General features: G+C 59.4%; 56 protein-coding genes (2 of these 56 cut by a window edge). 31 read left to right on the forward strand and 25 right to left on the reverse strand.

From position 1 onward, the window contains the following. The 3 genes from V9K67_RS00185 to V9K67_RS00195 form a co-directional block, all read left to right on the forward strand. Positions 1 to 937 carry the 3' portion of a RagB/SusD family nutrient uptake outer membrane protein gene (locus V9K67_RS00185; RefSeq protein ID WP_336719200.1) on the forward strand. The gene continues 512 nt to the left of window position 1, outside the view, so the window shows 937 of its 1449 coding nt (coding positions 513–1449); its start codon lies beyond the left edge, outside the window; its stop codon occupies positions 935 to 937. Positions 938 to 1075: 138 nt separating this feature from the next. Then, on the forward strand, positions 1076 to 2026 hold the full coding sequence (locus tag V9K67_RS00190; protein WP_336719202.1) for a family 43 glycosylhydrolase: 951 nt from the start codon (positions 1076 to 1078) through the stop codon (positions 2024 to 2026). 297 nt (positions 2027 to 2323) lie between these two features. Continuing rightward, complete coding sequence (locus V9K67_RS00195) at positions 2324 to 3799, forward strand: sulfatase family protein (protein ID WP_336719204.1); 1476 nt, start codon at positions 2324 to 2326, stop codon at positions 3797 to 3799. Positions 3800 to 4121: 322 nt separating this feature from the next. On the opposite strand, the gene ppsA is transcribed toward V9K67_RS00195, so the two are convergent. Together ppsA and V9K67_RS00205 are read right to left on the reverse strand one after the other, a co-directional pair. Further along, the gene (gene ppsA, locus V9K67_RS00200; protein ID WP_336719207.1) at positions 4122 to 6581 is read right to left on the reverse strand and encodes a phosphoenolpyruvate synthase; all 2460 of its coding nucleotides are present in this window, start codon (positions 6579 to 6581) and stop codon (positions 4122 to 4124) included. Between the two features lie 274 nt (positions 6582 to 6855). Further along, positions 6856 to 8124, reverse strand: a complete 1269-nt coding sequence (locus tag V9K67_RS00205; protein WP_336719210.1) for an MFS transporter — start codon at positions 8122 to 8124, stop codon at positions 6856 to 6858. A gap of 478 nt (positions 8125 to 8602) precedes the next feature. Here V9K67_RS00205 and V9K67_RS00210 point away from each other — a divergent pair, with 478 nt between their 5' ends. Then, on the forward strand, positions 8603 to 10129 hold the full coding sequence (locus V9K67_RS00210) for an alpha-L-fucosidase (protein ID WP_336719212.1): 1527 nt from the start codon (positions 8603 to 8605) through the stop codon (positions 10127 to 10129). 331 nt (positions 10130 to 10460) lie between these two features. Here V9K67_RS00210 and V9K67_RS00215 read toward each other — a convergent pair whose 3' ends face one another. From V9K67_RS00215 to V9K67_RS00230, 4 genes are all read right to left on the reverse strand, one after another. Further along, a complete protein-coding gene (locus V9K67_RS00215; protein ID WP_336719214.1) occupies positions 10461 to 13298 on the reverse strand; it encodes a glycoside hydrolase family 2 protein in 2838 nt (945 codons plus the stop codon). A 12-nt stretch (positions 13299 to 13310) separates the two neighbouring features. Further along, the gene (locus V9K67_RS00220; RefSeq protein ID WP_336719216.1) at positions 13311 to 14747 is read right to left on the reverse strand and encodes a glycoside hydrolase family 28 protein; all 1437 of its coding nucleotides are present in this window, start codon (positions 14745 to 14747) and stop codon (positions 13311 to 13313) included. 42 nt (positions 14748 to 14789) lie between these two features. Then, entirely contained in the window at positions 14790 to 17336 is a 2547-nt protein-coding gene (locus tag V9K67_RS00225; protein WP_336719218.1) for a glycosyl hydrolase 115 family protein, read from the reverse strand. A 357-nt stretch (positions 17337 to 17693) separates the two neighbouring features. After that, a complete protein-coding gene (locus V9K67_RS00230; protein WP_336719220.1) occupies positions 17694 to 21350 on the reverse strand; it encodes a hybrid sensor histidine kinase/response regulator transcription factor in 3657 nt (1218 codons plus the stop codon). A 118-nt stretch (positions 21351 to 21468) separates the two neighbouring features. On the opposite strand from V9K67_RS00230, the gene V9K67_RS00235 reads away from it, so the two are divergent. From V9K67_RS00235 to V9K67_RS00250, 4 genes are all read left to right on the forward strand, one after another. Then, positions 21469 to 22935, forward strand: a complete 1467-nt coding sequence (locus V9K67_RS00235; protein ID WP_336719222.1) for a pectate lyase family protein — start codon at positions 21469 to 21471, stop codon at positions 22933 to 22935. Between the two features lie 215 nt (positions 22936 to 23150). Next, entirely contained in the window at positions 23151 to 24500 is a 1350-nt protein-coding gene (locus V9K67_RS00240; RefSeq protein ID WP_336719225.1) for a pectinesterase family protein, read from the forward strand. A gap of 544 nt (positions 24501 to 25044) precedes the next feature. Then, entirely contained in the window at positions 25045 to 28044 is a 3000-nt protein-coding gene (locus tag V9K67_RS00245; RefSeq protein WP_336719228.1) for an SBBP repeat-containing protein, read from the forward strand. 49 nt (positions 28045 to 28093) lie between these two features. Next, positions 28094 to 29944, forward strand: coding sequence for an SBBP repeat-containing protein (locus tag V9K67_RS00250; protein WP_336719231.1), 1851 nt, complete (start codon positions 28094 to 28096; stop codon positions 29942 to 29944). Positions 29945 to 29975: 31 nt separating this feature from the next. On the opposite strand, the gene V9K67_RS00255 is transcribed toward V9K67_RS00250, so the two are convergent. Beyond that, positions 29976 to 30320 carry a hypothetical protein gene (locus V9K67_RS00255; protein ID WP_336719233.1) on the reverse strand — a complete coding sequence of 115 codons (345 nt, stop codon included), beginning with the start codon at positions 30318 to 30320 and terminating at the stop codon, positions 29976 to 29978. Positions 30321 to 30697: 377 nt separating this feature from the next. On the opposite strand from V9K67_RS00255, the gene V9K67_RS00260 reads away from it, so the two are divergent. Together V9K67_RS00260 and V9K67_RS00265 are read left to right on the forward strand one after the other, a co-directional pair. Further along, positions 30698 to 31159, forward strand: coding sequence for a response regulator (locus V9K67_RS00260; RefSeq protein WP_336719236.1), 462 nt, complete (start codon positions 30698 to 30700; stop codon positions 31157 to 31159). Between the two features lie 194 nt (positions 31160 to 31353). Beyond that, positions 31354 to 34485 (forward strand): TonB-dependent receptor domain-containing protein, encoded by a 3132-nt coding sequence (locus V9K67_RS00265; RefSeq protein ID WP_336719239.1) that lies wholly within the window; start codon positions 31354 to 31356, stop codon positions 34483 to 34485. Positions 34486 to 34507: 22 nt separating this feature from the next. Here the strand turns inward: V9K67_RS00265 and ppk1 are convergent, their stop codons facing one another. Beyond that, positions 34508 to 36646 (reverse strand): polyphosphate kinase 1, encoded by a 2139-nt coding sequence (gene ppk1 / locus V9K67_RS00270; protein ID WP_336719241.1) that lies wholly within the window; start codon positions 36644 to 36646, stop codon positions 34508 to 34510. Between the two features lie 191 nt (positions 36647 to 36837). Here ppk1 and V9K67_RS00275 point away from each other — a divergent pair, with 191 nt between their 5' ends. Together V9K67_RS00275 and V9K67_RS00280 are read left to right on the forward strand one after the other, a co-directional pair. Further along, complete coding sequence (locus V9K67_RS00275; RefSeq protein WP_336719243.1) at positions 36838 to 38811, forward strand: PAS domain-containing sensor histidine kinase; 1974 nt, start codon at positions 36838 to 36840, stop codon at positions 38809 to 38811. A gap of 210 nt (positions 38812 to 39021) precedes the next feature. Next, positions 39022 to 41943, forward strand: coding sequence for a CotH kinase family protein (locus V9K67_RS00280; protein ID WP_336719245.1), 2922 nt, complete (start codon positions 39022 to 39024; stop codon positions 41941 to 41943). Positions 41944 to 41945: 2 nt separating this feature from the next. Here V9K67_RS00280 and V9K67_RS00285 read toward each other — a convergent pair whose 3' ends face one another. Both V9K67_RS00285 and V9K67_RS00290 read right to left on the reverse strand, forming a co-directional pair. Continuing rightward, entirely contained in the window at positions 41946 to 44156 is a 2211-nt protein-coding gene (locus V9K67_RS00285; protein ID WP_336719247.1) for a T9SS type A sorting domain-containing protein, read from the reverse strand. A 264-nt stretch (positions 44157 to 44420) separates the two neighbouring features. Further along, positions 44421 to 49877, reverse strand: coding sequence for a T9SS type A sorting domain-containing protein (locus V9K67_RS00290; protein ID WP_336719249.1), 5457 nt, complete (start codon positions 49875 to 49877; stop codon positions 44421 to 44423). Between the two features lie 366 nt (positions 49878 to 50243). On the opposite strand from V9K67_RS00290, the gene V9K67_RS00295 reads away from it, so the two are divergent. Beyond that, on the forward strand, positions 50244 to 53477 hold the full coding sequence (locus V9K67_RS00295) for a T9SS type A sorting domain-containing protein (RefSeq protein ID WP_336719251.1): 3234 nt from the start codon (positions 50244 to 50246) through the stop codon (positions 53475 to 53477). Positions 53478 to 53731: 254 nt separating this feature from the next. Continuing rightward, positions 53732 to 56749, forward strand: coding sequence for an SBBP repeat-containing protein (locus V9K67_RS00300; protein WP_336719253.1), 3018 nt, complete (start codon positions 53732 to 53734; stop codon positions 56747 to 56749). A gap of 363 nt (positions 56750 to 57112) precedes the next feature. On the opposite strand, the gene V9K67_RS00305 is transcribed toward V9K67_RS00300, so the two are convergent. Beyond that, the gene (locus tag V9K67_RS00305; RefSeq protein WP_336719254.1) at positions 57113 to 58030 is read right to left on the reverse strand and encodes a polysaccharide lyase family 20 protein; all 918 of its coding nucleotides are present in this window, start codon (positions 58028 to 58030) and stop codon (positions 57113 to 57115) included. Between the two features lie 437 nt (positions 58031 to 58467). Between V9K67_RS00305 and V9K67_RS00310 the strand changes: the two genes are divergently transcribed. The 3 genes from V9K67_RS00310 (at position 58468) to V9K67_RS00320 (ending at position 65749) form a co-directional block, all read left to right on the forward strand. After that, positions 58468 to 59148 carry a response regulator transcription factor gene (locus V9K67_RS00310; RefSeq protein ID WP_336719255.1) on the forward strand — a complete coding sequence of 227 codons (681 nt, stop codon included), beginning with the start codon at positions 58468 to 58470 and terminating at the stop codon, positions 59146 to 59148. After that, positions 59145 to 60512, forward strand: coding sequence for a HAMP domain-containing sensor histidine kinase (locus V9K67_RS00315; protein ID WP_336719256.1), 1368 nt, complete (start codon positions 59145 to 59147; stop codon positions 60510 to 60512). The genes V9K67_RS00310 and V9K67_RS00315 overlap by 4 nt, the downstream gene beginning before the upstream one ends. A 191-nt stretch (positions 60513 to 60703) precedes the next feature. Further along, on the forward strand, positions 60704 to 65749 hold the full coding sequence (locus V9K67_RS00320; protein ID WP_336719257.1) for a beta strand repeat-containing protein: 5046 nt from the start codon (positions 60704 to 60706) through the stop codon (positions 65747 to 65749). A gap of 200 nt (positions 65750 to 65949) precedes the next feature. Here V9K67_RS00320 and V9K67_RS00325 read toward each other — a convergent pair whose 3' ends face one another. Beyond that, a complete protein-coding gene (locus V9K67_RS00325; protein WP_336719258.1) occupies positions 65950 to 69150 on the reverse strand; it encodes a heparin lyase I family protein in 3201 nt (1066 codons plus the stop codon). A gap of 616 nt (positions 69151 to 69766) precedes the next feature. Here V9K67_RS00325 and V9K67_RS00330 point away from each other — a divergent pair. Continuing rightward, a complete protein-coding gene (locus V9K67_RS00330; RefSeq protein ID WP_336719259.1) occupies positions 69767 to 70636 on the forward strand; it encodes an alpha/beta fold hydrolase in 870 nt (289 codons plus the stop codon). Here V9K67_RS00330 and V9K67_RS00335 read toward each other — a convergent pair. The 8 genes from V9K67_RS00335 to V9K67_RS00370 all read right to left on the reverse strand — a co-directional run bounded on the left by V9K67_RS00335 (position 70631) and on the right by V9K67_RS00370 (position 84587). Continuing rightward, a complete protein-coding gene (locus tag V9K67_RS00335) occupies positions 70631 to 71254 on the reverse strand; it encodes a nucleotidyltransferase family protein (RefSeq protein ID WP_336719260.1) in 624 nt (207 codons plus the stop codon). The two genes, V9K67_RS00330 and V9K67_RS00335, sit on opposite strands and share 6 nt — an antisense overlap. After that, positions 71251 to 72411 carry an XdhC family protein gene (locus tag V9K67_RS00340; protein WP_336719262.1) on the reverse strand — a complete coding sequence of 387 codons (1161 nt, stop codon included), beginning with the start codon at positions 72409 to 72411 and terminating at the stop codon, positions 71251 to 71253. The genes V9K67_RS00335 and V9K67_RS00340 overlap by 4 nt, the downstream gene beginning before the upstream one ends. After that, entirely contained in the window at positions 72411 to 74651 is a 2241-nt protein-coding gene (locus V9K67_RS00345) for a xanthine dehydrogenase family protein molybdopterin-binding subunit (RefSeq protein WP_336719264.1), read from the reverse strand. Before V9K67_RS00345 ends, V9K67_RS00340 begins: the two co-directional genes overlap by 1 nt. A gap of 8 nt (positions 74652 to 74659) precedes the next feature. After that, the gene (locus V9K67_RS00350) at positions 74660 to 75643 is read right to left on the reverse strand and encodes an FAD binding domain-containing protein (protein ID WP_336719266.1); all 984 of its coding nucleotides are present in this window, start codon (positions 75641 to 75643) and stop codon (positions 74660 to 74662) included. Continuing rightward, positions 75640 to 76281 carry a 2Fe-2S iron-sulfur cluster-binding protein gene (locus V9K67_RS00355; protein ID WP_336719268.1) on the reverse strand — a complete coding sequence of 214 codons (642 nt, stop codon included), beginning with the start codon at positions 76279 to 76281 and terminating at the stop codon, positions 75640 to 75642. Before V9K67_RS00355 ends, V9K67_RS00350 begins: the two co-directional genes overlap by 4 nt. A gap of 213 nt (positions 76282 to 76494) precedes the next feature. Further along, positions 76495 to 81639 (reverse strand): T9SS type A sorting domain-containing protein, encoded by a 5145-nt coding sequence (locus V9K67_RS00360; protein WP_336719270.1) that lies wholly within the window; start codon positions 81637 to 81639, stop codon positions 76495 to 76497. A 709-nt stretch (positions 81640 to 82348) separates the two neighbouring features. After that, positions 82349 to 82510, reverse strand: coding sequence for a GNAT family N-acetyltransferase (locus V9K67_RS00365; RefSeq protein WP_336719271.1), 162 nt, complete (start codon positions 82508 to 82510; stop codon positions 82349 to 82351). Positions 82511 to 82649: 139 nt separating this feature from the next. Then, on the reverse strand, positions 82650 to 84587 hold the full coding sequence (locus tag V9K67_RS00370; protein WP_336719272.1) for a T9SS type A sorting domain-containing protein: 1938 nt from the start codon (positions 84585 to 84587) through the stop codon (positions 82650 to 82652). Between the two features lie 530 nt (positions 84588 to 85117). Here V9K67_RS00370 and V9K67_RS00375 point away from each other — a divergent pair. From V9K67_RS00375 to V9K67_RS00395, 5 genes are all read left to right on the forward strand, one after another. Then, positions 85118 to 87517, forward strand: coding sequence for a glycoside hydrolase family 95 protein (locus V9K67_RS00375; protein ID WP_336719273.1), 2400 nt, complete (start codon positions 85118 to 85120; stop codon positions 87515 to 87517). Between the two features lie 173 nt (positions 87518 to 87690). Then, positions 87691 to 90645 carry a SusC/RagA family TonB-linked outer membrane protein gene (locus tag V9K67_RS00380; protein ID WP_336719274.1) on the forward strand — a complete coding sequence of 985 codons (2955 nt, stop codon included), beginning with the start codon at positions 87691 to 87693 and terminating at the stop codon, positions 90643 to 90645. A gap of 25 nt (positions 90646 to 90670) precedes the next feature. Next, the gene (locus V9K67_RS00385) at positions 90671 to 92317 is read left to right on the forward strand and encodes a RagB/SusD family nutrient uptake outer membrane protein (protein WP_336719275.1); all 1647 of its coding nucleotides are present in this window, start codon (positions 90671 to 90673) and stop codon (positions 92315 to 92317) included. 241 nt (positions 92318 to 92558) lie between these two features. Further along, on the forward strand, positions 92559 to 93119 hold the full coding sequence (locus V9K67_RS00390; RefSeq protein ID WP_336719277.1) for a helix-turn-helix domain-containing protein: 561 nt from the start codon (positions 92559 to 92561) through the stop codon (positions 93117 to 93119). Positions 93120 to 93281: 162 nt separating this feature from the next. Further along, positions 93282 to 93440 carry a hypothetical protein gene (locus tag V9K67_RS00395; protein WP_336719278.1) on the forward strand — a complete coding sequence of 53 codons (159 nt, stop codon included), beginning with the start codon at positions 93282 to 93284 and terminating at the stop codon, positions 93438 to 93440. Here V9K67_RS00395 and chrA read toward each other — a convergent pair. Continuing rightward, the gene (chrA, locus tag V9K67_RS00400) at positions 93437 to 94558 is read right to left on the reverse strand and encodes a chromate efflux transporter (RefSeq protein ID WP_336719279.1); all 1122 of its coding nucleotides are present in this window, start codon (positions 94556 to 94558) and stop codon (positions 93437 to 93439) included. The genes V9K67_RS00395 and chrA overlap by 4 nt on opposite strands. Before the next feature lie 761 nt (positions 94559 to 95319). On the opposite strand from chrA, the gene V9K67_RS00405 reads away from it, so the two are divergent. After that, on the forward strand, positions 95320 to 97209 hold the full coding sequence (locus V9K67_RS00405; protein WP_336719280.1) for a hypothetical protein: 1890 nt from the start codon (positions 95320 to 95322) through the stop codon (positions 97207 to 97209). 183 nt (positions 97210 to 97392) lie between these two features. Then, positions 97393 to 99045: a sensor histidine kinase gene (locus V9K67_RS00410; RefSeq protein WP_336719281.1), complete on the forward strand. Its 1653-nt coding sequence runs from the start codon at positions 97393 to 97395 to the stop codon at positions 99043 to 99045. Between the two features lie 58 nt (positions 99046 to 99103). On the opposite strand, the gene V9K67_RS00415 is transcribed toward V9K67_RS00410, so the two are convergent. The 4 genes from V9K67_RS00415 to V9K67_RS00430 all read right to left on the reverse strand — a co-directional run bounded on the left by V9K67_RS00415 (position 99104) and on the right by V9K67_RS00430 (position 104421). Further along, entirely contained in the window at positions 99104 to 101848 is a 2745-nt protein-coding gene (locus tag V9K67_RS00415) for a PAS domain-containing protein (RefSeq protein WP_336719282.1), read from the reverse strand. Between the two features lie 9 nt (positions 101849 to 101857). Further along, positions 101858 to 102331: a response regulator gene (locus tag V9K67_RS00420; RefSeq protein ID WP_336719283.1), complete on the reverse strand. Its 474-nt coding sequence runs from the start codon at positions 102329 to 102331 to the stop codon at positions 101858 to 101860. A 42-nt stretch (positions 102332 to 102373) separates the two neighbouring features. Beyond that, complete coding sequence (locus V9K67_RS00425) at positions 102374 to 103948, reverse strand: phytoene desaturase family protein (RefSeq protein WP_336719284.1); 1575 nt, start codon at positions 103946 to 103948, stop codon at positions 102374 to 102376. 116 nt (positions 103949 to 104064) lie between these two features. Then, positions 104065 to 104421 (reverse strand): hypothetical protein, encoded by a 357-nt coding sequence (locus V9K67_RS00430; protein ID WP_336719285.1) that lies wholly within the window; start codon positions 104419 to 104421, stop codon positions 104065 to 104067. Positions 104422 to 104910: 489 nt separating this feature from the next. Between V9K67_RS00430 and V9K67_RS00435 the strand changes: the two genes are divergently transcribed. The 6 genes from V9K67_RS00435 to V9K67_RS00460 form a co-directional block, all read left to right on the forward strand. After that, positions 104911 to 109311, forward strand: coding sequence for a hybrid sensor histidine kinase/response regulator transcription factor (locus tag V9K67_RS00435; protein ID WP_336719286.1), 4401 nt, complete (start codon positions 104911 to 104913; stop codon positions 109309 to 109311). Between the two features lie 206 nt (positions 109312 to 109517). Next, complete coding sequence (locus V9K67_RS00440; RefSeq protein ID WP_336719287.1) at positions 109518 to 110546, forward strand: pectinesterase family protein; 1029 nt, start codon at positions 109518 to 109520, stop codon at positions 110544 to 110546. A gap of 71 nt (positions 110547 to 110617) precedes the next feature. Beyond that, positions 110618 to 111922 (forward strand): nucleoside hydrolase-like domain-containing protein, encoded by a 1305-nt coding sequence (locus V9K67_RS00445; protein ID WP_336719288.1) that lies wholly within the window; start codon positions 110618 to 110620, stop codon positions 111920 to 111922. Positions 111923 to 111952: 30 nt separating this feature from the next. Further along, the gene (locus V9K67_RS00450; protein WP_336719290.1) at positions 111953 to 113287 is read left to right on the forward strand and encodes a pectate lyase family protein; all 1335 of its coding nucleotides are present in this window, start codon (positions 111953 to 111955) and stop codon (positions 113285 to 113287) included. A gap of 216 nt (positions 113288 to 113503) precedes the next feature. Continuing rightward, the gene (locus V9K67_RS00455) at positions 113504 to 114280 is read left to right on the forward strand and encodes a M57 family metalloprotease (RefSeq protein WP_336719291.1); all 777 of its coding nucleotides are present in this window, start codon (positions 113504 to 113506) and stop codon (positions 114278 to 114280) included. Positions 114281 to 114507: 227 nt separating this feature from the next. Continuing rightward, positions 114508 to 115343, forward strand: partial view of a glycoside hydrolase family 97 protein gene (locus V9K67_RS00460; RefSeq protein ID WP_336719292.1) — the start only. It continues 1111 nt past the right edge of the window; only the first 836 of its 1947 coding nucleotides appear in the window; it begins with the start codon at positions 114508 to 114510; the stop codon falls past the right edge of the window.

Consider the following 115343-nt stretch of genomic DNA (forward strand, 5'->3'; position numbering starts at 1 on the left):
CAACCGGGCAGCCGTAACCGAAGTTTTTGCCCAGGTGGAAAAGGACCTCAAGGAGGCGGAAGCCGCCCTGCCGGTGGCGTATGCCGCTGCCGGCGACCGGGGCCGGGTCACCTCCGGTGCGGTAAAAGCCTTTCTGGGAAAAGTGTACCTGCAGCAGAAAAACTATGCCGCGGCGGAAGCGAAGCTGAAAGAGGTAACGGCCCTGTCTCCGGCCACCTACGAGCTGCTGCCTTCTTATGCCGACGTGTTCAGCACGGCCAACGAATACAACAAGGAGCTCCTCTTTTCGGTGCAATACAGCCGGGCTGCCGTGGGCCTGGGCGAAGGCAGTTCGTTTGCCCTTTGGTTTGCGCCCCAGCCTTCCGGCAACAGCATCGTCTCCGGCGGCAGCACGTACAGCTATAACATCGGCTCGCTCGACCTGTACCGCAGCTTCGAAAGCGGCGACAGCCGCAAAAGCCTGGTCGGCGTATTTACCAACGGCCTTTCGGATTCCACAAAGTTTTATTACTATACCAAAAAGTTCCTGGACACTCCCCCTTCGGTTACTGACGGGGAAAACAACTGGATCGTGATCCGCTACAGCGATGTGCTGCTGATGCTGGCGGAAGTGCTGAACGAGCAGGGCAAAACCTCCGAGGCGCTGGGCCTGGTGCAAAAGGTGCGGACCCGTGCCGGCCTGACCACCGATACGGGGCTGGACCAGCAGGCCACCCGCGCCCTGGTGAAAAAGGAACGCCGCACCGAGCTGTGCTTCGAAGGACATCGCTGGCCCGACCTGGTGCGCTGGAACGATTACGTGGCGGTGATGACGGATTTCAAGACCCGGTACAATGTGCCCAGCCTGGCCATTACTGCCGACAAGAAACTGTATCCCATTCCGCAACGGGAAAGGAGTCTCCATAGTAAATGGGAACAAAACCAAGGCTACCAATAGGTATCCGCCTGCAGGGCGCCGGGTAGGAGGCCTGTTGCCTTCTTTCCCGGCCTGCCCGGCGGGCACCAGTACGACTATTCCCGGAAGCGTCGTCGCATTAACGACTTTATTAATCACGTATAAATCCAAAAGATAAGTATGAAACGTTCCGGCATCCTGCTGGCGATAGTGTTTGCCAGCCTGGGCCTAAAGGCGCAAAATCCAGTAATCAAAACCATTTACACAGCCGATCCGTCGGCACGGGTGTTTCACGATACGCTCTATATCTATCCCAGCCATGACAGGGACAGCGCCCGGTGGTGGGATATGGAAGACTGGCATGTGTTCAGTACCACCGACATGAAAAATTTCGTGGACCACGGAAAGGCGTTTTCGCTGAACGATATTCCCTGGGCTAAAAAATACGCATGGGCGCCTGATTGCATCGGGCAAAACGGCAAGTATTATTTTTATTACCCCACCGACCAGGATCACATTGGCGTGGCGGTAGCGGATCGTCCTTTCGGCCCCTTCCGTGATCCATTGGGAAAGCCCCTGTTGTCCCGGACGTCCAAAGGGGTGACCGCCAACCGGGATTTTATTGATCCGAATGTGTTCCTGGATGAGGACGGGCAGGCGTACCTCTTTGCCGGGCAATTGGCCGTTAACGCCGTAAAGCTGAATAAGGATATGATTTCCTACCGGGGCAAGGTAAAGATCATTAAAGGGGCGGATCATTTTTTTGAAGCGGTATGGGTGCATAAATACAACGGGAAATATTATATGTCGTACTCGGGAAAAATGGATAACGGTCCCGACCGTATTTTATATGCCATGGCGGATCATGTGCTGGGGCCATATACCTTCAAGGGCGAGATCCTGGGACCGGTAAACAGCGGCACCAACCATCATTCCATCGTGGAATACAAAGGAAAATGGTACCTGTTTTACCATACGTCGGATTTGGCCCTGCAAAAGATTCCGCCCTCCTCGGAAGACCGGAAGTATGTGCAGTGGCGCCGGTCGGTTTGCGTGGAAGAGCTGCATTATAACCCCGATGGGACCATTCAACCGGTGCTGCCGGCCGCAGCAAAGGCGCAGGTGCCTTAGGGGCCGCCCACCCGGAAAGGGATACGTTTTTCCCCCTAAATAGCATCATTTGCCTGCCCCCTGCTGCCGGTGAAATGGCCAGATTTGTACCGGATAAAATGCTTAGGGCAAACGAATCCCAACCTTATTGAAAAAGCGAACCATAGCGCAGCAATGGCGAAAACGCATGCTGATGGACCGCATTTTATGGTGACGGAGGAAGGGTTTCCACCCTTTCTTTTTTATTTCCGGCCGTACCGGACAAGAGCGCAAGGGGAGGCAGGACAGGAAGAATCACGATTAAAACAACAGCGACATATGAAACCATTTTTACCTCAGGCTTTGCGCCGCTTCTGCGGGCTCTTCCTGCTGGCCGGCTCCTTAACGGCCGCCGGGCAGGGATCGGCCGGCAAACATCCCAATATCGTCCTGATCCTTACCGACCAGTGGCGGGCCCAGGCCCTGGGCTTCCTGGGCCAGGAAAAGGTGCAGACCCCCCATATCGATTCCTTTGTACGGGGAGGGCTGGCCCTGACCCAGATGGTGAGCAACTACCCCGTCTGCTCGCCGGCACGGGCCATGCTAATGACCGGCAATTACCCCGTAAAAACGAAAGTGTATGCCAACGTCAACTCCCATTCCGCACCTTTCGGCGTGGAACTGCAGCAGAACATGGTTTGCTGGTCGGATGTCCTGAAGAAAAAGGGCTACAGCAACGGTTATATCGGCAAGTGGCACCTCGATGCGCCCCATAAGCCTTATGTCGCCTGCGCCAACAACACCGAAAAGCTGGCCTGGAATGAATGGACCCCGGCCGAAAAACGCCACGGCTTCGACTACTGGTATGCTTACGGCACCTACGATTACCACAACCGGCCGATGTACTGGGATACCAGGGCGCCGCGGGACAGTTTTCATTTCGTGGACCAGTGGGGACCGGAACACGAAGCCGACAAAGCCCTGGAGTTCCTGGCGAACCGCCACAACGAGCGGAAAGCGGGCGCCCCCTTCTCCCTGGTGGTTTCCATCAATCCCCCGCATTCGCCCTACCATATGGTGCCGGAAAAGTATGTGGCCCTGTATCAGAACATCCCGGTCGATTCCCTGCTGGATCATCCCAATATCCCCCCTGCCGGCACGCCCGCGGGCGAGGAGTACCGCAAAAACATCAAATACTATTATGCCTGCATCAGCGGCGTGGACGAGCAGATCGGGCGGATCATCCGGGGCCTGAAGGAGCATGGGCAGCTGGACAACACCATCGTGCTGATCACCGCGGACCACGGCAACTGCCTGGGTAAGCACGACGAATTGTCCAAAAACAATATTTACGAGGAATCGCTGCGCATCCCCCTGATCGTTTACTGGAAGGGAAAGATACAGGCGGGCATCGATCAGACCTTCCTGGGCAACATCCCCGATATTTATCCCACCCTGCTGGAGCTGGCCGGCCATAAAAAAGACATTCCCCGCGATATCGAAGGGAAAAGCTATGCCCGGTACTTCCTGGACCGGAGCGGCCCGGTGCCCGCCGAACAATTTATCATGGGCGCTATCCTCAGCAGCGATCCAAAGGTCAACTCGGGTTTCCGGGGCATTCGCAATACGCACTACAAGCTGGCCTACCGGAAGAATGGAAAGAAGATGGAACGCTATCTCTTTGACCTGCGGAACGATCCCTTTGAGCTGAACAACCTGTACCGCAAGGACCACGAACAGGTAAAAGCCCTGCGGCCAAAGCTGGAGGAATGGCTGCAACGGACGAAGGACGGCTTTGTCCTGAACGAGGAGTAATAGGGGCCAAGAGCCCTTCTTTCCCTTAGGAACTTTGTCCTATAACGACCTGTTGATCAAAGGAGGGCTGTCATCCCGAACGCAGTGAGGGATCCCGTCGATGCCTGAAAAGTTTTTCTCTGGTAAAGGAAACCACTCCTTCGATCAGAAACAGCTTTTCTTTATCGGCGGGATCCCTCACTGCGTTCGGGATGACAGCCCTCCTTTGATCGACAGGTCGTTATAGGGCAGTCCAGCAGAAACTTTTATTCTCTGATGCTTTTCGAAATTTGGGTATGGAATAGGTTCCTTGCTCTATTGGAGCGGCGCCAATAAATCCGTCCTATATGGACCGGGGCGTGTGGGCCGCATGGATCTTGCCCAACAGCTCCTGCTCCACCTGGTGGATGGCCCTGATGGTCTTGACCAGGGAATCCGGGGTGACGGAGATGCTGTCGATATTCTGCTCCACGAGGAATTGTGCGAATTCCGGGTAGTCCGACGGCGCCTGGCCGCATATGCCCACTTTCACATTGGCTTCCCGCGCCGCCCGGATCAGCATCCGGATCAGGCCCTTCACGGCAGGATTGCGCTCGTCGTATATATGGGCCACCAGCGACGAGTCGCGGTCCAGCCCCAGCGTCAGCTGGGTCAGGTCATTGGAGCCGATGGAAAAGCCGTCGATATGTTGCGCAAACGCCTCCGCCAGGATGATATTGGAGGGAAGTTCCGCCATCAGGTACAGCTCCAGCCCGTGCTTCCCCCTTTCCAGGCCGTATTCCTTCATCACCTGCTGCACCTGCAGCAATTCCTCCACCGTCCGGCAGAAGGGGATCATCACGACGATATTGGTCAGGCCCATTTCCTCCCTTGCCTGGCGGATCGCCCGGCATTCGAGCCCGAATGCTTCCTTATATCCCGGGGCATAGTACCGGGAAGCCCCCCGCCACCCGATCATCGGGTTTTCCTCCACCGGCTCAAAATGGTGGCCGCCCAGTAAATTGGCGTATTCGTTGCTCTTGAAATCCGAGAACCGCACAATCACCTTTTTCGGGTAAAAAGCCGCGGCGATTTTGGCGACGCCATACGCCAGCTTGCGGATAAAAAAATCTTCCTCGCTGTCAAAGCCCCTCATGAGCGAACGGATCCGGGAAGAAAGTTCCACGTCCTCCAGGGAAGCATGGCGGAGCAGCGCCAGGGGGTGCACCTGGATATAGTTATTGATGATAAATTCTTCGCGGGCCAATCCCACCCCCTGGTTCGGCAGCTGCGCATACTGAAACGCCCTGTCCGGCGTACCTACATTGAACAGCAAGGGGGTTTGTATAGCCGGCAGGGCGTCCAGGTCAATTTCCAGTTGGGTATAGTCGATGGCGCCGCTGTAAATGAACCCGACGTCCCCTTCGGCACAGGAGGCGGTGATGAGCTGGCCCTGCGCCAGCAGGTCGGTCGCATTGCCGCAGCCCACGATGGCGGGCACCCCCATTTCGCGGGCCACGATGGCGGCATGGCAGGTTCGTCCTCCTTTATTGGTGATGATGGCCGAGGCTTTTTTCATGAGGGGTTCCCAATCCGGGTCGGTCATGTCGGTCACCAGTACATCGCCCTCCCGGAAGGAATGTCCTTCCGCCACGCGGGTATCCAGCGAATAGATGATATTTACCTTCCCGCTGGCGATCTTATCGCCAACGGCGATGCCCTTCGCCACCAGTTTGCGGTCTTTTTCCGCTTCGTTGATATGGTATTCCACCACTTTCCGGTCCTGCTTTTGCGAATGGACCGTTTCGGGCCTGGCCTGGACGATAAAGAGCTGGCCGGACTTGCCGTCGAGGGCCCACTCCACGTCCATGGGGCACCACTGGCCTTTTTTGTCCGTATAATAATTTTCTATTTCCACTACCCAGCGGGCCAATTGAAGGATCGTTTCATCGGGGATGCAGAACCTGCCCTGCAGGTGCTTTTCGGTCGGAATGGTCCGCACCCGTTCATCCGGGTCATCCCCATAGATCATCATCACGTCTTTGTTTCCCAGTTTCTTTTCGATGATGGGAGAATAGGCTGCGGTCAGGGTGGGCTTGAACACGATAAATTCATCGGGGGATACCGCTCCCTGCACGATGATCTCCCCCAGTCCATAGGAGGCATTGATCACCACCACGTCCTTGAACCCGCTTTCGGTATCCAGGGAAAAGGCCACGCCCGAAACGGCCAGGTCCGACCGCACCATTTTTTGCACGCAGACCGACAGGCCGAGCTGGGAAGGATCGAACCCCAGGCTTTGCCGGTAGGAGAGCGCCCGGTCCGTAAACAGCGAGGCGAAACAGTTCCGTACGGCATCGATGAGCGCTCCCGGGCCCCTTACATTGAGGTAGGTTTCCTGCTGGCCGGCAAAGGAAGCATCCGGGAGGTCTTCCGCGGTGGCGGAGGAGCGGACCGCCACATCCGTATCCGGTATGCCGTAGTATTCCGACAGCTTCAGGTATTCGCCGATGATCTGTTCCGCCAGTTCCCTGGGAAACCGCGTATTGCGGACCAGTTGGCGGATCTTCTTTCCGCCTTTCCGTAACGAATCGATCTGGTCAAAGTCGATCTCCCCTGTAATTTTATGGATGGCCGGCTCCAGGTCATTGGATGCCAGAAAGCGCTTGTAGGCGCTCACGGTAATGACAAATCCGCCCGGGATGTGGATGCCCAGGGGGGAGAGGTGCCGGATCATTTCTCCCAGGGAAGCGTTTTTGCCGCCCACCCACATCAGGTCCTCGAGGCCTACCTGGTTCAGGGGAACGATAAAGGGGTTGCTCATATGGTTTGTTTTTTAGTGCTGCGTGCTGTACGAGATCCAGGTACGGGAAGCGAGGTCCTTTCCGGGGCAGTGTTCACAGGGGGATCCATCCGCCAGGGACACGCCCGGTGGGTTCCGGAAGCCGGAAAAATCCAGTAAGGGTCAGAGGGGTGGAAAAGAGAAAGGGGACCAGCGGGCATCTGATCGCATGCCGCGATTTTACCGACAGGTACTGCTGAAGTAAAAATAAGAAAATCACGGCATTAAAGCAATAGGCCGGGGGGCGGACAGCTGCTTAGGGGTGCTGCCATGCCAGGGCGGTCTTTTCGCCGGCCTTCTCCCGCACCAGGCGCAGGGCAAAATAGCTTACGGCCCCCAGGCATGCCAGCGGCACCACGAAGGCCGTTCCCGGGCCGAACAGGCCGGCCACCCGGCCCATAACGGCAGGGAGCAACGCTGCGCCGCCCGCCGCCGACAGCACCAGGAAGGAAGCCGCTTTCGGGGTTTTCGTACCCAGCCCCGGCAGGCTGAGGGAGACAATGGTGGGATACATCAGGGAAAGGAAAAACTGCAGCGCCACCAGTGCGCCGATGCCGGCCATGCCGGTGTACAGCACGGCCGCCCCCAGCAGCGCCAGTCCGAAAAGGCTGTAGGAAAGCAGCAGGACCGGGGCCGGGAAGTAGCGCAGCAGGAGCGTGCCGGCGAACCGGCCCAGCATGAACACGAACAAGGCGGCCGACAGGAAGAGGGCGGCCACCTTTTCATGCATCCCGGCGGCAAAGGCCGTGTAGCGGATAAAAAAGCCGGCGGTGCCGGCCTGCACGCCGCTGTAACAGAACAGGGCCACCAGGCCGCGCACCAGGTTTCCTTCCTTCCACAGGCTGCGGGGGGCGGGGCCGCCAGGTTTGCTCTCCCACAGCTGCGGCACCAACGCCTGGCGGACCAACAGGGCGGCTGACAGGGCCACCACTGCCAGGGCCAGGTAGGGCTGTTGCATGACCTCCGGTTCCTGTAACCGGAGGGGCGCTGTTTCCGTAAGGGGCAGGCCCGGCTGCAGGCTGCCGGGTGCGGCGTTCCGCGCTACCAGGTAAGCGCCGGCGCTGTAGGGGGCAAGGGTGGCTGCCAGGCCGTGGAACGAATAGGCCAGGTTCAGCCGGAAGGTGGCCTTGCCGTTGGGGGGACCGCCCCACAGGCCGACCGGAGCCGCCGTTTCCAGGAAGGCCAGCCCGCCGGCAAAAACAAACAGCGCCGGCAGCAGCAGGCCTGCCTGCCCGCTGCCCGCCCCCAGCGATACCAGCAGCGCCCCCAGGGAAAACAGCAGCAATCCCAGGACGATCCCTTTTTTCAGGCCCCGCTGCTGGATAAAGGCGCCGGCAGCGTAAGCTGCCGGCAGGTAGGCCGCCAGGAATATTGGGTCCGGCCTGTCCGCCTGCCCGCCCGAAGGCAGACAGGCCTTCCGGAGCAGCGGCAGCAAATCGGTATGCAGGTGCACGGCAAAGCCACAAAGGAAAATCAAAGCGGTAAGGAAAATAACAGACGATCTGAAGTCACGGTCCCTGTTCATACAACAATATTTATTTTGGAGGTCACCAATAATACCGTAGGCGGTAAAGGTAGCAGGCAGCCCCGGGTGCGGGGGAGGAGATTTGCATCTGATTAGGGGTGGATTTATCCAGCGACAGCCAAACCCCGCCGCAGGAAGGGGGGCGTCAAATTTACCCCTGAATCGAGAGGATCCTCTCCCCCCGCTGCCCGGTTTTTTCGTCAATTTTAGGACGAAAATCAGGGCGGGGCAGCAACCCCGGACCATGTACATATTTAGAATAAGAGTAGATAAGTAAAGGTTAGGCCGCCTGTTTCTACAGGGGGCTTTCTTTTTATTAACCGGCCGACAAAATTCACCCGGAAAAGAGAAGATCCTGCCCCCTGCCGCAGGGAAGATGCTGCAATTTTGCCGTGATGATCACCGGTTGACCTCCCGACCGGATCCTTGCTTCCGTATAGACTAAGCTGGCCTTTCCCTAACTTTTAATTGTCCAGAAATGAAGAAACGAAACATTCCCGCAGTACCCTTGCTGGCCGGCCTTTCCCTTTGTATGCTTTCCTCCGGGGCTTTCGCGCAAAAAGAAGCGGACCGGGTGAAGATGGAGCATGCCCAGATCGGCATCGTGGAGGATAAGACCTCCGGTTATACACATACCACCCATCCCGACGCCCGGTGGTTTCCGCAGGCAGGCCTGGGCATGTTCCTCCACTGGGGCATCTCCACCCTGAAGGAAAAAGACCTTTCCTGGCCCATGATGGCCGGCACCCAGATCGGCTGGCGGGCAGCCAACAACCGGCTGGATTCGGCCGAAGTACGGAAGATCATGGAGTCGGGGGATTATTTCGCCGGCCATGCCTGCCAAAAGGACAACAGCTGCATCACGCCCAATGAGTATTGGGCCCTGGCAAAAGACTTCCAGCCCAAAAGCTACGATCCGGAAAAATGGGTGAAGGCCGCCAAAGAGGCCGGCATGACGTACGTGGTGTTTACCACCAGGCACCATGATGGTTTTGCCCTCTGGCCGAGCGCTTACGGAAATTTCAATACAAAGAATTATATGGGCGGCCGCGATCTGGTGAAGAATTATGTCGCCGCATGCCGGAAGTACGGCCTCAAGGTGGGCCTGTATTATTCGGGCCCCGACTGGTATTTCAACCGCGACTTCCAAAGCTTTATGTACTACGGCGTCAGCCGGAGTTACCCCAATATCCCTTCCCTGGATGCGAACCTGCAGCCCCGGAAGACGGAAAAGACGGAGGCGGAAAAACAGGCGCATTATCACAAGGTGGCGGCCTATATCAAGGGCCAGGTCGAGGAGCTGCTGACCAATTACGGCCGGATCGACATGATCTGGTTTGACGGGGCGCCGGATATACCCAAAGGCCATCCCGCATGGAAGGAATGTATCAGCATGGACCGCATCCGCCAGTTGCAGCCGGGTATAATTGTCAGTCCCCGCTTTTTCGGTTATGGCGATTATAAAACCTTTGAGTCGGACAAGAATGCGCCTACCACCCTTCAGGACGGCTGGGCGGAGTTTTGCACTACCAGCACCCAATCGGGCTGGGCCTATACGCCGGCACCCATGAAGTCTTCTGCCCACCTGTTGAACTACCTTGTAAAATGCCGGTCGCTCAACACCAACATGCTGCTGAATTTCGGGCCGACCAAAGAGGGCGAATTGACCCCCGAAATGTATGACCGCTTAAACGATATTGCCGGCTGGATGAAGGTGAATGGTGCCGCCATCAGGGGCGCCAGGGCCCTGGAGGCGCCGGAAACGGCTTCGGTGCCGGCCACGGCCGCTAACCACCACCGCTACCTGTTTGTGTTGCCGAAGCAGGGCACGCCGGCAGGCGAGGAAACGGTGGTGTTCCAAACGCCGGAGGCCATCCAAGCGGTGCGCCTGCTGGGCCGCCGGGAAAAGCTTTTCTATACAGTGCAATGCGGTACGCTGACGGTGCGGGTGCCTGCGGCGGTGCGGACCCCGTTAGGCGAAGTGATCGACGTGACCCTGAAATAGCCACCGCCCCCTCCAGGAGATATATGCAAAATAAGATAAGCAACGGACAGGCCGCCTGTTTTTACAGGGGGCCTTTTTAGGGAATGGCTATCCCGGACCTATACATATTTCGCCCCATATAAAGTCTTTTTTCACCCTCCCGAACCTCAAATGCGGGATACTTTTATATGGTGAAAGGCAAACCCGCAGAGGGGGGAGCATACGACTCCTGAACAGCCTTTTCCATGTTCCCTTTAAGCAGTTAGTTTTGGAATACCCCCGGTTTCTACCGGGGGTTATGTATTTGTTGGCCGCCACATCCGGGTCCCGGACAGTCCGGACGCGGCGGTGCTTACCGGGGCAGTTTATAGGCCGGAGCGGAGGTTTCTGGCGAGCCGAAGTAAAAGTAGAGCGTTCGCTTGACCGGGCCGTCCAGGGTATTTTGCGCGCTGGAGGGCCCCAGTCCCCGCACCTGGCCGTTGCTGAGGCCCATTTTGGAGCCCACCGGGGGGATGCGGTCCAGGAAGGAAATGTCCCCATCGGGCAGCTCGGGGTGGGGCTTCTGGAAGTTGATGGCATAGAAGTCGAACAGCCGCACAAACAGGTCCTTGTCGGGGGAGGCGACGGTAAACTTGCCCTCAAGGGTTTGCAGCTCCATCCAGGCAACTTCGGAAAAATAGCCCTTGAATTCGGGGTAGAGCCAGGGAGCGCTGCCGGTATGCGAAGTATTGTTGTGGCCCTGGTGCACGTCCAGGGTCACGCCCTGCAGGCGGTTCTTCCACACCCGGTTCGGGCCCTTGCCCAGCCAGGTGGCGCCCAGCACCATGCCTTCGGGATAGCTGAAGCTCAGGCCGGCAAACGGAAAGGTTCCCTTCAAGGAATATTCATAGCTCATTTCCAGCCAGCCGGAGGGCTGCATTTTCCAGTGTACAAATTTCAGGTCGCCGCTATAGGCGGCTTCCACCACGTAGGCATCCCCTTCGGGATAATGTTTCAGGCCGGTAAAGGCCGCCTTTCCGCTCACCAGCACCGGACCGTTGCCTAAGGACAGTTTCGCGCTTTTTTCATTTTCAACGCCCACCAGCTGGCCGGTCCGTTTGTGAAAGCTGACCGAAATACCATTGGCCCTCACCGTGAGCAAGCTGTCGGTATCAGTGGCGGCTGTTGCCGCCTTTTTAGCATCGGGCCGCAGCATTCCTTCCAGCAGTTGTGCATTGGATTTGATGGCCCACACCCAGCGGCAGATTTCATTCTTTTGCGGGTCGTAAGCGGTGAGCGCCAGCGCATCGTGTTGGTTCCAGCCGGCAGGCAGCGAAAGCTGCACGACGCCAGTGGCCAGCGGGGCCAGGCTGGGCGCCACGGCTTCCCCTTTTTGCATTGCCGTATGGCCGGCATGTCCTTCCTGCTGTTTGCGGAAGTTCAGGAGCTCCCAATGAAAGCTGCACTGGCTTAAATTGGTAAAATGGTAGCGGTTCTCCACCGGGATGGCGCCGTTGAAATCTTTTGGCAATTCTTTCAGGGTAATGTGCACCGGTGCATAGATCTCGCGGATGGCATGAAAGCTGCCTTCCTTTTCTCGGTGCGGTCCCAGGACGCCATCGGCGGCATTGACGCCGTTCACGTCCAGCATATTGTTCCAGTCGGTCCTCATAATTCCTTCGTCGGCCAGGTTCCAGATAAAGCCCCCGGCGCCTTTTTTCGAGTTCCAGTGCAGCTCCCAGAAATCGGCCAGGCCGGCGGCTCCGCCGCCATCGTTCATGGCATGGAGGAACTCGGTAGGCATATAGAGGTTGGTGTCGGCGACGATCTTTTGCGTGCTGTAATAATCCTCGTAGTGGTTGCAGTCGATGCCATTGATGGCGTTGCCCGGTTTATGATGGGCATGGATCACGGTGCGATGGGAAAGGTCGTACTTTGCGAAATCATCATCCAGCTGAAAGTTGTGGCCGCCTTCATTGCCGTTGCTCCAGAAAAGGATGGAGGGGTGGTTGGCGTCGCGCTGCACCATTTCCCGCAAAAGGAGTTCGCCGGCCTTCGTGCTGTAGGCTTTCTGCCAACCCGCCAGTTCGTCGATGACATACAGTCCCAGCGAATCGCATACACGCAAAAAATTCTGGTCGGGCGGGTAGTGGGAGCAGCGGACCGCGTTCATGTTCATTTCCTTGATTAGTTGCACATCCAGCAGGTCGGCCTGCGGGTAGGTGGCGCGGCCGTACTCGGGCCAGAAAACGTGGCGGTTCACGCCCTTGATCTTGATCTTGACGCCGTTCACGTAGATGCCGTCCTGCTTCCGTACCTCGATGGTGCGGAACCCGAATTTGTCGGAGGTTTCGAAAACGGTACGGCCATTGTTTCTCAGAAACACCCGTACGCTATACAGGTTGGGGGTTTCTGCGGTCCAGAGACGCGGGCTGCTAACGGTGGTGGCCAGGTGCACCACGGAATCGCTTCCGGTGGTTTTCGCTCCTGCCCGGCCCACCACGGAGCCTTTTGCATCCCGCAGTTCGGCCACCACTTCCCGGCCGGCAATGGGACGGGGCAGGTGGACGTTCATACGGAACGAGCCGTCGGCCTTGGCATCGATAGCCGTCCAGCCAATGTGTTCCCGGGGCACTGCTTCCAAATAAACAGGGCGGAAGATGCCGCCAAAAATCCAGTAATCGGCCAGCCGTTCGGCCCGGTTGACCGAGGTGTCGGCCGACCATTTGCTGACGGTCACTTCCAGTAAATTGGACTGCCCGAATTTGAGTTGGTCGTTGATGGGGTAGCGAAAGCGGTAAAAGGAGCCCCGGTGCACCGGCCCTGCCAGTTGGCCGTTGATCTTTACTTCGGTATCGGTCATCGAACCCTCGAATACGATCGACACCTCTTTCTGTTTCCAGCCTGCAGGCACCTCGAAGCGGTATTTGTAAAACCCCTGCTCCTGTTCGTAGCGGAAGTTTTTGCCGAAGGAAACATCGTCGCGACCGTAGTTGTAGCCGCCGAATCCGTGTTGTTCCCAGTGCGACGGTACGGGTATGGTGGTCCAGAAGCCGCTTTTGCGGCCGCCAGTGGCCCAGAAATCCCAGGTTTTGGTGTGCTGCACATCGCTGCCGGACAGGTATTGAATTTCTTTGGTGGATGGGGCTTGTCCCAGGGCGCCGGACGCCGCCAGCAGGAAGCTGGTGCAGGCGCCGATTATTTTTTTCAAAAGCATAAACCGTTAGTTGTTTTGGAGTGAAGCGGGCAGGGCGAATTTTTTGCCGTTGATGGTGACGTTTTTGATGCGCATGTCTTTTACATGGTCGATGCGTACCGGGGTTTCGACCCCGTTGATGGTGCAGTTCACGAGCTTCAGGTGCTGCACCGGCGAGGCTTTGTAGGCATGGACATGCACGGCATAGGCGCCGCCGTCGGCCACCTCCAGGTTTTCCACCCAGATATTGCGGATGGCGGGCACGTGGTTGCCGGGGTTTTCGTAAAACATATCGCAGGTAATGGCCGCATCCTTATACTGGCCTACCTTGATGTTCTTTAAAAATATATTTTCGATGATACCTCCCCGTGAGGAACTGGTTTTGATGCGGAGCACCCGGTCAAGCTCGGGGCTGTCCATGCGGCAGTTGATCGCATAGATATTGCGGGCGCCGCCGGCGATCTCGCTGCCGATGACCACCCCGCCATGGCCGTCCTTCATGTCGCAGCCTTCGATGATGTGGTTTTCCGCCGGCCGTCCGTACCCGCGGCCGTCCTCGTCGCGGCCCGATTTGATGGCGATGCAGTCATCGCCCGTATCGAAATAGCAGTCCTTGATCAGCACGTTTTTGCAGGCGTCGGGGTCGCAGCCGTCGGTATTGGGTCCCGGCGATTCCACGTGTACTTTTTCTATGGTGACATTCTCGCACATCACGGGGCTGATGAACCACATGGGGGAGTTGATCATCTTTACGCCCTGGATCAGGATGTTTTTGCAGTTGTACGGCTGCAGCATATAAGGGCGCAGGTAGAAGCCGTTGCCAAAGATCCGCTGGCGGGGATCCACCCGGTTGCGCATCAGCACGTGCAGCGAATCGCGGGCCGGCTGCTGGGAGGGCATGCCCTGCTTCCAGCCGTATTGCGCCCGGCCCTTCCATGGCCACCAGTGTTGCTTGTCGGCATTGCCGTCGAGGGTGCCCTTGCCGGTGATGGCGATATTCTGTTCGTCATAAGCATAGACCTGGGGCGAGTAGTTCATGCAGTCCATGCCTTCCCAGCGGGTGAGCACCAGCGGGTAGTCTTTCGGGTCGCGGCTGAAAACGATGGTGGCCCCTTCCTGCAGGTGCAGGTTGACCCCGCTTTCCAGGTAAATGGGGCCGGTCAGGTAGTTGCCTGCCGGCACCACCACCCGGCCGCCGCCGGCGGCGCTGCAGGTCTCGATGGCTTTTTTAAACGCTTCGGTGTTTTTAGTGACGCCATCATTTATAGCGCCGAAGCTCGTAACCACATAATCCTTGTTGGGGAATACCGGCGCTTTGATCTGCCTGCGTACCTGCGCCAGCTCCTTCATGGGCTGTTGGGAAGAGGTCCATACTTTTGTCTGTGCCTGGGACGTGCCTGCCCACAGGAGCAGCAGGAGCGTGGCCATCCAGGGCATGGCCGCCCCTCGTTTTGTTGTGTTCATGTTCAATGAAAATTAATGGATTGCAATGAATATTCCGGTTGCTTATTCGGCCGCCACATCGAGCCGGCTGAAGGCCAGCCCGGTATCGAGCAGGTACACGCGGAGGATTTGCGGATCGCCGGCACGTATTTGGAGGGGCACAGTCCCTTCTGAATAGCCGCGGAGCAGGTTGGCTTTCCATACCCGGTCCTCTTCGGGGTGGGCGACGTTGACAAACTGCAGCGGCCCGTTGTCGACCGATACGGCCAGCCCGAGTTTTCGTCCCTTGTGGATCGCCTGGGTGGGCAGGCATTTCAGCGAGAGCCGGTAGGTGCCGGCCGGTAAAGAAACCTTATACTCCACGTAGGGCGCTTTGCCCGCTTCCTCGTTCGTAAACGAGGCACCGGTAAAGGGGTAGCGGGAGATGCTGGTCCCGTTCAAACCCAATCCCGTGAGTGCGGCAATCCGTTCGCCTTTAGTTTCATGTTTGGCAAAAAAGCCTGTAGCCGGAAGGGAAACGATACCCGGTTTCAGGGCAGCAGCCACGCTGGTGGTATCCAAGTAGCGGCGGTCGTAAACTTTCGGGCTGCGCAGCGAATCTTCCAGGATTTCGGGGGCGGCCACTTCGGGCATGCCGTAGACCGACAGGTTGCGGGGCTTATAGGTAATGATGCCGTTCCATTTGCCCCCCTCGATGCCGGTATTGTAGTGGGCCGTCAGTGCCCGGATCCGGTCGAAGGCGTTTTTGGCTTTTTGCGAAAGATCGACCGCCAGCGGGCGGTCGCCGGCAGGTACCTCGCGGCTCATTTGGGCAAAGAGGATTTTTTGGTTCATCAGGGCGGCGCCTTTTGCCGGGTATTCCACCAGTTCAAAGAAAGCGTTTTTCAGGCGTTCCGGCAGCCGGGCTTTGACGGCCTCCACCTGCTCCAGCAGCCGGTCATAAGCCGCCAGGCGTTCCCGGCGCGAGGCGCTGTCGAAGCGCAGGATACCCATATGTTCGGGCTTTCCCTGCTGCGCCAGCCGGTAATATTCGCTTTTGAGGGCGGCAATGGGGGCGGCCAGTTCTTTGCCAAAGGTTTGCTCCGCCCAGTGGCGGGCATAGGTATGGGCCTTTTCGGGCGTCCACAGGTTAATGTTCCAGGCCAGGTCCAGGAAGAACTGGGTTTCCAGTTCGGCCGGTTTCAGGTCGCCTACGTTCACTACCCAAAAACGGTTGGCGCCGAACTGGTAGCCCTTGGTCATTTCGTACGAAATCAGCGCGGGGGAGGTGGTGGACAGCCAGAGGTAGTCGTGCGGGCCGCCCAGGTAGGACAGGTGGTAGTAGATGCCGCTGGCACCGCTGCGTTTTTGTTCCGCGGGGGTGGAAAGCTGTCGGATGTAGCCGAAGTTATCGTCCGTCCATACCAGGGTCACGTCCTCCGGCACTTTCAGTCTGCCCTGGTAAAGCCCAAGGACTTCCTTGTAGGGGCAAAAGATCTGGAGGGCGTTGGTAGGGCCTCCAAAATAGCGCTGGAAGAGGCCGCGCTGGTCCTGGATGATGGTCTCGGTCAGGGCGATCTTTCCTTCCCGCGTGGTGGGGCCTACGATGGTGCCGTCGCGGACGCCCCGCATGCCCACGGTGTACATGGCTTCGTAGTTTTTGGCGGCGGCCACCCGGTCTTCCCAATATTTATAAATCTGCGTTTTGTTGGAGTCGTACCGGTACGTACCCGGTTGAACGCCGTATTCATGCTCAAAATTTTTCTGCCATTCGAAGGTATTGCTGCGGAGCATCATGTCGCAATGGGTGGACCCGATGACAATCGCATATTGGTCGGCGACCTTGGGGTTGTCGGGATAATACCAAAAAGCCTTGGTGCTGTCGTGCATGGCCGGCCAGATGACGTTGGCGCGGAGGCGGAGCAGCAGCTCGAACAGGTGGGCATAGGTCTTCGGGCCCATGTCCCGGATGGCGGTATCCATATTTTTGCGGGCCCAGGGGTTCAGGCCCCAGTCCTCGTCGTTGATAAAGAGGCCGCGGTATTTTACCGAAGGTTCCGCTGAAGAGAAGGTGCCGGGGCGCACGTACAGGGCTTTTCTTTTTTGGGGGAGCACGTCGGCCCACCATACCCAGGGCGACACCCCGGCCCGCCGTGAAAGCTCGAACAGGCCGTAGGCCGTTCCGCGCCGGTCGCTGCCGGCAATGACCAGCGCCTGTTGCACCCCTTTCAGGGGGGTGTTGATCGTGCTGAGGGTGAAGGTCTCCCATTTACCCTTAATTTTTGAAACGTCCAGTTTTTTAGCTCGTATCAATCCGTCGATAGTAGGCGACTGGCCGATGGTGCCGGCAATGACCAGGCTGCCTTTATATTGTTTCAGGTCCGTGATCACTTTCGGCCGGGTGCCGGTCACCAGCGCGATATCCCCTGCCAGGGCGTTGGCGGCAATGCGGACCACCGCCGCATCGGAGGCATCCACCAAAATAGTCGGGGCAGCGTTTTGTCCGGCCAGCGGAAAGGTGCCCGCTGTAGGTTTGTCAAGTATGGTTAGTGCCCCCATTGTTGCTTTTTGGGCAGGAAGGGCATGAGTTAAAAACAGGAAGCCCAGGAGCAGGCAGGTCCATTTCTTCATATGGCGATCTATTGTTTTTAGTGGTTTGATTTCATTTTTCCGGTGGAGGAAGGAGCGACGAAGCTAACATGGATCCGGCCGGCAGGGCCGTTCAATCGTACCAAAAAACCGACTGATTGTTACATTTTGGGTAATGTAACATTTTGTTGGTATGTTGATTGTCAGGTGGTTAGGTGGCGTAAAACCTCTCCCCCGCCACGCCGGGGGCGTGGCACCCCCTCCCCACCTAGGGAGGGGGATCGTAGCTTCGCGGGAGAAGTGCTTGTAAGACTGAAACAAAAGTTGGCCTAACCCAAAGGCCTTGTTTACTGCTAGTTTTTCGCCTTTTAGACTGTACTCCCGCGAAGCCACGCTGCTTCACCCCTCCCTATGTGGGGAGGGGTCGGGCTCGCCACCGGCGAGACCGGGGGAGAGGTTCTGGCTGTACTTCTTGGGCGTCTGGCCGAACTGTTTTTGAAATACCCGGCCGAAGCTGGTGCCATCCGAATAGCCGACCAGATAAGCCACCTCGGACACCGAATGCTGCCCCGCCAGCAGCAGTTCCGCAGCTTTGTTGAGGCGGATGGTGGTTACAAAGTCGTGGACGGTCTGGTTGGTCAGGGCCTTGATCTTGCGGTAGAGCTGCGTCCGGCTGAGGAACAGCTGGCTCGCCAGCCATTCCACGCTAAAATCTTCCCGGGACATGTGCGCTTCGATCAGGGCGGTGGCTTTGCCCAGAAAAGCTTTGTCCCCCTCGTTCGTTCCCACCAGGCGGGGGTTGAAGCCGGTGGACTTGTCCCAAAGCTGCCGCAGCCGCACCCGCGATTCAATGAGGTTCTTTACCCGCACCAGCAGCAGGGCCGAACTAAATGGTTTGACAATGTAGTCGTCCGCCCCGGACACATAGCCTTCGTAGACATCGGAGGGGCGGGCCGTGAGCAGGATCACGGGGATATGGCTGGTCTTTTCGTCGGTCTTCAGTTTTTTGCACAGCTCCAGCCCGTTCATCTGCGGCATCATCACGTCGCTGATGACCAGGTCGGGTACTATCTCCAGGGCTTTTTCCCAGCCCTCCGCGCCGTGGACGGCTTCCACCACCTGGTAAGGCGGGGCCAGGTTCATTTTCAGGTAGCTTCGGACATCGTCGTTGTCTTCCACCACCAGCACCACCGTAGGTTCGGCGCCGGCTTCGGGTGGGGGGAGGGGAGACGTAGCAGCTTCCGGGACAGCCTCGGGTGGGGAGACGGGCGCCCCTGTGGGTGCCAGGTTACGGAAGGTGACCCTAAAGCAGGCGCCCCGGCCGGTTTCGTTGTGTACGGTAACGGCGCCCTGGTGCAGGGCCGCCAGTTCCCGGACAAGAGATAAGCCTACACCCGTGCCTTCGGGACTTCGGTCTTTCTTTTCGGCCTGGTAGAAGGGTTCGAATATTTTGTCGATAGCTCCCGGGGGAACGCCCGGGCCGTTGTCGGTCACCGACAGGACGGCCCCTTCCCCATCTTCCGCGGAAGCACCCAGGGTCACATGGATGCGGCCGCCTTCGGGGGTGAACTTGAACGCGTTGGACAAGAGGTTGTACAGGATCTTGTCCACCACGTCGGGGTCAAAGCCAAAGGACCATTCGGGGAAATCGGGCTCGAAGGCCAGGTCGATATGCCGTTGGCCGGCCTGGTAGGAAAAGGCGGCCAGGGTCTGGCGCACAAAAGCTACCAGGTCCTGCCGGCTCACCTGGAGGGGGCGGCTGCCCGATTCCAGCTTGCGCAGGTCGAGGAACTGGTTGATCAGGTGGAGCAGCCGGCGGGCATTGCGGTGCATGACGCCATAATATTCCTGTACCCGGCCGGCGGACAGGCTGCCGGACCGCAGTGCTTCCAGGGGATCGAGGATAAGGGTCAGGGGCGTCCGGAACTCATGGGAGACATGGGTGAAAAAGCTTGTTTTGAGCTGTTGCACCTCCTGGGCTTTTTCGGCCTTCAGGCGCTCGGCCAGCAACTGGCGGTGGTAGTGCTCGCGGGCCTGCAGCAGCCGCCAGGCGGCATACAGGGCCAGCAAGGCCAGCAGCGTATAAGCCGCATATGCCCACCCGCTGCGCCACCAGGGCGGGAGCACGGTAATGTCCAGGGTGGCGGGCTCCGGGTTCCAGACCCCGTCGCTGTTGGAGGCTTTGACCAGGAAACGGTAGCGGCCGGCCGGAAGGTTGGCGTACGTGGCGATCCGACGGGAGGCGTCTGTCGTGATCCAGTTCTTGTCCTGCCCTTCGAGCTTGTAGGCGTACTGGTTCTTTTCGGGACTGCTAAAATGCAGCGCCGCGAATTCAATCGAAAAGCTGCGGTCCTCGTGGGAAAGGGTCAGTTGTTTTGCCAGGTGGAGGGGCCCCTGCAACAGCACCCGGCCGTTGACCTTTTGCCCGGCGGCCACCGGTTCGTTCAGCACCTGCAGCTCGGTCAGCACCACCCGGGGCAGGTAGGGATTGTCGCGGACTTCTCCCGGATCAAACGAAACAAAGCCGTTCATGCTGCCAAAATACAGCCTGCCCGTGGCCCCATCCCGGTAGCCGGAGCCGTCCAGGAACTCGAATTGCCCCCTGCCTTCCTTTACGGTATAATTTCTACAAACGCCCGTTTGGATATCGAGCTTCGACAACCCTTTCTTGTGGCTGATCCAGATATGGCCCTGCCGGTCGGCCAGGAGCTTGGCGATGTACTGGTCGGCCAGGCCGTCTTTTTTCGAAAAAACCCGGAGGGCGCCGGACCGGGGGTCGATGCGGCACAAGCCGTCGGCCGTGCCTGCCCATATGTTTCCTCTTTCGTCTTCGGTCACCGAATACACCCGTTCGTCGGGCAATACGGGGTGGGCACCGTCGCCCCGGAAGTGAAGGGTGTCGGTCCAGGCGTGGGTCTGCGGATCGCGCTTCAGCTGGACGAGGCCGGAATATTCCGTGCCGATCCACAGGTTCTTTTTCGAATCAAAGAACAGGCAGCCCGCCCCCGACCGGGTAAAATAGGGGTGGAGCGGCTGCGGGGTAAACGTGCCGGTGGTGCGGTCGTACCGGAGGAGGCCGTTGAGGGTGCCGAACCAGACGGACCGGTCCGCCGGGTCCTCGGCTATGGCGAAAAACCGGGAGTAGGCGGTGTCGCCGTCTTTGGGAAAATAACGGGTGATCTTTTGGGTGCCCCCCTCGTAGCGGTCCAGCCCGTTGCGGTAGCCGATCCAGAGGTCGCCCTGGCTGTCCCGGTACAGGCTGCGGACCTGCCCCCCCGCGGGCCCGGAGGGTAACTTTGTTGCTTTTTGGGTTGGGGCGCTTACATACGCCAGTCCCTCGTCCTGGGTGCCCAGCCAGGTGCCCCCGGCATCGGCAGCCAGGGCCCGGACGGGGGTGTTGCTTTGGCCGTTCGGTTGGGGTGCATAAACATGGAAGGGTTGGGCGTTGCGGTCGGCCTTGTTGACGCCCCCGCTGACGGTGCCCAACCACAGGATGCCGTCAGCGGAGGCGTACACGCAGTTGACGTTCGGATCATTGAGGCCGCCCGGGCGGACGGCCGGCGGGGCAAAAACGATATGCTCCCGGGAGGGCGACAGCTGGAAGGGCCCGATCTGCCGGCGAAGGTCTTCCGCCAGCTGTTGAAAGGGCAGCAGGTTGCGCAGGCGGTCGGTGGAGTCGCGCAGGGCGGGCGGCAGCTGCGCCGGCCGGAAGCGGGTAAAATTGTCGGTTTCGTAATTGTACCGGCAGATATAGGAGTTAAAGGTGGCGACCCAGAGGGTGCCGGAAGGGTCTTTATAAATGTAGTGGATCCGGTTGTTGGCCAGCGAGGTGGTGTCGCCGGGGATGCTGCGGTACACTTTGAAGCGGTAGCCGTCGTAGCGGCACAGCCCGTTCCAGGTGCCCATCCACATAAAGCCGTACTTGTCTTTGGTGATGCTGCGCACCGTGCTCTGGGGCAGACCGTCCTTAACCGTCAGGTAGTCGAAGGAAAGGGATTGGGCCCTTCCCTCCGGGCATGCCACCAGCAGGAGCAACATCAGGGCAAGTATCTTCAAAAATGGGGGCATGTGCGCTGCAAGATACCGAACCGGATGAAAATTGAACCTTTCCCGTCAAAATTTGAACGTGTGGTTGCACTACTCCTTTTAGGTTTGTGCCCTGATGAAAATTGCCATGAAAAAATTAATGCTGCTTTGCCTGCTGGTAGGGGCCCGTTGCCTGCCGGTGTGGAGCCAGACGCCGGCCTTCCCCGGCGCCGAGGGCGGAGGAATGTACACCACCGGTGGCCGCGGGGGACCGGTTTATTACATTACCCGCCTGGACGATAAGTCCGAAGGCAACCCCGCCACCCGCGAGGGGTCCCTGCGCTGGTGCCTCGAGCAGGCCGGAAAGCGGATCATCCTTTTTAAAGTAAGCGGCACCATCTGGCTGGACCGGCCGCTGCGGATCCATAACGGCGACGTGACCATCGCCGGCCAGTCGGCCCCCGGCGACGGCATCTGCCTGGCCGGTCACCCGGTCAGCGTCGACGCCGACAACGTCATCGTCCGCTACCTGAGGGTGCGCATGGGCGATGCCCGGATCGATCCGCGGGAAGCCGACGGCGCCGACGCCTTCAGCGGCCGCCAGCATAAAAACATCGTGATCGACCATTGCTCCATCAGCTGGAGCCTGGACGAATGTTCCTCCTTTTACGACAACGAAAATTTTACCATGCAGTGGTGCCTGATCTCGGAAAGCCTCCGGCTGTCGGGGCATTCGAAAGGCCCCCACGGCTACGGCGCCATCTGGGGCGGGGTCAACGCTACCTTCCACCACAACCTGCTGGCGCACCACGACAGCCGCACGCCCCGCTTCGGCCCGGGCGTGAAGCATGCCGGCCACGACACCACCGATGTGCGCAACAATGTTTTTTATAACTGGAACGGGAACGGCTGTTATGGCGGCGAAGCCATGCACATCAGCCTGGTGAATAATTACTACAAGCCGGGGCCGGCTACGGGTGAAATGATCGCCCAGCGCATCGTGGCCCTGAATGCCAATGCCGGCACCCATGGTTTTGAGCGGATCAAGGATGTCTGGGGACGGTATTACGTTTCGGGCAACCTGCTGCCCCACAACAAAAAGGTCTCGGCCGACAACTGGCTGGGCGTGCAGCTGAAAGATGGGAAACAAGCCGAAGAGATCAAATTGCTCCAGCCCATAACCGTCGGGAAGATCCACACGCAGCCGGCCGCCACGGCTTATGAAAAAGTGCTGCAATGGGTGGGTTGCTCCCGGGTGCGGGACGCCGTGGACCAGCGCATCATCCGGGAAACGAAAACGGGTACGGCCCCATTTAAGGGATTGAGCAAATACAACGGCGAAGGGGGCTCCTGGAAAAGCCTTCAGTACCCGCGGCCGGGGATCCTCGACTCCCAATCCGACCTGGATCCGCATACCGGCGGCAGCTGGTCGGCCTGGCCCGAACTGAAAAGCGCCCCGGCCCCGGCAGATACCAATGGCGACGGAATCCCCGACGGCTGGCTGGAACGCCATTACCCGGGCAAAAAGGCCACCGACCGGAATGCGGAAGGATACACCTATGTGGAGGTTTACCTGAACAGCCTGGTGGCCCACATCACCCGACAACAACGCTAATCCTCCGGATCCATCTGTGCCTGTTCCGCCTATCGCCTGGTCACGTACCCCGGAATTGTATTCCGGGTAAGTTCAGGCCAACCTAAAAGGCCACAACAGGTCGACGTGTCCTTGCCCGGAATGCAATTCCGGGGTACGTGATCAGGCCGTTTTAGAAAACAAGTCACGACATAACAATTCCCCCTACTTCACTTTATTCGAAACAATAGAAGACCATGCTCCAGCCTAAAAAAATTGCTCTTTATTCCTTGCTGCTGTTGCCGTACACCCTGATGGCAAAAGCAGGTTTTTCCAAACAGCGCCTTGACGCTGCTCCTTATGCAGATTCTACAAGGCAGGTTTTCCATGCCATCGTCGATAAAAAAGGCACCGGCAATTACACCACCCTCCAGCAGGCCATCGACCGGGCGCCGGCCGGAAGAACAACGCCCTGGCTCATTTTTATCAAGAACGGCCGCTACGAAGAACTGGTGCGCATCCCGGCCAACAAGCCCTTCCTCCACCTGATCGGGCAGGACCGCGACTCGGTAGTCATTACTTTTAAAATCAATTGCGCCAACCCCGAGAACCCGAAGGATGCGGGAAAAGAATTTTCCAAAAAGAAGTGGAACCAGTCCGATTGCGCCACCGTCACGGCGGAGGCCCCGGACTTTTATGCCGAAAACATTTCCTTTGAGAACGCCTGGGGCGTGGAGGCGCAAAGCGGTCCGCAGGCCCTGGCTCTGAAGACCAATAACGACCGCTTCGCCTTTTATCATTGCAGGTTCCGGTCGTTCCAGGATACCTGGATGACCAGCACCAAAGGCATCAACGACCGCACCTATGCTTCCGACTGCTGGATCGAGGGGGCCGTGGATTATTTCTACGGAGGCGGCAATGCCTGGGTGGAGCACAGCACCCTGTACAACGTCCGCAGCGGGTCGGTGATCGTGGCGCCCAGCCACCGCGAGGGAACGAAATGGGGCTATGTGTTCGACCATTGCACCGTGGACGGCAACACCGCCGCCGCCGACGGCCGCGTCAAGCTGGGACGCCCCTGGCACCACCAGCCGGTGGCCGTTTTCCTGAACACCACCATGAAGATCAACCCCCACCGCGAGGGCTGGACCGATATGGGACCCGCTGCCAAACTGTTTGCGGAATACAACAGCCGCAAGGAAGATGGCCAGCCGGTGGACCTGGCCCAGCGCCGCACCTGGTACCAGCAAAGCCAGGGCGAAGGCGGCCGGCGCATCGACGGGCTAAAGGCGGAGCTGTCCGCCACCGAAGCGGCCGCCTATACCTACGAACAGGTGACCGGCGGGGAGGATCACTGGAACCCGCGCGCCTATTTTGTGCCCGTGCCCCAGCCGGCGCAGCTGCGGCTGGCCGCAAAAAAGTTGACCTGGAAGGCCGCCCCCAAAGCCATCGGTTACGTGGTGTATCGCGACAAGGAAGTTGTTGGGTTTACGGCCGTCCCTTCTTTTCAACTGCCGAAAAGGGCAAAAGGAAAGGGCGTGTATACGGTGCAGGGCATCAACCCCTACGGCAGCCTGGGCGCCCTGTCGGCAGGCGTTGTATGGTAATGCATTTCCTGAAAACCCTGGAAAGGGAACAGAAAAGCCAGGGGCCCCGGGATCGGGGCCCCCTTTTTCTTTGGGCCAGATAGCGTGCCGGTATGCCGGAAAAGTTTTGTACCTTTCTGAATAAATCCTCACCAGAAGCTCCGGATCAGAATCGGCATCGGTATTTTCTACAAATGGTCAGGCCTTTCTTCCTGTTTATTGACGCTGCTTGTCCTGTAAGGCCTGGGTGGTTTTTCTTCTCTGTTCGTGATTTAGTTCTCCTTGCATGAGGTTTTCCTGCCCTTTACCTGAGGTACCCGTAAAACAGCACAACCAAAATCGTACGGTCATGAAAAAAAAGCCACTATGCCGAAAGTCCCTGCCGTTACTCCTGCAGCGGTTTGCTCCGGGCTGTATGTAGTTTCCCTCCATATCAGTATGTAAGCTGACGAAGCTAAATGTTCCCGCCAGGGCCGTCGTGTGCCCGCCCTTCCAAAACTGCCCCCCCCTTCCGGCCGCCTTTGTGAAAACGGAGTCACCAATTGCATCACCAAAAACTAATGTTATGACACATGCTCCTCTCTGCAGGATAGCAGTGCTCCTGGCAGCCCTCCTGCTCCTTCCACCTCTTTGTTTTTCCCAGGTTAGCCGTGAATGGGTCAAAAGGTATAAGCCCACCGGCGGCTTTTCCGCCGATGTCGCTTCCGCCCTGGCCGTGGACGGCTCGGGCAACGTACTCGTGACCGGCTGGCAGGAAGCCAGCGAAAAAGGGCTGGACTTTACCACCGTAAAATATGACAAGGACGGCAGCCAGAAATGGCTGAAACAGTACAACGGCCCCGGCAATGGCGATGACAAGGCCATGGCGGTGGTCCTCGATGGTTCCGGCAATGTGTACGTCACCGGAAGCAGCCCGGGCAGCGGCACCGGCGCCGACTTTGCCACCCTGAAATACGGCAGCGACGGATCGCTGAAATGGACCAAACGCTACGATGGTCCCCTCCATGGCGATGATGCACCGGTGGCCGTGGCGGTGGACGGCTCGGGCAACGTGTATGTTAGCGGCATCAGCCCGGGCACGGCCAGCGGCGAGGACTATACCACCCTCAAATACGACGCCGCGGGCAACCTGCTCTGGACCGCCCGCTACGATGGGCCGGGCAATGCCGACGACCAGCCGACAGCCCTGGCGGTAGACGCTTCGGGCAACGTATACGTTACCGGCAGAAGCAAGGGGCCGGTCAGCGATGACAGGGACGACTTTGATTATGCCACCGTAAAATACAATGCGGCCGGGGCCGAGCAATGGGTACGGCGGCACGACGCCTTCAGCGGTCCTTATTTTTATTCGGATCACCACAAGGATGAGGCCAACGCCCTTTGCCTGGATGCGTCCGGCAACGTGTATGTTACCGGGAGGGTCACCACCACTATTGACGAAGATGACGGCGCCCACTACGACAACGTGACCATCAAGTACAATGCGGCCGGCACGGTGCAATGGCTGGCCACCTTTGGCGGCGGCAGCCATACCAACGCCTTTGCCATAGCCGCAGACCCGTCCAATAACGTATACATCACCGGGTACAGCGGCCACGACGAAGATGTTAACATCGCGACCATAAAATACAATGCCACCGGCGTGCAGCAGTGGGCCGCCTCCTATTCCGCGAGTGAATTTGACCAGGGAAGGGATATCGCCATCGATGCCGGCGGCAACGTGCTGGTTACCGGCCAGAGCTTCGGCGGCTTCCTATTTTCCCTGCTCGACTACGTTACCCTTAAGTACACCAGCGCCGGCGTGCAAACCTGGGTGAAACAATACAACGGGCCGGCCAATGAACGCGATCAGGCCAACGCCATCGGGCTGGACGCCTCGGGCAATGTGTACATTACGGGCTTTAGCCCGGGCAGCGGCACCAGCACCGACTTTGCCACCCTCAAGTACAGTTCCTCCGGATCGCAGCAGTGGGTGAAACGGCTGAACGGACTGGCAAACGGTAATGACCAGGCGGCGGCCCTGGCGGTAAATGGTTCCGGAAAGGTGTATGTGACCGGGCAGGGAGCCGGCAGCTCCAGCCCCCTGGACTACCATACCATCAAGCTGAATGAGGACGGCAGCCGGTCGTGGGAAAAAACCTATAACGGCCCGAATAATCACCTGGATGCCGCCAGCGCCCTGGCGGTGGACGGCTCCGGCAATATCTATGTCACCGGGTACAGCCACGTCAATGTCAACGATGTGGATTTTGCCACCATAAAATACGGAAGCGATGGCAGCCAGAAATGGGCCAAGCGCTACAACGGCCCCGGCACGTATACGGATAAGGCAACGGCCCTGGCTGTAGACGCTTCCGGCAACGCGTATGTGACCGGGGACAGCTATGGTGCGAACGGTAACCTGGACTATGCCATCCTAAAGTACAACTCCTCCGGCACGCAGCAGTGGCTGCAGCGCTATGACGGCGACGGCCACTCGAACGATCATGCCACTGCCATAGCCATGGACGCCAACCATGTGTATGTTACCGGTTGGGGCGAGGCCTTCGGAACGACCGCCGGCGATATCGCCACCCTCAAATTCGACAAGAACGGCTCTATGGTCTGGGCCAGGAGGTACAACGGCACCGAAAACGGGCACGATATCGCTTCCGCCGTGGCGGTGGACGCCTCGGGCAACGTGTATGTGACCGGCAGGAGCCCGGGCACCGGTTCCATCGAGGACTATCTTACCATCAAATACAATGCGGCGGGAATAGAACAATGGGTGGCCCGCTACAACGGCGACGGCAACGGTTTCGATGAAGCTACCGACGTGGCCGTGGACGGCTCCGGGAATGTGTACGTTACCGGCGTGAGCGTGGGCAGCGGCGATTCGGATGAAGAGGAAGATGTTACCACCGTAAAATACAATGCCGCCGGCGTGCAGCAGTGGGCGGTCCGCTACGACCACGGCTTCTACGACAAGGGCAATGCCCTGGTGCTGGACGGGGCCGGCAACATCTATGTGACCGGCCAAAGCGATAATGTCATCTTTGAGAACAGCGACTACGTCACCGTCAAGTACAATGCCGCCGGCGTGCAGCAATGGGCCGACCGGTTCAACGGTACGGGCGATGCGGATGATGCCGCCACCTCCATAGCGGTGGACCAGCAGGGCAAGGTGTATGTAACGGGTGTCAGCGCCGGCCTGGGTACTGGTAACGATTACCTGACCATTAAATACAGCCAGGCCACCGCCGCCATAACGCGGGAAACGCCCGGTCTTCCCGAGTCCATGTACGCAGCACCTGCCCGCCTGCTCCTCGGTCATTTTCCCAACCCGGTGGCGGCCACCGCCCGCATCCGCTACCAGCTGCCCATCGACGGACAGGTGTCGCTGCAGCTCTATGATGAATTGGGAAGGCTGGTATTCACGCTGGTGGAGGCACCGGCAAAAAAAGGCGCCTACACCCAGGACCTGGAAGCCTCCCAGCTCTCCCGGGGCGTTTATTATTACCGCCTCCGGCTGAAGTCCGGAAAGGAACTGTGGGAACAGACCAATAAAATGATCGTGGAACGGTAAGGCATAAACGAAAAACTCCATCATTTTACACCCTAAAACCAACAGCAAGATGAATCCTCCAATCGTTAAGAAAACGGGACTGCTGGTGCTCCTTATGTTGCTGGCTTTCGCGGCCTGGAACCAGTTCCCTTCAGCCTGGGTGGCCCGGTTTGCCGGCCCCGCCCATTACAACGACCTGGCCGCCGACATAGCGGTGGATGCGTCCGGCAATGTATATGTAACCGGCCAGAGCTGGGAATATGCCACGCCCGGTGACCCCAATACCCTCAACAGCGACTATTTAACCCTGAAGTATGATGCCGATGGTACTAAACTTTGGGAAGCCCGGTACCGGGGGCCCGGTAACGTACAGGATTATCCCAGCGCTATAGCCGTGGACGCTTCCGGGAACGTGTATGTTACGGGCAGCAGCAGCACCCTCACCAAGGGCGAGGACTATATTACCGTAAAATACAATGCCGGTGGCGTGCAGCAATGGGAGGCGCGGTATGACAGCCTGAGTACGGACCAGGCGGTGGCACTGGCGGTGGACGCCTCCGGGAATGTGTATGTTTCCGGATACAGCCAGGGGCCGGGGTTTGTCGAGGGCTTTCCCACCCTGCGGTATGATTACCTCACCCTTAAATACGATACCGACGGTAACCGGCTATGGGTGCGGCGCTACAACGGTCCGGGGGCCGAAGAAGATGTCGTACGGGCGCTGGCGCTGGACGACTGGGGCAATGTATATGTTACCGGGGAAAGCTATGGCGGCCTGGCGGTCAACACCGACTTTGCCACCATCAAGTATGACACCGACGGCAACCAGCTGTGGGTGGCCCGGTACAACAACAGTGCGGTGAACGGCTTCGATGGCGCGTTGGCCCTGGCCGTGGACGGCTCCGGGTATGCTTATGTAACCGGCGTCAGCTATGGCGGCAGCGCCACGAATATTGATTACGCTACCGTAAAATACGGGGCCAACGGCGTGCAGCAGTGGGTGGCCCGGTACGACGGGCGGGCCCACTTTGGCGAGGAAGCCCGGGCCATCGGGGTGGACGCCGCGGGCAATGTTTATGTGACCGGCTCCAGCGTGGTGGGTGATGACGTAGACTCCGATGAAATCGACTTTGCCACCGTCAAGTACAATGCCGCCGGGGTGCAGCAGTGGGCCAAACGGTACAACGGCCCCGCAGGCGGGATGGACCGTGCGGTGGCCCTGGCCCTGGACGGGGCCGGAAACGTGTATGTGACGGGGAAGAGCTCCAGCACGGCGGGAGAGGGGCCTGCCGACTTTGCCACCGTCCGCTACAGTCCCAAAGGCGGGGAACAGTGGGTGGCCCGGTACAACGGCCCCAACAATGATACGGATGAGCCAATCGCGATGGCCGTGGACGGCCCGGGGAATGTTTATGTCACCGGCATGAGCACGGTGGCCGGAAGCGATATGGATTATGCTACCCTTAAATACGGGGCGTTAAAGGCCTGTTGGAAGGACAAGGTGCTGGTCTGCCACCAGGGAAAGACCGTTTGCACAGCGATCAGCAGCCTGATGAGCCATATCGGTCATGGAGATAAACCGGGGGCCTGTGGGGGCGGAACCCCTTGTGGCATGGGGCCCATTGCCGATGAGGACAATGAAAGCGACAGCCGGTTTACCCTGGAGCATGTACCCAACCCGGTGGCGGACAGGGTCCGCATCCGGTACGAGCTGCCTTTTGGCGGACAGGTGACCTTGAAACTTTATGATGAATTGGGCAGGGAGGTGAGGACCCTGAAGAACGGGCACCTCGAAGCAGGGGTGTACAGCACCGATGCCGATGCCACCCGCCTGAGGAAAGGAGTATATTATTACCGGATCACGCTGCAGGCGGGAATAAAGATCCTGAGCCGGACGGGGCAAATGACCGTGGTTCGATAAGGCAACTGCCCGGGAGCCGGCGGCTCCCGGTTTAGTTCAGATTGGTGAACGGAAGAAACTGGTGCGGGTCCAGGGAAAAGCGGTCGTCCAGGCTGACTTCCGACTCGCCCAGCTGGAGGTGAAACAGGGAGGGGCCCCGGTGGATGTTCCACAGCACCAGTTTTTTGCCAAAGCCCGACCGTTGCATAACCTCCGGGATCAGCTCGTCCAGCAGGCCGTTCCAGCAGGCTTCTTCCAGGCGGTCTTCTTCGGAATAATAACCTCTTTTATCGACAGCGTCTTTTTCGAACAATTCCCTGTGGCTCAGGGTGGTGGACGTTACAAAGATGATTTCCTGTTGTCTGTTGATTTCCTGTTGTCTGTTTTCGGCTTTCATAATCTACATTTTTTAGGATGATGACTTTCTACCAGCGACATGTACCGGAGCTTGGGATAAGAGACCTGTAAAGTCCGGTGAGGTTTACAATCAGGCGGTTAATTGTCTTTCTAAGATACTGAGGTCCGAAAAGGTTTGGAAGGGGGTATCGGCGAACAGGCGCTTTTGGGGGATGAACCCCGATTTTGGAAAGTAAACGGGGTGAAAAAGCAGGGGAAACAGGGGCCTTTCCCGGCAGGGAATCCCCCTGAAAAATTTTTTTTTATTTTTTTAGGGGTCGGGACCTCGTCAATCGTCTTAATAGAAAGCTGACGGAAATGTCAGGTTTTTATAATTAAAAAGGAACACCATTTTCAGAGCCCAGAACGAAAGCGCCGATGCTACAGAACGCAAACACGATACTGATTATTGACCAGGATGAGGAAGATTGCCAGTTTTTCCGGGAAGCCCTCGCCGAAGTCGCCCCCGGTATCGAAGTGATTTGCCTGGATGGAGAAGAAGCGCTTTGGGCTGATCCCGAATCGGTTCGTCCGTTCCTGATCTTCGCCGCCTACCGGTCGTCCGGGACGGGCAGCATCGAATGGGTAGAGCAGCTCGCCAACCACCCGGTTTACGGTTCCGTACCGGTGGTGCTCTGGAGCACCGGCTGCCTGGAGCCCTGCCAGAAAGCAGCTTACGGCGCCGGCGTCCGGATGTATATGGAAAAACCCTGGGAAATGGAGCTGTGGAACGATAGGGTGCGCAGCGTGCTGGCCCAATTTCCCCGGCTCTCCTCCGGTTTTAAGAAAGTGGACCTTTCCTGCCGGGCTTCGCGGGTCCCGGCCCTGCAGGTCGCCTGAGCCGGCAATAAGAAGAATATTTTCATAAGTTTCTCATAAGCAGTTAGTTTTGGTTACGCCCCCTGTTTCTACAGGGGGCTATTTTTTTACCTGGAAGCAAGCCCCGGGATTTCGGCAGCTGGTCCGAAAATCCATATTATCCCTGACAATTAAATCAGTAAATTCACTGGGGAATTACGTCCTAAACTGTTGCCATGAGCAAGAACATCTTCCGGCTTGTGCTCCTGTTTCTTTCCTTTCTGCTGGCTGCCCCTCCTGATGCGGCTGCCCAGGCCATTTTGCAAAAAACCATCACCGTTTCCGCCCCCAACCAGGAGTTGCGGACCGTGCTCGAACAACTGGAGGCGCAGACAGGGGTAAAATTTGTCTACAGCAGTGATTTTATCGGCATTGACCGGAAGGTCAGCATTCAGCTCAGCGGTCAACCGCTGGCCGCTTTTTTACAGCAGGTGTTGCCCCCGCTAGGGATCGGCTACCGGGTGATCGACGAACACCAGGTGCTGCTGTTCCGCCAGGCAGGGGCCGCCGCCCCACCCCCGCCTGCAGCGGGGCCGGCGCCCCGGCCCGAAAAAAGGGTAGTGGTCCTGGAGGTGAAAAACCACTTCGGCCAGCTGCTGCCGGGCGTAAGCGTGGTCGAAGCCGGCACCGGCAAGGGCACCCTGACGGATGAAGCCGGCCGGGCCCGCATCACCGTGGCGCCGGCGGCCGTATTGCGCTTCAGCCTGGCAGGCTACCAGGGCCGCGAAGTAAAGGTGGGCAACAGCACTTCCATCCTCCTGACCATGGCCGAAGAGATCCGCACCTACGACGAAGTGATCGTTACCGGCGTTTTTGACAAAAGCCGGCGGATGGAATCCTCCATTGCCGTCAGCACCCTGAACGAGGCGGAATTCGCAAAACTCGCCCCCGCCAGCGCCGCGGATATCCTGCGCCATGTGCCGGGGGTGTTTGTCAATTCCTCGCTGGGCGAGATCCGCAACATCGTTTATTCCCGGGGCGTGTCGGCTCATTCCACCGAAGCCTCCTTTGGCTATTATTACGTTTCCTTCCAGGAGGACGGCCTGCCCGTCACCAATGTCACCTTCGGCAATTTCGGCCCCGATTATTACTGCCGGCCCGACGCCTCGTTCAAACGCCTGGAGGCGGTACGGGCGGGCACCTCTTCCATCCTGGGGCCCAATGCGCCGGGCGGCATCTTCAACTATATTTCCAAAACCGGGGGCGAGCGCTTTGCAGGGCTCGCCAAGGCCAAGTATGGGATCGAGGGCGACGGCAACGGCTATTACCGGGCGGATGTCAACATCGGCGGGCCGGCGGGCAAAAAAAGGTGGTACTACAATGCCGGCGGCTTTTACCGCTACAGCCAGGGCGCCCGTTATGCAGGCTACCCGCTCAACGAGGGCGGGCAGTTCCGCGGCAACCTGGAAAAAAAATACGACCGCGGTTATTTGAAGCTGTCGGTCAAATACCTCAACGACCGCAACGGCTGGTTTGAATTCCTGCCGGCCCGCAACTTCGAGCGGCCGAAGCTGGCGCCGGGCGTCAAACAAACCGATACCTACCTGCTGGAACCTGCGGTGACGAGCTACCCCTTTTTAAGTACCGACAGCTTCCGCTCCTTTGACCCCACCACCCTGGCCCATTGCCGGGAGGCCGCCATCGGCCTGCAGGGGCAATATTCCTTGGGCGGCGGATGGAAGCTGAGCAATAATTTCCGGTTCTCGGCCAAAAAGCAAAACTGGCAGTCCAGCGCGCTGGTGTATCCCCTGCCGGTGGACAGTCCCAACCTGTACAACCTGCTGGGAACCCTGGGCCGGAAGGGCATTTATACGTTTCGCGACCGGTCGACCGGCCAGGTGCTGGCCCGGGCGCAGACCACCAACGGCGCCACCTACAGCATGCTGGAAACTGCGCTTCCCGGCGAAGGGGTAATGAAAGGAGGGGTATTGACCCAGCTGGGCTATACCACCCTGCCGCAGGTGCAGGAGTTCATGGACCAGCTGATGGTGTCCAAAAAAGTGGGGCGGATGACCTTTACCGCCGGCAGCTTTATGGCCCACTCCCGGGTGAAGAGCAGCAATACCCTGCCGGTCATTGGCGTGGGGACCGTCCAGCACCGGCCGAGGCTGCTCGACCTGACCCTTACCGACAGCAGCGGCCGGGTGCTGCAAGTGACCAATGCCGACGGCTACACCCATTTGGGCGGCCTACTGGAATTTCACCTGCTGGAGGCCGTGCAGTACGACCGTGCCGTTTTTTTTGAGCACAGCTGGCAGCTGGGCCGCAAGGTAAAAGCCGACTGGGCCTGCCGCTACGAGCACATCCGGGTAAAGGGCAGCAACGTCGTCGGGGTTCCCAACCCGGGCTATACCGATCCTTCCTTTGGCGGCCTGGACGGCAACGCGGCCACCCTCTACGACAACCAGTATTTTGTGCGGGGAAACACCTTTGCGTACGACAAAAGCCTGGGCACGTTTTCCTATTCCGTGGGGGCGAGCTATAAAATGAGCGACGATATGGCGGTATACGGCCGGTTTGCCCACGGCCAAAAATCCCCTGATCTTACCTATTATTTTAGCTACGATAACGCGTTCAAGCTGGAGAACGACCGGCCCCGGGCGCAGCAAACCACCCAGGCGGAAATTGGCTTTACGGCCCGCGGGAAAAACAGCCGGGTATGGATCATTCCTTTTTACAGCCTGCTGAGCAATGTGCTCTTTAACCTGGCCTCCTTCCCGGACAGCGCCGGCCGGCTGTATTACCCGCCGCCGCAATACAACAGCATCCGCAGCCTGGGGGTGGAATGCGAAGCGGAATACCGGTTCCTGCGGACCCTGCAGGTGCGGGCCACCGTTACCGTGCAAACGGCAAAATCCCTGAGCTGGAAGAATTGGGTGGCCCATGGACCCGGGCGGTGGGATGACGAGCTGCAGGATTTTTCCGGCAACCGGGCCGACAACAACCCGGGGCTGATGCTGAACCTGACGCCGGCTTATAACGGGGACCGGCTCTACGGCTTTTTCTCCTGGAAGTATATGGGCAGCCGGCCCGGCAACATTGCCCAGGCCATTATGCTGCCCGGCTTCAGCCAGTTCGACCTGGGTACGGGCTGGAACCTCAACCGGCAGTGCACCCTCAGCCTGAACATCAACAACCTCCTGAATTCCGAAGGGGTCATGAGCTGGGCGCCGCCGGGCGGCTACCCGGGCGCTACGGACCGGCAGGGGTTCACCAGGGAAAAGCGCAACGCCAACCCCGATGCGCCCTTTGGCGTCATCTGCATTCAGCCGAGGGCTTATTTTCTTACGTTTTCCTGCACCTTCTGAGGGATTTCGGATGTCGTCTCGCCTAGGGCGAGATGGAGAGCAGAAGGAGTCGATCTTTTTTGAAGGGTTCCGAAATCCGACATCCGACATCCGAAATTTTTCGAAGGGAGGCCCGAGCCGATAAATAGGTATAGATCTCGGCCTGCGCCCGCACCCTGGGGGCCCCGTTGGCCGGCACATGCTGGTTGCACAGCGAGCCGTCCAGCAGCCGGGCCTTCACATTGTCCTGCCACTGGAGGTCCAAAAGATCCTGCAGTTCCTGGCACAGCTCCCTGTCCGGCAGGGGCACGGCCACCTCCACGCGGTGGTCGAGGTTGCGCACCATCCAGTCGGCCGAGGAAAGATAGACCTTTGGTTTGCCGCCGTTGTGAAAGACCATGACGCGGGCATGCTCGAGGTAGCCGTCCACGATGCTGATGGCCCGGATGGGGCCTTTGCCCTTTCCTTCTTCCGGCTTCGGGCAGAAAATGCCGCGGATGATCAGCCGCACTTCCACGCCGGCGGCTGCCGCCTCGTACAGGTGCTGGATCAGCACCGGATCGCTCAGGGAGTTGACCTTCAGCAGGATGGCGGCCGGTTTTTTCTGGCGGGCCTGCTTGATCTCCTTGTTGATCAGGTGGGTGATCTCGTTGCGCATGCCCGTGGGGGAGACCATCAGGGTTTTACAGCCCTTCAGCAGTCCGAAATCCGTTTTCGGGGCTTCCAAAAAATCGAAGACGCGGTTGACGTCGGCCATCACCTGGCGGTTGCTGGTGAGCAGGCAATGGTCGGCATACACCCGGGCGGTCTGTTCGTTCAGGTTGCCGGTACCGATCAGGCCGTACTGCACGACCTTCTTGCCCAGGCGTTTGCGGATCAGGCAGATCTTCGCATGCACCTTCATGTTCTGGTAGCCTACCAGCACCTTTACGCCTTCCACCTCCAGCTGTTCCTTCCATTTCAGGTTCGCTTCCTCGTCGAAGCGGGCTTTCAGCTCCAGCACCACCACCACCTGTTTGCCGTTTCGGGCAGCGTTAATGAGGGCATTGATGATTTTGGAATCCGACGCCAGCCGGTACAGGCTGATCTTGATCACTTCCACGCCGGGGTCCATGGCGGCTTCGCGCAGCAGGTCGATCACCGGGTTGAAGGAGTGGTAGGGCATGTGCAGCAGCACGTCCTTGCGGAGCACAACCTCGGTGATGCGGGCGCCGTCCGCCAGGGCCGGGTGGGGCACCGGGGCGCGCCGGCCCTGGCGGGAGGGCAGCACGTCGGGAAAGTTCATGAAGTGGCGGAAGTTGTGGATATGCCCGCCGGGAATGACGCTGTCGCGGCCCGAGAGGTTGAGTTTGCGGACCAGGTACTCCAGCAGGCCGCTGTCCATGTCGTGGTCATAGGTAAACCGCACCGGCTGGCCCTTGCGGCGGTTTTTGAGGCCTCTTTCGATCTTCTGGATCAGGGTGGTGGACAGGTCGGTGTCGAAATCCAGCTCCGCATCCTTGGTGACGGTAAAGGTGTGGGCGGCGAACTGTTCGAAACCGAAATAGTAAAACAGCGAAGGAAGGTTGAAGCGGATCACATCCTCCAGCAGGATGATGAATTGCTTGCCGTTTTCGGGCGGCAGCAGCACAAAGCGGCCCACGGCTTTGGCCGGCACTTCAATCAGCGCATACTGCTGGTCGTAAGCGCTGGCGCGGCGGCTCATAACCACGCCCAGGTAGAGTGATTTTTCGCGCAGGTAGGGAAACTGGGGATTGCTTTGCGGCAGCAGGGGGATGATGTTGCTGCGGACCTCTTCTTCAAAAAACTTTTTGACGAACTGTTGCTGGCCGGCGTGAAGCTCGGTGTCGTTGATGATAAAAATGTTTTTTTCCGCCAGTTCGGCCAGGATCTCTTCCCAGATGCGGTTGAATTCATTTTGCTGCTGCAGCACCTGTACCTGTATGTCGCTGAGCACCTGCTGGGGGTCTTCCGCGGGGCTGATGTCCTTTTTGTCCAGGGCCGCCATGCGGCGGAGGGTGGCTACCCGTACGCGGAAGAATTCATCGAGGTTGTTGGAAAAAATGCCCAGGAAACGAATCCTCTCTTTCAGCGGCACGGAAGGGTCGCCGGCTTCCTGCAGCACGCGGCCGTTAAAGCCCAGCCAACTGATATCACGGGGGATGAGTTTCGTTTTGGTCATATAGGTACTTTTATTCATGAGCTTATCTAAATAAATATACATAAGCGCCCCCGCCCTTCCTATGATTTTTGTGTTAAGTTAGTATTAACAATTTGTTGCCCGCCGGCGGCGGGAAACCTGCGGCCCTTCCTTTGCCGCCTAGGGAAGTTGGAACGGATTACTTATTTTTATCATTAAATACCGGCTGCTTCATGAAATCTCCTTTCCATACACCGGCCGTAAGCGAAGGGCGTTTCCAGAACCTGGTGCGCCAGTTTCCTATCGGTATTGCCGTGCTTTCGCTTCCCGGCTACCGGGTGGAGGAGGCCAATGAGTTTTATTGCGATTTTGTGCTTTGCCAGCTGGAGGAGATCCGGGGCCGGTCCATCTTCGATATCCTTCCTGCGGACCAGCGGCCCACCCGCCAGCTGCTGGACGAGGTCCGCCGCACCGGCACGCCCTTCTCGCTCTACGAATATCCCCACTTTTCCCCCGCCGGCGGAAAGCGGAAACCCCGCTACCTGACCCTGACCTACCAGCCCTACCGGGAGGCCGACGGCGCCATCACCGGCGTGATGATGCTGGTACAGGACGTAACGGAGCAGGTCGTTGCCCGGCGGGCGGCCGAGGACAGCGAACAGCGCTTCCGCAACCTGGTGGAAGAAGCCACCGTCCCCACCAGTGTCTTCTGCGGCCCCGACATGCGGATCCGGTACGTGAACGAGGCCATGCTGCACATCATCGGCCGCGACCGCTCGATCGTGGGCAAAACCCTGAGGGAGGCCTTGCCGGAACTGGAGCGGCAGCCCTTTTTCGAACTGCTGGACCGGGTGTATACCACCGGGGAAACCTACCTGGGCAAGGAAGACCGGGCCGACATGATGGTCAACGGCAAACTGCAGACCTTGTACATTAACCACAGCTACAAAGCCCTGCGTGACCGCGAAGGCGCCATCTACGGCATCCTGAACATGGCTGTGGATGTCACCGAAAGGGTAATGGCCCGCAAGCAAGTGGAAGAAAGCGAAAAGACGCTGCGCAATACTATCCTGCGGGCGCCGGTGGCCCTCTGCATTTTCCGGGGTCCTTCCTTCGTGGTGGAAATCGCCAACCACCGCATGGTTGAGTTATGGGGGCGGCAGGCCGCCGAGGTGCTGCACCGGCCGGTGTTTTCCGCGATCCCCGAAGCCTGGAGCCGCGACTATGAAGCGCTGCTGGCCGGCGTGCTGGCCACCGGCAAACCCTTTAACGCCGACGAGCTCCCCGTGATCCTGGTGCGGGAGGGAGCCCCCCAAACGGTCTTTATCAATGTGGCCTGCGAACCCCTGTACGATTCGGACGGCGCGGTGAGCGGCATCATGGCCGTGGCCAGCGAGGTGACCGACCTGGTGGTGACCCGCAAAAAAATTGAAGAGCTGGTCGGCAAACGGACCCGGGAGCTGGAGGAAGCCAACAAAAACCTGCAGCGATCCAATGCCGAGCTGGAAGAGTTTGCCTACATCACTTCCCACGACCTGCAGGAACCCCTGCGCAAGCTCACCATCTTCGCCCATATGCTGGAAAGCAACCTGGCGGAAAAGGAGCCGCAGGCCCGGGAATACATCGAAAAGATCGTCAACGCCTCCCTGCGGATGCGGCACCTGATCCGGGACGTCCTGGCGTATTCCCTGCTTTCCCAGCAGGCGCCGGCCTTTGAGTCGGTGGGGCTGGCCGAACTGCTGCTGCAGCTCAAAACCGAGTTCGAGGGCTTCCTCCGGCAACAGGAGGCCACCCTGGAAGCCGCCCCCCTTCCCCGGGTGGAAGCCATCCGCTTCCAGATGCAGCAGTTGTTCAGCCACCTGCTGGGCAATGCCCTGAAGTTTACCCGGAAGGGTGAAAAACCCCGCATCTTCATTACCGTAGAGCCCTTCGGGGACGAGGAGGCGCGGGTACATGCCCTCCCGCCGGGCCTCCGGTATTTCCACCTGGTGTTCCGCGATAACGGCATTGGCTTCGACCCCAGGGATGCGGAACTGATCTTCGATATTTTCCGGCGCCTGCACGACCCCAAGGAATATGGCGGCACCGGCATCGGGCTGGCCCTTTGTAAAAAGATCGTCCGGAACCACCAGGGAGCCATCTGGGCCGAAGCCGAAAAAGGAAAGGGGGCGGCCTTCCACGTGGTGCTGCCCGAACGGCAGCCTTAGCCGGGGGCATTTTCGTAGCGTTCAATGCCGTATGCATGGCGAAAATATAAATGGAGCAGGAGGCTTTGATTTCTTCTGCCAGGTGTTTACCTTAAGCAGTAATGGCATCCTTCCGTTGCTTTAGCACCCGGTGGCTGCCTATGCCTTTTCCGCTCCGCTTTTTGTTCCATTCCGCCAATCCAAATCTACCGGATGCTACATCATGCTGTTATGAAAAGCGCAACTACCATAGGCTCCTTTCTGGAAACCACGACTTTCCTTTTTCTTCTATTGCTGTTGCTTTCTTCCTTCGGTCCACGGGACACCGTAATCGCACCCCGTGCCGGCAGCGGGGGAGTCGTGCTGTCCCTGCCGGCCTTTTCGGTGGCCCCCGGGGTGTATACCACCGCCCAGACCGTGGCCCTGACGCATCCCGACGGGGAGGTGGCGATCCGCTACACCCTCGACGGTTCGATCCCCACGGATACCTCGCCGCTTTACCACCAGCCGCTGCACATCGGCGACCGCTCCGGCCAGCCCAACGACCTTTCGCTGATCCCCACCAACAGGATCATCAGCGGCTCCCGGGCCTGGGAGCCACCCGAAGGCCTGGTACGGAAGGGCACGGTGGTGCGGGCCCGGGCGTTCAAAGGCCCCACGGGGGTTTCCGGCACCCTTACCGGTACCTTCCTGGTGCTGCCGGGCCGCCCCTATACCCTGCCGGTGGTGTCGGTGGTGGCCCCCCGCGACAGCCTGTTCGGCACCGAACGGGGTATCTACGTTCCCGGCAATACCGACGACACCACGGGCGAGATCGGCAACTACAACCAGGAAGGGGAGGACTGGGAACGTCCCGCCTCCGTCGAGTTCTTCGGGCCGGATATAGCCTTCCAGCAGGACGTCGGCCTGCGCATCAACGGCGACTACAGCCGCCGCTTTCCCCAAAAGTCCCTGCGGGTGCTGGCCCGGGCCCCGTACGGCAAGGCCACCCTCGACTACGCGGTCTTTCCCCGCTATTCCCAAAAAAGCTTTAAACGGCTGATCCTGCGCAACTCGGGCAATGACTGGGGCCGGACCTTTTTTAAAGATGCGCTGGCGCATATGCTGGTCCGTTCGATCCTGCCCATCCAGCACTACCGGCCCACGGTGGTCTTCCTCAACGGCGAATACTGGGGCCTCCACAACCTGCGCGAACGGCCCGACAAATTTTTCCTGGCCTCCGTTTACGGCGTGGACCCCGATGACCTCGACCTGCTGTCGGGCAATCTGGAAGTGAGCGAAGGCGATGCCGACCATTACGACGAGCTGCTGCGCTACCTCCAAAAAACCGACCTGTCCACGGTTGCCGGCTTCGAGGGGGTTGCTCGCCGCATGGACGTCGAGAATTATTTGGATTACTACAGCGCGGAAATCTATTTCGCCAATACCGACTGGCCGCAAAGCAATATCGATTACTGGCGGGAACGGGTGCCTTATAACCCGGCGGCGCTCCCCGGCCGCGACGGCCGCTGGCGCTGGATCCTGCACGACGTCGACCTGGGACTGGAAGACCCGCAGTTCGATGCCATCGCCTGGACGACCGCCCCGGAAAGTCCCTATAAAAGCGAGGAGTGGCCGAATGTGCTGCTGCGGGCGCTGCTCGCCAACCCTTCCTTTAAACAGGCGTTCATCAACCGCATCGCCGACCAGCTCAATTCGGTTTTTGTCCCCGGCCGGGTACATGCCCTGGTCGACAGCGTCAAAGCCCTCGTGGAGCCTGAGATACCGGAACACGACAGCCGGTGGGGCAAGCCCTCGCCCCGCCGCTGGGCCGAGGAGGTGGAAGTGCTGAAGGATTTTGCCCGCCTGCGGCCCTCCTTCCTGCGGCAGCACCTGATGACCCATTTTCAGCTGGCAGATACCCTGCGGCTAACGCTGCAGGTGAGCGGCCCGGAGCAGGGCGGCATTCGGCTGAATTCCCTGGAAATCAACGGCCACACGCCCGGGGCCGACAGCCTGCAGCCTTATCCCTGGCGGGGCGTCTATTTCAGCGGCTTGCCCCTGTCCTTGAAAGCCCTGGCGCGGCCCGGTTATGTGTTCGACCACTGGCAAACGGACAGCGGAGAGGTCCGCGACCCGGAGCTCCGGCTTACGCCCTCCGCCGCCACCACGGTGACCGCCTGCTTCCGGGGCGCTGCGGGCGTGCAGCCCCGGCTGGCAGCCCCTGCCAACGGCGCCACGGCCGTCGCGCTCCATCCTGCCGTCTTATCGTGGCATGCCCTGGCCGGGGCCTCTGCTTACCGCCTGCAGGTGGCACTGCGGGCGGACTTTGCCACCACGGTCCTGGACCAGGGCGGCATTACCGACCGCACGAAAGGGGTGAGCGGCCTGCGGACCCACACCACTTACTTCTGGAGGGTGCAGGCCCTTACCGGCAACGGCCCCTCGGACTGGTCCGAGGCCTGGCGTTTTACTACCGAACCGCCCCCTCCGGCTGTCCTGGTGGGTCACTGGAAGATGGACGAAGGCCAGGGGGCCGTGCTTACCGACCATTCCGGCAACGGCCACCATGCCCGGCTGCAGGATCCCAGGGACGTGCGCTGGACCGCCGGCAGGGAAGGGCTGGCCCTGGTGCTCCCGGGATCGGAGGGCCGCGTGGCCATCGCTCCCGACCATCCGGGGCTCCGGATCACCGATGCCCTCAGTATTGCCGCCTGGATCCGGCCCCTGGACGTCAGCACCCGCACCATTTTAAGTAAATCGGGCCCGGACGGCTACAGCTTTGCCCTCAACGATGACGGCCGGCTGGAATTCCGCTTCAACCATGATACCCACGGTAATGCCTATCGCCTCGTGTCGCGGATGCCTTATCCTTTCGACAGCTGCACCTGGATGCATGTGGCGGCCACCTTTGACGGCACCACTTCTCGGATCTATGTCAACGGGGTATTGGACACTGCCATCACCTATGCCGGCCCGGTAGCGATCCTGGAAAACCGTTCGGGGCTGCAGATCGGTTCGTTGCTGGGACTGCGCCGCTGGAAGGGGGCGCTGGACGAGGTACGCCTGTACCACGGGGCGCTGAGCGCCGCCGAAGTTGCGGGGCTGGCATCGGCCCCCCGCAGCATCAGCCGGAGGGGGGCAGGGGAGGCCGGCAGGGCGGCGGGGCGATAAGTTCAGGGGTGGACCACCAGTTTCACCGTTTGGATGCCGGAAGCCGTGTGCAGGCGCAGCAGGTAAACGCCCCCCGGCAGGTGGCGGCAGTCGAGCGGCAGGGTAAGGCATTGGCCTGCTGTTCCCTGGCCGCCTTGCAGTTCCTCTACCATAGCGCCCTTCTGGTCATAGAGCGCCAGCCGGTAGGTGCCGGCTGCGGGCAGGGGGAAGCGGACCATGGAGCGGACACCGGCCGGGTTGGGATACACCTGCAGGTGAGGTGGGCAGCCCGATTCCTGTTTGCTGCTGTCCCCTGAAGGTGGCGGATCTCCCGGGCGGGCTTTGCCGTCGCGGGCCAGCACCCCCACGGCCTGCTTTGGTTCGGTGTCCTGCTTCGTGGCCAGGATCACTACCTCGCCCCGGGTAGGCTGGTGGGTGGAGGAAGCCTCGTTGAACAGGAAGGGACCGCTGATCAGGGTTCGGGGCGGACCGAACGCAATACGGGTCAAGGCCGTTTCCCGGTACACCATGTCGCCGCCGGTTTCCTGGGTGCAGTACACCACCTTCAGCCGGCGGGCCGCCTCGTTGAGCACCACGATGCCGCGGGTGCCTTCCACCGAGGTGACGGGGTAAAAGCCCCAGCCGCCGGCCGGCGGACGTACCAGCAGGGACAATTTGGGATAACCCGGCGTATCGTAAGAGGTTTTGACCGCGCAGTACAGGGTACCGTTGGCGGCACAAACCACGTTCAGGTGGTCATCGGCAAAGCCGTTGCCCTGGCGCTTTGCCCATTGGGCGGCCGGCTCTTCATCCTTGGACCAGCGGTCCGGCGCCTCCCCGTCGCGGTGGGTGCGGAAGCCAAAGCGTTGCTCCTCCTGGTTGGACCAGAGCACACCGATGCCGCCGGGCAGGGGCGTGATGGCGCAGATGTCATCATCGGTGATCCCGCGGGCAATACGGATATCGTCCTCCCATTTGGAAAAAGGCGGTTCGCTCCACCGCACCAGCACTTCGGAGGTGGCGGCGTACGCGATCCACAGGCGCCCTTTGCCGTCGAGGGCCAGGGTGGCGGTTTCCGCTCCGGGCTCAAAGTTCATTTTCACGGCCGCAGGCCGCTGCTTCCACAGCCGGTACCGGTCCGTTGCCCTGTCGTATTCCACCGATACCAGGTACGATTCGGCGTTTTCCCTGAAAAGCAGCAGGTGGGACACCGCGCCGGCAACGCGGCAGTCGGCATGGAACTCCTGCTCCTCCGACACCTGCAGTACCGGGGTCCAGGAAGTGCCGTCCAGCCTAAAGATCCGGGTACCCGAAGGGGTGGCCAGCACGCTCCACCATTTGCCGGCATAGGTCCATACCTTTCCCTGGGGTTTTTCGCCGGTATTTTTGGCAACGGCCACGGCCGACAGGTCCGCCAGGGAAGTAAGGAAGGGGTCAGCGGGAGGGCGGAAGGTGTAGGTCTCGCCGGGGCTTATGCCGCCGAACAGGGGGCGTCCCTCGTTGTCCCTGATGCCGGTGCCCCCCGGTTTCACTTCCAGTCCCAGCCGGCCGGTGCCCCTGATGGCGTGCACCGTCACGTCATAGGTGGTGCCTTCCTGGTCCACGGGGGTAAGCACCGGCAGGGGCGCATCGCCGGTAGGCTCGCGGGCCAGGCCGGCCAGCGAGCCCCGCACATCGCCCGACAGGGCGGTGGTGTAAAAGTCGTCGGGGTCCACGCCCCGGACCTCCCGGCAAAAGACCACGCGGAAGGTGACCGCCTCCGCGGAGGTAACGGGTGATCGGGGCGCCTGCCGGGTAATGCCGGCCACGAAGGGCAGGGGATCCTCGATGTCGTAGCTGGGCCCTTCGGTAAAGCCCCCGCCCAGGGCGATGCCCCGGGCATCGGTGATGCCCGTGCTCCTCCCTTTCAGGTCGAGGCGCAGCCGCACCTCGCGGGTAATGCCGCTGACCGTCACGTCCCAGGTAGCGGAAGGGACCCTTGCGGCCCTTACGGCGCTGACGCGGCCGGTGGCCTCGCCTTTCAGTGCCGTAAGGATAAAGTCGGCCCCATCCACGCCCCGGACCGGCAGGGAAAAGGTGATGCGGAAGGTGACCTCGGGGGCATGGGTTTCGGCAGCTGAAGGCAACAGCCGTCCCATGCGCACCACCACGGGACGGGCGGCGGGGTGCGGCCGGGCGGAGAGGAGGGTGGCCAGCAAGGCGGTGAACAGAAAACAAAACCTGACTTGGAGCATACGGCTGTGGTTTTAATGGAAGGGAAAAGCCCGGAAGCAGCGGCCGGAAGGAGGGAAAATGACGTCGAAATTATTTTTTGCCCTGGTCGAAAAAGAATGCGGATTTGCTTCTTTATTATGGTTGAGGTTATTTATATTTATTCTGTTTTTTATAGGATATTAGATCTTAATACGGGCATGAATTTCTATTCAAGCCCTTTTTTCTTTTTATAGAACCAAGGGGATTTCGTCTCGCCCCAGGCGAGACGAAATTGCTCCACCTCTTTATTTTTCAATCATCAGCTGCACGGTGCTGGTACCCGAAGCGGCCTGTAACTGTACCAGGTAAACGCCGTTCGCCAGCTCGCTGCCGTCCAGGCGGTAGGAAAGGGCTTTGCCCGCTTCCGCGCTTCCCCGTTTCAACTCCCGGATGCGGATGCCCCGGGCATCCAGCAGCACCAGGCGGTAGTCTTCCGCCTGCGGCAGCATATAGCGCAGGGTGGTGGCGCCGGCAGCCGGGTTGGGATAGGCCCAGAGCGCTGTTTGCGCCTTTACCGGTTGGGCTTCCTGCTCCGCTGCCGTTGCCGGTGCTACCAGGGAAGGGGGCCGGCCGTTTTCGTCGCGGGCAATTACCCCCACGGCCAGCTTCGGTTCCACGTCCTGGTTGGTGGCCAGGATCACCACTTCGCCGTAATTGGGCTGGTGGGAGGTGGTAGCTTCGTTGAACAGGTACCTGCCGCTGATCAGGGTGCGGGGCGGCCCGAAGGAAATGTCCGACGCATCGGTTTCGCGGTAAATGATGTCGCCCCCTTCCTCCTTGGAGCAATACACCACCCTTAGCTTGCCGGTGGCCTGGTTCAGGATGGCCACCCCGCGGGTACCTTCGATGGAGGAAACCGGGTAAAAGCTCCAATGGCCCGAAGTGGTCCGTTTCAGCAGGGATATCTTGGCGTAGCCGGGGGTGTCGTACGAGGTTTTCACCGCGCAGTAGAGGATGCCGTCGCTGGAGCAGAGGATGTTCATATGGTCGTCGCCAAAACCGTTGCCCTTGCTCTGGGCCTGGCCCGAGGCCGGCTCTTCGTCGGCCGACCATTCCCGCGGGTCGGCCCCGTCGTCATGGGTCTTGAAGCCGAAGCGCTGCGTGGCCTGGTTCGACCACAGCACGCCGATCTTTCCGATGAGGGTGGTGATGGCGCAGATGTCGTCGTCCAGGATGCCCTGGGCGATGCGGAAGGTATCGCTCCAATTGGAATAAGGGGCGTCGCTCCAGCGCACGTTCACATCCGTTTTGGCCGCCGAGGCCACCCACATGCGGCCCCTGCCGTCGATGGCCAGGGTAGCGGATTCCGCCCCCGTGCCGAACTCCAGCTTCACCCGGTCTTTCCGTTCGCTCCACAGCTTGTACTTGTCCGTGTCCGCATCGTATTCCACCGACACCAGGTAGGAGTCGTTCTCGGGTTCAAACAGCAGGATATGGACCAGGTTGCCCACCAGGCGGCAGTCGGCATGCACCACCTGGGAGGCGGAGAGGGTGAGCACATCGGTCCAGGTGGTGCCGTCCAGGCGGAACACCTTGGTGCCCGAAGGCGTACACAGCACGCTCCACCACTTGTAGGCATAGTACCACAGCTTGCCCTGGGGCTTGTCGGCCGTATTCTTGGCAATGGGTACGGGGCCCAGGTCCGTTACCGTGGTAAAGCCCGGGGCCGCAGGCTGTTGGATGGTGTAGGTCTGCCCGCCGGTAAAGCCCCCGAGCAGGGGCTCGCCCTCCTCGTCCTTAATGCCCGTGCCACCTTCCTTGACATCCAGCCGCAGGGTGCCGGTGCCGGTGATGGCATGCACCGACACGTCGTAGGTGGTGCCGCCGGTGCCGGCCGCCGCAACTACCGGCAGGGGCCGGGAGGCCAGGGTTTCGTTGCCCAGCTCGGCCAGGGTACCGCGCACATCGCCGGTGACGGCGGTGGTAAAGAAGTCGGTGGGGTCCACGTTCTTCACTTTTTCGGAAAAATATACCCGGAAGGTCACGTCCGCGGCGCTGGTGACCTCGTCCTGCGGCGACCGCCGCACAATGCTGTCCACCACCGGCGCGGGATCGATGGTGTAAATCGGGGCGCTGGTGTAGCCCCGGTGGGTGTTGCCGCCCGCATCCACGATGCCGGTGGAGTCTTTGAGGTCCAGGCGCAGCGTCACCAGCCGCGTGATGGCGCTGATGGTCACATCATACGTGGTGCCCCCGGTGCCCGATGCCTGCACGGCCGTGGCCGTCAGCCTGCCGGTAGGGGTACCGCTGAGGGTGGTGATGGCAAAGTCGCCCGGGTCCACGCCCGTTACCCCTTCGGAAAACAGCAGGCGGTAGGTAACCGAGGAGCCGTGGGCCGAGTCGGCCAGCGGCCGCAGGCGGCTGATGCCCAGTACTGCCGGTGGGGTATAGTCGAAGCTGTAAGGCTGGCCGGTGACAAAGACTCCGGAGGTGGTGTTGCCGGCCCGGTCGGTAATGCCCGTGCCCTGAAGGTCCAGCCGCAGGCTGCCGGTGCCCGAAACGGGGCGCACGGTCACGTCGTAGGCAGTGCCCGCCGTGCCCACGGCCACAATAGCGCCCGGCGCCAGCGTGCCCCGGGTGGTGCCCGCCAGGGTGGTAAGGACGAAGTCGGAAGGGTCCACACCTGTCACCGCTTCGGAAAAGGTCACGCGGAAGGTTACCCCCGTGGCATTGGTGATGGCGGCGGTGGGCGCCTGGCGGTTGACGGAGGTCACCGTGGGCGCCGCCTTGTCGACGGTATAGGTCTGGCCGGTTCGGAAGCCGCTGAAGGTAAAGTTGCCGTTGGGGGAAGGGCCGTTGCTCAGGGGCGTGCCCAGGGCGTCGCTGATGCCGAGGCCACTGGACTTGAGGTCCAGGCGCAGCACTTCGGAGGTGGTGAGCGATGCGGCCGTTACCTGGTACACGGCGCCCCCGGTGCCCACGGGCGTCACGGTGGTCAGCTCCCCGCTGGGGGTGCCGCTGAGGGTGGTCAAGGTAAAGTCCGCCGCATCCACGCCGCTCACCGCTTCGGAAAAGGTTACCCGCCAGGCCACGGCCGCCGCGTTGGTGAATTCGCCCAGGGGCCCGTGGCGGTCCACGCTCAGCACGGTGGGGGGCGGGTCCACCTTGAAAGGCTGTCCCTGGTAGTAGCCCCCGGTGGGCAGGTTGCCCACCGCATCGGTCAGGGCGGCACCGGGACGCAGGTCCAGGCGCAGGGTGGAAAAGGTGGTGACCGCGGAGGCCCGTACGTCATAGGTGGTGCCGTCCGCACCCACCGGGGTCACGGCGTTGGTGAACAGCTCGCCGCTGGGGGCGCCGGCCAGGGTGGTCAGCAGGAAGTCGGCAGGGTCCAGGCCCAGGATTTTTTCCGAAAAGGTCACCCGCCACACCACCGAAGAAAAGTTGGTGGTTTCGCCCAGGGGCGCCTGCCGCAGCAGGCGCAACACCACCGGCGGGGTCTGGTCCACGGTATAGGGCTGGCCGGTGGCGAAGCCGCTGCCGAGGGCATTGGTGGCGATATCCTTGATGCCGGTGCCCCCAGCCTTCACGTCGAGCCGCACAATGCCGGTGCCGGTAACGCCGGAGGCCTGCACTTCGTAGGTGGTGCCGGCGGTACCTATGGGGGTAACGGAGGTGGCGGCAAGCATGCCGCGGAGGGTGCCCTCCACGGTAGTGAGGCTGAAGCAGGCGGGCGTCACCCCCGAAACGCCCTCGGAAAAGGTTACCCGCCAGGTGAGGGCCGTGCCGTTGGTGGCGGGGGTATTGGGAAACTGGCGGTAGATGGTGGCCACCGTGGGGGCTTCCCCGTCCAGCGTAAAGGACTGGCCGCCGGTGAAGCCGCCGTCGAGGGCGTTGGCCGCCACGTCCACAATGCCCGTGGCGCTGCTTTTCACGTTGAGGCGCAGTTGCCCGTTGCCCGTCAGCGAGGACACTTTGATATCATAAGTGGTGCCGGTCGTGCCCACAGGTGTCAGGGCATCCGGGGCAATCACCCCTTTGGCGGTGCCGCTAACGGTGGTCAGGGAAAAGTCGGCAGCATCCACGCCGCTGACCGCTTCGGAAAAAGTGGCGCGGTAGGTGACCGTTCCCCCGTTGGTATGGGTGGCGGCGGGGGCGAGCCGTTCGATGGAAGCCACCAGCGGTTTGGTCTTGTCAATGCTGTAGAGCTGTCCGGTGCTGAAGCCGCCGCAGGCATTGGCGGCGGCATCCTGGATGCCGGTGCCGGAAGCCTTCAGGTCGAGGCGCAGCTGGCCGGTGCCGGTGACCGAGGAAACGATCACGTTATAGGTGGTGCCGTCGGTGCCCACCATGTCCACGTCGCTGCTGGCTACCTTGCCTTTGGCTGTACCGTTCAGGCCCGTGACGGTGAAGTCGGTTGCTCCCACGGAGGTGACTTTTTCCGAAAACACCACCTGGTAGGTGAGGGCGGAGGCCTTGGTGATCTCGCCCAGGGGCGAAAGGCGGCTGATGCGCAACACCTGCGGCAGCACCTGGTCGACCGTGTAGGGCTGGCCCCCGGTAAAGCCGCCGGAGATGTGGTTGCCGGCCAGGTCGGCAATGCCGGTGCCGGCGCTTCTCAGGTCCAGGCGCAGGTTGCCCGAGCCGGTGACCGGGGCCACCGTTACATCATAGGTGGTGCCGGCCCCGCCCGAAGCGGTGAGGGTGGCGATGGTGCCGGCCACGGTGCCGTCGAGCCGTACCAGGGCAAAGTCGGAGGTATGCACGCCGGTCACGGCCTCGGAAAACAGAACGCGGTAGGTAAGGGATGTAGCTCCCGTCAGCGCCGGCGCGGGTGCCTGGCGGTTCACGCTCACCACCGCGGGCGCGGCGCGGTCGATGGTAAAGGATTGTCCTGATTTATAGCCTTTGCAGCTGTTCCCCGCCACGTCGGTAATGGCGGTGCCGGTGCTTTTCAGATCCAGGCGGAAGACCCCCGAGCCGCTGATGCCGCCCACCTGCACGTCGTAGGCGGTGCCGTCTCCGGAGGCGGCGGTAACGCGGCTGACCGTACCCGTCGGGGTGCCGGTGGTAGCCGTCAGGAGAAAGTCGGAAACGTCCACGCCGCCCACTTTTTCCGAAAAGCTTACCCGGAAGGTCACGCCGGAAGCGTTGGTGGTGGCCGTGGCGGGGGCGAGGCGGGTAACCGACTGCACCTTGGGGGCGGTTTTATCGGGGTTGCCCACCAGCCGCAGGTCGAAGGCCAGGTCGTTGTTGGTAAGGGAGGCCTGGTGCACCTCCACGGCCAGCACGTTGGTGCCTTTGACAAAGGCCGACCGGCTGAGGGTAAAGGTTTTGGAGGCATTGGCGGGGGCGGAGGCCAGGGTGCTGTAGGTGACCGTACCTGCCGGCAGGTTGCTGCGGTACACCTCCGTGCCGTTGACGTACACCACCACGCCGTCGTCGTACTGGACGCTGCCGGTAACGTCGTGGTACAGGGCGGGGTCGGGCAGGGTGATGGTTTTGCGGAAATAGGTGGTGGGGTATTTCTGGCTGGCGCTGGGGCCGTAGGGGAGGGTGGTGGCCAGGCCGGTCAGGCCGTAGCCCAGCTTGCCCATGCCGCTGCTCCAGCTGCCGTCATGAAAGGACAGGCTGCGCCAGGAGGTGCCGGGGTCGGCGGCGGTGACCAGGTATTTCCAGGAATCCTTATACGGTACCAGGGTTTGTGCGCAGACAAGGAGGGTAAGCTGCGCAAGGAACAGGGAAAAGAGCAGTCGCTTTTTCATTGCTGGTTTTTTAAAGGAAATTAGAAGGACTTCCACAAGGAGGGACCGTTCGCAGGGGATTTCGAAGGGGGTGGAGGCCGGGTAAGGGAAAAGAAAATAGGACAGCGATCTTCAGGGGCTACAGAAAAAAACTTTCTCCGGCAACTACATGCAAATTACGGTATTCTTTACTATAAGAATTTCATCCATGAAAATTTGCTGCTTATTGCAGGGCTAAAAAAAAGGTTTTATCTTGGATGAGCTTAATGTTTTTTTAATATTGCCCGGCGACCGGCCCGGGCTCCCCCTTCCGCCCGCCTTCGAAAACGCCCCTACCTCCTGCCCTCCGGTTTAAAATTTCATTCCTTTTAAAAACCTACCTGCACCATGAAAAGCGTTCTTTTCCTGTTCCTCCTGTTACTGGGAGGCACCGTAACGGCCCAAACCACCATTTTCCCTTTCGGCAGCTCCTGGCGCTACCTCGATAACGGCACCGACCAGGGTACGGCCTGGCGCAACACCACCTTCGACGACGGGGCCTGGAAAACGGGCAACGGCAAGCTGGGTTACGGCCTGAGCGGCCTCACCACCACCGTCAGCTTCGGCCCCAGCTCCAGCAATAAATACATTACCACCTATTTCCGAAGAACCTTTAACCTGACCAATGTCGCCTCCTTCTCTTCCTTTACGGCTATGGCCTACCGTGAGGACGGCATCGTGGTGTACGTCAATGGGGTAGAGGTTTTTCGCAACAACATGCCCACCGGCACCATCACCTACACCACCGTCGCCTCTGCCAGCCCTTCCAACGACGGTGCCGACCCGGTGACCTTTACTATCCCCACGGCCCGCTTTGCCGAGGGGGTCAATACCATCGCCGCCGAGATCCACCAGAAAAGCGGGTCCTCCTCCGATATTCTATTCGACCTGGGCCTGGGCGCCACGGGAGGCGGCCCCGTCAACCCGGCGCCCTCGGTAACCTCCATCAACCGGCTGTCGCCTGCTTCGCCCACCACCGCCACCACGGTGTTTTTCCGGGCCACCTTTTCCGAAACGGTGACCGGCGTGGACGGCGCTGATTTTACGGTCACACCGGTCAATGGGAACGTGGGGGGTACGGTGAACGGGGTAGTGCCCCAGGGCGGGAACGTGTACGACGTGGAGGTGTCGGGCATCACCGGCACCGGCGAGCTGCGCCTCGACCTGAAGGCTTCCGGCACCGGCATCCAGGATGCGGACAGCCAGCCCATCACCGGCGGCTTTACGGGCGGGCAGACCTTTACCATCGGGGCCCAGCAACCCAACGGCGACATCAACCTGATCCCCTTCGGCAATTCCTGGAAATACCTCGACAACGGCTCCAACCAGGGCACCCTATGGACGGCCACCGCTTTTAACGATGCCTCCTGGAAAACGGGCAACGGCAAACTGGGCTACGGCATCAGCGGGCTGACCACCACGGTTTCCTTCGGTCCCAGCTCCAGCAGCAAATACATCACCACCTATTTCCGCAAAAGCATTTCCATAGACGATATCGGCACCTTTACCGCTTTTACGGCTAATGCCTACCGTGAGGACGGCATCGTGGTGTACGTCAACGGCGTGGAAGTGTATCGCAACAACATGCCTACCGGCACCATCACCTATACCACCGTGGCGTCGGCCAGTCCGCCCAGCGACGGCGCCGACCCGGTGACCTTTACCATTCCGGTGGCCCGCTTTGTCAGCGGCAACAACGTGGTGGCCGCCGAAGTGCACCAGCGCAGCGCCTCCTCTTCCGACATGATGTTCGACCTGAACCTGATCGGCACCGGCGGGGGCACCCCCAGCCCGAACCCCTCGGTTTCCAGCATTCACCGCCTGTCGCCTGCTTCGCCCACCACCCAGACGACGGTGACCTGGCGGGTGACCTTTTCCGAGGCGGTCACCGGCGTGGACGTGCCGGATTTTGCCGCCACCCGGGTCAGCGGCGATGTGTCGGGTACGGTGGATGAGGTGACACCCTTTGGCAGCGGCAACAATATTTACGATGTGGAGGTTACCGGCATTACCGGCACCGGCCTGCTGCGCCTCGACCTGGACGCCTCGGGTACGGGCATCGAAGACCTGGAGGGGCATGCCATCACCGGCGGCTACACGGCCGGAGAAACCTTCGACATCCGGGCCGACGAACCCCCGCCGCCCACCGTTTACGGCTTTGCCGGGACCGTTAATGTGTCGGGGCTCAGCGTCAGCAAGCATACCGGCGAAAAGCCCCAGGGCAAGGTGTGGCACCATGACGGCCGGTGGTGGTGCGTGCTGTCCGACGACGATACGCGGATCTACCGCCTCGACGGTACCACCTGGACCTCCGTGCTGACCCTGCACTCCAGCACCGGCCGGTCCGACAGCTGGGTGGTGGGAGGCGTGGTGCACGTGCTGCTGTTCCGGGGGGCTTCCACCACCTCCTACCTGGTGTCGGCCGAATACGACAGCAACCTGAAAACCTACAAGCTGTGGAGCCAGCGGCCGGCGCCCGTTTCGATATCCTTCGGCTCCGGCGTGGAAACGGCGGTCCTGGCCATGGACGGCGCGGGCCGGCTGTGGATCGCCTACTGCGGCACCACGGATGTGAACGTGCGCTGGAGCGATGCGCCCTATTCTTCCTGGAGCTCCGCCATACGGCTGGCCAACAATGTGCTGGACGACGATATCTGCACCCTCACGCCCCTGCCTGCAAAGAACCAGATCGGCCTGTTCTGGTCCAACCAGAATACCCGGCGGTTTTACTTCCGCACCCATGACAACGGGGCCAACCCCAGCACCTGGGGACCGGAAGAATTGCCGGGCGTCGAGTCGGCCAGGGACAATGTGGGCCTGGGCCTGGGCGACGACCATATGAACATGACGGCCGGCAGCGACGGCACCGTGTACGTAGCGGCGAAGACCGGCTTTGACCGCGACGGCTTTCCCAAGATCTGCATGCTGATCCGGCGTCCCAACGGCATCTGGGACCGCCTGTATCCCGTCACGGTGGGATTGGGCTCCACTTCGGGCACCCGGGGCATCGTGGTGCTGAACGAAGCGCTCAACAAGTTAAAAGTGGTGTATGGCGCCCTTGAGGGCGGCGGCGATATCCTGTACCGGGAGTCGGCGCTGGACAATATTTCCTTCGGGGAGGCGAAGACCATCCTGGACGGCGACTATGCCAACCCCACCAGCACCCACCAGGTGTATAATAACGAGGTGGTAATCCTGGCCACCAACCAGGGCAACGACCGGGCGGAAGGCATCATCGGCTATGACGATGCGTCGTCGGCGCCTATTGTCAGCAACTTCCAGGCGGCTGAGGCCGAGCAGTTAGCGGGCCCTGACCGCAGCGGCCTGCAGGCCGAGTTGCGGGGCCTTCCCGTCCGCGGCCAGGGCCAGGTGCGGTTCAGCCTGCCCACTTCGGGGGCCTACACCCTGACGCTCTACGACCTGACCGGCGCCCGGCTGTCCGTGCTGCAGCAGGGCTGGGCAAGGTCCGGACAGGTGTATACGGTGGCGGTAGACGGCAGTCGCCTGCCCGGCGGTATGTACCTGGTGCGCCTGCAAACAGCGGGCGGCAGCAAGACCCTGAAGCTCCCCGTGAATCCATAAGCTGGTCCGTTATAAAAGGGCAAAGGCGCTGTACCCAACAGCGCCTTTGTTTTTAAAAAAAATTAATGTTTCCTGTTTCCTTTTTCGTTCCGCCGGCAGATTACCCTACCGGGGACGTAATGCCGGTTGCGGAATGATTTCGCCCGGAGGCGCCTGCGTTCTTCTTTTCCATTCCTTACTCCATGACGATCGATGATGCAAAGCAATGGTCCGTCCCTGCTGGCTGTTTTCTATTGTCATTTAAACATAAGGCTATGGTTAAAAATCGCACCTTTCGCAAGCCGCTGCTTGTGGCGGCACTCCTGTTCCTTTCTGTTTTCTCCTTCGGCCAGGTCACCCTGGAAAAGATCAAGCGCCATAACGGCGATCCCAACTCCAGCGACGTTCCCGGCGCCCTTGCCGTGGACCGGGACGGCAACGTCAGCGTCACGGGCCTGAGCTATGACGCCAACAGCGATTACGCTACCGTTCAGTACAACAGCAGCGGCAGCGTGAAATGGACCAAACGGTACAACGGCCCCGGCAACGGCACCGATGCCGCCACGGCCGTGGCCCTGGACGGTTCCGGCAATGTGTATGTCACGGGCACCAGCGCGGGCAGCGGCACCGCCGACGACATTGCCACCATCAAGTACAGCTCCACGGGCAGCCAGCTGTGGGTGCAGCGCTACAACGGTCCCGCCAGCGGGGTGGACGGGGCCACGGCCATTGCGGTGGACGCTGGCGGCAACGTCTATGTGACCGGGGCTAGCGAAGGCAGCGGCACGGGTGGCGACTATGTTACCATAAAATACGATAAGAACGGCGCCCAGCTGTGGGTGGCCCGTTACAACGGCCCCGGCAACGGTTCCGATGGCGCCAATGCCCTGGCCGTGGATGGTTCCGGCAACGTGTATGTGACCGGCCAAAGCACCGGCCTGGGTACCTTTGGCGACATCGCCACCCTGAAGTACAGCGCCGCCGGGGCGGAGCTGTGGGCAAAAAGGTATAACGGCCCGGTCAGCCGCCTCGACCGGGGCACGGCCATCGCCGTGGACGGCTCGGGGAATGTGCTGGTGACGGGCCGCGTGGTGACCGTGCTGAACGAGGACGGCGACTTTACCGACTATATCACCCTGAAGTACACTGCCGCCGGTGTACAGCAATGGGCGGTGCAATACAATGGCGACCAGAGCGAGGAAGCCTATGACCTTGCGGTGGACGGCTCCGGCAACGTGTACATCACCGGCCGCAGCGGTCCGGTGACGGAAGACCCCAACTACGATATCGCCACCATCAAGTACAATGCCTCCGGGGTACAGCAGTGGGCCCGGCGGTACGACGGCCCGGGCGGCGACCAGGGCGGCGGCGGCGAAGACCTGTTGCTGGACGCTTCCGGCAACGTATACGTAACCGGCACCAACTCCATCTCCGGCGACTTTAACGACCTGGATTTTGTTACGGTCAAGTATTCTTCCGGCGGCACCCAGCAATGGGTAGCCATCCTGGACGGGCCCGGCAATAACGTGGACGCGGCCCATGCCATCGGCATCGACGGCAGCGGCAACCTCTATGTGACCGGCCGCAGCTTCCTCACCCAGTACACCAGCCGCCACACCACCACGCCCTGCGACTATGCCACGGTGAAGTACAATGCCAGCGGTGCGCAGCAATGGGTGAAACGGTACAACGGCCCCGGTTTGCAAAATGCAGGGCTGCTGGACGAAGCGGCCGCCCTGGTGGCCGATAACAGCGGCAATGTGTTTGTAACCGGTGGCAGCACCCGCAACGAAACGGGCCAGGATTTCTGCACCATCAAGTACGACGACGATGGCAACCGCCTGTGGACGAAGTGGTACAACGGAACGGGGAACGGCATCGATATCCCTGCCGCCATGGTCCGGGACGCTTCCGGCAATATTTACATCACCGGCCGCAGCGACGGCGGTACCGGCCCGGTAAATATGGACTTTGCCACCATCAAATACGACGCTTCGGGCAACCAGAAGTGGGTAAAACGCTATAACGGTCCGGGCAATGATTATGACGGGGCCACCGCCCTTGCCGTGGATGGTTCCGGCAACGTGTATGTGACCGGTACCAGCCTGGGCGGAGCGGATTTCCAGTCGGGCGACTATGCCACCATCAAGTACGACGCCTCGGGCAACCAGAAATGGGTGAAACGCTACAACGGCACGGGCAATAGTTACGACAGGGCCATGGCCATAGCGGTCGATGGTTCCGGAAACGTGTATGTGACCGGTGGCAGTCCCGGCGCCGGCAGCCTCGATGATTATGCCACCGTCAAGTACGATGCTTCGGGCAACCAGAAGTGGGCGGTTCGGTACAACGGTCCGGGGAACAGCACCGACGAGGCCCGTTCCCTGGCCGTGGACGGTTCCGGCAACGTGTACCTCACCGGGTCCAGCTGGAGCAGCGCCAATACCGACTATGCCACCATCAAGTATAACACCAACGGCGGGCAGGTATGGATCGCGCGTTATAATGGTCCTTCGAACGGTTTTGATGTCGCCAATAAGCTGCTGCTGGACGCTTCGGGCAATGTGTACGTCACCGGCGGCAGCCAGGGCATCGGTACCGGCGACGACTATGCCACCATTAAATATTCCAACAGCGGCGCCCAGCTGTGGGCAGCCCGGTACAATGCGGCTGCAAGCACGGATGTGGCCAACAACATGGCCCTGGACGCTGCCGGCAATGTTTATGTAACCGGGCAAAGCTATGTCGATGATCCCACCTACTATGATTACGCTACCGTCAAGTACAATGCGGCGGGTGTGCCGCAGTGGGTGCAGCGCTACAGCGGCACGGTTCCCTTAAGCACGGATCTGCCCTGCGGTATTGCCGTCAATTCCTCGGGCACCGTATTCGTCACCGGCACCAGCACGGGTGCGGGCACCGATGATGACTTCCTGACCCTTATTTATTCGCAGGCATCGGCCAAATCGGAAGCCATTACTGTGGTGGCCGAAGAGCAGGAAGGGCAACGGGCAGCAGCAGGCATCCTCCGGGTCGCTCCTTTCCCGAACCCGGTTTCCGCTACGGCCCGCATCCGGTACGAGCTGCCTTTTGCCGGCAAGGTATCGCTCAAAGTATATGACCTGGCGGGCCGTGAAGTGGCCGGGCTGGTGCAGGCCACCCTGCCCGCAGGCAGTTACCATACCGGCTTTGACGCTTCCTCCCTGCAAAAAGGAACCTATTACTACCGCCTGACCCTGCGGTCGGAAAAAGGGGTATTTTCCCGGTCCGGGAATATAACCGTTATCCGGTAGGAGGGAAGGGTTCCCTAAACGGTACCGAATGAGGTTTGCCGCTTCGTGCGGCAGGCCTCTTTTTTTTGCGCTTCCCGGTACGTGAAAAAGACGGCACGGCCACCTTTGCCTGCCGCCTTTTTTGGAATTGCCGTCGTTACTAAAAACCGTCCTCCTAAAGGCTTTTAAAGGTTAAAAATTGTTTCTGTTCCGGTTGTTTTCTATATAAGCATTATCCCGCAGGGAGGCAGAAAAGGAAACATCCCGGGCAAAATTTTTTTAGGGACATACACCATAACAGCCGGCAGCATTAAGGGTGCTGCCGGCTGTTGAGCAGGGTTGAAACAGAAAGAAAAATTGCTTCCGGCCAGGGGCCGAATGGGATCAAATATCGGGATCGGGGTCCGGTTCTGCGGGTTCGGTAACGGGGTCGACGCCGGGATCGGTGTCGGGGGTGGTTTTGTACAGCGAGGTCATGTCTTCGAAGGAGGCATTCTTGTTGCCGACACGGATGTTGTCGAAATAAATGACGCGGCGGTTGACCCGGGAAGTGCCGTACTTAAAGGAAGCCTTGTACAGGCCGATTTTCCATTTGGGCAGGATGTCGTCGTACATGTTGCCGCCCTTGCGTTTGAGGATTTTTACGCCGTCGTGCCAGACCTCGATGCGCCCGTCATCGTCGTGGGAATGAATAAAATGGAAGACGAATTCATGCCAGCGGTCCTTTTCTATGGCCCCGAGGTCGTACTGCACCCGCTTACTGGGTTTGGCGCCCGTTTCCAGGATGAAGCGGTCGCGCTGGGTGCGCAGGGAGGTGGCCGGCGTTCCGTCCTGGAACCACTGGTTGATCACTTCCCGCTCGTTATCATACTCGTAACCGCTGGAAGGAAAATAAACGGAAAAGGAATACCAGGCGTTTTTGGTGATGTCTTTATCGGCGCCCTTGACGATGACGACCTCGGCCCGCTTGCCGCCCTGGACCAGTTTCTGCCATTCCCGGATCTCGAAGCGAACGGCCTGGTTGCCCTGGAATACGGGCTTGTCCACGTAACGGACGGCATATTCCCAGTTGCCCAGACTGTTTTGGTTGAGTTCTGAAAAAGGCCGGCGGTCTTCGAGGGTTTCTTCATACATCAGGTTGGGATTGCCGGGGCGGAGATTCAGCTTGATGTTATCCGACCGGGCCGACTGCGAACGCACGCCCTCTTCCGTTTCCACCGGGTCGACGACCGTTTTGGTACAACCCGTGGAACTATACCCCAGGAACAATAGAGCAAGGAAATAGTAGAAAGTGATCTTCATAAGATGGTGCTTTAGATATAATACAGATAGGGTTAGTGACTGGAATGCACAGGGGGAGGAGATAGGGGAATTCGCCAGGGTGCCGGATAAAGGATAGGGCTGCTAATGGATAAGCTTGCTCAAAAGTATAAGAAAAAAGTGAGAACAAAAATGGACATGCCAAATTCTACAAGTTCTAATCCTTTTTTAATCTTTGGGGCGCAACCCCCGGGGATCAGCGGTTAAGGGTTGACGTTACATAAAGAATTTCGGATGTCGGATTTCGGATCCCCTTGAGAGCAGTAAGACTCTTACTTCTTTGAAGGGGATCCGAAATCCGAAATCCGACATCCGAAATTTTCTCAAAAGCTTGCAAATGTTAAGGGAGTAATGTATATTGACAGGTGCGGCAGGGCCGGCCCCCTGGCGGGAAAAAGCGGCACGCCTGCCCTCTCAACGTGCAATTTTTACTCATTGAAGACGACGAACGTATTGCGGCCCTGGTCAAAAGGGGTATGGAGGAACAGGGCTATGCCGTCCTGCTGGCCTATGACGGGCAGCTGGGGCGAAAGCTGGCCCTGGGCATGGAGTTCGACCTGATCATCACCGACATCATCCTGCCCAAGATCAACGGGCTGGACCTGTGCCGGGAGATCCGCACCGCCAAACCCGATACCCCCATCATCATGCTGACCGCCCTGGGGTCCACCGACGATAAGGTGGAGGGCTTCGATGCCGGCGCGGACGACTACCTGGTCAAGCCCTTCGACTTCCGCGAACTCTACGCCCGCATCCGGGCTTTGCTGAAACGCTCCGGCGGCAAAACCAGGGTGCAGGGCTGCGTGCTGCGCTATGCCAACCTGGAAATCAACCTGCACACCAAAGTGGTCCGCCGCGAAGAACACACCATCGACCTGACGCCCAAAGAATTCCGGTTACTGGAATTCATGGCGCAAAACCCTGAACGGGTGCTGTCCCGCCGGGAGATCGCCGAAAACGTGTGGGGCACCCATTTCGATACGGGCACCAACTTCATTGACGTCTACATCAATTATGTCCGCAAGAAGATCGACCGGAATTTTGAACCCAAACTCATTCACACCCGCTCCGGGATGGGCTTTATCCTGAAAGCAGAATGAAGATCCGCAGCAAAATAAGCCTCCTGTTTACCGCCCTGGCAGGGGCGATCCTCGTTTCGTTTGCCGGGACGGTTTATTATTCCGCCCGGGAAGACCGGGAAACCGAGTTTTACAACAGCCTGGAGCGCGAAGCCATTACCAAGGCGAACCTGTTTTTCTCCGGCAGCCTGCCGGCACCCACCCTGCAGACCATTTACCGCACCAACCGCAGGACCCTGCATGAAGTGGAGGTCGCCATTTTCGATACCGGCTTTCACCTGCTCTACCACGATGCCGCGGACCTGGACTTTGTGAAGGAAACGGGACAAATGATCCGGGAAATCCGTCAGAAAAAGGAAATCCAGTTTTACCAGCAGCAGTGGCAGGTGGTGGGCCTGCTCTATCCTTTCCGGGGCCGGAACTACATCATTACCGCTACCGCCTACGACCAGTACGGCCACAATAAAATAGACAATCTCGGAAGGACTATTTTGGTGGTGCTGGTCTGTTCGGTGGTGCTCATTTTCGCGGCCGGCCGGTTCTTTTCCAAAAAAGTGCTTTCGCCGGTCACCCGGATGGTCAACGAAGTAAAGGTCATCACCGCCACCAACCTGGACCTGCGGATCAACGAGGGCAACAACCGCGACGAGCTTTCGGAACTGGCCATCACCTTCAACCAGATGCTCGACCGCCTGGAGCGCTCCTTCGACGGGCAGAAAAGCTTTGTGTCCAACATCTCCCACGAGCTCCGCACGCCCCTGTCGGCCATGATCGCCGAACTGGAACTGGCCTCGGCCCGGGAGCGCAGCACCGCGGAATACAAAACCGTGGTGCACAACGTGCTGGGCGACGCCCAACGGCTGGCCAAGCTGTCGCAGGGCCTGCTGGACCTGGCCAAGGCCAGCTTCGACCACTCGGAAATGTCGTTCAAGGCCCTGCGGCTGGACGAACTGCTACTGGAGGCCCGCGGACAGGTGTTGCGCGCCAATCCCGAATACCGGGTGCAGGTGACCTTCGAGCGGGAAATCGAGGAGGATCGCAATATTTCCGTGGAAGGCAACCAATACCTACTGAAGGTGGCCTTTGTCAACCTCATTCAGAACGGCTGCAAGTTTTCCGCCAGCAAGCAGTCCTCCGTCACCATCAGTTTTTCGGGCCGCCATACCATCCTGCGCTTTGCCGACAAGGGCATCGGGCTGGGGCCGCAGGACCTGCCCCACATCTTTACGCCCTTCTACCGGGGCGCCGGCGGCCGGCAGGCGGGCGGCTATGGCATTGGCCTGTCGCTGACCGACCGCGTCATCCGCCTGCATAAAGGAACGATCTCCGTTGCCTCCCGCCCGGGCAAGGGCACCACCTTTACCGTGGAACTGCCCCACCTGTAAGCTCTTCTAATGATTTTCTAATGATTTTCTGTTTCATCTCTAATGGTCCAACTCTGCAAGCGGTTCTATTTTTGTTGCAGTGAACTGATCCTTTTCCTTTCCCCATAATCCTTCTGCCTTACGGAACCTTTCGTCGTTCATCCTGCCTTATGGGGTTCCTATCAATTCCTATAAAAAAAACCGCTAACAGTATGAAAAGGCTTTCGTTCTTTTTATCGTTGTGTCTATTGCTGTCCCTGACCCTGCCCGCCCAGGTGACCCTCTTTCCTTTTGCCGATTCCTGGAAGTACCTGGCCAACGGCACCGATCCAGGCACCGCCTGGCGGATGCCCGCCTTCAGTGATGCCGCCTGGAGCACGGGCAAAGGCAAGTTCGGCTACGGCATGGACGGCATCGCCACCACCCTGAGCTATGGCTCCAGTTCGTCGAACAAGTACATCACGTATTATTTCCGGAAAACGGTGGCCGTTTCCGATCCCGGCATTTACAGCAGCTTTACCGCCTCGCTGGCCTTCGACGACGGCGTGGTGCTGTATGTGAACGGGGTGGAAGTGTACCGGGGCAACCTGCCCACGGGCACCATCGCCTACAATACGCTGGCAGCTTCTTCGTCCAACTCCTCGAAGACCGTTACCCTGAACCGGAATGCTTTTGCGCCGGGCACCAACGTGGTGGCCGCGGAGGTGCACCAGGTTTCTCCCTCCAACGGCGACCTGGCCTTCGACATGAAGCTGGTGGCGAACCCCGACGTGACCGCTCCTGCCGTACTCAGCTCCAACCGCCTGTCGCCGGCCGCTTCCAAAACCAATGCGGCTTCGGTGACCTTCCGCGTGAGCTTTTCCGAAAAAGTGTCCGGGGTGGACGTGTCGGACTTTACGGTTACCCCTACCAGTGGTACACCCGGCGGCCGGGTCACCGCACTGGTGCCGGCCGGCATTGACGGCGCCTCCTGGGACGTGACGGTGGGTGAGATCGGCGGCACCGGCGCCCTGCGGCTGGACGTGAAAGCCTCCGGCACGGGCATCACCGACGCGGTGGGCAAGGCCCTGGCTTCCGGCTTTACCGCCGGCCAGGCCTACACCATCGACCGGGTAGCCCCCACCATCCTGAGTATCAACCGGCAGCTACCCACCACCGTCCTTACCAATGCGGCCAGCCTTACCTTCCGCGCTACCTTCTCCGAAGCCATGGCCGGCGTGGATGCGGCGGACTTTACCCCCGTGGCCCTGGACGGCACCGTGGGCGGCACCGTGCAATCCGTAGTTCCTTCGGGGAGCACGGGCACCCTCTACGACATTACCGTGGCCCCGGTGAGCGGCTCGGGCACCCTGCGCCTGCTCCTCAATGCCTCCGGCACCGGCATTACCGACGTGGCCACCAATGGGCTGGCGGGCGGCTTTACCACCGGCCAGACCTATACCGTGGACCAGGCGGCGCCCTACGTGCAGGGCATTGCCCGCCAGTCGCCCCTGGAAGAAATCACCAAAGCCTCCACGGTTTATTTCCGCGTCATCTTTTCCGAAAAAGTAACCTCCGTGGGCGTATCCGACTTCAGCGTGGTGGCGGCTTCCGGCAACGTCCAGGGCACCATCGCCTCCGGGGATGTGGATCCCGTGGGTACCGACGGCACCACCTACCAGGTAAAGGTGACTTCGGTAAGCGGCACGGGGGTATTGCGCCTCGACCTGAAGGCATCGGGCACCGGCATTGTGGATGCGGCCCAGAATGCCTGCGGCGGTTACACGGCCGGGCAACCCTATCGCATCGATAAAACGGCTCCTGCGGTACAGGCCATCGGGCGCTTTTCCCCTGCTACGGTCAGTACCAACGGGGCTTCGGTGGTCTACCGCACCGTGTTTACCGAGGCCGTAAGGGGCGTGGATGCAGCGGATTTTTCCCTGACCACCGTCAGCGGCACGGCCAAAGGCGTGATCGGTGCCGTGACGCTGGCGGGCCCCGACAGCACCGCCTATGACGTACAGGTAACCTCGCTGACCGGCAACGGCCAGCTGCGCCTCAACGTTAAAAGCAGCGGCACGGGCATTGTCGATGTGGTGGGCCATGAGCTCAGCAGTGGCTATACTTCCGGGCAGTCCTACACGCTGGACCATACGGCGCCCACCGTGCTGAGCGTCAGTCGCCTGCAGCCTTCCACCGCGCTCACCAATGCCGCCGCCCTTACCTTCCGGGTGGTCTTTTCCGAAGGGGTCACCGGGCTGACCGCGGGGGCTTTTTCCCTTTCCAACCCCAGCGGCGCGGTCAGCGGCACCCTGTCGGATGCGGGCATCCTGCCGGCCGACGCCACCGGCACTGCCTGGGACGTGACCGTACGTTCGGTCAGCGGCAACGGCAGCCTGCGGCTGGATGTCCGCAGCACGGGTTCCGGCATCACCGATATCGCTACCAATGGCCTCAACGGCGGCTTTACCGGCGGCCAGGCCTATACCCTGGACCAGGCGGCACCGGTGGTGGCAGGCATCGTGCGGCAGTCGCCCCAGGACGAGACCACCAATGCCCCGTCGATCGTGTGGCGGGTTACCTTTTCGGAAAAAGTGACCGGGGTGGATCCCTCCGACTTTTCGCTGGCTACCCTGAGCGGCACGGCCAGCGGCAGTATCACTTCCGTGGCCGCCGTGGGCACGGCAGGGACCACCTTTGATATTACGGCCGGTTCGGTGGTCACCTACAGTACCGTGCGGCTGGAAGTGAAAACCGATGGCGGCATCACGGACATGGCCGCCAACAGGCTGACCACGGCGTATACCGACGGGCAGCGGTTCCAGGTGGATCCCCCGCCGGTGGTGGCCGGAATGTACCGGTTGTCGCCTGCAGAGGAGGTGACCAAAGCCTCCTCGGTGACCTTCCGGGTGGTCTTTTCGGAAAAAGTGACCGGCGTGGACCCCGCCGACTTTGTGCTGACCCGGCTGAGCGGCACCTCCAGCGGCTCGCTGGCGGCCAATGCCGTGGTGGGGGGCAGCGACGGCACCACCTATGACGTCACCGTCGGCTCACTCTCGACCAACCAGGTGCTGCGCCTGGACGTAAAATCCAGCGGTACGGGCATTACCGACAGTTACGGCAGTCCCCTGGCCGGCGGCTATACCAGCGGTCCAAGCTATTATTTCGACTATACGCGGCCGGTAGTTTCCTCCATCAACCGCCAGGCACCGCTGACGGCCACCACCAACCTGCCGGCGATTACGTGGCGGATTGTTTTTTCCGAAAGCGTAGCGGGCGTGGATGTTTCCGACTTTACCCTCACCACCATCAGCGGCACCTCTACCGGGGCGCTCCAGTCGGTGGCGCCGGCCAACGGTGAGGGTACCGCCTACGACGTTACCGTCGGCGGCATCACCCGGGCAGTGGGCTACCGCCTGGACCTGAAAAGCAGCGGCACCGGGATCCTGGACGTGGTGGGAAACAGCCTGAGCGGCGGCTTCAGTTCCGGCCAGTCGTATACCATCGAGTATACCCCGCCCACCGTGTCCGGCATCGACCGGTATGCGCCCTCCGACCAAACCACCACCCAGTCATCGGTAGTGTACCGGGTCAGTTTTTCGGAAGGGGTCACCGGCGTGGACGTCAGCGACTTTACCCTGACGGCCCTCAGCGGTACGCTCAACGGGGTGCTGGAGCCTACGGCCGTTACCCCGGCCAATACCACCGGCACGAAGTACGACGTACGGGTCAGCTCCATAACAAAGGCGGTGAAGCTGCGGCTCGACCTGAACACCACTCACGGCATTACCGATATCGCCGGCAACGCCCTGTCCGGCGGATATACTTCGGGCGAGAACTACATCATCGACCCGGCGCCGGCCGGTTCGGTAACGGTTTCCACCCTGGCGCCTTTGTCCATTTCCTCCACTACCGAGCACAAGCCCCAGAGCAAGGTGTGGCACTACGACGGACGGTGGTGGACGGTCCTGGGTACCTCCGACGGCACGAAGCTGTTCCGTCTCGACGGCGCCACCTGGACCCCCGTGTTGACCCTCTACAGCTCGGGGGATGTAAAAGCCGATTGCTGGGTGGTGGGCAATGTGACCCATATCCTGCTGTTCCGTGAAAGCTCCACCTCTTACCTGGTGTCGGTGGAATACGATGCCGCGGCCCAGGCCTACAAGCTGTGGAGCCAGCGGACGTCCCGGGTTTCCCTGTCCCTGGGGTCCAGCACCGAAGTGGCCACCCTGCTGGTGGACGGCACCGGGCGGATGTGGATCGCCAACGACGGCAGCGGCGATGTGGGGGTACGCTGGAGCGACGCTCCCTACACCAGCTGGAGCAGCCGGTATGTACTGGCTACGGGCGCCACTTCCGACGATATCTGCACCCTGGCCCTGCTGCAGGGGAAAATTGGGGTGCTGTGGTCCAACCAGAATTCCGAGCGTTTCGGCTTCCGCACCCATACCGACGGCGAGGGGGGCTCCACCTGGTCGGAGGACGAGGTGCCGGGCGCCCAGTCGGCCAAGAACGTGGGCCTGGGCTTTTCCGACGACCACATGAACGTGGTCACCGGCAGCGACGGCACCCTTTATTGCGCGGTCAAGACCAGCTACGATACGGACAATTATCCCAAGGAATCCCTGCTGATCCGCCGGCCGGCGGGCACCTGGGACAACATCTACACGGTGACCGAAAACGAGAACGGCGGCACCAGGGGCATTATCGTGGTTAATGAAAAGGCCGGGAAGCTGAAGATCGTGTATACCTCGGTGGAGGACGGCGGCAATATCCTGTACCGGGAATCGTCTATCAGCAACATCAGTTTCGGATCGGCCAAAACCTTGCTCAGCGGCGATTACAACGACGCCACCAGCACCCACCAGACTTATTCGTCGGAAGTGGTGGTGCTGGCGACCAACCTGAGCACCGGCACTGCGGAAGGCGTGGTGCTGACCGACGGTGCGGCTACGGCCACCTCGGCGGCGCCGGCCCTGACCGAAGCGCCGGCACGGCCCCTGGAAGGGGGCGAACGGTCCGCCGGCCTGAGTGCTGCGCCCAATCCCTTCACGGGTTCGGTGACGGTAAGCTTTACGCTGCCGCAGTCCGGCGCCTACAGCCTGGTGCTGGAAGACCTGGGCGGCACCCAGCATAGGGTGGTGAAAAAGGGTAGGGCCGAAGCCGGGCAGCGGCAGACCTTTACGCTCGAAGAGCAGCACCTGGGTGGCGGGCTGTACCTGTTGCGGCTGCAAACCGCCAAAGGAAGCCAAACGCTGAAGCTGGTTTCCGGGAAATAGAAGGATCCCGGGCGGTTGAAAAAAGCGCACCTGCCCGGGGGAAAAGTAAAGGGGTAAGCGGCGGAACGTTTTTTAACGTCGGCCGCTTACCCCTTTTGCCGTTTAAAGGCATTCAACCTGAAATTCTTCGACCCACGTACCCCGGAATTATATTCCGGGGAAGTTCACTTCGACCTGTTTCCGGAAGCGGGCCGGTCCCGTCAGTCGGTCAGGAAGATTTTTTGCCGCAGGGTGCCGTTCCTGCCGGAAACCTGGATAAAGTAAACACCCGCCGGAAAGGGGCTTGTTTCCACCGTGGCGGTGCCGGTAAACCGGAATCGATGCAGCACCTGGCCGGCGGCATTGACCATTACGCCTTCGGAGGGTACCCCGTCAGGTGTTCGTAGGGCGATTGCCGTTCCCTTCTTTGCCAGGGTGGGCCATACCCGCAGGTCCGCCTGCCGGCCGGGCACGGCTTCCTCGGTTAGCTGCCCGGCCCTGGCGGCCGGCCGCTGCAGCCGGGTAATGTTGTTGCCCTGGGGCCGCATGACCTGGTAGACGGCGGTGGAGTCGCCCAGCTTCACCTCGTCGATGTACCATACCCGGATGTGGGTGTCGGTGGTGCCGCCCTTGTTCCAGTCGCTCTTGTAGATGCCGATCTTCCATTTTCCATACGGGCCGGCGTACATGGTGGGGCCTTTGTAGTCCATCTTCAGCTCGCCGTCGATCCACACCTGGAAGATGCCGTTGGTGACATGCTGCTTCATATGCATCACGAACGCCACCCACCGGTCGTAGGGAATGCTCATGAGTATGTGGTCCGTATAATTCGCTCCGTCGGGGGTGCGCCGCCGCACCTGGATGGATCCCTTCATGGTGCGCAGGGTGAACATCGGGGAGCCGAAATCGCCGCCCTGGTGCCACTGGTTGAAGGTTTCGTCGTCGGAGTCGGGCAGGTACTGCCCTGCCGGGAAATAGCTGACATAGGAATGCCAGGTTTCTGCCAGGCGGAACTGGTCGGGGAACAACACCTCGGCCCGGGTGCCCCCGCTGGTCATGGGATCGGAGTCGCGCAACTCCCAGCGCCCTACCTGTGCGTCCTGGTAGGTGGGCTGGCCCACTACGGTAAAACCGTAGGAGGTGGCCACCTGCAGGTTGAAGCCGTCGATCCCTTTTGCCGGCTCGTTTTCAAAGCCTTTTCCATCCTCGAACCCTTCGGAGTACAGGATATTGGGCGGCGTCACCACAGGCGGCTGCACGTTCAGGACCTGGCCGCCGGTAAAGCCGCCGGCGATGTCATTGCCGGCCGAATCCGTGATCTGGGTGCCGCTTTCCTTCAGGTCCAGCCGCAGCGTTCCCTCGCCGGTAATATTGCTGACCGTAATCGCATAGGCGGTACCGTTAAAAATCCCCGCCGCCGGGGCCGCGGCCGTAACGGTGCCGGCTACCGTGCCGGTAACGTAGGGGATAAAGTCGGTTTTATCCAGTCCGGTAATTCCTTCCCGGAAGGTTACCCGGAAGACCATCTGCGTCTGGGTGGGACTTTCCAGGACGGGCTGGGCGGGTTCGCTGGCCAAAACCCCCGGCGGGGTGCGGTCGACCGCTACAAAGCTGCCGTCGGTGGTGGCCGTCACCACCGTTTCCTGGGTGCCGCCGTCCCCGCTCCGGAAGGTGATGGAGACGGGCACGCGGCCTTCCGGCTCATCCGTTCCCACCTGGTAGGCGGCGGTAAAGCTGTTGCCGCTGCCCGCCGTTACGGCCACCGGCGCTTGTGCCAAAGTAACCTCCGGGCTCAGGGGTTCGGAAGCCGTAAACTGCAGCAGGACCTGGTTGCCCTCCCGGGCATAGGAGGTATGGGTGGTATTGTCGGAAGACAGCCGGACAACAGGCAGGTAGGGCGCGATGGTATAAGGGGTGCCGGCAAAGCCGCCGCTGAGGAAATTACCGGCCCGGTCTTCTATCCCCGTGCCCCCTTCCTTCAGGTCCACCGCCACCGTGCCGCTGCCCGAAGCAATGTTTACGGTGATCGTATAGGTCTGGGCTGTCCTATCTCCCGGGATGCCTGTTGGGGTGACGGCTGTTCCGCTGCTGCTGACCGTTCCCGAAACCGTCCGCACGGCAATATCGGCGGCATCGACGCCGGAAACCGGCTCGGAGAATGCCAGTCCGTAGGTGAGCGTTCCCCCGTTGCCGTTGGTGCCCGGCTGGGCCGATATAAAGTCGAGGCGTTGTACTACAGGGGCCGTTTTATCGTCCGAAAGGTCTTCGGCCAATACGCCTTCGGCCGTCCGCGAACCCGAGGCAGGTGTTTGGGTGGCCAGGAGCACCACCCGCGAGCCGTAGGCCTGGTGGGTGGTGGTGGCAAAGTTGAAGGTGCGGCCACCCAACAGGGTCTGTGCCGGTCCAAAGCTGATGGCAGCAAGGGGGCTTTCTTTTGAAACAATGCCCCCGGTGCCGGAGGCGGAGGTGTACGCCACTTTTATTTTACCCTGCGCTTCCTGGAGCAGCACCAGGGGCTGGTCCCCTTCCGGGTAGGTGGTCACGGGGTAGGATGCCCAGGCGCCCCCCGGGCGGCGTACCAGCAGGAGCACACGGGGGCTGCCCGTAGAGCTAACGCTTGTTTGCGTGGCGCAGTACAGGGTGCCGTCCGCGCCCGTTTTGACGTCCAGGAAGGCGGCGCCCATGCCGGAGGGGCCGGCAGGCACTTCTTCCGGCGACCAGGCGGTAGGGTCTGTTCCCGGGCTATGGGTTTTAAAGCCCAGGCGCTTGCTTTTCCCGTTCGACCACATCAGGCCGATGGGCCCCTGCTGGCTGCCGGCCGGTGGCGGCAGCGGCACCAGCGCACCGATATCGTCGTCGGTCAGCCCGGAGGCCGCGGTCCACGGACCGTTCCAGCGGGTATAGCCGGCGGAAGAAGGATCGCTCCACCACAACTGGACCGAGTTTTTCGTATCGGTGGCCAGCCACAGCCGGCCGTTGGCCTCCAGGGCCAGGGTGGCCGTTTTAGAGCCGGAGGGCATTTTCAGGGAAGCGCTCTGGCCCTGGACGGTATAGGTTGTCCCCGTGAACTTCAGGAGGTACACCTGTGCATTCTGGTTGGCGCCCCGGTACAGCAGCACATAAACCGAATCGCCCTTCACCCGGCAATCGGCGCTGATATCGGTGTTGGTTCCCAGGTTCAGGGACTGGGGTTCCCAGGCCAGCGTTTGGCCGTTCAGCCGGTACACCCTGGGGCCGGCCTGGGTGGGCAGCACGCTCCACCAAAGGCCGGCATGGGTCCACACGCGGGCCTGCGGCGGCCCGCCGTTGCCGGAGGAGATGGGCACGGCATTCAGCCGTGTAATGGTTTGAAAGCCGGCCTGTGCCCTGGTTTCCAGGGCCAGCAGGAGCAGGAGGAGAAACGAAAAAGCAGCCTTTTTCATAGACATTGGCTTTATGGTTTATTAATGATTGCCTTTCTACTCAGGGGCACGGAAAGGCTGCCGGTAACGCGGGTCTGCGTTCCGGACTTCTTCCCTCAGGGCCGTTCAGGGAAGGGCTTGTAAAGAGGAGGCTTCCTGCCGGGCCGGCAGGAAAGGGCAACAGCAGGGAAATGCTAACGGTCTGCAATTTTTTTCCCGATAGGCCGCCCGTGCGGGCAGGCAGGAAATATACGGTTGTGGTGAGGATCCTTCAGGAAGGATAAGCGGGAATAACTGCTGGTGCTTTTCATGGTATGCAGGTGGCTTTTAGGGTGAGCGCAGGTAGCCGGGTGGCGTAATTTCCAGAGGGGAATCCGGACGTGGAGGATGCAGGTGCTTTTGAAGAGTTAAGTTAGCGTAAATAACAGACAAAAGGAAATATGGTTCAGCAATTTTTCTAAAGGGAAATACTTGTTGGGCGGGGAGGGGCGTTTTTTTTCTTCCTGTGAAACAGCGAATTGCGGTTAGGCATGGGCGTGACCCGCACTCATGGACCCGGTGCCTTGCCGGCATGGTGGAAACTTTGCCTAACTTTAAGTGCTTCGCATGGTGCAGAGGCATTTTAAAACCCATTACAATGAATACGATAAAAGTACAGGACGGTACGGAAATCTATTACAAAGACTGGGGAACCGGCCAACCCATCGTCTTCCACCACGGCTGGCCTTTGTCCGCCGATGACTGGGATGCACAACTGCAGTTTTTCCTGGACCAGGGTTTTCGCGTGATCGCCCATGACCGCCGGGGACACGGAAGATCCACCCAAACCGCCCACGGAAATGAAATGGACACCTATGCGGCGGATGTAGCCGCGCTGGTAACAGCGCTGGATTTAAAAGACGCCATCCACGTGGGCCATTCCACCGGCGGTGGCGAAGTGATCCGCTACGTGGCCCGGCACGGCAGGGGCCGGGTGTCCAGGGCCGTACTGATCTCCGCCGTGCCGCCCCTTATGGTCAAAGCCGATCACAACCCCGGGGGCATTCCCCGGTCGGTATTTGATGACATCCGCAAGAATACCGCCACCCGGCGGTCCCAGTTTTTCCAGGATTTTACCCTGCCTTTTTACGGCTACAACCGCGAAGGGGCGCAGGCCTCGCAGGGCGTTCGCGACAACTGGTGGCGCCAGGGCATGATGGGCGGCATCAAGGCGCAATACGACTGCATCAAAGCGTTTTCGGAAACCGATTTTACCGAAGATCTCCAACAGGTGGACGTGCCCGTGCTGGTGTTGCATGGCGAAGACGACCAGATCGTTCCCTTTGCGCTTACCGGGGCCCGGTCGGTCAAGCTTCTGAAAAACGGCACCCTGATCTCGTATCCCGGCCTTCCCCATGGCATGCCCACCACGCACGCCGCCACCATTAATGCGGACATCCTGGCCTTTATCCAACAGGACGGGAAGGAAACGGCAGCTGCCCCGGTCCGGGAGCGGCAGTCTTTATAGTGGGTTACGCCCTTTAAGTTTTTGATAATCTTCCTCCGTATCGATATCGAGGTGGCCCTCCGGGAATGCCACCACTTCCACGTCGCGGGCATGTTGGCGGATAAGGCTCCGGGCGCCTGTATCGCCCTGTAGCTGCAGCAGTTCCGAAAAAAGGGTTTGGTGGAAAAAGACCGGGGGGCCTGCCGTATTTCCATAGCCGGAGGCCACCATAAGTTGCCCGGTTTGCTGGTGGGTTTTTAGGATATCATGCAGCAAGGCGGTGGTGACAAAGGGCTGGTCGCACACCATCAGGATGACGCCTTCCGCCCCTGGCTGGATCCGGAGCAGCTCCCGGATGCCCTGGCGGATGGAGGCGGCCATGCCTTCCTGCCAGGCTTCATTGACGACCACCTGCGCCCGGCTGCCTTCCCCTTCCTGTTGGACCGCCGCTGCCGCTGCGCCCACGACCACCACCACGGTTTGGGCCGATGTGGCACAGGCCACCTGCAGGCTGTGGCGCAACAGGCTTTTGCCCTTATACGGCAGCAGCTGCTTGGGGCGCCCCAGCCGGGAGGACCTTCCGGCAGCCAGCAGGACCACGCCCCAGTTTTTAAAAAGAATGTTTGCTGCCGGCATCATGCAGTGAGGGGGAGGCTTGTTTTTGTCCGGGCCCGTTCCGCCCGTGCATGGATGCTGTCCTGCCGGTCGCGGAGGGGCCCGCCCGGGCGCTGCGCCAGCACCGCCTTGATCTCGGCCAGCACGGACAGGGCAATTTCTTCGGCAGTTTCCGCGCCGATATCCAGCCCTGTGGGCCCGTGGATCAGGGATATCTGTTCCGGGCCGAGGGGGAAGCCTTCTTCCTGCAGCTCGGAGAGCAGGCGCTGCAACCGGTTTTTCGGTCCCAGCGTGCCGATATAGCTGCAGCTTGCGGGCAGCAATGCTTTCATCATTTCCTTATCATACTGGTAGTTGTGCGTCATCAGCACAAAGGCGGTCCGGCTATCCGTGGTCAGCTGTTCCAGGGCGGCTGCCGGTTTTCCCACAATGATGCTATGGGCTTTGGCAAACCGCTGCCGGTTGGCGTGGGAGGGCCTGCCGTCGATGACGGTTACCTGCCAGCCCAAAACCGTTGCCATCTCCGTCAGCGGCAGGGCATCGTTGCCGGCACCCACGATGACCAGCGAAACCGGCGGCTGCAGCAGTTCCACAAAGGCGGAACATCCCTGGTGCGGGTAGTGCTGCAGCAGGGAGGACCGGCCGGCCAAAACTTCCTGGGCGGCTTCCGTTAATGCCGCTTCCAGGACTTTGTCTTCCAGGGAGCTTTGCGTAGCGCCGTCCTTAAAAAAATAGCAGGTGCCCCGCTGGGGACCCTTGACGTTTTCCAGGGAAAATAAAGTGGCCACGACGGCCTCCGTTCGCTGCGCCCCAAAATGTTCCAGCAGGGCCAGGGGGTTATCGGCCTGCTGCGGATCAATGGGCTCAAAGAGGATGTACACGATGCCGTTGCAGCCCAGTTGCACGCCGAAATCGGCGTCGTCCTCGTGCAGGGTGTTGTAGGTCACCAGCTTGTTTTGCCGCTGGTGCATGGCCAGCAGGGCCTTGCGAAGGGCATCGCCCTCCAGGCAGCCGCCGCTGATGGCGCCGGTAATTTGGCCGTTGTCTTCCACCAGCATGCGGGCGCCGGGCCGGCGGTAGGAGGAGCCTTCCACGTGCACCACGGTGGCCAGGGCCGTTTGGCGGCCGTGGCGCTGCGCTTCGCGGAAGGCCCCGAGGATGTCCTTGATTTCCTTCGACATTAGTCTTCCATTAATTTGTCCAGGGTGATGGGCAGGGAGCGGATGCGCTTGCCGGTGGCGTTGAACACCGCGTTGGCAATGGCCGGGGCCATCCCGATCAGCGCAATTTCACCAATGCCCTTGGAACCCATCGGGTTGATATAGGGATCTTTCTGGTTCACGAAATAGACATCCACCTTCGGGATGTCGGCATTGACCGGTACGTGGTAGTCCGCCAGGTTGTTGTTAATGGGCCTTCCGAAACGGTGATCGATCAACATGTCTTCCATCAGGGCCATGCCGATGCCGCCCACCGCACCGCCGATCATCTGGCTTTCGGCCGTTTTCGGGCTGACGATGGTGCCGGCGTCCGCACAGGACACGACGTGGTCGATCTTAATCCTTCCTGTAGGTAGGTGCACCCGCAGCTTGACAAAGTGCACCGAGAAGGAATACATGGAGAAGGGCTGGCGCTTGCCCGACGATTCTTTGGTCATTTCCAGGGAGGGCAGGCCGGCTTGCCGGAACAGCTCGTCGTAGGTGAGCCTGACCGAGGGATTGGCCTTCAGCGAAAGCCCGCCTTCCGAGAACTGTAAATCTTCCGCTTTCAGTTCGTGCACGGTGGTGGTATGGAAGGAAGGACTTTTGGCCGCCAGGGTCGCCAGTTGTTCCTTCAGGGCGGAGCAGACGTCGTGCACGGCCGAACCGACCGTGGAGGTAACCGTGGAGCCTCCCTGCATGGGGCCCGGCGGAAAGCCGGTGCTGCCCATTTGCACCTTGATGTTATTGGGCGACAGGCCCATCACTTCGGAGGCGACGGCCGTCATCATGGTGGCGGTGCCCGGGCCCATATCGTTGACGGAGCATTGCAGCAGCAATTTCCCGCCGGCCTGCAGGCTGGCTTTCACCGTGGCCGATCCACGGGAAGCACCAAACGAACCCGTGCCCATGCCATAGCCGATCATCCAGTCGCCGTCCTTCAGGGACCGGGGCTGCAGTTTGCGCTCTTTCCAGCCGATAAGCTCCGCTCCGTGCTGGTAGCATTCTTTCAAATACTTGCTGGACCAGGGCAGCTTCCGTTCCGGGTCGGTATCGGCATGGTTGCGCAAACGCAGTTCCAGGGGATCGAGCTGCAGCGCATGCGCCAGTTCGTCCATGGCGGATTCCAGGGCAAAGCTGCCCGTGGCCTCGCCGGGACCCCGCATCCAGATAGGCGTACACACGTTCAGGGGCACCAGCCGGTAGCGGGTGGTCACGTTGGGGCAGGCATACAAAAACCGGGAGATATTCACGGTGGCTTCGGTAAATTCCTCGTAGGAAGAGGTGCCGGCCGTGGCTTCGTGGGTCAGCCCGGTCAGTTTGCCGTCGGCGGTGGCGCCCAGCCCGATTTTCTGGTGGGTGGCGGGGCGGTGGCCGACGTTGGTGAACATCTGCTCGCGGTGCAGCATCAGCTTCAGCGGCCTGCCCACTTTCTGGGCGCCCATGATGGCGGCAATTTCATAAGGCCAGGTCCGCAGTCCCATGCCGAAAGCGCCGCCGACATGCTCGGCATTGACGGTAATGTTTTCCAGCGGGATTTTGAAGGCGTCGCGAATGGAGCGCTGGGTGGCCTGTACGCCCTGGGTTTTGGTGGACACCGTTACTTTATCGACCCCTTCCCAGCGGGCCATGATGCTGCCCGGCTCCATGGGGTTGTGCACCTCCACGGGGTGGTAATATTCCTGCTCGATCTTTACGGGAGCGTTTTTGTAAGCGTCCGCTTCGCCCCGGGTGTAATCTTCAAACCGGGGCCCGGTGGGGATCTTCGCCTGGTCACGGTTCGCTTCCAGGTCGGTCTGGTGCGGGGCTTTTTCGTATTGCGCTTTTACCAGCTTAGCCGCATGCAGCACCCGTTCGTAGGTGTCGGCAATGACCAGGGCAATGGGCTGGTCGTAATAGAAAATTTCGTCGTTGTAAAAGATGCGCAGCGGTTGGCCGCTAGTGGGCGGCTTCGCGGGGTCTTTGCCCGTTTGGTAGCCGGGGATCTTGGGCGCATTCAGGTGGGTAAGGACGGCCAGCACGCCGGGGGCCCGTTCGGCGCTCCGGGTATCGATGCTGCGGATCCGGCCTTTGGAGATGGTGCTGCCCACCAGGAAGCCATAAGCGGTCTGCGGCAGCTTTTGATCCGCCGCATAGGCGGCGGCGCCGGTGACTTTGGCTTTGCCGTCCACCCGGTTTATGGGATCGGTGGCCTGGGCGCTGAAGAAAAAATTCTTTTCCATAAAAAATTCTATTTTATTCCCGCAGCCGTTTTCAGGGCTTCCACCAGGGTGTTGGGAGCTAATTTCAATTTAAAGTTGTTGTATCCATAGCCTTTGGCGTCCCGCACTGCAATTGCTGCGGCCTGGCGGAAAACGGCTTCCGATGCCGTTTTTCCTTTTAAAAACTGCTCCGCCTCGGTCAGCCGCCAGGGTTTGTGCGCCACTCCGCCCATCGCCAGCCGCGCTTCGTTGATGGTCGTGCCTTGCAGGTCCAGGGCGGCCGCCACGGATACCAGGGCAAAGGCGTAGGAGGTGCGGTCGCGGACCTTTAAATAGTGGACGTGCTCCCCGAAGGCGTTGTCGGGCAGTTCCACCCCTACGATCAGTTCGCCCCTTTCCAGATTATGGTCCTTTTGCGGGGTATTGCCCGGCAGGCGGTGAAAATTTTGGAAAGGGATGCGCCGGCTGCCTTTGGGGCCGGTGACGAGCACGGTAGCGTCCAGCGCCACCAGGGCGATGCACATGTCGCTGGGATGCACCGCAATGCAGCTGTCCGACGCCCCGAAGATGGCGTGCATCCGGTTAAACCCTTTGAGGGCGCCGCAGCCCGTTCCCGGCTGCCGCTTGTTGCACGGCAGGTCGGTGTTGTAAAAATAGGGGCAGCGGGTGCGCTGCATCATGTTGCCGCCCACGGTGGCCATGTTGCGGATCTGCTGCGAGGCGCCGGCTTTCAGCGCCAGCGACAGCAGGGGCTGCTCGCGAAGCACGAGGGCGTTTTCGGCTACCTCGCTGTTGCGCGCCAGCGCGCCGATATGCAGCAGCTTTGCTGCTTTTTTTATTTCATTTAATGGCACGCGGTTGATGTCCACCAGCTTCTGGGGCGCCAGCACGCCTTTCTTCATCAGGTCGACCAGGTTGGTGCCGCCGGCGATCCATTGCGCGCTGCTGTCCTTGCCCAGGGCCTCCACGGCCGCCTTGGGGGTCGTCACCCGTATGTAGTCAAAATGGATCATGCTTTTTTTCCTCCTGCTTTTACTTCCGAGATGGCTTTGACGATGTTGGGATAAGCGCCGCAGCGGCAGATGTTGCCGCTCATATATTCGCGGATCTCTTCCTCCGAGTTCGCATGTCCTTCGCGGATACAGGCCACGGCCGACATGATCTGCCCCGGTGTGCAATAGCCGCACTGGAACCCGTCGTGTTTGATAAAGGCTTCCTGCATCGGGTGCAGTTGGTCGCCCTGGGCGAGGCCCTCGATGGTGGTGACCTTTTTCCCTTCCTGCATCACCGCCAGCGACAGGCAGGAAAGCACCCTCGTGCCGTCGACATGCACGGTACAGGCGCCGCACTGGCCGTGGTCGCATCCTTTCTTGGTGCCGGTTAGCGCCAGCTGCTCGCGCAGCAGGTCGAGCAGGGTCACGCGGGGCTCGATGGACAATTGGTGGGGAACGCCGTTGATCTGGAGGGACAGGGGCACCTTTTCAAAATAGGCGGCCGCTTTTTCATCCCAGTCCGACGCGGCGGCCTTCGCCAGGTAAGGCGGCGTAACGGCCAGGGCGGCCAGCAGGGAAGACTGTTTTAAAAAATCCCGCCTCCCCCTGTTGGGGCAGGGCGCTTCTGGTCGGGGGGTATGCGATTGCTCCTGGTCCATAATTGCCTATAGTTTTAGTGGCTGAATTTACTGAACTGTTGTGTCTGAAAAAAAGGGTCCTTACGAAAATAAGCACGTCTTCATACGCAGCTTTAAGCATTTCAAACTAATTGTTATGAATTTCAAACCATTGTCTGTCCCTGCCGGCGACTTTTTGAAAAAGCTGTAGGCGCCGGCAACCGGCGCCTACAGCTTTTTCAAAAATCTCCCTTGTTATTTCTCTACGATCAGCCGAAGGGTTTTGCTGCCCCCGGCGGTTTGCAGGCGCAGCAGGTACACGCCTGCAGGGAGGCGGGAGGCATCGATGCCCACGGCCTGTGCCTGGCCGGCTGGGGCCCGTCCGCTTTTCACCTCTTTCAGCCGGGTGCCCCGGGCATCATACAGCACCAGGTGGTAGGCCGCCTCCTGGGGCAGGCGGAAGCGCACCGTGGCCGTGGCCGCCACCGGGTTGGGAAACAGTTCCAGCGTGGCCGCCCATCCCCCGGAAGGGATTTCCGATTTCGCGGTAGTCCCCGACAACTCCTGCGCTGGCGGTGCCGCCGTAAGGGCGGGCAGGGCTTGTCCTTCTTCATCACGGGCGATCACGCCGACCGCCTGCTTGGGGTCGGGGTCCTGGTTGGTGGCCAGGATCACCACTTCGCCGGTAGTGGGCTGGTGAGTGGTGGTGGCTTCGTTGAATAGGAAGGGACCGCTGATCAGGGTTTTGGGGGCACCAAAGGCAATGGAGGCCGTGGAGGTTTCGCGGTAGACGATATCCCCGCCGGTCTCCATGGTGCAGTACACCACCTTCAGCTTGCCGGTGGCTTCATTGAGCACCACCACGCCGCGGGTGCCCTCCACCGAGGTTACCGGGTGAAAGCTCCAGCCGGCGGCCGGCCGGCGCACCAGCAGCGACAGCTTGGGGTATCCCGGCGTGTCGTAGGAGGTTTTCACCGCGCAGTAGAGGGTGCCGTCGCTGGCACAGAGCACGTTCAGATGGTCATCGGCGAAGCCGTGGCCCCTTGCCTGGGCCGAGGCGGCGGCGGGTGCTTCGTCGGCCGACCAGTTGCGGGGATCATCGCCATCCTGGTGTACGCGGAAGCCAAAGCGCTGGCTGTTCTGGTTGGACCAGAGCAGGCCCACGCCGCCCGGCACCGGGGTAAGGGCGCAGATGTCGTCGTCCAGGATGCCCTCCGCGATGCGGATGGTGTCGCTCCAGCGGGTATAAGGGGCGTCGCTCCAGCGCACGTTCACGTCCGTTTTGGCCGGCGCGGCGATCCACATGCGGCCGGTGCCGTCCACCGCCAGGGTAGCGGTTTCGGCGCCCGAGCCGAAGGGCACCTCCACGGCCGACGGCCGCTGGCTCCAGCGTTTATAGGTTCCCAGGGTCTCGTCGAATTCTACCGACACCAGGTACGAGTCTTCTTCGGGCTCGAACAGCAGGATATGGGTGACGTTGCCCACCACGCGGCAGTCGGCATGGACCTCCTCCACTTCCGACAGCAGCAGCACCTCGGTCCAGGCGGTGCCGTCGAGGCGGAACAGTTTGGTGCCCCCGGGAGTGGCCAGCACGCTCCACCACTTGCCCGCGTAGGTCCATACCTTGCCCTGGGGTTTTTCGCCGGTATTTTTTTCAATGGTCACGGGCGCCAGGTCGGTCACGGAGGCAAAGCGGCCTTCGGTGGGTTGCTGGAAGCTGTAGGTTTCGCCGCCGGTAAAGCCGCTAGAGAGGAACAGCCCGTCGCTGTCCTTGATGTCCGTTTGCTGGTCTTTCAGGTCCAGGCGCAGGGTGCCGTTGCCGGCAATGGCACGAACGGTCACGTCGTAGGTGGTGCCCGCGGTGCCCACGGCAGCTACGGTGGTCAAGGTGCTGCTGGCCATGACGGTGTTGCTGAGCGCTGCCAGCGTTCCGCGTACCTCCCCGCTGAGGGTGGTGGTATAAAAGTCGGAAGCGTCCACGTTCCGCACTTTTTCGGAAAACACCACCCGGAAGGTAACTTCCGGCTCCCCGGTGGTTTCGGACAGGGGCGACTGCCGGCTGATGCTGACCACCGCCGGCGGCGGGTCCATGATGTAGCGCTGGCCGGCGGTAAAGCCGCCCTCCAGGAGGTTGCCGGCGCTGTCGGCAATGCCTGTGCCCGCGGGGTTCAGATCCAGGCGCAGGGTCACGAACGTGGAGATGTCCGTCAGCGTTACCTCCCAGGAAGTGCCGGTGCTGTCCGCCGCTACCACCGCGTCCGGGGCCAGCCTGCCGCTGGGCGTGCCGCTGAGGGGCGTAAGGGTAAAATCAGAGGGGTCGACCCCGGTTACCGCTTCGGAGAAGGTGACGCGGTAGGTGGCCGCACCGCCATCGGCCTTTTCCTGGTAGGGTTTCAGCCGGCTGATGGCGGTCGCTACCGGGGCGGTATAGTCGAAGCGATAGGTTTCCCCCTGGGTAAAGCCGGTAGTGGCTTCGTTGCCCAGCAGGTCGGAGATGCCCGTGCCGCTGCCCGACAGGTCGAGCCGCAGGCTGCCGGTGCCCCCAATGCCGTTGACGGCAACGTCAAAGGTGGTGCCCTCGCTGCCCACTGCCTGCACGCCTTCCGGCGCCACCGTTCCCGTAGTGGTGCCCGAAACGGTCGTGAGCAAAAAGTCTGAAGGGTCCACCCCGGTTACGGCCTCGGCAAAGACCACGCGGTAGACCACCTCCGAGCCATTCGAGGCCGGCGCAGCGGGCGACAGGCGGTGGATGCCGGCGACCAAGGGCCCCGACTTGTCGATCGTATAGGTTTCGCTGCCGGAAAGGTCCCTGGGGGCGCCTTCCGTGCTGCCGTTGCTGCCTGCTCCAGGGGCGCTGCCGGCCGCATCGGTAATGCCCGTGCCGCCGCTCTTCAGTTCCAGCCGCACCACGCCCGTGCCCCCAATGCCCGTTACCGTTACGTCATAAACAGTACCGGCAGCATCTGCCGGGGCCACCGTTTCCACCACGCCCCCGGGCGTGCCGCTCAGGGCCGAAAGGACAAAGGAGGAGGCGTCCACGCCGGTGACCCATTCGGAGAAAGTCACCCGGAAGGTCACCCGGTCCGCGCTGGTGCGCTCCGTTGCGGGCAGCAGGCGGTGGCTGCTGACCAGGACGGGAGGGGGGTCTACCTTGTAGGAAGCGCCCGCTGCATAGCCTTGGGCCAGGCGGTTGCCCGCGGCATCAGCCAGGCCGGCGCCGGGGCGTACGTCCAGACGGAGGGAAGCGTTTTGGGTCAGGCCGACCACCCGTACGTCGTAGGTGGTGCCTTCCGTGCCCACTGCCGTCACGGCATCCGCCGCCAGCCGTCCGCTGAGGGGGCCGCTGAGGGCGGTGAGCTGGAAGTCGGCGGGCGCTACGCCCAAAACCTTTTCCGAAAAGGTAACCCGCCACACGAGGGAGGAGGCAAAGGCCCCCTCCGCCAGGGGTTCCAGCCGCTCCACGCCCACTACGGCCGGCGGGGCCTGGTCTACCGTATAGGCCTGGCCGGCGGTAAAACCTTCGCCCAGGTTGTTGCCGGCATTGTCGCGGATGCTGGTGCCGCCGGGTAGGTCGAGGCGCAGGGAGCCCGTGCCGCTGACCGACCGGACCCGGACGTCATAGGTGGTGCCGGCCGTCCCCACGGGGGCTACGGCCCCGTCGGCCAGGGTGCCGGTGGCGGAACCGCCCTGTAGGGAAAAGCAGGCGGGAGTGACTTCGGTGACCGGCTTGGAAAAAGTCACCCGCCAGGTCAGTTCGGTGGCATGGGTGGCGGCTGCGGCGGGCAGTTGCCGGTTCACGCTCACCACCACGGGTACCAGGGGGTCCCGGGTATAGCTTTCCCCGGTGGAAAAGCCCCCGCTGAGGGAATTGCCGGCTAGATCGGTAATGCCGGTGCTGCTGCCGCTTTTCACCTTGAGGCGCAACTGACCCTGTCCCGCCAGGTCGCTGACGCGGACGGCATAGGTCGAGCCGTCCGTGCCTATGGAGGTGACGGCATCGGCCGCCAGGACCCCTGTGACATTGCCGCTGAGGGTGCTCAGGGAAAAGTCGGCCGCATCCACGCCTTTCACGCCCTCATTAAAAGTGGTGCGGAACACCACGGAGGCGGCATTGGTGCCGGCAGCGGCGGGCAGGTAGCGTTCGACGGCGGCCACCAGGGGCTTGGTCTTGTCCACCCGGTAGGCCTGGCCCGCACTGTAGCCGCCGCAGGGATTGCCCGCGGCATCCACGATGCCGGTTTCGCTATCCTTCAGGTCCAGGCGCAACTGGCCGTTGCCGCTGACGGAGCTGACCTTCACTTCATAGGTGGTGCGGCGGTCGTCCACGGCATCCACATCGCCCGATTCAATGATCCCCGTGGCGGTGCCGTTGAGGGAGACGACGCTGAAGTCGTCCACGCCCACCCCTTTCACTTTTTCGGAAAACACCACCAGGAATTTCAGGGAGGAGGACTTGGTCACTTCGGCTGCGGTTGGCAGGCGGGAGATGCTGACGACGTAGGGGAAGGCTACGTCGACCGTATAGGCCTGGCCGGAAGTATAGCCACCGCTGAAGGCAATGCCGTTCACATCGGTAATGCCGGTGCCCCCGCTGTTCACGTCCAGCCGCAGGGTACCGGCGCCCGTAAGGGAGCTCACCGCCACGTCGAACGTCCGGCCGTCCGGGGCCGGTGTAACCGTACTGATGGTGCCGCCCGGATTGCCGGAGGCAGGGGTCAGGGTAAAGTCGCCGGCGTCCACGCCGGTGACGGCTTCCGAAAACGTCAGGCGGAAGGCCAGCGCGGCCGCCTTGCCGGGGGAGGGGGGCGTGGCTATGGGGACGGAGCTGAGCACTTTGGGCGCGGTGGTATCGGGGGCGGCCAGCAGCCGCAGGTCAAAGGCCAGGTCGGCGGGGCTGGCGGGGCTTTGGTGCACTTCCACCGCCAGCAGGTTTTCGCCCGGTACCAGCAGGTTTTTGCGGATGGTAAAGCTCTTGCTGCCGTTATAGGCCGCGGAAGCAGGCGTGGCAAAGCTGATGGTACCCGAGGGCAGGTATTTGCGATACACCTCCACGCCGTTCACATACACCACCAGCCCGTCGTTGAAGGCTGCCTTGGCGCTCAGGTCATCCAGCAGGGAGGGGTTGTCCAGGAAAAAGGTTTTGCGGAAGTAGGTGGTCGGGTTTTTCCGGCTGGAATCCGTGCCGGTGGTGGTGCCCAGGCCGCTCAGGCCGTATCCCAGCTTGCCGGTTCCGGTGCTCCAGTCGGCGTCGCTGTAGGCCGGGGAGCGCCAGGCGGTACCTTGGTCGGTACCGTCATCGAGGTATTTCCAGGAACTTTTGTATGGGATAAGGGTTACCTGGGCCTGGAGGGAAAGGGAGAAGAGCAGAAAGGAAAGAATAAAGTAGAGGCGTCCATTCATGAGGTTTGCGGTTTTGGATAATGGTTAATGGAAGGGAGGGCCGGGGCCCCGAAAGAACAGGAAATAAAGCAGGAAGACCTGTCGGGACGGGATTACAGCTGGAGCTGCGGTGCGCGCAGGCTCCGGACCGGCAAGGGGCGGGGTGGGACAGTGGTTTTTTTCATAGATGTCCTGATTTTGGATTATTGGAAAGGAGCCGGGGCGCTCCGGGTGGGGGTGCACGGGAGATCCATGTCCGCCGTGGTGGCCCTGGTTGCCTGCAGTGCAGCCGGGCTAAACCTCATCCGGAAAATGCCCCGTTGAGCTGTATAAAAAAAGCATGCCTGCTGAGCTGACGGGCATGCCAGGCCGTATCCAGGCTGATTTCCCCAATTACGCCTCCCTGCCAGGGGGAGGCGGGGCCGGAAGGTGGAAAAAAGGAAACAAACCGTTGAGCTATAGGGAGATTTTCCAGCGGTGCAGGCTTTATTGGCTGCATCGTCAAATTTAGCCGCTTGCGGCCTTCGCGGCCCTTACGGCTATAAATGGCCCACGCTGTCCGAATTGCACTTCAAACTGTTTCAAACGAAATTTTCCGAAGCTCAAAATGCTGCCGCAGATATTGCGGCAACGGCCAAGTGCTTTTGGGAATTAAACCGGCTGGGCGTCATTACCTCCATAGCGGCCCTATAGATTTCCGAACCCGAAGGCGGTTCGATTACTTTTGCCGCTAAATTTCTTTTTTCACGATGACTTCCTGGTCGTCGGATTTAAAGGCAACAAAACCCATCTTTTCAACAAGCCGTAAAGCTTTCGTATTTCCTGCTTTTGTTGTGGCCAATAGTGTTTTTATACTTAATTGCTGTTTTGCAAGTCCTGTAACATTCTGCAATTCCTGAACAGTTTACTGCTTCAAAAAAAATCCCCTGCCGAAGCAGGGGAAATGTATAAAGCTTCTGTATTTATTCAGGTCCGGTCACGGAGGCCGCTGGATTTTCAGCCCCGGGATGTTATGGCACCTACCGTCCTCCTTACTTTCTCACCAGCAACTTCAGGGTTTGGGAGCCATCGTTGGTATCGATGCGAACCAGGTACATGCCGGCCGGCAGCCCGGTGCCGTCGACCGTACAGAGGGTTTGGCGGCCGGCAGGCGCTTGCCCCCACTTCAGCACCCGGAGCTTTTGGCCCTTGCTGTCGTACAGCGAAACGGTATAGGTGCTGGCGGCAGCAAAGGTGTAGGAGAGGGTCGTGCTCGTGGACAGGGGGTTGGGGGAAGCCACCAGGGCCCCGCTGCCAGCCGAAAGGGCGGCCGGGCTTTCGGTGCTGGTCTCGGTAAGGGCACCATTTGCGGCAGCACCGGTGGTGCCGCTGCCGTCCACGCCCCGGACCGACACGGCCTGCAATGTGTCCTCCATGCTGGTGGCCAGTACCACGATGTCCGAGCTGTAGGCCTGGTGGGTGCTGGTGCAGTAATTAATCAGGTAGTTGCCGGCCATAAGGGTAATCGGAGGGCCGAAAGAGATGGGCGAAAGAGCGGATTCGCGGTACAGCACATCGCCGCCGTTTTCCAGGGAGCTGAAGACCACTTTTATTTTCCCCTGCGCTTCGTTGAGCAGTACGATCGGCCGGGTGCCTTCGTTGGCCGTTACGGGGTACAGGTTGTCCCATACACCGTTGGGCCGCCGCACCAGCAGCGAAACCTTGGGATAGCCGGGCGAGTCGTAAGAGGTCTTAACGGCGCAGTACAGGGTGCCGTCCGAAGCCGGCAGCAGGTTCATGTGGTCGTCGGCCATGCCGCCTTTTTTGGCCAGGGCCGACTGCGCAGCCGGCAGTTCGTCCACCGTCCAGAGAGCGGGATCGGTCCCGTTGGTATGGGTGCGGAAGCCAAAGCGCTGGGTGAGCTGGTTGGACCACATCACGCCGATCTTGCCGGGCAGGGTAGTGACGGCGCAAATGTCGTCCGTGCCAATACCGGTGGCGATCACTACAGGAGCGCTCCAGGTAGTATAAGGCGAATCGCTCCAGCGCATATTGATCTCGCTGGTGCCGTCCGAGGCGATCCACATCCGCCCGTTGCCGTCCAGGGTCATGGTGGCCGTTTCGGTATCTTCCTCGAAAACGATCGTCATATTCTGGCTTCTCTTGCTCCACAACTTGTATTTCCCGGTAACCGGGTCGTATTCCAGCGATACCAGGTAGGAGTTGCTGCTGCCGCCGCGAAACAGCAGCATATGCACCACGCTGCCCACCACCTGCACATCGGCCTTGGCGTTTTTGGAACTTGCCACCCGTATGATCTCGGTCCAGCTGGCGCCGTCGAGGCGGTAGACTTTGGTGCCTTCGTAGGTGGAAAGCACCGTCCACCATTTGCCGGCATAGCTCCATACTTTGGATTGCGGCTTCTGGCCGGTATGGCTGGCGATGGGCAGGGGAGCGATGTCATTGAACGAGGTAAAGCCGCTGCCGGTATTGGGGTCCCCGCCCGGGGAAGAAGGCAGGCCGGAGGTGGGTATTTTTTGGAGGATATAGGTTTGGCCGCCGGTATAGCCGGCAGCGAGGGCATTGCCGGCCGCATCCTTGATGCCCGTGCCGGTGGCATGGAGGTCCAGGCGCAGGGCGCCGGTGCCGGCGATGGCCCGCACCGATACATCGTAGGTGGTGCCCGAGGTGCCTACCGGCTGTACGGATTCCGTGCCTTCGGTGCCCACGGGTTCCAGGGCCAGCAGGGCCAGGGTGCCCCGTACATTACCATTCAGGCCGGTAGCGGTAAAATCGGAGCCGTCCACGCCCGTAACTTTTTCGGAAAAGACCACGCGGTAGGTGACCGACGTGCCGTAAGCCGTATCATTCGTGGGATTTTGCCGGGTGATGCTGAGGACCCTGGGCGGTATGCTGTCGGTAGTTTGGGCGGAGGCGCCGAAAGAAAAGAGCAGAAGAATACAAAGGGCAATGAAAGTAGTGTTTTTCATGGTTATTGAATTTTCGATGCATGAAGGGTTTCCTGCCTGGCTGCAGGCAATAAGTTAGCGTCCAGGGTGTTGCGGAAATTTGTTTCGACGGGTTACGGTATTTTCAACCTTCGGCAAGCAGCCGGAAGGTTTCGGTTGGATGATCATCACTGTTGAGGCGCTCGGAGGATGAGGTAAAAAAAGTATGCCTGTGGTTCCGTCCGGTTGCAGCACGGCCGTTTCGCTTCACTCTTCACAGTTATCGCCCCATTTTGTACTTTGTAATGCATTCTCCTGGTGTATTTTGGGAAGAGAATGCGATGGATTCCCCAAAAAAGTGGGGTTGGTTCCTAAGGGGCGTCTTTAGAAGCAGGGAGTGCCCCTCTTTATTGCTAAAAGGATTTGGGAGAGTTACGTTTAATGGATTACGTGCTGTTTCTCAACTGGGAAAAATTTGTTCAACCTGATTTTTGACCAATTAGACTATAATTTGAACCTCCTTTCCTGCCAGGCGGAATAGGTTTACATTCCATTTAAAAATCTGTCAGTTAATGGGAAAATTAGTGAATGTAGTAATAGGGGTTCTCTTTATCGCCCTTGTTGGTTTCAAGAAAGAAAAAACCGGGGGCGGGAAGATCGATGTCGCCCATGTGCCTTCGAAAGGTTTTTACAGCGCCCGGCCGGCCCGGAACTGGGAGGAATCGTTGGTCAGTGGGAACGGCACCATGGGGGCGATGGTGTCCGGCCATGTGGCGCATGACTCGATTACGTTTAACCAAACCCAATTATTCCTGCCTTTTCACCAGCCGCTCCTGCCACCCAGCCAAGGCAAACACCTGGAAGAAATCCGGGCGCTGCTGCTGGCGGGAAAATACCAGGAGGCGTCCCAGTATGTGGTGGACCTGGCCAAAACAGAAGGATACAACGGCAAACACTCCAGCGATCCTTATATTCCCGCCTTCCGGCTGGAGGTGGTCCATGACGCCGCCGCCGCAATCAAAAGCTACGCACGGACAACCGATTTTCAAAGCGGGGAAGTAACGGTCAAATGGGAAGAGCAAAACGGCACTTTCAGCCGGCAGCTCTTTATTTCCCGTCCCGATAATTTAATCGTTATGCGCCTCCGGGCCAATGAACGCGGCACCATCAACACTACCTTAAGTCTTTCCCGGATCCTGACCGCCGATCCCAAACGGATCCAGAAGTTGAACATCAGCCCGAACCTGGGCATCGACCGGGTGGCGGCAGCCGCCGAAAAAGGGCGGCTATCGTTCCGGGCCTGGTACGCGAAAACCTGGGAAGGGAATTTCCAGGGGTATGAAGGCGTGCTGCGGGTGGTGCATTCGGGAGGTAGCTATACGACCCAGGGCGACAAAATGATCCTTCGTAATGCCGACGAGGTGCTGCTGATCGGCAGGATCCAACCGAGCATGGATATGAACGTATCACAGGTGGCCACCCTGGCGGCCGCCCTCCAGACCTACGCCCCGGACTATGACCAGCTGCTGGCGCGCCACCGGACCGTTCACCAGGCTTTATTTGACCGGGTGTCCCTGGATTTGGATGCTGCTCCGGCCGACCGCCGGAAATCCTCCGAGGATTTACTGCAGATGGGCGGTGCCAACAAGGCGCTGATCGAGCGGATCTTTAATGCCGCCCGCTACAACATCCTGAGCGCCACCGGCATGAACCCGCCCAAGCTCCAGGGGATCTGGGGCGCCACCATGACGCCGCCCTGGGCGAGCGATTATACCACCAATGGCAACCTGCCCGTCGCCATCTCCCACTACCTGCAGGCCAACACGCCGGAGCTGCTCCTGCCCCTGTTCGACAAGCTGGAATCGATGATGGAGGATTTCCAAACAAATGCCCGGGTGCTGTACAACTGCCGGGGCATCCATATTCCCTCCCATATCGCCACCCGCGGCTTCGACAACGAATTCGATGCGACCTGGCCGATGACGTTCTGGACCGCCGGCGCCCCCTGGTATGCCCTGTTTTATTACGACTACTACCTGTACACCCGGGATAAAAAGTTTTTGCGCGAACGGGCACTGCCCTTCATGAAAGAAGCCGAAATTTTCTATGAGGATTTTCTAAAAGAGGGCCCGGACGGGAACTATATCTTCTGTCCTTCCTATTCGCCGGAAAATAACCCGGCCAATGGCAAAAGCCAGGCCTGCATCAATGCCACGATGGACATCATGGCCGCCAAAGCCTTGTTCCGGGCGATCATCCGTTCCAGCAAGATCCTGGGTGTACACCAGGAAAAGATCCCGAAGTGGGAAGCAATGTTGCGCAAAATGCCCCCTTACAAGGTGAACGAGAAGGGCGAACTCCGTGAATGGTTATGGGACGGCTTGCAGGACAACCACAACCACCGCCATGCTTCCCACCTGTTCGGATTGTATGACCTGCATGATCCCGAGATCATGGGCAACCCCGAACTGGTCCGGGGCGCCAAACAGGTGATCGACCGGCGGATGGAGATCCGGCGCAAAGACAACGGGGGCGTCATGGCCTTCGGCATGATGCACCTGGCCTTTTCGGCTGCGGCGCTCCGGGAGGCCGAAACCGCCACCGACATCCTGACCTGGCTGGGAAACAGTTACTGGAACAACAACATGGTATCCACCCATGACCCCAAAAATATCTTCAATGTCGATATCAGCGGGGGCTACCCTTCCCTGGTCATGAAGATGCTGGCCTATGCCGACCTGGGCGAAGTGTCCCTGCTGCCTTGTTTGCCCTACGCATGGACGAAGGGCGCTATTAAAGGAATGGCGTTGCGGGGCGGTATCCTCGTGGACGCATTGACCTGGAACGGGACTGCCGGGCAGGTTACCCTGACCTCGAAGATCGACCAGGTCATTCACCTGGAGGTTAAGGGGCAGGATAAAGGGAGCGTCCGGTTGCAGGCCGGAAAGCCGGAAAATATAAAATGGAAATAAAGCCAATATATAAAAAATTGGTTTTTATATATAATTATGAGCGTGGTGAAAAAGTGAACCAAAAATGTCAATTTTTGAACCCCTTCTATAGCAGGTTTTTCTACATTAAATTTTTAACCGGTGCGGCTCTGCGGAGCGTGCCGGTCTTTTTTTCCTAACGATAAACAGTGCACATGAAACGATTCCTTGCTTTGTTCCTGATGGCCTTTTGCCTGGCGGCCACCTCCTGGGGCCAGGGCCGGCAAATTACCGGCAGCGTGGTAGATGACAGCTCCAGTACCGGGCTGTCCGATGTTTCCGTAACGATTAAAGGGGCTACTGCCGGCACCCGGACCGACGATCGGGGCGCCTTTACGCTGACCATACCCGGCACTGCCGGCCGGGTGGACCTGGTCATTTCTTCCGTCGGTTACCTGGCCCAGACCGTAGGGGCCGAAGTAGGCAAAAAGCTGTCCGTACGCCTGCGCAAAGAGGCCAGCTCGCTGAATGAAGTGGTGGTGGTCGGCTACGGAACCGTCCGTAAAAAAGACCTGACCGGCTCGGTGGTTTCCGTAAAAGGGGAGGAGCTGAAAAAAGTGCCCACCACCAACGTGCTCGATGCCGCCCAGGGCAAGATCGCCGGGGCCGACATCACCCGCAGCAGCGGCCAGGCCGGTGCCGGGGTCTCCATCCGCGTCCGCGGCAACCGCTCCATCGGGGGCAACAACGCCCCCCTGTTCATCGTGGACGGGATCCAGTACAGCAATATCGAGGATATCAACCCCAATGATATCGAATCCATGGAAGTGCTGAAGGACGCCTCTTCGACGGCCATCTACGGCTCCCGGGGCGCCAACGGGGTGATCCTGATCACCACCAAAAAGGGCGCCAGCGGCCGCGCCAGCGTTACCTTCAACTCGTATGGCGGCGTTTCCCAGGTAACGCTCTATCCCAAAGCCATGAACCTCGACGAGTTCGTCGCCTTCCGCCGCGAGGCGTACCGGGCAGCCGGCAGCCCCACCGACGACGCCACCGTCTTTGCCAACCCCGCCGAGCGCAACGCCGTGCAAAAGCGGATCTGGACCGACTACCAGGACGCCCTGATCCATAACGGGGCGCAGCAGGATTACCAGCTGGGACTGAGCGCCGGCACCGACAAGCTGAAGGCCTATGTTTCCGGCGACTACTTCAACGAACAGGGTATTTTGAAAAATGACTGGCTCAAACGCTATACCGGCCGCCTGAACGTGGACTATACCATCAGCCGCCAGCTGAAGGTGGGCATGCAAAGCCAGCTCACCTATTACGACCAGAGCATCCGCCGCGACCCGCTCAACCAGGCCAACAAGGTGAGCCCCCTGGGATCCATATACGATTCCACCGGCGCCTTCAACTTCCTGCTGCTCGACGCGCAAACGCCCCACCCGCTGGCCGACGAGCAACCCAACGTTTATAAAAATTCCCTGGTCACCACCCGCACCCTGACCAACGCCTACATCGAGGTGCAGCCCCTGCCCGGCCTGACGGCCCGCTCTACCCTGGGCATCAGCCTTTCGTCCGCACGCAACGGCATCTACGCCTCGCCCCAGTCCATCGACCGGTCGCTTTCCGGCAAGTCGCAGGCTACTTACAATACGTCTAATTTGAAGAACATCAACTGGGAGAACGTGCTGACCTACCAGAAAACCTTTGCCGACCATTCGCTGACCCTGACCGGTGTGGCCAGCCGCTTGAGCAATTATTCCGAAGAATCGTCGGCCTCGGGCGTCAACCAGCTGCTGTCCTCGCAGCAGTTCTACAACCTGTCGGGCAATACCGAGGAGATCAAGATCTCGTCCAACTATGCCAAAAGCGACCTGGTATCCTTTGCCGGTAGGTTGAACTACGGCTATAAGGGTCGCTACCTGCTGAACCTGACCGCCCGCCAGGACGGCTCCTCCAAGCTGGCTGAAGGCAACAAATGGACCTTCTTCCCTTCGGCGGCCGTGGCCTGGCGCCTCAGCGACGAGCACTTCATGAAGGACGTGCCCCTGCTGAGCGACCTGAAGCTGCGGGCCAGCTACGGTATCGCCGGCAACGATCCTTCCGGGCCCTACGTGACCCAGAGCAACCTGGCCCGCATCGCCTTCGGCTACGACGAAGCCCCCGCCCCGGCCTATACCTTTTCGCGCCAGGTGGGCAATGCCGCCCTGTCGTGGGAGCTGACCGCCACCAAAAACTTCGGCCTCGACCTGGGCCTGTTCCAGGGCCGGGCCACTGCCACGGTGGACGTGTACGACAGCCGCACCAAGGACCTGCTGCTTACCCGGGGCCTGCCACCCACCACGGGGGTGACTACCGTGTTCCAGAACATCGGCAAGACCCGCAACCGCGGCGTGGAAGTGACCCTGGGCACCACCAACATCTCCAGCGCCCGGCTGACCTGGAGCTCCAACGTCACCTTTACCCGCAACCGCGAAGAGATCGTGGAGCTGGCTTCGGGCAGCACCAGCGACATCGGCAACCTGTGGTTCGTGGGCCAGCCCATCCAGGTTTATTACGATTATGAAAAGGTCGGCATCTGGCAGACCGCCGATGCCCAGAAGGCTGCAGGCATGCTGCCCGCCCAGAAGCCCGGCGACATCCAGGTGAAGGACCAGAACAACGACGGCAAGATCGACTCGCAGAACGACCGGGTGATCCTGGGCAACCCCCGTCCCAAATGGAGCGGCGGCCTGGACAACAACGTCCGCTTCGGGGGCTTTGATTTCAACGTCTTCGTCTTCGCCCGCATCGGCCAGACCATCAATGCCGACCGCTACGCCCGCTTCGACCAGCAGGGGCTGGGCAACAGCACCTCGGGCCTGGATTACTGGACCCCGGAAAATCCCACCAACGCTTATCCGCGCCCCAACAAGAACGGGGGACTGCTGTACCTGGGCACCCTGGGTTACCGCAAGGCCTCTTATGCCCGGATCCGCAACCTGTCCCTGGGCTATACCGTGCCTTCGACCCTTTTGGGCAACAGCTTCGTGAAGGGCATCCGTGCCTATGCCACCGCCAAGAACCTGTTTACGTTCACCGACCTGGAGTACGATCCCGAGCGGGGCGGTTCGGAAAACTTCCCCATGACCAAGCTGTTTATTGTAGGCATCAACGTAAACCTGTAAGTCCTAAAACCTAACTTCTACACACATGAAAATCGTTCCCATAAAGATGGCAGCGGCGCTCCTGGCGGCTTTGGCTTTGGGCGGCTGCAAGAAAGCGTTGCAAGAATACAATCCCTCCGGCCTGACGGCGGAGAGCGTTTATACCACGCCTACCGGCTTTGAAACCCTGGTGAATGCGGCCTACAGCTACCAGCGCTGGTGGTACGGCAAGGAAGAAGGCTACAACATTGCCGAAACCGGCACCGACATCTGGACCAGCGGCACCGGCGACGTGTTCCGCGACCTGACGCAGTACCAGAACCTGCAGGGCACCAACACCGCCCTGGCCGCCGAGTGGCGGGAGTTCTACGCCGCCATCAACCTGTGCAACGCCGGCATCCTCCGCATCGACAAGGCCGGCCTGTCACCCCAGCTGCGGTCCGTGCGCGAAGGGGAGCTGCGGTTCCTGCGGGCGTTTTACTACTGGCACATCGTCGAAACCTGGGGCGGCGTGCATTTTACCCTGGAGGAAACCAACGGCATCATCAGCACGGCCAACAAGACGCCGGTGGACACCTTCTATGCGCAGATCTTCCGCGACCTGGAGTTTGCCGCGGCCAACCTGCCGCCCACCCAGGCCGATTACGGCAGGGCCACCAAGCCGGCGGCCCAGGCCTTCCTGTCCCGCATGTACCTGACCCGGGGCCGGAACGAAGAAGCCCTGGCCATGGCGCAGGCCGTCATCAATGGCGGCTATGGCTTCCGCCTGGAGCCCCTCTTTGCCGACCTGTGGAAGATGAGCAACCTCAAAAACAAGGAAGTGGTGTACGCGGTGAATTATGCCGCCAACCTGACCATCAACGACCTGTCCAACAGCGCTAACAACCCCTACGGCCACGGCCGGGGCAGCAACAACGGCCACCTGTTGTTCCTCATGAAGTACGACGACCTGCCGGGGATGGCCCGCGACATCAAGAACGGGCGGCCCTTTAACCGCTACATGCCGTCGCGCTTCCTGCTCGACCTGTTCAGCGAGGATGATGCCCGCTACGAAGGCTCCTTCCAGCAGGTGTGGCTGGCCAATGCCGCTTCCCGGCCCGCCGGCATGAACCTGGGCGATACCGCCGTTTTTACTACCCACAAGGAAGTGGACGATGCCTTCGAGGCGACACGGAAATACCGCACCTATGACCGCAGCAAGACCTACAATGCCAACGGCAGCGTGAAGGACAACCTGCACTATGTGAGCCTTTCGAAGTTCATGGACCCCACGCGGCCCAGCCTGAACGAGGCCCAGAGCGCCCGGGATGTGTTCGTCATCCGCCTGGCGGAACTGTACCTCATTGCGGCCGAAGCGCAGCTGAAGCTGGGACGGCTGCAGGAGGCCGCCGACAACATCAACGTGCTGCGCACCCGGGCCGCCAAACCGGGCCGTGCCGCCGCCATGCAGGTAACGCCGGCGCAGGTCACGCTGGATTTTATCCTGGACGAGCGGGCCCGCGAGCTGGCAGGGGAGCAGCTGCGCTGGTTCGACCTGAAGCGGACCGGCAAGCTGCTGGAACGCATCAAAGCCCATAACCCGGATAATGCCGTGAATATTCAGCCCTTTCATATCGTACGGCCGATCCCGCAGACGCAGGTGGATGCCGTTACCAACAAGGCCGAATTCAAACAAAATGAAGGGTACCAGTAAGGAGTATCGTTTCCATTCCTCCTTGTCCCGACAAAAAAGAGACTGCCCCGAAATTTCGGGGCAGTCTCTTTTTTATGCAATTCCTGAGCTTTTACAGAGCCGTGATTTCTGAAAGGATGCCGGCTATCGTTCTACCCTAACAATAAAATATTAAACCGCGGCAGAATTTTGTAACGTCCAATGCTTCACCCCCCTATACCTTTGGGGTTCGTTCATTGAGCGGAAGGCAAATGACTTACCCATGCACCTGTATATCAAAAATATGGTTTGTGACCGCTGCATCCTGGCGGTACGAAAAGAACTGGACCGCCAAAACCTTCCCTACCGGAATATCCGGCTGGGAGAAGTGGAGCTGGAGGCCCCACCCGCCGCAGGCCAATTGAAGGACCTGGAAGAAGGGTTGCGGGCGGCCGGCTTTGAGCTGCTCAGCGACAGTAAAGCCCAGACCGTGGAAAAGATCAAGAACGTGGTGGTGTCCCTGGTACACCGCGGCGAGCAGGAGGTACATTTGAAATGGTCCGCCCTGCTGGAAGAAAGGCTGCAGCGCGACTACCACTACCTCTCCGCCCTGTTTTCCTCGGTGGAAGGCGTGACCATTGAAAAATACGTTATCCTGCAAAAAGTGGAACGGATCAAGGAGCTGTTGAAATACCACGAGCTGAGCCTGACCCAGATCGCCGACCAAATGGGCTACAGCAGCGTGCAGCACCTTTCCCAGCAGTTTAAAAAAGTCACCGGGCTCACGCCTACCCGCTTCCAGGAAGACAAGGAGAGCACCCGCAAACCCCTGGACAAGGTGTAGCGGGGATCCCGAAATTATATAACGCCCACAGCTGATGGTATAACAATCCCCTCCCGCATCCTCAGCACCTTTGGGAAAACATGCAACCATGTCCGCGGCAATTTTCTCCAGAAGGATGCAGCCAGGGATAAGATCGTAAGGAAAACTATCCCCGGGCTGAAAATGAGCTGCGCCGCCTGTGCCGTCAGCGTGGAATCCAGGCTCAAATCGGTCGACGGCATAAAAGACGCCGGCCTGCACGCCCACGTCTACTTTGAAGCGGCTTCGGTGATCATCGCAATTATTTCCCTAAGCTGCTGGAAGAAAAGGCAAGGCTTTTAGAAAAAGGATAAGGCATATCCCAGTACCGCCCCTCCCAGGATGATAAACGCCGTGTTCCATTTCTTAAAAGAAAAAGTTACAATAAAGCTGAGCACGGCAATCAGCACCGTCCGCCAGTCCAGCAGGGTGGCACGGCTCATTTCCACCACCACCGACAAAATAATGCCGATGGAGACGATGTTGACGGTATCCAGGAAGGCCGCCATCAAGGGGGACTTCCGGAGCCGGGGGACCAGGGGGTTGAGAAAGGCGACAAACAGGAAGGAGGGAAGGAAGATACCCACGGTGGCGGCCAGGGCCCCGGCAGGTCCTCCGATCTGCCAGCCAATGAAGGTGGCGGAAGAAAACACGGGCCCGGGGGTGAACTGCCCCACGGCAACGGCGTCGATCAGTTGCTGTTTGGTGAGCAGGCCTTTGGCTACCAGTTCGGCGTCCAGGAACGCAAACAGCACATAGCCGCTGCCGTAAAGGATCGAACCGATCTTCAAAAAGATCCAGAACAGTTTCGCCGCCGAAATACCCAGGGTGCCGGGAGCCTGCAGCAACGCAAACGGGAAGAGGCCGTAGCTCCGGGGGTTGCGGGTGCGGGCCAGGTGCAGGGCCATACCCAAAAAGCCCGCACCGAATAATACGGCGATTTCGTTCCACCCCGCCAGCACGGCCACGGCCGCCGCCAGGCCGATGATCCCCAGCGAAACGCTTTTCAGGGCTTTCTTTCCCAGCCCGATCATCAGGGCTACGATCACCGCAATGATCGCCGGTTTGATACCGTAGATAAAGGGCTGCACCTGCGGCAGCGTGCCGTACACCCTGTAGGCCCAGGCAAAGAGGGCGGTCAGGAGTACGGCCGGGAAAATAAAACAGCAGCCGGCTACCACCAGGCCTTTCCAGCCGGCCCGCTCATGGCCGATATGCATGGTCATTTCAGTGGAGTTGGGCCCGGGAATGAGGTTGGTAGCGCCCACCAGGTCCAGGAAGTGCGGGTGGTCCATCCAGCCGCGTTTGCGCACCACCTCTTCTTCCATCAGGGCAATATGCACGGCGGGGCCGCCGAAGCCAATCAGCCCCAGCTTCAGAAACAGGCCGGCGACATCCTTTAACGAAGATTGCTTTTTCATAAGCGTTGCCACCGGCGGGCCAATGCGGCGCCGCCTCCTTTTATGCGATTAAAGATATAGTTGCGCGATTTACAATGGAATAATTTATATTAAGGAAACAGTATAAGTGCTATCTGCCATATTTTTTAAGTAAAATTTCTTATTTAGCTTGACAATAAAATAAATGAATCCTAATTTTACACCAGAGCAGTAACAACGAAAATACCCTTACCCTACCTTGCCGCTCCACGTGTTCCCGGAATTGTGCTCCTATCCTTTACTACATCCCGCAACGTCTGCTCGTTCCACCCTGTTGAATGCTGTTACCGTGCTGTATGGTGCTGGTGACCCTTGAGAATGTGTTGCTTCTTTTCGCCCTTTTCATATATAAAGAACCAATGCAGGAGGCGGTTGTTTCATCGTTCCTGAATGACGGCTGCAGGCATTACCTTTCCTGTTTTGGAAAATTCAAAAAACAGATGCCTTATTACCGGGTAGTAAATCCCTGTGCCCTGATCACCATTCCTTTTCACCCTTATTCCAAACCCAAACAAAAATCCGTTTCTTCTTACTTTTTGTAGAAAGGGTCGAATCATTTTATCACTGCATCTTACTTTAAAGCAAGCCCGTATTCCTTATTCATCACCGCTTCATGCCCTTCCTGTACAGGACTGCTGTCCTGGGACAGCAGGGGGCTGTTGTCCTGTGCCCGTTTGGAGCAACGGGTCTTAATGGTACCCACCCGCTTTCTTCCAATCACCTTAACCAATAAACCCACTTTTATGGATTCCTTTGCAAAAAGCCACCCCCATTCTGTCTATGGAAAGCAGTACCGGTATCCTTTGTTCGCCAAGGTTACCTTTTGTTTGACCTTGCTCTTTCTCTGCCTGCTTTCCTTCAATCTCCGCGCTCAGCTACCTTCCACGTATTGTGATGGTAACCCGGCCGATTGGGCGAACTTTCAAACCAATTTTGCCATCAAGGCGTATGCTCCGGATGTCTTTAATGCGGGCAGCGATGTGGACAACAATTTTAAAAGCTCCAAGGATGTACAAAACATCAGCAGCTGGCAATGGTGGCTGAAAGGAGCCAATGATAAGGGCGATATTGCCAATGCCGGCGCCGTACTCACGGGTACCAATAATTGTATTCTCCGCTTTTTTGGAGACCGGACCGATAACAGCGGCGCGGCAAACATTGGCTTCTGGTTTTTGAAAAGCCCGGTAAGCCTGAACGCGAATGGTACCTTTAACGGTACGCATACGGTGGGCGATCTCTTTATTTTGATTGAGCTGTCGGTGGGAGGGACCCTGGCCACTCCTAAAGTGTATACCTGGAACGGCACGGAGCCCGTACTGAATACGTCGGCCTCCGGTTTTGCGTGCTCCGGCGCCAACCAGGCTGCCGCTGCCGTTCCGGCCGGGCTGACCTATACCAATAAAGACGGCCAGCAACAATACCTGAAAAATGCTTTTTTTGAAGGCGCCATCAATTTATGCCAGGCGGGCATCAGTAATTGTTTTGCCTTTTTTATCGTGGAAACCAGGCAATCTCCCTCACTTACCGCTTCGCTGGAAGATTTTGCCCTGGGGAACTTTAATGCCACCCCGGTTGCGCCAACCGCTTCGGTGGTACATCCTACCTGCACTACCGCCACGGGTACCGTAACGGTGAACAGCCCCATTAGCGGTAATACCTACACCTTGACCGGGACCAACCCGGTACGGGCGGCGGTGACCAACTCCACCGGCAGCTTTACCAACGTGCAGCCGGGCACCTATAACCTGACCACGGCACAAGGAACCTGCGTTTCCCCGGCTACCGTGGTAACGGTGAATGCGCAGCCGCCGACACCCGCCACGCCGACCGCTAATGTAACGCAGCCCACCTGTACCGTGGCAACCGGCACCATTACCGTCACCGCTCCCACCGGTACCGGTCTCATGTACAGCATTGGAGGCGCCTTCCAGTCGGGTACCACGTTCAGCAATGTAGCTCCCGGGAGCTATACGCTGACCGTCCGGAACAGTTCCAATTGCACGAACACCGCTACCGTTGTCGTAAACGGACAACCGGCAACCCCTCCCCGGCCCGTGGTCACCATCCAGGAAGCCACGTTGTGCGGAAACCTTACCGCCCCTACGGTCACCGTATCCTGCCCGGTTGCCGGAACCACCTATACCCTGACCCAAACCGGGGTGACCGGGTCGCAGACCTTTACCTTTAATGGCTCCAACGGGCCGGTAGTATTTACCGTGCAGGCCGGTAAGAAGTTCTTTATGACCGCCACCAATTCGGCAGGTTGTACCTCGGGCATAACCAATTGCGATAATTATTTGACCAACTCCTGTCCCCAGCCAACCACCTCCAATAAGGCTGCTGCCGGGGAGCTTTCGTCGGGAGTGGAAAAGGCCACCCGGGTGCTGGCTGCTCCCAATCCCTTTGACAGCAAAATAAAGTTTACCATTCAGCCATCAGTTTCCGGCCCGGCCACACTGGAACTATACAATTTATCGGGTCAAAAAGTAAAAACCCTTTACCAGGGATATGTTCAGAAAGAACAGGTTCAGTCCATCGAATACAACGTGCCGGCTCATCAAAGGTCCCATCTGATTTACCTTTTCCGCGTAGGAGATCAGAAAGTTTCCGGTAAGCTCATTGGTCCCAAATAAGGGTCAATGGTCTCTGGTCACGCCAAAAGAAAAGGATGCTCCGGGGAGCATCCTTTTCTTTTGGCGTGTCTTTTTGCGCTCCAGGCAGGGAGAGAAAGCTGGCCCCTTCTCCCGGTGGCCGGTACAGGGCTGTTCTTCGGCATTGTGTTTGCCTTTACTGGACAACAAAAGCAAATAGACTCAATGGCAGTGCAGGCAATAGCCTGGTACCGGGGAGCTTTGGCTTATTCCTTCAACTATAAATGGAAAGCAGTGAGGTTTATTCGCTCCTATATCAGTACGCATACCTACCAATTGTTGCCTGCATTTGCCCGCCACCTGCAGGAACACCGGCTGGAGGAGGTTGCCCGACAGCAACTGGTACTGGCCCGCGAAGTGGAGCTGCCCGCTCTGAAATTGCTGGCCGCTTACAGTGATGAACAGCTCGTGGAGCGGATCCGGCATTCCATGCAGGAGTTCCTGGGCCTGCTGGCCGAGGGAAAGGCCACCGAACTGATTGAGTTGTCCCTGGAACGGTGGAAAGCGGACCAGCTGGAAATCATCGGTAAATTCGAACTGCTGGCCGAAGACATTTACCTGATCAATTATATCCGGCAACGGGCGTTCCGGCTCTTCATCCCTGAATTTACCACCGACATCGAAACGGTCCTGGACCTGGTGGACGAGCTGGACAGCTTTTTCACCGGCAGCACTACGGCGGCCACCAACACCTATATCGGGATGTTAAAGGACCGGATCGCCCGGCATGAACAGGAGCTGCTGGATGCCCAGCGCATCGCCCGGATGGGCAGTTTCGAACTGGACCTGCAAACCGGCCAGTCCAACAGTTCCCCGGAAGTGTACCGGATCTTTGACATCGAGCCGGGAACGGGCGTGAAAAACTATATGGAATACATCCATCCCCAGGATAAGGAACGGGTGGCCGCTTCCATGGCCCGGGCGCAGCAGGAAGGGTCTTATGAAGTGGAATACCGCTTTTTGAAAGGCGGCAAGCTGAAATACATCTGGGCCCGGGGCATTGCCGTTTTTCAAAACGGCCGTGCCGTCCGGATCGTGGGTACGGTCCAGGACGTCAGCCTGCGGAAAAAGGTGGAGCTGGAACTGCGGGAGAAAACCCTGGCGCTGGAGCGTTCCAATGAAAGCCTGCAGCAGTTTGCCTATGTGGCTTCGCACGACCTGAAAGAGCCGCTGCGCAAAATTGCCACCTTTACCGATATGGTGCTGACCGGGATCGAGGAGTTGTCCGTGGCCACCCGCCGGATGGTGCAGCGGGCCAACCAGCTGGCCGTCCATGCCGGCCGCATGATCGACGATATCATGGCTTATTCCACCCTGACGCTCTGGGGGGAACGGCAAAGCGTTTCGCTGGCGGAAGTGATCGGGGAGGCCCTGGAAAAGCTGCAACACAGGATCGAAGCAACAAAGGCCCGGATCCATTTTGATGCGCTGCCGGTGGTAAGGGTGGTGCGGGTGCAATTCGGCCAGTTGTTCGAGAACCTGCTGGACAATGCCCTTACGTTTTCCCGCCCGGAAGAGCCGCCTCAAATCTCGATCAGCTGTACGTGGCTGCAGGAGGGCGACATCCAGCACTACTCCCTGCCCCACGCTGACCGCTACCTGCAGCTTTCAGTGGCCGACAACGGCATCGGCTTTGGTCAGGAGTATGCCGAAAAGATTTTTGGGCTGTTCAGCCGCCTGCACCCGAAAACAGAGTACGGAGGCAGCGGGTTGGGACTGGCCATTGCCCGAAGGATCGTGGACAACCACTCCGGGACCATCTTTGCTCGCTCCCGTGAAGGGCAGGGCGCCACCTTCATCATTATTCTGCCCCAATAAAACGAATATTTTATAAGCCCCTGCGCCGGCGGGGTGTCCTGCCCAGGCGCAGCCGGTACTATTTCGGCAGCGGCCCTTCCCGGGTCAGGAGCACGTGGAAGCGGGCGCCTTCGCCTTCCTGGCTTTCCGCCCAGATTTTCCCGCCATGGTTTTCGGCCACTTTCTTGCAAAGGGCCAGCCCGATACCGGTGCCGGTAAAAGCATCCTGGCTGTGCAGGCGCTGGAACATGCCAAAGATCCTTTCGGCCTGGTCCGGGCGAAAGCCGATGCCGTTGTCCGTCACCGTTATATGGTAGTAGCAGATGCCCCGGTCCAGCCCCGGCAGGTTTTTTACTTCCTCTTCACCGGGCTGCCGGCAGGTGATGGTCACCACGGACGGCTGCTGGGGTTGGGAAAACTTCATGGCGTTGCCCAGCAGGTTATAAAATAACTGGTGCATCTGTCCCGGTATGGCCCGGATCGTAGGGAGCGGGCCGGAGGTGATCCTTGCCTTTTTTTCGCTGATCATTACTTCCAGGTCCGCCACTACCTCCGCCAGCAAGGCCTGCAGGTCCACCGGCTGCAACTGCACTTCCTTGCTCAGCCGGGAGTAGTCCAGGATGTCTTTCAGCGATTTGCTCATGCGTTGTGCCGCCTGCAGCACCCGGTCCAGCCTATGGCGGGAAGCTTCACTCAGCAGGTCCGCACTTTCCGACCGCACCATGCCGGTGAACAGGGCGATTTTTCGCAGCGGCTCCTGGAGGTCATGGCTGGAAACAAAGGAAAACTCCTCCAGTTCCCGGTTGCGGATCTCCAGTTCCGCCGTGCGTTCCTGCACGCGCTGTTCCAGCAGCGCCTTGGCCCGCTTTTGCTCGTCGATATCGGTACTGGTGCCAAACCACTTCAGCACCCCGCCGGTTTCGTCCTTCAGCGGAATGCCCCGGGTCAGGAACCAGTGGTAGGCGCCCTGGCGGTCCCGCAGGCGGTGTTCCACTTTATAGTGCGCACCGCGGGCCAGGGCCTCCTGCCATACCTCCCTGGTGTGGGCGGCGTCCTCCGGGTGGAGGATTTGCATCCAGCCGTAGCCCTTCAGCTGCTCCGCCGGCAAGCCGGAATAATCCAGGTACACCCGGTTGATAAAGTCCACCGTCCCGTCCGGCAGCGCCTGCCAGGTGAGGATCGGCATGATGTCCAGGACAAAGAGGAGTTCCCGGTGGCTTTGCTCGATTTTTTTCCGTGCCAGCACCTGTTCGGTAACCTCTGTGGCCACTTCCATGACGCCCGTTACCCGGGCGTCCTCCACCACAGGGGTATAGGCGAAGTTGAAGTAACGGTCTTCCCACACACCGCCTCGCGGCAGGGGCACCAGCCATTCCTGGCCGTATTGCGGCGCACCGGTGCGGTACACCTGCTGCAAGGCCTGGTAGATGGGCTGGTCCTCCAGTTGCGGCAGTACCTCCAAAACGGGCAGGCCAATGATTTCCGGGCCGGTGCCCACCAGTTCCAGCATTTGCCGGTTCACCGTTTCCAGCACCAGCTGTTCGCCCCGGAAGATGGCCATGGCCACCGGGGCATGATGGATAATGTTGCGGAAGTTCTGGTCCTTTTGAACCAGCAGGGCCTCTTTTTCCTTTACCCCGGTAATATCCAGCACAAACTCCACGCACTCGGTCTCATTCAGCCGTTTGCCGGCAAACAGGCCCCACCAGCGGCTCCCGTCGGGGCGGAGATATTGCTTTTCATAGGGGGTGTTCTGGCCTTTGGATAAAAACTCTTCCCGGGATTTCAGGGTCGCCTCCATAAATTCCGGGGGCGTCAGTTCATCCCAGCGCACCTTTCCGCTTTTCAGCGCTTCGCGGGAAAAGCCGCTCATGCGTTCAAAGGCCGCATTGGCATCCAGGAGGGTGCCCTCCAGGTTAAAATAAATGACCCCCACCGTTTCAATGGAGATGACCTTGCGCAGCCGTTCCTCGGATCGTTGAAGGGACTGCTCCGCCGTCTTCTGTTCGGTGATGTCCGTAAAAAAGACGGCAACCTTTCGCTCTCCCGGGCTGCCGAGGGGCTGGGCATATACCTCGAACCACCGGTTCAGCGCCGGGGAGCGCTCCACCACCCGGACCGGCCTTCCGGTCTGGGCCACGCGGCCATACAATTCCAGCCATTTGGGCTCGATGGCAGGGACCAGCTCCCGGAGGCTTTTGCCCATGGCGCCTTCCAGCCCCGACTGCCGTTCAAAGGCGGGGTTGGTTTCCAGGTGCCGGTAGTCGATGCAGCGGTCCCCTTCAAAGAGGAGTTCCAGGGCGCAATAGCCCTGCTCCATGGACTGGATCAGGTTGTGGTATTCCCGCTCCATTTCCCGGAGCCGTTGGTACGCCCGTAGCAGTTCCCCGTCCGGGGCTTCGGCAGTTTCGGCCTTTTGCGGGGCGGGTATCCCTTCCGCGGTGCAGACCAGGTAACGGGTTTCGCCCCTTTCACCCGGCACCGGCACGGCCCGTAGCTTCCAGTACCTTTCGGCAACGGTGTCCGCTCCATTGGAGGTGTCGAAGCGCAGGGGGGGCAGGTCCGCAGGTTCCCCGTTGTGGAGGGTCGTTGTCAGGGCCGCCCGGAGGTCGGCTGCCGGCGTTTGGGGGAAGATGTCCAAAAGACCGCGGCCCACCACGGCTTCTTTTTTTTGGTTGAAGGCGCGCAGCAGGTCGTGGCTGGCCGCAATGCAGGTAAACCGGGGGGCATCCGGCAGCAGGGCAAGGGCAAGGCCCGGACGGGCCTCAAACAATAAAAAATCATCCCGGCTTACAGGAGTGTTGGCAAGCTTCGTCTGCTCCATAGAACCATATTATTTTTTACCAATAGGTGCAGCCTCCAGCGGCAAGTCGCCGCCGGGGCCATCGTCCACATTTCTTTGCCGCTCTGCGAGGCTTTTCAGTTTTAGTGCCACCTGGACAATCTCCTGGGTGGAGGAAGCCTTTTCCATAACGGTGTAAGCGCCCTGCGAGAGCAGTTGCTCGTTCATGAAAGCGGTAACCGAGGAAGTATATACCACTACCGGGATCGACCGGCAGCAGGGGTGGGCCTTTAGGATCACGAGCAGGTCGCCTGCCTCCAGGCCCGGCAGGGTATTGTCCAGTACAATCAGGGAGGGATACAAGGCCGGCTCGATTTGTTCCAGGTAGCGGAGCAGGCCTTTTCCGTCGATAAACTTTTTCACTTCGGCCGCATAGCCGATCTCCATAAATGCCTCGTCGATAAAGAGGCGGTCATCGGCGTCGTCATCGACCACCAGGATGGAAAAGGGGATACCATTTTGCATGTATCCCCATAGTTCAAGAAACATACCTGTTTGCAGGGCGTATCAGGAAAGCAGTTGTTGGGCAACGATATAGCCCGATCCTCCGTTCACGCCGTGGCCGGGCCAGGTGCCGGCACCGGTCTGGTACAGGTTGGGCACGAAGGTGCGGTGGCCCGGCTGGCCGGGCAGGGGCCGCAGCACGTAGCTCTGGGCCAGGTCGTGCGCCCCGCTGTAGGGATCGCCGGGGCCGAGGTTGGGGTTGAAAGCGGCCAGGTGGTCGGGGGTAATGACCCGGTGCGCCCGGATAGAGCTGTCGATGCCGGGAATATGCTTTTTCAGCAGGTGGAGGGCCCGGTCGGTAAAGCGCTTTGTCAGCTCCTCCGTCCACCGGCCGTCGCCGGTTTTGATCCGGCCGGCGGCATCGCCCCGGGGACGGCAGGGGATTTCGAGAAACTGTACGCGCAGCACCGCCTTGCCTGCCGGCGCCCGCCCGGGGTCGAAGTTGGTGGGGCAGTCCACCGTAAAGGCCGGCTCTTCGGGCAGCAGTCCGTTCATGGCCTGGGCGATGGCCAGGGTGCAGGATTCCAGCCCGCCCGTCAGGTGGGGCTGTCCTACCTGGTGGAAGCGGGCGTCCGGCCAGCGGGGCGGTTCGTCCAGGGCCAGGTGGATCTGCACGCAGCCGCGCCCGTAGCGGAAGTCTTTGGCCTGCTGCAGCAGGTGGGCGGGTACCTCCGTTTCTTTCAGCAGCTCCCGGTACAACTGGTCCGAGTTGACCGAGGCCACCACGGCCACCGAGGCAGCGATCTCCTCGCCCGTGGCGGTCCGCACGCCCACGGCCCTGCCGTCCTTTACCAGCACGCGGTCCACGCCGGTGCCCGTACGGATCTGCCCGCCATTATCGGTAATGAGCCGGGCCAGGGATTGTACCAGCCGTTCGCTGCCGCCTTCGGGTATGGCCATGCCGCCGCCCATGAGCGCCAGCACCACCAGGGTTACCCAGATGCCGCTGCCCACCTCGTCGGGGGTGCGCCCCAGGTGCATTACCCAGGGGGCCAGCAGGGCCTGCATTTCGGGCGACCGGAAGCGGCTCACCACGGTACGGGCGGTTTCAAAAAGTTGTTTGGCAAAAGGGGCGTAGGCCGGGCCGTTGTCGCCGTGCAGCAGGCGGCGGATCGTTTCGCGGGCGGCCGGTGTCGCGAGGTCCTGGCTGAAGAGGGAAAACACGTCGCCGGCATAGGGATAGAAGGATTCCACCAGCTGGGCCAGTGCGGCGCCGTCGCCGGCAGCCAGTCGGTCGGCTTCGGCTATGGAGGCCTCCAGCGAGCGGGAAAGCACGGCGGTGCGGCCATTGCCCAGGGACACGCCGGTGGGCAGGTCGGTATTGAGGTAGCGGAGCCCGCGTTCGGCCAGCTCGGCACCCAGGTCGGCATAGGCCGGGCCGGTCACGAACAGGGGATGGGCGGAGGCGTACACATCGTGTTGAAAGCCGGGCAGGGTCAGTTCCTCGGTGCGTACCAGGCCGCCGGGGCGGTCGTTCTTTTCCAGTACCAGCACGCTGCGGCCTGCCTTTGCCAGGTAGGCGGCCGTGATGAGGGCATTGTGCCCGCTGCCAATGAGAAGGACATCAAATTTTTCCATAGCGTAGGTTGATTCTTTGGTAAGATAAGGCCTGGAAAATTACTTTCATAGTTCCTCCACCCTATTAAAAGGAAAGGCCGGGTGGAAGTCCTTTTTTTAGCCGGTGGAGCGCCAGCTTACCAGTACTGCTCTACGGCCCCGTTGTTTTGCCGGATCATATAGAAATGCGATTGCCGGAAGTAGGGGGTAGCCCGTTTGAGTTCGGCCTGCACGAAGCGCTCCGCCCTTTCGCGGCAGGGAAAGGACCGGCTCAAAACGGTGGTCCGGCCATCCTCCCGGTAGACGGCTTTCAGCGGGTGGTTGCAAAAAATGCGAAACTCTACGCGGTAGGCCCGTTCCCCGGGCTGGGGAAGGATGTAGGAATAAACGGTGTCCGTATCGGCCCGGTAGTAGGGGTCGCGTTGGAATTCCTTTTTCCAGCGTCGCAGCCGGGCGGCAAGGGAATGGCCGGTCAGATGCCTTAGGTAAAACATGGTGCAGCAGTTTTGGACGTACAGATATTTTCGGAAAGGAATCGCAGGACTTGGTCCAAAGCCGGTGAAGCCCGGTTCAAGGTATTGGATGGGATAATGATCAGCTACAAAGATACAGGGGTCGTGCAGATCGAGGAATATACTAATCAGGACATAAGCAATAAAATTAATTTAACATGCGTGTTTTCACTTAAAACTTTCCCGGGTGGGGCGAATTTTTCCGGGCGGCCAGGAGAGGGACCCCTCCACCCGATGATCAGGAAGCATCCGGGAGGAATATTGTAGTACCAGGTTTCTATTCTTTTCTAAATTTTTCCTTTACCTTCGTTTTGTTGGTTTTTTTGTATTAAGGACAACTTTTCGAAAGCTGCCATTGATGCCTTTGGGTAAAAGGTATTCAGGTGACCGGATCTATTCAGTGGCACCACCGGCAAATAACTTCTGAACTTTGTCTTTCTTAAATTATGCAACGAAAGCGGGCTCTGAACTATGAAAAGCAAAGGTCAACGTGTATTTTCTTTTATCCTGGTTCTTTTCCTGCTTATTTCCCCTGTTTCGGCGCAACCCCGGGGAAAGATAGAGCACTATACTACCGGGGATGGCTTGTCGCACCAACGGGTCACCGCCATGATAAAAGACCGGGAAGGCTTTATGTGGTTTGGGACCTGGGATGGTATCAACCGCTTTGATGGACACACCTTCGTTTCGTATAAATCCGCTCCCTCGGACAAATACCAACTGCGCAGTAACCGGATCGACCGGATTGTAGAAGATCAGTCGGGACATTTGTGGATCCTGGCTGCGGACCGCCAGGTTTACCGGTTCGATAAAAAAAGACACCAGTTCCTGCCCTTATCCACGATCATCCGTCTTCCGGATCGTCCCAAAATCGCATTTTCCAACATCCTGCTGGCCTCTGGTGGTCTGGTTTGGCTGCAGTCGGACAGCGAGGGCATTTTTTGCGTGTCGCAAACGGTGCTGTCGGAAAAGAAGGTGTACCGGTATGCGAAAGGGGCCCCCGCTGCCTACAGGCTGCCTTCCAACGACGTTAACTTTCTTTTTGAGGACAAAGAACACCGCATCTGGATCGGTACCCCGGCAGGGCTTTCCTGCCTGGAAAAGTCACCGGAAGGTATCTATACCAATAATCCTGTCGTGCCCGCTGCCATTACAGGCCTGCACCTCACCAAGTTTGCGGAAGATGCCGGGCACCTCTATTTCGGCACCACCAACGGCAACCTTATTGTTTGCGAAAAGAAAACGAAAACCTTTACCGTTCACCCCATTGCCGCCGGCCGCATCAATGCCCTGCTCATCTCCCGGAAAAAGCCCGTTCTTTATGCCTGTTCTTCCCTGGGCGAAGTGATTACGGTAAACCTTATCCATCAACAGTGGACTACGGCCCGTTACCAACCGGTGGACAGTTTGTCTGCCCCCTACGAAGACCAGTCGGGTGCATTATGGTTGCGGCCACAGCAGCAGGGAGCCATTCGTTTTGACCCCGGGAATAATTCCTTTCAACTGTTTCAGGCAAAAGCCCCGGCAAAGCACAACAGCAGCAACAGGTTTTACAAGGTAGTGGAAGATTACAACGGAACGGTATGGGTTTTTATGAACGGGGGCGGCTTTGGCTATTACCATCCTGCCACCAAAGGCCTGGAACAGGTGATAGCGACAACGGATGAAGGCCACCACCCGTTTCCCGGCGATGTGCAGCATATGTATTACGACCAAGCGGGCGTGTTTTGGCTGAGAACCGGCAAGCCGGGTTTGCTGAAGATCATCTTGCAGGACAATGATTTCCGCCAGCAGCCTGTCCTGGCGGGCGGGCCAGATCAACCGGTACATGATCTGAAAGGCATTTATGCGGACCGCAAAGGGCGGTTGTGGCTGGGTGCTAGAAATGGCCCATTGTTTATTTATCAAAATGGGGTTCCGCTAAAAGGGGTGCTCGTAAACGAGCCTCCGGGTGGAGTGGTGGGTGTTTATTCCATTCTACAGGACAGCCGGGGTAATATGTGGCTGGGTACCAAGGGGAACGGCCTGTTCAAAGCGGTGCCTGTCGATAAAGAGGCAACGAAGTACCGGCTCCTCCACTTTCTTCCGGGTCAACAGCAGCCGGAGGGTTTACCCTGCCATCAAATCTATGCGTTACTGGAAGACCGGCAGGGGCGTGTGTGGATCGGATCCATGGATAGCGGGCTGGTGTTGGTAGAAGACAGCCCGACAGCTACGGGGTTTGTCCCGGGCCGCCTGCTGCTGAAGAATTACCCGAAGGCTTCCTTTCAAAGCATCCGGCACATGGCTTTGGATAAAGAAGGGAATATCTGGATCGGGACAACAGACGGATTGGTGGTGCTGGGCGCCAATGATCCGCATGCACCTACCTACCACTGCAAGCTGTATAGTACCGTCCCCGGCGACAAAGAAAGCCTGGGCAACAACGACATCCAATTCATACAACGGGATCGTAAAGGCCGGATGTGGCTGGCAACCGCCGGCGGTGGTTTTTGCCAGGCGATCGGAAGCCACCCCTTCCGGTCGTTGCGTTTCCGGAAGTATACCACCCGGGACGGGTTGGCCAATGATTACATACTTAGTTGCGCCGAAGATGCGCAGGGGAGTTTATGGCTGGCCACTGAAAACGGTCTTTCCAGGTTTCATCCCGAAACCGGGGTTTTTCGGAATTATGACGCTTATGACGGGTTGCCGATGGTGACTTTTTCGGAAGCATCCGTGACGCTGTCGGCCTCCGGCCAACAGTTTTACTGGGGTACCGCCAATGGTTACCTGTCCTTTGACCCGCAACGCCTCCGCAACATCCGCATACCGGGAAACATTGCCTTCACCCAGCTGTACATCAATAATGAGGAGGCCGGTCCGGGAGCGAATGAAACGGCCCTGCACTATGATATCAATTACATTTCTGAATTAACGCTGAAGCACCATCAGAATATCGTCAGCATCGCTTATGCCATCCCGGACGCCAGGGCCGGCAGGCGCCAGGCCTTCGCCTACCGGTTGGTGGGCTTCGACAGCGCCTGGCACGATGACCGGCAGTTCCGAAGGGCGACTTACACGAACCTGCCGCCGGGACAGTACGTCTTTGAAGTGAAAAGCCTCAGCCCGGACCTGTATTCCAATCAACCCTATAAGCGTCTTTCCATTACCATCCTTCCTCCCTGGTGGAAAACCTGGTGGGCCTGGCTGTTGTATGCGCTCCTGGCGGGTGCCTTGCTGTACCTTGTCTGGCGGTATGCGACCGTCCTGATCCGGCTGCGCAACAAAATTGCCGTGGAACAAAAGATGGCGGCGCTGAAGATGGATTTTTTTACCAATGTGTCCCACGAACTCCGGACACCGCTGACCCTTATTGTCAATCCTTTGGAACAATTGTCCGCAAAGGGGGGCCTGTCTTCCGAGCAGGCTTCGTGGGTGGACGTCGCCCGGAAGAATGCGGCCCGCATGGTTCGGTTTGTGAACCAACTGCTGGACCTGCGAAAAGTGCAAAGCGAAAAAGCGGAGCTGCGCCTTTCCCGGGTGGAACTGGTAAGCTTTGCACGGAGCGTTTCCGACCACTTCCGGGAAGCGGCCAGGGTCCGGCAGATCCAGCTGGACGTCCTGTCGGATCAACAAGAGCTCTTCGCCTGGGTGGATGCGGAAAAGCTGGACGTCGTGCTTTACAACCTCCTGGGTAATGCCCTCAAGTTCACCCCCGAAGGAAAAGCCATCCATATCCGGATTCAGTTCCTTGCCGGGGAGGACAGCTTTTCCCTTGCTGTAGAGGACCAGGGCCCCGGTGTGCCCAACGAAAAGCTGGAGGAGATCTTTGAGCTGTTCCAGGAAGGCGATCCTGCCCACGGAGGAGGATGGAAAGGCACCGGTATCGGGCTGGCTTTATCCCGGGAGTTGGTCCGCCTGCATGGCGCAACCATCCGGGCGGAAAACAATAGGGAAGGGGGACTGACGGTAACGGTAAGGATGAAGCTGGGTTCGGAAAGCTACGGGCAATGGGATGGCTCCGTTGCGGACCGGGCGGAAACGGCGGCCCTCCCGGAACAGCCGGCGGAGCAGCCAGCCGTTCCCTCCGCTTCCAGCAAGGGCGCTCCGCAAGGCGGGGCAGGGCCAGTGGTATTGCTGGTAGAAGACAACGAGGAGCTGCGCTCTTTTATACAGGGGCAGCTGAGCGCCTACTACCAGGTAGAAACCGCAAAGGACGGCCAGGAAGGCCTGCAAAAAGCCATCGCCCTTCTTCCGGACCTAATCGTCAGCGACATCATGATGCCCCGGATGGATGGTATCCGGATGCTGGACCAGATCAAAAACGAGGTCAGCACGAGCCATATCCCCGTGGTGCTGCTCTCGGCCCGGTACTCGGTCGAAAGCCGGATGGAAGGGCTCCGGTATGGGGCGGACTGCTATATTACCAAGCCTTTCCCGAATGAATTGCTCCTTGCTTCGGTGGAAAACCTGCTCCGCCAGCGAAAAAGGCTCTTTGAAACGCTGGTGGAAAAGAAAACCCCAGTGTCGCTCAGCCCTGAACCGGTGGTGATGACCTCCCGGGACGAGTCGTTTTTGAAAGATGTCATACAAGTGGTGGAGGATAAAATGGCGGATACTGACTTTAATATCGAAAGCATCGCCGTGGAAATGGCCATGAGCCGGTCGACATTTTACAAAAAATTCAAAAGCCTCACCGGCCTAACACCCGTGGAGTTTGTGCGGGACCTGCGCCTGCAACGGGCCAGGCAATTCTTCGATGCCGGCGCAGGAAACGTCTCGGAAGTAGCTTATGGTGTGGGATTCAGTAATCCGGGATATTTTACCACTTGTTTTAAAGAAAAATACAATGTATTGCCGTCTGATTATGTAAGGGCCAAAAAAACATAGCCGACTTCTTAAGTTGTTGCAAACCAATGATTAAAAATGTTCCGGGGTGAAAATTTTATACTATTTGCGCATTAATTGACAGTTCTTTAAGCGCTGAAATCGGAAGTTTGTACCACAGTCGCCCTGGAAAAGGAACAAGGAATCTTCGTTTGAAATTATATTGCCGCACCACCAAAGTGAAAAGACTTTATAAACTTGCCATCCACATGATAAAACTCATTCAGGCCGTCCTTTTTTGTTATGCGATGCTGACCTGCGGCACTGCGTCCGCACAACGGTATGATGCCGTGGTAGGGCCCGGCCAAAGCATCCAGGCGGCCATTGAAGCCGCCCCTGCAACAAGGACAAAACCGTATATCATCCGGATTAAAAACGGGATCTACAACGAAAAAGTAATCATTGACAAGCCCAATATGGTGTTGGTGGGCGAAAACCGGGACAGCACGCGGCTTCTTTACGCGGAACTTTCCAGTAAACGTACGATAAAGGAGTACAAGGGCAAGCCGGTCGGCAACGGCGTGATCGTGCTGCAGGAAGGTGCGGATGATTGCCTTATCAGCGGCCTGACGGTGTACAATAACTATGGCAGTACGGTGGAGCAAACCACCGCCCACCAGATGTCCATCTACGGGCAAGCCACCCGCACCATCGTGATCAACTGCAATGTATGGGCCGACGGCAATGACGCCTTGTCCCTGTGGGCGCCCGGCGCCAGCGGCATGTATTACCATGCCGACCTGGACCTTCGTTGCCCGGGCGTGGACTTTCTGTGCCCCCGCGGCTGGTGCTACGCTACCCGCTGTACCTTTTATGGCGATGGCCGGGCCCTGATCTGGCACGACGGGCGCGGCGATTATAATAAAAAACTCGTTATTACCGACTCTCATTTCGATTCCAAACGCCCTGTCACGCTGGGGCGCTACCACCACGACGCGCAGTTCTTCCTGCTGAATTGCACCATGACGGACAAGATCATTGACCACCCGATCGGCTATGCTTATACCGACCAGGTGCTCGATCCCTGTCCGTGGGGACAGCGGGTGTATGTACACAACATCAGGCGGGAAGGCGGAAACTTCGCCTGGCTGGAGAACAACCTCCAAAAAGCGAAAGGTGCCCCTAAGCCCGGAGACATTACCGCCCGGTGGACCTTTGGCGGCGCCTGGGATCCGGAAGCGAAAATAAAAGCGCTCTGGGGTGTTCTGGCCTATGAAAAAAGGAACGTTCATGAATAACAGCACCTGCGCTATTGAGGGACCTTGTTTACAGCGACAACCGATTTTTAGTTTGAAATTTATAAAGTAGCATGAATAAACTTATTTTGCTTTCCGCCTTTTTATGTGGTTTCCTTTCGTTATCCGCACAGAAACCCATTCCCGTAAAACCCCGCATTTTAATCAGTACGGATATTGGCGGAACCGATCCCGATGATAACCAATCCATGATCCATTTCCTGATGTACAGTGAAAAGTTCAATACCGAAGGGCTCATTTCTTCGCCTTCATATGGCACGGGAAGCAAGGAGGAGATCCTGCGCATGATTGATTTGTACGAAAAAGACCTGCCCCGGCTGCAAAAGCGCCAAAAGGGTTTGGCGACTCCCGCGTATTTACGCTCGATCACCAAACAAGGCAAACAGGGGCATGCTCCCTATTCAGGTATTTCCACCGCTACGGAAGGATCGGACTGGATCATCCAGTGCGCCCGGAAGAAAAGTTCCCAACCGCTGTGGGTACTGGTCTGGGGCGGACTGGAAGACGTGGCGCAGGCCTTACATGACGCCCCTGAAATTAAAACCAAAATAAAAATTTATTGGATCGGCGGCCCGAACAAGAAGTGGAGCGCCAACAGCTATGCCTATATCGTGGAGCACTTCCCGGATCTTTGGTTCATTGAAGACAATTCGTCGTATTATGGCTTTTTTTCCAACAACGGCATGCCCGACAGTGTGAAAACCACCAATTATTACGACAGGCATATCCAGGGGGCCGGCCACATGGGCAAGGCCTTTAAAAACTACTACGGCGGCAATGTAAAAGCAGGCGATACGCCCTCCCTGTTATACATGATGGACGGCGATCCCAACAATCCCATGAAAGAAAGCTGGGGCGGCAGCTTCGAAAAGTTCGATCACAGCCCGCGTATCCTTTTTCACCGCAACACCACGCTGGCCGATACCGTAACGGTCTGCTCGGTACTGGAGTTTCATTTCCAGGGACCCAAAATCAATATTCCTGCCGATTCCGCCTGTTTTACCTTAAGCGTGAAGGCTGGTATCGGCGAGCAGAAGTGGGACGGCTATTACAGGGGCGACGGGGATTACGTGGTGCGCTATATACCCAAGCAATCGGAAACCCTTTCGTATACCGTCACTTCACCCATTGCCGGTTTCCGGAAACAATCCGGCCAGCTGGTGGTGGATAACCTGTGGCCGGGGAAAAAGAGGGAAACCGATTATCCCTTAGGACCTCATTGGTATACCGACCGCAGCGACCCGAAGTTGTATGACGGGAAGATCCAGGGCGGCATCACGGTAAAGAAATGGCGAAACGAGGTGCTGCAGGATTGGGCGAAGCGGTGGGCCTGGTTAGGTGCAGGGGCTGCAAAATAAATTTTTAAGAAACCAACTAAAATAAATCTTGTGATCCGGATATTCCTTTCCCTCGCCTTTCTGGCGCTTTTTGGAAACAGCGGTTCTTCCCAGCAATTGGCCTTTCCCGGCGCTGAAGGCTTTGGCGCCTATGCCAAAGGCGGCCGCAATGGGACCGTACTTTATGTCACCAACCTGGAGGACAGTGGGCGGGGCAGTTTGCGCTGGGCCGTGGAGCAGGAGGGGGCCCGTACGATCGTCTTCGGGGTATCGGGAACCATTGAGCTGAAAAGCAGGTTAAACATCAGCAATCCGTTCCTCACCATAGCCGGGCAAACCGCACCCGGGGACGGCATTTGCCTGAAGGGAGAGACCCTGCAGATCAAAACCCATGACGTCATCATCCGGCACCTCCGCGTGCGCCTGGGCGATGGCTTGCACGGGCAGGGCAGCCTGCAGGGAAAGGACGCCATCAGTATATCCGAAGGCCAGGATATTATGGTGGATCATTGTTCGGGAAGCTGGAGCCTGGATGAGATCTTATCCACTTCCAGCAGGAACCCGGACCTGACCCGGGTGACCGTGCAGTGGTGCTTTATCACCGAAGGCCTGAATCCCGATAACCATGGCTTTGGTTCCCTCATTCGCGGAACAGGCGGTGCAAAGTACAGTTACCTGCATAACCTGTATGCTAATAACCGGGGAAGGAATCCCCGGCCGGGTAATTATGATTCCAACCCGCACGACAAGGATCCGGAAGGACTGCTGCTCGACTTTAGGAACAATGTCATTTATAACTGGGGCGGAGAGCATGCGGGCTATAATGCCGATAAACAAAGCGTTACCCGGCTCAATTATGTAAACAATTACCTGGTCCCGGGGGCGGATTCCAAAGCTACCGGGATTGCTTATGCTACCGGTTCGCCGTACAACCGCGACTACTTTGCCGGAAATTATTACAATGGCCAACTGCCTGGGGATCCCTGGAGCCTGGTGCTGTTTCAAAAAAGCTGGACGGCCGATCAAATCCAGGCTTATCAGCAGCGCAAGCCCTTTGAAACGGGACCGGTGCAAACGGAAGACGCCCCCACCGCGTACCGGCGGGTGCTGCAAACAGGAGGGGCTATCCTGCCAAAACGGGATGCCGTGGATCGTCGTATCGTAAATGATGTCCGGAACCGCAGCGGGAAAATCATCAAAAGCCAGGAAGACGTCGGCGGCTGGCCGAAACTACAGGCAGCACCTGCCCCTGCGGACGCCGACCGGGATGGCATGCCGGATGCATGGGAGCGCCAAAAGGGACTGGATCCAAAAAATCCCGACGACAGGAATAAGGTGGCCGCCGACGGATATACGATGCTGGAAAACTATATCAACAGTCTTTAACAGCCGATGGCCGGCGACAGGGAAAAAGGAATAACTGTCGTGGTTAAACGTTTCTACTTATTTTCTTTTGGAACGTTCTTAAACGGCGTCTAATGGAAAGTAAATACGCTATAAAAGCGGCGTAAGTTTCAACGATCATTTACCCTTTTCGGCCGATTGGAAAGGGGAAAGCGGTAAAGCCGAGGGTAATTTTGTCTTGTCAAAAATTTATACCCTATGACAAAGTTTAACCTGTCGGTTACCAAGGTAGCCCTTATCCTTGCCCTTTTCGCGACGTTCCAATCCTGTAAGAAGTCCGATGTCCAGGAGGTGACGCCCGCAACCGAAAGTAATGACATCGCAGCCCTGCAACAATCCGTAGCCAACTCGCTGGGTGCTCCCGCTGAAGCTGTCGTTTACAACAAAGCGTTAAAGCAATTTGTAGTGGAAGAAGACAGCTATGTATCACTGGAAGACGCCCAACTGCGTTTTGGAAACAAGGGTGTTGCCAGTGCCGTTACGCACCGCGAGCATTTCTACCTGATCCAGCCCACAAAGATCAATGCGATTAAAATTTACGCTGATACTACCGTTCCCGCAGCCTGGCTGACCGCCCTGGATTCGGCCATCGCCTCCTGGAACCGCACCGGCAGCAAGGTGTACATGGAACGGATCAATACCGCCACCGGCGCCACTACCAAAGTGACCACCAACTACGCTGCATCTTCCACTATCGCCTCGGCCGCTTATCCCGACTATTACGGCAATCCCGGCAACCGCATGACCATCAATACCTACCAGAACGGCCTGACCGCCTCGAAGAAGCGTTTTGCCATCACCCACGAACTGGGACATACCATCGGTTTCGGCCACACCAACAGCACCTGGGGTTATGCCATCGAAGGTACGCCCACCACGGATTCGTATTCGGTGATGAATTCCACCGTACTGAACTGGAGCAACTTCACCTCCTGGGACCTGCTGGCCGTACAGACGCTGTATCCTGCCTTATAAAGCAACCGCCCCTTATCTTCTTTCAGCCATAATCGTTTCGATTATGGCTTTTTTTTGCTCTTGTTGAAAAGGGGCAGGCAGGGCAATGACCATGGGCATTTGTTCCCTAATTTTTAACAAATTTACCCATCCCTTGCGGGTGCCTTCCCTAGCTTTACGGGCTCCCGGCAGGGCCATGGAACGACTGCGGTCCTTCCGCCACAAACAGATTGCCGCCAATTATAATTATGAAACTGAACAAAACGCTCTTCCGGGGCCTGCTGGCCCTTCTGCTTCCCGTTCTTTCCCAGGCACAGGACGCCACCGTGTCCAGCCCGGACCAACAACTGAAGGTTTCCCTCTCGGTCACCGAAGGAAAGCCGGCGTACACGGTTAGCTACAAAGGCAAAACGATGCTGGAAACTTCCCCACTGGGACTGAAGACCAACGAAGGCGATTTTTCCGCCGGCATGAAATTCCTCGGCAAGTCAGAAAGCACCGTAGAGAAAAGGTACACCCAGCAAAAGATCAAAAAATCGGAAGTCCACTATACGGCCAACAAGCTTACCTGCACCTTTGAAAATGCGCAGCAAAAGAAAATCGCGGTGGTGTTCCAGGTTAGCAACAACGATATCGCTTTCCGCTACGAGCTGCCGGCCTGGGGCGAGCGGATGAGCTGTGTGGTGGAAAGCGAAGCCACGGGGTACCGGTTTCCACAGGCCACCACCACCTTTTTATCGCCCATGATGGGGGCGATGGGCGGCTACGCCCGTACAGCGGCCAGCTATGAAAGCGGTTACGCACCCGATGCGCCGCTGGGAAAGCAAACCTCCCGCAAAGAAGGCTATGTGTTCCCGGGCCTGTTCCATATCGGCAAGGACGGCTGGGTGCTGCTCTCCGAAACAGGTGTGAGCAGCCTGTACTGCGCCGCGCACCTGGGCGAAGCTTCGGCGGACGGGCTGTATACGGTGGCGTATCCTGATCCCAGGCAAAACAACGGTTTCGGAAGTACCGGGGCGGCCCTATCGCTTCCGGGCATTACCCCCTGGAGAACCATAACGGTTGGCGACGACCTGAAACCCAT

It is taken from the genome of Huijunlia imazamoxiresistens (genome assembly GCF_037132455.1).
Classification (GTDB): Bacteria; Bacteroidota; Bacteroidia; order Chitinophagales; family Chitinophagaceae; genus Flavisolibacter; species Flavisolibacter imazamoxiresistens.

Excerpts from the sequence above, each read along its gene's own strand:
- V9K67_RS00190 (WP_336719202.1), top strand. The coding sequence starts at position 1,076 with ATGAAACGTTCCGGCATCCTGCTGGCGATAGTGTTTGCCAGCCTGGGC.
- V9K67_RS00195 (WP_336719204.1), top strand. The coding sequence starts at position 2,324 with ATGAAACCATTTTTACCTCAGGCTTTGCGCCGCTTCTGCGGGCTCTTC.
- ppsA (WP_336719207.1), bottom strand. The coding sequence starts at position 6,581 with ATGAGCAACCCCTTTATCGTTCCCCTGAACCAGGTAGGCCTCGAGGAC.
- V9K67_RS00205 (WP_336719210.1), bottom strand. The coding sequence starts at position 8,124 with ATGAACAGGGACCGTGACTTCAGATCGTCTGTTATTTTCCTTACCGCT.
- V9K67_RS00210 (WP_336719212.1), top strand. The coding sequence starts at position 8,603 with ATGAAGAAACGAAACATTCCCGCAGTACCCTTGCTGGCCGGCCTTTCC.
- V9K67_RS00220 (WP_336719216.1), bottom strand. The coding sequence starts at position 14,747 with ATGAACACAACAAAACGAGGGGCGGCCATGCCCTGGATGGCCACGCTC.
- V9K67_RS00225 (WP_336719218.1), bottom strand. The coding sequence starts at position 17,336 with ATGAAGAAATGGACCTGCCTGCTCCTGGGCTTCCTGTTTTTAACTCAT.
- V9K67_RS00235 (WP_336719222.1), top strand. The coding sequence starts at position 21,469 with ATGAAAAAATTAATGCTGCTTTGCCTGCTGGTAGGGGCCCGTTGCCTG.
- V9K67_RS00240 (WP_336719225.1), top strand. The coding sequence starts at position 23,151 with ATGCTCCAGCCTAAAAAAATTGCTCTTTATTCCTTGCTGCTGTTGCCG.
- V9K67_RS00245 (WP_336719228.1), top strand. The coding sequence starts at position 25,045 with ATGACACATGCTCCTCTCTGCAGGATAGCAGTGCTCCTGGCAGCCCTC.
- V9K67_RS00250 (WP_336719231.1), top strand. The coding sequence starts at position 28,094 with ATGAATCCTCCAATCGTTAAGAAAACGGGACTGCTGGTGCTCCTTATG.
- V9K67_RS00255 (WP_336719233.1), bottom strand. The coding sequence starts at position 30,320 with ATGAAAGCCGAAAACAGACAACAGGAAATCAACAGACAACAGGAAATC.
- V9K67_RS00260 (WP_336719236.1), top strand. The coding sequence starts at position 30,698 with ATGCTACAGAACGCAAACACGATACTGATTATTGACCAGGATGAGGAA.
- V9K67_RS00265 (WP_336719239.1), top strand. The coding sequence starts at position 31,354 with ATGAGCAAGAACATCTTCCGGCTTGTGCTCCTGTTTCTTTCCTTTCTG.
- ppk1 (WP_336719241.1), bottom strand. The coding sequence starts at position 36,646 with ATGACCAAAACGAAACTCATCCCCCGTGATATCAGTTGGCTGGGCTTT.
- V9K67_RS00275 (WP_336719243.1), top strand. The coding sequence starts at position 36,838 with ATGAAATCTCCTTTCCATACACCGGCCGTAAGCGAAGGGCGTTTCCAG.
- V9K67_RS00280 (WP_336719245.1), top strand. The coding sequence starts at position 39,022 with ATGAAAAGCGCAACTACCATAGGCTCCTTTCTGGAAACCACGACTTTC.
- V9K67_RS00285 (WP_336719247.1), bottom strand. The coding sequence starts at position 44,156 with ATGCTCCAAGTCAGGTTTTGTTTTCTGTTCACCGCCTTGCTGGCCACC.
- V9K67_RS00290 (WP_336719249.1), bottom strand. The coding sequence starts at position 49,877 with ATGAAAAAGCGACTGCTCTTTTCCCTGTTCCTTGCGCAGCTTACCCTC.
- V9K67_RS00295 (WP_336719251.1), top strand. The coding sequence starts at position 50,244 with ATGAAAAGCGTTCTTTTCCTGTTCCTCCTGTTACTGGGAGGCACCGTA.
- V9K67_RS00300 (WP_336719253.1), top strand. The coding sequence starts at position 53,732 with ATGGTTAAAAATCGCACCTTTCGCAAGCCGCTGCTTGTGGCGGCACTC.
- V9K67_RS00305 (WP_336719254.1), bottom strand. The coding sequence starts at position 58,030 with ATGAAGATCACTTTCTACTATTTCCTTGCTCTATTGTTCCTGGGGTAT.
- V9K67_RS00315 (WP_336719256.1), top strand. The coding sequence starts at position 59,145 with ATGAAGATCCGCAGCAAAATAAGCCTCCTGTTTACCGCCCTGGCAGGG.
- V9K67_RS00320 (WP_336719257.1), top strand. The coding sequence starts at position 60,704 with ATGAAAAGGCTTTCGTTCTTTTTATCGTTGTGTCTATTGCTGTCCCTG.
- V9K67_RS00325 (WP_336719258.1), bottom strand. The coding sequence starts at position 69,150 with ATGAAAAAGGCTGCTTTTTCGTTTCTCCTCCTGCTCCTGCTGGCCCTG.
- V9K67_RS00330 (WP_336719259.1), top strand. The coding sequence starts at position 69,767 with ATGAATACGATAAAAGTACAGGACGGTACGGAAATCTATTACAAAGAC.
- V9K67_RS00335 (WP_336719260.1), bottom strand. The coding sequence starts at position 71,254 with ATGATGCCGGCAGCAAACATTCTTTTTAAAAACTGGGGCGTGGTCCTG.
- V9K67_RS00340 (WP_336719262.1), bottom strand. The coding sequence starts at position 72,411 with ATGTCGAAGGAAATCAAGGACATCCTCGGGGCCTTCCGCGAAGCGCAG.
- V9K67_RS00345 (WP_336719264.1), bottom strand. The coding sequence starts at position 74,651 with ATGGAAAAGAATTTTTTCTTCAGCGCCCAGGCCACCGATCCCATAAAC.
- V9K67_RS00350 (WP_336719266.1), bottom strand. The coding sequence starts at position 75,643 with ATGATCCATTTTGACTACATACGGGTGACGACCCCCAAGGCGGCCGTG.
- V9K67_RS00355 (WP_336719268.1), bottom strand. The coding sequence starts at position 76,281 with ATGGACCAGGAGCAATCGCATACCCCCCGACCAGAAGCGCCCTGCCCC.
- V9K67_RS00360 (WP_336719270.1), bottom strand. The coding sequence starts at position 81,639 with ATGAATGGACGCCTCTACTTTATTCTTTCCTTTCTGCTCTTCTCCCTT.
- V9K67_RS00370 (WP_336719272.1), bottom strand. The coding sequence starts at position 84,587 with ATGAAAAACACTACTTTCATTGCCCTTTGTATTCTTCTGCTCTTTTCT.
- V9K67_RS00375 (WP_336719273.1), top strand. The coding sequence starts at position 85,118 with ATGGGAAAATTAGTGAATGTAGTAATAGGGGTTCTCTTTATCGCCCTT.
- V9K67_RS00380 (WP_336719274.1), top strand. The coding sequence starts at position 87,691 with ATGAAACGATTCCTTGCTTTGTTCCTGATGGCCTTTTGCCTGGCGGCC.
- V9K67_RS00385 (WP_336719275.1), top strand. The coding sequence starts at position 90,671 with ATGAAAATCGTTCCCATAAAGATGGCAGCGGCGCTCCTGGCGGCTTTG.
- V9K67_RS00390 (WP_336719277.1), top strand. The coding sequence starts at position 92,559 with ATGCACCTGTATATCAAAAATATGGTTTGTGACCGCTGCATCCTGGCG.
- V9K67_RS00395 (WP_336719278.1), top strand. The coding sequence starts at position 93,282 with ATGAGCTGCGCCGCCTGTGCCGTCAGCGTGGAATCCAGGCTCAAATCG.
- chrA (WP_336719279.1), bottom strand. The coding sequence starts at position 94,558 with ATGAAAAAGCAATCTTCGTTAAAGGATGTCGCCGGCCTGTTTCTGAAG.
- V9K67_RS00405 (WP_336719280.1), top strand. The coding sequence starts at position 95,320 with ATGGATTCCTTTGCAAAAAGCCACCCCCATTCTGTCTATGGAAAGCAG.
- V9K67_RS00410 (WP_336719281.1), top strand. The coding sequence starts at position 97,393 with ATGGCAGTGCAGGCAATAGCCTGGTACCGGGGAGCTTTGGCTTATTCC.
- V9K67_RS00415 (WP_336719282.1), bottom strand. The coding sequence starts at position 101,848 with ATGGAGCAGACGAAGCTTGCCAACACTCCTGTAAGCCGGGATGATTTT.
- V9K67_RS00420 (WP_336719283.1), bottom strand. The coding sequence starts at position 102,331 with ATGCAAAATGGTATCCCCTTTTCCATCCTGGTGGTCGATGACGACGCC.
- V9K67_RS00425 (WP_336719284.1), bottom strand. The coding sequence starts at position 103,948 with ATGGAAAAATTTGATGTCCTTCTCATTGGCAGCGGGCACAATGCCCTC.
- V9K67_RS00430 (WP_336719285.1), bottom strand. The coding sequence starts at position 104,421 with ATGTTTTACCTAAGGCATCTGACCGGCCATTCCCTTGCCGCCCGGCTG.
- V9K67_RS00435 (WP_336719286.1), top strand. The coding sequence starts at position 104,911 with ATGAAAAGCAAAGGTCAACGTGTATTTTCTTTTATCCTGGTTCTTTTC.
- V9K67_RS00440 (WP_336719287.1), top strand. The coding sequence starts at position 109,518 with ATGATAAAACTCATTCAGGCCGTCCTTTTTTGTTATGCGATGCTGACC.
- V9K67_RS00445 (WP_336719288.1), top strand. The coding sequence starts at position 110,618 with ATGAATAAACTTATTTTGCTTTCCGCCTTTTTATGTGGTTTCCTTTCG.
- V9K67_RS00455 (WP_336719291.1), top strand. The coding sequence starts at position 113,504 with ATGACAAAGTTTAACCTGTCGGTTACCAAGGTAGCCCTTATCCTTGCC.